We start from the raw sequence: 112,585 nt of genomic DNA, 5'->3' as shown, positions 1-112,585 counted from the left end.
CCTGGATCAACTGGGTGACAAGGTCCGCCCCCCGGCCGCCATACTCAACCGGCACGCCGGTGGCGTGATAGCCGCCCTTTGCAAGCCGGTCGAACAGGTGGTGCGGATAAGCGCCATCGACGCGCTCCGCATCCCGTGACGCGGCCTTGGGAATCTCGCGATCGACGAAATCCCGAAGTGTGTCGCGAAACGCCACCTGCTCGGCGGTGAGCATCCAGTCCATCCATTCTCTCCCGCCCATCATGGCACGCACCGGACCTTAACAACCGGCATGCAGCGACATCCGGGCACAGCGCCTGCTGATCCCCAGACGTCATTGCCGAGGCCATGGCTCGCAGACATTCCCGCCCGATGCAACAGATAATATCAAAATGTCAGACCATTTGACTCTTTGCGCAACCGTTGCATAAGTTCACGTCTCACTGCAGCAGCGGCCAGAGGGCGGACACCGGCATGACCTGGAATCTCGAAGGCAAGACAATCATCGTGACCGGCGGTGCCAAGGGGATGGGAGAAGCCCACTGCCGCCTCATGTCCGCCTGCGGCGCGGCGATCATCGTTGCCGACGTGGATGAAGCCGGCGAGGCCCTCGCCGACGAATTGCGCGCAAATGGCGGCACCGCCAGCTACACGAGGCTGGACGTGACCAACGAGGATCAATGGTGCCGCATGGTCGCCAACGCCATGGCGGTCCACGGCCGTGTGGATGGGCTTGTCAACAACGCGGGCGTGGCCCTGCTTAAATCCATCGAGGAATGCACCGTCGAGGATTTCGACTTCCTGATCCGCCCCAACCTCATGGGCACGTTTCTGGGATGCAAGTCCGTGCTGCCGGCCATGAAGAATGCCGGCGGCTCCATCGTCAACATCGGCTCGGCGGCCGCGATGAAAGCCGTCTTCCCGGACCTGTCGCTCTATTCCGCCAGCAAGGCCGGCGTCAGGCTGTTCACGAAAGTGGCCGCCTGGGAGTTCAGGCAGCACAATATACGGGTCAACGCCGTCCATCCCGGGCAGATCGCCACGCCGATGAACGCCGAACTGCGCGCCGACCCGTCGCTTCAGAAGATGATGATGGGGACGATCATGTACGACCGCTTCGGGGAACCCCGCGAAGTCGCTCAGGCCGTGGCCTTTCTATGCTCCGACGCCTCGTCCTACATGACCGGATCAGACCTCACCGTAGATGGCGGATGGACCGCAAACTGAGCGAACAGCCGAGCGGTACCATAAGGCCCCCAAGCGGCGTGAACAGTATCTCGCCGAATGGATTTCGGACGGAGCACCGTGGTTCAACGCGACCCGACGGCACGTCCGTTGGTTCCTGGAGAACCAACTCGCCAGGGCTGTCCTACCGTGACGCCCGATTCCCGGCCAAATTCATGAGTTTACGGCGTAATTTTGAACCGGTGCTTGGGCGTCAACCTTTGTCGACGAACGAGAAGCCCCTGATTACTGGGGCCGTGCTGGCAATGATCGAGCGGATGGACGCCCGTGCTTCCGGCGGAACTATCGCCGACACGAGCAGCGCCGCGTCATGTGTCATCCTGGCGAGGAACTGTTCGTCCGAAAGGTCCTCCTGAACCCAAAGGTCGATAACGCCGGCGCTATGGGTCAACAGCGCCAGTGCCAGTTCATCGCGCGAAAACTCGCCCGTATCGGGGCTTACCTGCAGGTAACCACAATCGACCATCCCCTGCAGGCTGGTGCACCAGTAATCGAGCCCACGCTGCAGGTAGCGACCACGATCCAGCATATCGCGTTCCGCGAGCTGAAATTTGTAGAGCGGACGGAAGAGGCCGCTCTTGTTGACGAAAATGCGGGCGGCATGGGTCATGCTTTCGATCGCGAAATGAACCGGATCCGCGCCCTGCACAAGGACACCCCTTTGTGAGATAATGGCGTCAAGGCCGCGGTTCAGCAAACAATAAAGGATCGCACCTTTAGAACCAAAAATGTTGTAGAAAGTCGTAGGACTGATGCCGATTTCGTGAGCCATCTGCAAAACGGTGAAGTCCACACTGTGCGTTAGCAGTATTTTCTCCTCGACAAGATCAAGTATTTTTTCTTTACGTTCACGTTTGCTGAGGCTGCGCGGTAATTTCATTCCCGATTCTGATCCACCAACCAAATTTGTCTACCCTACCCAGGGTAGATACCCGCAATTCGCGCGCCGTCCAATTGCCTTTCGTGCCGGAGCGCATCCTCGAGGCACGAGAAATCCGCGCAAAGCGGCCTGTTGACATTGTATTGTATTACATTACATTTCGATTCGTCAGGGCATTCCCCTGAGCACGCATAAAAACGCGAGGGGGAGGCTGCCCGGCCATCGGCGGGGCATATTCCGGCAAAACCGATATCAAAAAAGCGCTTTGCACCATGTCCAAACGGCAGGTGCGATGGCCGCGAAAGCCTGTCTTGCCGATGCAGCCGCCTCGTATGCACTGAACTCTTGGGAGGAGTACGATGCGAAATTTGAAGGCACTTTTACTCGCAGGTTCCATCACCGTTTTTCCGGTGACGCACGCTCAGGCGCAAAGCGCCGGCTCCGAATCGAACGAAATCATTGTTACCGCCAACAAGCGCGAAGAAAACCTCAATAAAGTCGGCCTCACAATCACCGCGATCACCGCCGATGCATTGACCGAGCGCAAGGTCTCCTCGGTTGAAGACATTGCCAATACCGTTCCGGGTCTAAGTTTTTCGCCCAGCGCGACCAATACGCCCATCCTGACCTTGCGCGGTGTCGGGTTCAACGAATACTCGCTCGGCGTCTATCCGGCGGTCACGGTCTACATCGACCAAGCGCCCTTGGTCTTTCCGGCGCTGACATCCCATTCGGCGTTCGATTTGCAGCGCGTCGAAGTGCTCAAGGGGCCGCAGGGCACGTTGTTCGGCCAGAACTCGACCGGTGGCGCGATCAACTACATCGCGGCGCGTCCGACCGACACCTTCGAGGTCGGCGGCGACATCAGCTACAGCCGCTTCAACATGATCGAGGGCAATGCCCACATCTCCGGTCCGATCACCGAAGGGCTCAACGGCCGTTTGGCGCTGACCGGTGCCAATTCGGACGGCTGGCAGCGCAGCAGCCGCCATGGCGGCACTAATGGGGCGCAATCCTACATCGCCGGGCGCATGTTGCTGGACTGGGACAACGGCAGCCCGCTGCGCCTGCAACTCAACGTCAACGGCTGGCGCGACAAGTCCGAGCCGCAGGCCCAGCAGGTCATAGCCATCCACGAAGGCGTGACCACTGACGGCACGAAGCCGCCGGAGACCGCGCCCGCCGTGAACGATCCGCTGCGCAACACCTACTCACCGGTTTACACGCCCGGCGCGACATCGGCGCAGTTGAGCTATCCATTCGGCAAGCTCGATGCGCGCACTGCGGACTGGAGCACGCTGCGCCTCGACCCGAATACGGCCACCGTGCAACTGCCGGGCGGTGCCAGCGACCCGACGACCGCCGGCTACACCAACTTCACGCCGCGCGCCAACCGTCGCATGTGGCAGGCTTTCCTGCGCGCCGATCTCGACGTGACGGATGACATCACGATCACGTCGTTGACCTCCTATGTCAATTACAAGCAACGTCAGGTCATCGACAACGACGGCATGGAACTCGTCGGCTATGACTTCGACAAGGCCGACGGCACGATCAAGTCATTCAACCAGGAATTGCGGATCGGCAACTCGGGCAACAACCCGATACGCTGGCTTGTCGGCACGAACTACGAAGACAGTCGCACATTCGAAGATCTTGTTATCCGCTACATTGCCAATGGCAACTATAGCCCGGCAAATTTCTACATCAACGCCAGCGGCGATCGCCTGCGTCAGAAGATCCGCAACTATGCCTTCTTCGGCAGCCTCGAATACGACGTGACGCCGCAGCTCACACTGAAAGCCTCGGCGCGTTACACCAATTCGCGCATCCGTGCACGTAACGCGTCCTACAGCTACGAAAACGGCAACCTGGCACCGCTGTTCAACATCCTGGGCGGACTTTCCGGCCTTCCGTTCGATCCGATCACGAACGACCAGAGCTACACGCTCAACTCGTTGCAGCTTGACGTGGATCTGCCCTCGGGCCTGACGATTTTCAGTCCGATCCAGACGGGCAATCTGGGCCTTGGCGTGCCGGGAATCCCGTTCGTGGCGCAGCTCAAGGAGGATAACGTCTCCTGGCGCGTCGGCGTCGATTACAAGGCGACGCCTGACATCCTGCTCTATGCCAACGTATCGCGCGGCTACAAGGCCGGTAGCTTCCCGACCGCTGCTGCGGCCAGCTATTCATCGCTGCTGCCCGTGACGCAGGAGAAGGTGACGTCCTATGAAGCGGGCATCAAGGCGTCGATGGCCGATGGACTGATCCAGTTCAACGCCGCCGGCTTTTACATGGACTATCGTGACAAGCAGGTGCGCGGCAAGCTGTTCGACCTGATCTTCGGCACCATCGACCTGCTGGTCAACGTCCCCAAGTCGCGGATCATGGGTGCCGAAGCGGAACTGACCCTGCGCCCGGCCGACGGCCTGACGCTGACCGGAGCGGTCACCTATCTCGATACCAAGATCCAGAAGTATACCGGTTACGACATCTTCGGCGGGCTTGATAATCCGGACTATGTGCCGGGCGGCAACAATGTCGAGGACCTGTCGGGGAACCCCCTTCCCTATACGCCGAAGTGGTCGGGCGTGATCAACGGCGACTACAAGTTCAGCGCGCTGGGCGGCCGTCCGTTCATCGGCGTCACCATGAAATTCCGCTCGAAGCAGGATGCCGCGATCGGCGGCGGCGTCACGACCCTTCCCGACGGTCCGCGCTATCGCGTGCACCCCGGTGTCGGCAAGCACCCTTACGTCATCGACGCTTACGCGACGGTCGATGCGCGCGCCGGGTTCGAGGCCGAGGACGGCAGTTGGCGCGTCATGATCTGGGGCAAGAATATCTTCGACAAATACTACTGGACCGCTGTCGTTCCTTCCAGCGACTCTTCGGCCAGGCTCACCGGCAAACCGGCGACCTACGGCGTGACCGTAGGCTTCAAGATGTAAGCCGTAACGACCCGCCCCCGGGGCACCCTGCCAGAGCATCAAAGCTCGGGCAGGGTGCCCGTTTTCATTCACACGATCCTTGATGGTGGCCCTATGATTACCGATGCCGACGTAGTTCTTCACACGCCCGAAAACATGTCGTGGGATTGGGCTGAAACAGGATATTTCAACTTTTACATCCCCGAAGCCAACATCATGGGCTTCGTCTACATCGTGCATCGTGCTGGCGTCGGTGCCACCGTCAGCGACGTCGAGATATTCGACCGGCCCGGCTTCATGGCCGAGGATTCACTCTATGTGGATCTCGTCAACCATAACCCGCTCGTCGCCAAGGCTGAAGACTTCCAGTTGGCGACCGGGCTGTCTTACAAGGCACCATCGATCCGCGAATACGAGATCGATTACAAGGCCGGCGGCATCGACCTTCACCTCGATTGCCGGGCACTGATGGATCCTTATGACATCCACGATCCCGAGATGGACCCGATGGCCGTTGCGGACAGCGCTGCCGCGGTGGAAAATTCCGGTTTCGGCACCGCCTATTCGGCGCATTTCGACATGACCATCGCTATCCAGGGGTACTTGCGGATCGAGGGACGGGAACACAAGATCAATTGCGTTTCCACCATGGACCACAGTTGGGGGCCGCGGCCGGAAAACGGGTTCAGTCCGATCCTGTGGGTCAACGCGCACTTCGGCGAGGACTATAGCGTGCATGGCATTTTCTCGGTCGATCGCGACGCACCGATCGGCCGGCAGCACGCCTTCAAGCACGGCTACGCGTTGATCGACGGCAAGGTACGCGGGGCCAAGGGCGGTTCGGTCCGCACCACGCGCCCCGAGCTGTTCCCGTCCGACATGGCCTTTACCATCGTCGATCGCGATGGTCGTGAACATGCGATCTCCGGGTCGGTGATGGCGCACCACGCCTGGGTGCCTTACGGCAACAATCTCTCGCCCATCACGATGGCCCGCTGGACCAGCCAAGATGGCCGCGAGGGTATTGGCACCTACCTGGAGGGCTTCCCGCTGAACCGGCTGCGTCACCGCTGAGGGCAGCCCACATGTGCCTCGTCTTGCGTCGCCGCGAGCACGCTCCTCGTCATTGGCCCGAGCAGGCCCAGGAGAGAACTCTTTGACCCCCGATATCGACCTTCGTCTATCAACCATGATCCGCGCGCTGGATCAGGTCATCATGCCCGCTCTCGATCCGAACAACAGTCTGGCCCGCGAACAGGCGGGCCTGCTGGCAGGGCACTTGCGCCTGCTGGCGGCGCAATGGAACCGGACCGAGAACTATGCCCGGACGTGCCTGGACGATCTCGTTCAGTCACTCGAAGGTTTCGAGCCTGCAGGCGGCCCGCATACCGCCAAGGCATTCGATGCTGTGGCGCGAACTATCGCTGCCCGCTCGCCAAACGGCATCGAACAGCAGTACAAGCAGTTGTCTGCCGTTGCCGACGCGCTCGTGCGCGCGGTGGACATTGATGGCGATGCTGCGCTGCGCCAGCAACTGCATCGCGCGCTACTGGCTTTCAGTCGCCGCCAGGCCCTGCGCGATCGCTCGTGGTTCGCGCTCAGCGGATTCGACCTCAAGCCCGATGAACTGATTCCGATTGAGAAGTTGGCACCGGAGAGACCCCTATGACCGCGCCAACCCGCGATATCGAACCCAGAATTCTCGAAATCCTGATGGAAAAGCGGACGCGGCGCACGCAGGGTCCTTATAGCCCGCGCACGACGCAGCAGGTTGAGAGTGCGCTCCTATCCCTTTTGGGCGATGAGGGCGGCACCATTTCAGATGTCCGGCGCATGTCAGGCGGCGCGTCCAAGGAGCAGTTCATTTTCGCCTATGACGGGCCGCGTGGTCCGGAACGCCTGGTTCTGCGCATGGATCCCCTGGAAGGCCTCATCGAAACATGCCGCCGCCGCGAGGCGCAGGTCCTGCGGGCCATGTCGGGGATCGTCCCTGCTCCCGAAGTTCTGTACGTCGATTCCGACGGCTCGCACCTTGGTCTTCCGGGTCTTGTGACCAGCTTCGTCACCGGTGTCGCCAAACCGCCGCAAGCCGCAGCATCGGTTAGCGGCCTTCGCACCAGCTTCGACGAACAGTGGCGAGCCCGGCTGGCACCGCAGTTCATGGCTAACCTGATCGCGATCCACGGCGTCGATATCCGCCGCGTCGATCTGCCGGATTTCGCGATGCCCGACGCCCATGCCAGGCAGCCCGCCCTGCGCCAGGTCGACTGGTGGAGCCAGGTTTGGGAAGACGATCTCATCGATGCGATCCCGATCATGGCCATCGCCGAAAGCTGGTTTCGCGAAAACCTGCCGTCCTGCGACGATCCGGTCCTGGTCCATGGCGATTACCGCACCGGAAATTACCTGTTCGACCCGCAGGACGGGCAGGTTACCGCCGTGCTTGACTGGGAACTTGCCCACTTTGGCGATTTTCACGAAGACCTTGCCTGGAACCTCCAGCCGATTTTCGCCGACAGCGGCGAGGATGGGGTGGACTATGTTTCAAGTCTGATGCGCCGTGAAGATTTTCTCGAACGCTATGAGCGTCAGTCCGGTCGTATCGTCAACCAAAAGACTATCCGGTTCTACGATGCACTGAATGCATGGAAATGCATCATCATCGACTTGTCGTCCTGCCTGACGGCGGCGCGCGATGGCAACAACCATCAGGACATCCTGCTGAGCTGGCTGGCAACCTCTGCCTACATCAACATCGACCATATGACCGAAGTTCTCGAAGAGGCGATGGCAGTGTGAACGCTGGGCCGATCTTCTTGTCTCGATCTTCGCGCACTAGTGGTTCTCGGTGCCGGCCGGCACGACGGGGGGATCGCCCAGTATTGGTCTCCGGTCGCTACATAGCGGCAGGCGGATTATGCGCAGGAGGAATAGGTGGATTGCGGCATCCAGTAAGTCGGCACAAGGTCTATGGACCCATGCTCAAAGGCTTGCGCTGGGCATTGGCCGAACTGGATCAGCGGCTGACTTCGCAGTTCCCCGAATTGCATGACTTCAACGATCAATTCATCCCGAAGACCGCGCCCTTGTACAATACAGTTTCAGTAAATTGCGCCGGGCATCGGCTCGCATTTGGAGAGGACATGGCATGAACCCTTATCGCTACGGCAGGTTTCTGGGCTGGACCGGCATTATCATGCTGGTCGGCACGATCGTGTTCTGGGCCATTCTCGGCCAGAACATCCCTCCTTATTCCCCTGCGCTCAGCGCCGACGAGTTCGCCGCGCAGATCAGGGCGCACCAGGGCCAGATCAGGCTCGGCATGATCGGCCAGCTTGCGATATCGGGCATGTGGCTCACTTGGGGCATCGCGATCGCGATGGTCATGCGCGCGATCGAAAAGGAAAACGGCGATAACGATATCCTGTCGACGCTCCAGATCTGGGGTGCCGGCTTCACCACGCTGGTGTTCATCGTCCCCTGCTCCGCCTGGCTGGCCGTCGCCTATCGCCCGGACGTGATGGATCCCAGGACGCTCCAGATGATGTTCGATTTCGGCTGGATGATGTTCGACTGCTCGTATGCGCTCACCACCCTCCAGATCATCGCCTGGGGCGTGTGCGTGCTGCAGGACAAGCGCGAGACGCCGCTCTATCCCGGCTGGGCCGTGTGGTTCTCGATGTTCGTGGTGGTCAGCTTCGCGCTCGAAACCTTCATGCCGCTGGTCTATGACGGGCCGTTCTCGCGCAGCGGTCTGGTCAACTATTACGTCGAATTCGGGCTGTTCTTCGTGATGTGGATCGTCATCGCGGTCTATACCCTGAAGGCGCTTACCCGCCTGCAACTGGAACACCTGGCCAATCATGCACGCAAATGATGGTGGGCCGGTAACGACCGGGGGGGCGCGGCACCAACGCGCCCCCGCGATCTGGATTTTCATCCTGATGGACTGCAGCAGCTTCGGCCTGCTGTTCCTGGTGTTCATGATCGAGCGCATGCGCCAGGTGGCGCTGTTCGATCAGTCCAGCCATCATCTCAACGCCGGGCTCGGCTTCTTCAACGCCTGCGTGCTGATCACATCAAGCTGGTTCGTGGCGCGGGCCAACGTGTTCGGGCGCGACGGGCAGTTCGATGCGGCACGGCGGCAGTTGTGGATCGGGATGGCGATCGCCGCGATCTTCGCGGTGGTGAAGATCTTCGAATACTACGTGAAGGTCTCGGCCGGGATCACGGTCAAGACCAACGCGTTCTTCCTGTTCTATTACGCCCTCACCGGCATCCACCTCGTCCACTATCTGGGCGGGATGGTGATCCTGGGCATCCTCGCGCAAGGGCCCAGCCCGTTCCTGCCCGAGGCCGAGGCGAAGCCGCATTACCTGCGGTGGCTGGAAGGCGGCAGCCTGTACTGGCACATGGTCGATCTGCTGTGGATCTTCATCTTCTCGATCCTCTATCTGATAGGTGCGCGATGACCGATAAGCTGCTGGCGGCACGCAATGCCTGGGTCCTGCTGCTGGTGATCTCCGCCGTCAGCTTCCTGGCGGCCGAACTGGTGGGCCAGCGCACGGTGGCGATCGCGGCGATCATGATCATCGCGGCGGTGAAGATCGCGGTGATCCTCGTCCGCTTCATGGACGTATCAACCGCGCCTGTGGCTATCCGCCGCTATCTCTATGTCTGGACCGGGGCGGTGGCGGCCGCTGTCATCGCCCTGTGGCAGATATCAGCCACGGGCTGACGATCAGCCGGGGGCGGAAAATGGAGCGGGTGAAGGGAATCGAACCCTCGTATTCAGCTTGGGAAGCTGCTGCTCTACCATTGAGCTACACCCGCGGGGCACTGCGTGCTGGTCCGGCCTCTAACCGCATTTTCGGGGGATGATAACCCCCTTTTCGTCGGTCCGGACATGATCGTGACCTGCCCCCCGGCGGGGCCGCGTTCAGCGGCGCTTGTCGGGGGCGGTGGCGCGGGGCATAGTCGCCGGGTCTGCAGCCATTGCCGAAAGCCGGGCCGATGAGCGATATTCCCGTGCACGATCCCGATCCGCATCCGGCGTTGCGCGGCGGCGATGTGGTTCGGCGACATCGGCTGTCCACCCGGCTGTGGCACTGGACCAACGCGGTCACGCTGCTGGTCATGGTGATGAGCGGGCTGATGATCTTCAACGCCCACCCGATGCTGTACTGGGGCGAATATGGGGCCAATTACGATCGGCCGTGGCTCAAGATCGGCTCGGCGCGGGTCGGTGCGTCCGAGTTCGGCTATGTTCAGATCGGCACGCGCCGCTTCGACACGACCGGGACGCTCGGCCTGTGGCAGAACGCGGACGGCCAGACCCAGCGCCGCGCCTTCCCCGGCTGGGCGACCATTCCTTCGCGCTATTCGCTGGCGGCGGCGCGCATCTGGCACCTGGCGTTCGCCTGGGTGCTGGCCGGGGGGCTGGCGTTGTACCTGCTGTGGTCGCTGGTGAACGGGCATCTGCGCCGCGACATCCACATCACCCGCACCGAATGGTCACCTCGCCACCTGTGGCAAGAAGTCCGCGATCACGCCCGGCTGCGCTTTCCTGCCGGTGCTGCGGCGCTGCGGTATAATGCGCTGCAGAAGATCGCCTATGCGCTGGTGCTGTTCGGGCTGTTGCCGCTGATGATCCTGACCGGGCTGGCCATGTCTCCGGGGACGGACGCCTGGTTCCCGCTGGCGGGGGAACTGTTCGGCGGTCGCCAGTCTGCCCGCTCGGTCCATTTCCTGGGCATGGCAGCGCTGATCGGGTTCTTCGTCGTCCATATCGCCATGGTCGTGCTGGCGGGGCCGTTCAACGAGGTCCGATCGATGATCACCGGGCGCTATCGCCTGCCGAAGGAGCGCGGATGATGGCCGAGCGCAGCTTTGATCGCCGCAAGCTGATCCGGCTGGGAGCCGCCGCCACCGGCGCGGCGCTGCTTTCGGGCTGCGACCGGCTGTTCGACAACCCGGCTTTTCGCGGCACGCTGGAAGAAGCCGAAGACCTCCACCGCGTGACCCAGCGCATCCTCGGCGGACAGGCGCTGGCGCGCGAATTTGCCGAGGCGGACATGTCGCCGGTGTTCCGCGCCAATGGCAGCAAGTCGGTGGCCGACGCGATCTATCGCGCGCATCTGGCGCAAGGCTTTGCGCACTGGTCGTTGCGGGTGGATGGGCTGGTCGAACGGCCGCTGGACCTGCCGCTGGTCGCGCTCAAGCAGATGACGCAGCGCCGGCAGATCACCCGCCACGATTGCGTCGAGGGGTGGAGCGCGATCGGCCAGTGGCGCGGCCCCCGGCTCGAACAGGTGCTTGCCCTCGCCCGGCCCCGGCCGCAGGCGCGCTATGTCGTCCTGCACTGCGCCGATCTCTATCACGGCAAGCCGTACTACGAATCGATCGACATGATCGACGCGCGGCACCCGCAGACGATCCTGGCATGGGAAATGAACGGCAAGCCGCTGGAAGAAGCCCACGGCGCGCCGCTGCGGCTGCGGGTGGAGCGGCAACTGGGCTACAAACAGGCCAAGTTCATCAGCCGGATCGAGCTGCGCGCCAGCCTTGCCGGGCTATACGGCGGCAAGGGCGGATACTGGGAAGATAACGGGGCCTACGCCTGGTACGCCGGGATCTGACCCGGCAGGCGATCAGCCCTGGGCGTTGAGATCCGCAAACGCAGTCTGGAACTTGTCATGCACCGCCTTGGCGCGGCCGCTGTCGGCGTTGTCAGCCACCTGCGCGGCGGCATTGCCGGGAGCGTAGATGAAGCCGAAAGCCGGGCTGGCGCGCAGGCCGAGGGACTGGGTGGGCGCGTACCACACGCGCACGCTGCTCCAGTCTCCCGCCGCCGAAACGTCTTCGGCCATGGCGCTGGTTTCGATCATGCCGGGGCGCGACCAGTTGGCGTGGTTCAGCACGATGTGGCGATCATCGACGATCTTCTTGACCACCGCGACATGGCCCACGCGCATCGCGCCGGTGGCCTTGAACACCAGCACCGATCCGGTGCGCGGGGTCTGGCCGCGATCGTAGCTTCCCTGAGCCTGCGCCCACCAGGTGGCCGCGTTGCCGTGCAGATCGACCTGCGAATTGGCCCGGGCGTAAGGTACGCACTGCAGCGCGCGGGCCGAGGCCGGCGTGGCGACCATGGCAATTGCCGGGACGATCAAGGCGCTGAGGATTGCGACCAGCTTGGGAACCATTTTCATGGCTCAGAGTTATAGCTGGCAAACCTTGCTGCACCAGCGAAGGGCGCGGCCGGTCACCGCCTGTCAGCAACGGTTCATCGCTCTATCCACAACTCGACGAACGGTTCACCGCGATTCGGTGCAACCGGCTGTCAAGTATCGTTGTGTCAACCGTAGGATAGGCGAATCGATTCTCCGCCGTCTGTGGCGTTTCGCACACACCTCGTATGACAGACGCAAAATGGCCGCCCCGTGCTGCGTCGGGACGGCCTTTCGTTTTCTCGGAAGATCAGTGATTTAACCGGCGAGACGGACCGCCGGCGCGTCCTCGCGAACGGCGCGGGGCTGATCGGGCCAGATGCCGCGCGTATCGTAGACCAGCTTGTCGGCGCGTTCGGCCAGCGGCACTACGCGGAACACGTCGTGGTCCACCAGCACGATCAGGATATCGCACGTCTCCAGCGCATCATCGATGTCGATCTGCACGGCACCGGTATCGGTGAATTCGATCGGCAGTTCGGCGGCATAAGGTTCGACGATATGCACCCGGCTGCCGAACTTGCGCGCCAGCCGGCTGGCGACGAAGCGCGCCGGGCTTTCGCGGAAATCGTCGATGTTGGCCTTGAACGCGAGGCCGAGGCAGGCAACTTTCGCCGCGGGATTGGCCGCGACCAGTTCTTCCGCCCGTGCGATCACATGGTGCATCTTGCCGTCGTTGACACCGCGTGCGGTGCGGATCAGCGGCGTATGCTCCGGCGCGCCGTGGACGATGAACCACGGGTCCACCGCGATGCAATGACCGCCCACGCCGGGGCCGGGCGACAGGATGTTGACGCGCGGATGCCGGTTGGCGAGGCGGATCACCTCCCACACGTCCAGCCCCATCTTGTCCGCCACCACCGAAAGCTCGTTCGCAAAGGCGATGTTGACGTCGCGGTAGGCGTTTTCGACCAGTTTGGTCATCTCGGCCGAACGCGCATCGGTGGTGACGCATTCGCCGCGCACGAAGCGTTTGTAGAACGCCAGCGCCTTGCGCGCGCAGCGCGGCGTGACACCGCCGATCGAACGATCGTTGTTCGTCAGTTCTTCCAGAATGCGCCCCGGCAGCACGCGCTCGGGGCAATAGGCGATCGAGATATCGGGCGTCTCGCGGGTCAGGCCGGGGATCTTCAGGTCCGGGCGCATCTGCGCGATCATGTCGCGCAGTTCCTCGGTGGTGCCGACCGGCGATGTCGATTCGAGGATCACCACGTCGCCCGCCTTCAGCACCGGCGCGATCGTGCGCCCGGCGGCCAGGACATAGGAGATATCGGGCGCATGGTTCTTGTCGAACGGGGTCGGCACCGCGATCACGAAGACATCGGCCGGGGCCTCTTCGGTCGATGCCGAAAGCAGTCCGCGCGCGACCACGCCCTGGACCAGACCATCAAGGTCCACTTCCTCGATGTGGATTTCGCCCCGGTTGATCGTATCGACCACCCGTTGCGACACATCGAGCCCCAGCACCCTGCACCCTGCCCGCGCGATCACCGCAGCGGTAGGAAGGCCGATATACCCAAGGCCTACGACACAGACGTCAGGCTTGTTGTCCGATTTCATGCGCGAGCAGCTCCACGATCCGTTGCGAGGCATGGCCGTCCCCGAACGGGTTGTGGGCACGCGCCATGGCCTCGTAGCTTTGCGTATCGTCGAGCAAGGTTGAAATTTCGGTAACGATGCGCTCGGCATCGGTGCCGACCAGCTTGGCAGTGCCTGCCACCACGCCTTCGGGCCGCTCCGTGGTCTCGCGCATGACGAGCACCGGTTTGCCAAGCGCAGGCGCTTCCTCCTGCACGCCGCCCGAATCGGTCAGCATGATCTCGCTGATCGACAGGAGGCGCGCGAAGTGCGGGTAATCCAGCGGCTCGATCAGCGCGACCGTATCGAGCCCGGCGAGCCGCTCGTTCATCACCTTGCGCACATTGGGGTTGAGGTGGACCGGAAAGATGACCGCCGTATCGGGCCGCGCGGCGATGCGACGGATCGCTTCGGCGATCTGCTCCATCCCGTCGCCGAAATTCTCGCGGCGATGGCTGGTGACGCCGATGATGCGCTTGCCGGCGAAGCGCTGCTCCAGGTCGGCCAGTCCGCCTGCCAGTTCAGGCTTGCGCTCGATTTCGGCGGTGACCCAGTGCAGCGCATCGATCACGGTGTTGCCGGTCACATGGACGCGGGCCGCATCGACATTTTCCTTCAGCAGCGCCGCCTCGCTCGTGGTGGTGGGCGCGAAGTGCAGGCTGGCCATCGAGCCGATGATCTTGCGGTTCACCTCTTCGGGCCAGGGATGATAGATGTTCCACGAACGCAGCCCCGCCTCGACGTGATCGACCGGAATTTTGCGGTAGTAGGCTGCCAGCGCCCCGGTCATCGCCGTGGCGGTATCACCCTGGACGATCACCCGATCGGGCTGCACCGCGTCCATCACTTTACCGAGCCCGGTCAGCAGGTTGGCGGTCAGCAGATCGAGCGACTGGTCCGGCTGCATCACGTCGAGATCGTGATCCGGCACGATCCCGGCGATGTCGAGAACCTGATCCAGCATCTGGCGGTGCTGCGCCGACACGCAAACGACGCAGTCAAACCGTGGATCGGCCTTGAGCGCGTGGACGACGGGGAACAGCTTGATCGCTTCGGGCCGGGTGCCGAAGATCACGAGAATGCGGGCGCGAGTGGTCATGCGCCCTGGCTTAGCAGCCTGAAGTTAACCGTGATATAAAACCGGCTGGCCCGGCCGCTATCAACGCTGCGAAAGCGCGGTCAGCTTGCGCAGCTTCGCCACCAGTTCGTCCGAAAGGGTCGGCTTCATGCACACGATCGCGCCGGGAAACAGCGAGGTCAGGTGCTGGCGATCACCATGGCCGGTGTGGAACAGGAACGGAATGCCCAGTTCCACCAGTTTGTAGGCCACCGGCAGCACCTCACGCCCGGCCAGATCGACATCCAAGACGGCGGCGTCGGCCCGGAAACCCGGTTGCGACACCAGCGCCATCGCCGCATCGAGAGTGTGGCTGGGGCCGATCACTTCGGCTCCGGCATCCTCGAATGCAAATGCGAGATCGAGCGCCAGCATCGTCTCATCCTCGACGATGAGGATATCGAGGCCGAGCAGACGCTCTTCCGGGCGATCCGACGGACCGGGGAACGGAGCGGCACCCGGCAGATCTCTCCCGGAGGCGATCGGCATGAGATTCAGGACATATTGCATTGCAAGGTTTGGCATGACACTCGATCGGGGACGGGGTCAACCCGCCACGGTAAATTCCAGTTGCACTTCAACCCCGCTTTCGCGCCATTCGCGATGGATCGAGCCGCCTAGCTGGCGGGCAGCCAGATCCAGCATCGTCGATCCGAACCCGGCGCGGGTCGGGGTAGGGTTATCCTTATCCAACGCCGGACCACCCGATTCGATCCAGGAAAGCACGACATGATCGCCCCCCTCGTCGCGCGGGGTCCGGCTCCATGTGATGCGCACCTTGCCGCCCGAAGCCGAGAACGCGCCGTACTTTACCGCGTTCGTCGCCAGTTCGTGGCAGATCAACCCCAGCGGGGTGACCATCCGCACCGGCAGCATCACCCCCGGCCCGTCCAGCGCCACGCGCCCGCTGGCGGTATCGGCATAGGGGGCGAGGATGCGCTGGATCACGTCCGACAGATCGGCCTGCTCCGCCCCCACCTGCCCCTGGCTGGCGGCATGGGCAATCGACAGCGCATGGATGCGGGCGCGCAGCTCGTTCATCGTTTCGCGATCGGCGTTGCGGCTGCGCCCGGTCAGCGACACGATCGACAGCACCACGGCGAACAGGTTCTTGACCCGGTGGTTCAGCTCACGCGCGACCAGTTCGGTGCGTTCGTTGGCCACCCGCAGCACCTCTGCCTGCTGCGCCTTGGTCGCGGCGACGGCGTGCCGCCGCTCGAACAGCACCGCGATCAGCACCAGCACGGCGATGGCAACGCCAATCAGCGCCAGCAAAGGGGCCATCCGCTTCTCATAGAGCTGCGCGGTGTTGATTGCTTGCAGCCGCCGCTGCCCCAGGCGCTCTTTGACCCGGGCGATCTCCTTGCGCACAGCATCCATGCTGGCCTTGCCGATCGCTGAGCGTTCCAGCGAGATGGCATCACCCCGCCGCCCCTGCCGCACTAGATCGAGATTCCCGTCGATCACCGCCATCCGCGCGGCGACCAGCCGGTCCAGCGGGGAAAGGTCGAAACGCTCATCCTCGAATTCCGAATGGGTGATGAAGCGGTCGGCTTGCCGCCGCGCGGCGGCATAATCGATCCGTGCATGCTCCAGAGGCTGGAGATACTGCGCCTGTCCCGCCAGCAGATAGCCGCGCTCACCGGTCTCGGCATCGACCAGCGCCCGCAGCATGTCGCCCAGCGCAAAGATCGCCTCGGTTTCGACGAAGACGTGCGCGCGCGCTTCGCGCTGGGTATTGATCGTGCGGAACATCATCGCGCCCAGCGCAATCAGCAACAGGGCCAGCACGCCCAGCATGATCTGCGATGACCGCGCGAGCGATTTCAAGCTCCACTTTTCGGCCGCAAAGCCGGATATCTCGGAATTCCTGCCGTCCGGCACACTATACCCCTCAAGGCCCGCACTCGTCGGCGCTCAACGTGCGGACTATCGCTTGTGTTCCCGCATGAACACAAGAAAGCCGGGCGGCGTGGACAACCTGCAGGCGGCGGGTTGCGAGCGGGGCGCTTTTCGCAGAGACACGGGCGATGGCGATTCTGAGCGACAAGTGGATCCGGCAGCAGGCCCGCGAACATGGCATGATCGAGCCGTTCGTCGAATCGCAGCGGCGCGATGGCTGCATTTCCTACGGCCTGTCATCCTATGGTTACGACGCGCGCGTGGCCGATGAGTTCAAGATTTTCACCAACGTCGATTCGGCAATCGTCGATCCCAAGGACTTCGCGTCGAATTCATTCGTGGATCGCAAAACCGACGTTTGCGTGATTCCGCCCAACTCGTTCGCGCTGGCCCGCACGGTGGAATATTTCCGCGTGCCCCGGGATGTGCTGGTGATCTGCCTTGGCAAGAGCACCTACGCGCGCTGCGGCATCATCGTGAATGTTACCCCGCTCGAACCCGGTTGGGAGGGGCATGTGACGCTGGAATTCTCCAACACCACCCCGCTGCCCGCCCGCATCTACGCCAACGAGGGCGCGTGCCAGTTCCTGTTCCTCCAGGGCAACGAACCTTGCGAAGTGAGCTATGCGGATCGCGCCGGCAAATACATGGGCCAGCGCGGCGTCACCCTGCCCAAGCTCTGACCGCCGCTTTACCAGTCGAACCAGCGCCGCCGACGCACCACCGTATCGGCGTAGCCATCGCCGTCGGTATCGACCGTGCGCGCCGTTGCCGGCGCAGCCGTCGTCACCGGCACCGCACCCGGGGCTGAGCGCAACGCCCGCGCCTCGGCCTCAGCCCGTTCAGCGCGCAGTTCCGCCTCCCGCACCCGTGCTTCGGCCTTGTTGGCCAGGATCTCGCCCTGCCGTTCACGGGCGATCGCGTAGTAGTGGCTCCATATCTGGCTATGCGCGAAAGCGAGCGCCAGCCCGCCGATGATCGCGAGATTCTTGAGCGCCATCACCCCCTGCTGGGGATCGGTGAAACGGTTGTGAAAGAACAGGATTGTCGCGGCCGTGAACCCGGCCAGCAACAGCGCGATCAGGCGGACCATGAACCCTGCCGCCAGACACAGCCCGCCCGCCAGTTCGAACAGGGCGACCGGGATCGCCAATTGCGGCGAAAGCCCGACCCCGGCCAGCGCCGCCCCGGTACCCGCCGGATCGATCAGCTTGCCGAAGCCCGAGAAAATGAAGATGAGCGCGATCAGGAAGCGCCCGATGATTGCTGCCACTTTCGACACGGTTCTCTCCCCTGTGCTGGGTATGGAACCGTAAACCCCATGGCACGCGGTTGTTCCGTCGGGGCGATACCGGCAGCCACGCAACCGCCTTGACCCGCCGCGCCAAACCGCTAAAGCCCCACCCTTAAAGGCCATCGCGCCGGGCGGTTAGCTCAGTTGGTAGAGCATCTCGTTTACACCGAGAGGGTCGGCGGTTCGAGCCCGTCACCGCCCACCATTCCATGCATTGTCATTCAGCGCCCACTCCAAACAAGGAGCGCCCGGCACTGCCATGAAGGCAGGCCGGGCGCGGGCGACGGGCGTTGCGGTGCCCGTTCGCCTGGCTTAACTCAGAACGCTACGGTGCCCGAGAACAGCACCGTGCCGCCGGCGATCGAGCCGGTCCCGTCCTGCCCGCGCGAGAAGCTGGGCTGGAGGTACGCTGCTTCCTTCTTGGTGATGTCGGTATCGACATACGACACGCCCAGCGTCACCGGGGTACCCGGGATCGCCACATCCGCGCCGATCAGCCAGTCGAGGTATTCGCCGGTGGGGGCGACCGACGTGGCGAACGGGCCAAGGCCGTCATTGCCCTTCGAATAGCCGATGTGCGCCTTGAGCGTCACCGGCGTCGACGGGATCGCGGCGGAAACGTCGGTCCAGATGTAGAGGTTGTCGTTCTTGTCGCCTTCATTGCTGTAGCCGACGCAGCAGGCTTCAAAACCATTTGCATACCAGGAGCCGAGCGCTTCCTGCTTGGGCGCATAGGCGACGCCCACGGTGACCCCGACCGGGCCGAGCGAACCCGACAGCTTCACATAAGGCTCGATGAAATCGGTGTTATCGAAGCCGCCCGGATACATGTACCAGGTCGCGCCGACATCGACCGTCAGGCCGGGGCTGACTTCGGTCTTGAAGCCGGCGATGATATCGAGTTCCATGTTCGAGCCCCCGAAGGTGCCCCAACCGGCGAGGTTCGAACCCCAGGTGCCGACATAGAAGCCGCTTTCGTGGCTGATGGTGGCACCGGCCTGGATGGCGAGGTTGCGATCGCTCTGCGACACGCCACGGAAGCGATAATCGTTGACCAGCGCGACGCTGCCCGAAACGGTGATCGGGCCGGGCGCGTCTTCGGCGAAGGCGGGCGTTGCGGTCAGCGCAGCGGCGGCGAGCACGGCAGCGCCGGCAATCTTCAGGTGCTTCATGTTATGTCTTTTCCCTCATGGTTAAAGGCTTTGCTCCTTCCTGCCATCCGGGATGCCGGCACCGCTCGCGGCGGACCATGTCACTCCGATCGCACCTGCAATAATCATGCTGCATTGCACAACGCTTGCCCGAATGTGACGAACTGTTGCTGCGAATGGACATGCAAGAAACACAAAAAGGGGCGGCCATTCCGGAGAATGGCCGCCCGTCAGGCACGCGAACCGGGCGTGAGGGTGCCCGGGTCGCCAGGTACAAGTTCAGGCCGGCAGCATCAGGCCGGCAGGGGGCGAAGCACCGCTTCCGGGCCGGTGACCAGATCGCGCTGCCCGGCCTGGCGACGGCGGCCGATCCAGTCGCTGAGGGTTTCGGCGGTGGTGTGGTCCATCGCGGTTACGCCATCGAGGTCGAGGTGAACCGGACGGTCCACGCTCTGCCGTTCCAGCACCGCGTTGAGCCGGGTGAGGCCGATGAAGGTGGCCGCGCCGTTCAGCGCCACACGCACCGGGCCTTCGGCATGACCGTCATCGGCATGTTCGGCCACCTTGAGCCGGATATCGCGGATGTGCGGCAGGATCTCCACCACCGAGAGCGCAAGGCCGACCAGCACGCCGGTCAACAGATCGGTCGTCACCACCAGCACGAAGGTCACCGCCCAGATCGCCGCCGGCAGCGGGCCGTGCGCCTTGAACAGGTGCCGGACATGCTTGAGGCTGACGAGCTTCCACCCGGTGACGACCAGCACCCCGCCCAGCGCCGCCATCGGCACTTCGGCGAGCAGCCAGGGCAGCATCGCCACAAAGCCGAGGATCCAAACGCCGTGAAGCACGGTCGACAGGCGGGTGCGCGCGCCGGCCTGGACGTTTGCCGAACTGCGCACGATGACGCCGGTCATCGGCAACGCGCCGAACAGCCCGCACAGCAGGTTGCCCACGCCCTGCGCGCTCAGTTCCTTGTCGTACTTCGTGCGCACGCCATCGTGCATGCGATCGACCGCCGCGGCCGACAGCAGGGTTTCGGCGCTGGCGATGAACGCGATGGCGAGCGCGGCGACGATCAGCGTCGGGTTGGCCAGCGGCGCGAACCATGCGGCGCTGCCGGGCAACGCGAAGGCGGCACCGATCGAAGCGGGCACTTGGATACGCGATACGTCGAGCGCGAAGCCCCAGGCGATCAGCGTCGCCGCCAGCACGCCCAGCAGCGCACCGGGCACCAGCGACATCGATTTGGGCCGCAGCTTCTCCCAGCCGATCATCACCGCAATGGTGAGGACACCCAGCATCAGCGCCAGCTCGGTCGCCGCGACATTGCTCAGATCGAGGCCGAGTACGCGCGCGGGCATCATCGCCATGTTCTGAAGGCCGCTGGAGAGCGGCTTTTCATCGAACAGGATGTGGAACTGGCCGATCACGATCAGCGCGCCGATGCCCGCCAGCATGCCGTGAACCACGGCCGGGCTGATGGCGCGGAACAGGCCGCCCAGTTTGAGCCAGCCGGCGACCAATTGCAGCACCCCGGCCAGCAGCAGCACCGGCCCCAGCGCTTCCAGCCCATGTTCGCGCACGAACTCGAAGACGATCACGGCAAGGCCGGCGGCGGGTCCGGAGACCTGCAACGGCGATCCCGCCAGCAGGCCGACGACCACGCCGCCGATGATGCCGGTGACCAGGCCCTTTTCGGCCGGGACACCCGAAGCGATGGCGATGCCCATGCACAGCGGCATGGCCACCAGGAAAACCACGATCGACGCGGTGAAATCGCGGCCGAAGTGGGCGAACAGGCCGCTGCGGCCGGGCGGTGCGGCCGTTTGGGTAGCGGCGTTCATTCGGCAGCCTCCGCATACTCGGTTGCAACTCGCGAGCGTGCGGCCAAGGCCACCGGCAGATCGCGGTCAGCCCGCAGCGCCACGAATTCGCCGGTCTCGCCATCAAGGCCCAGGACCTGGCCGGCGCGGATATCCACAAACCAGCCATGCAGCGTCATCTCGCCGCGCGCGATCGCGGCGGCGACCGCCGGGTGCGTGCGCAGATGGCTGAGCTGTGCGATGATGTTTTCCAGCGTGATCGCACGGACCCGCTCCTTGGGAGTGAGTTCGCCGTGGCAGGTAGTCACGATGTGCTCGGCCGCCGCGCCGTGGCGCAGCCACGCGGCGACGTTGGGCATGGCTTCAAGCCCGGTGGGGTCGGCCAGCGCCTTCATCGCGCCGCAGTCCGAATGACCGCACACGATCACGTCACGCACGCCCAGCGCCATGATGGCATATTCAACCGTGGAAGTGACGCCGCCGTTCATCGTCGCATAGGGGGGCACGATGTTGCCGGCGTTGCGGCACACGAACAGATCGCCGGGCTCGGCCTGCATGATCTGCTCGGGGACGATGCGCGAATCCGCGCAGGAAATCATCAGCGCCTTGGGCGACTGGCCATGCGTGGACAGCTTGTCGAACAATTCGCCTTTGTCGGGGAAGATGGACGTCTCGAAATCGAAGACGCGGCCGATCAGTTCGTTCACGATGCACACCTATTGGTTTGATTGCTGTGCCGACCGGACAGGGACCCGGCGGCATCACATCCAAAATTAGGTGGCGGGCTTTTCTCGCCTGCTGCGCAAGCGTTACAAAATTTTGCTGCGGCGCAACGCGGCGCTGATTGCGCTCAATCCGCCGTAAGCGGCAGACGGATGGTCACGCGCAAACCGCCCTCCGGCCGGTTGCGCAGATCGAGCGTGCCGTTTTCCTGGCGCACCGCCTTGCGTACGATGGCCAGCCCCAGCCCCATACCGGCCGTATCCCGCGCCCGCGCCGTGTCCAGGCGAACGAACGGCTGAAGCGCATCGGCGATGCGGTCTTCAGGGATGCCCGGGCCATCATCCTCCACCACGATCTCCGCCGCGCCGCCATCCTTGCGGACATGGACGCGGGCATTGCCGCCATAGTGCAGCGCGTTCTCGATCAGGTTGGACAGCGCCCGCCGGATCGACACCGGCCGCGCCACCACTTCCAGGCTGGCAACCCCGGCATAGCGGGCATCGGCCCCGTGATCGGCGGCGGCGTCCACCAGCGTTTCGGCCATCACCGCGATGTCGATCCGTTCGGGCGCGATCGCCTTGCCGTCGCTGTCGACATAGGCCTGCAGCGAATCCAGCAGCAGCCGCATCTCGTCGATATCGTGAGCGATGCCCTCGCGCACTTCGGGCTCCACGCTCTCGTCATCCAGCCGCAGCCGCATCCGTGCCAGCGGCGTCTTGAGATCGTGGCCGATCGCCAGCATCGTCTGGGTGCGGTCGGTCAGCGACTGGTGGATGCGATCCTGCATGTCGTTGAGCGCGCGGATCAGCCCGCGCATCTCGTCGGGCCCATGCTCGGGCACCGGGCGCGGCGCGCCGGCTTCCAGATCGTGCGTGGCGCGGATCAGGTTGCGCAACGGCCGCAGCACCGTGCGCAGCAGCGCCCAGCCCAGCAAAACCAGCGCCAGACTGGGCAGCACGAAGCTGAGCACGCGGCCCGCCGTCAGCTTCCAGGCGGCATGGGCATAAGTATGGAACCGCAGGACACTGCGATCGGAAAGCCGCACCGACCCGCCGATGTTGCCCTTGTCCGGCCGTCCCTCCAGATGGATTTCCAGATCGGACAGCGCCAGTTCGGGGGCGATCTCGATCACTTGGGCGCGCAGCGAATCCAGGCCGAGCGATCCGCGCGTGCGATCGCCGGGCTGCACCCACTCCAGCGAAAAGCGCTGCGTGCTTAGCGCGACCGCATGCGCTTGCCGGGCCTTGGGGGGAAGGCGCTCCAGCGTACGGGTCGCCAGCACCACGTTCTCGGCGATACGGCTGGCATCGTCGCGGCGGAGCTGGAACGCATTGACGCGATCGAACAGCAGCGAATTGGCCGCCCCGTCGACAAGGATCACCAGCAGCAGCACGCCCAGCAAGCGCTCGGGCAAGCCCAACCGCCTGAACAGGGCCGCAATCCGTTCGGCGAGAGGGGACTTCATTAGTCGCGCGACACGTTGGCCCGGAACATGTAGCCCACCCCGCGCACGGTCACGATCGGCGCATCATGTCCTTCAAGCTGAAGCTTGCGCCGCAGCCGGCTGATAAGGACATCGATGCTGCGATCCGAACTGTCGCCGATGCGCGAGCGGGACAGCTCCATCAGCCGTTCGCGGCCGAGCACTCGCTGCGGATAGCCCAGGAACGTCAGCAACAGGTCGAACTCGGCCCCGGTCAGATCGACCATCGCGCCGCTGGGCGAATGCAGTTCGCGCCGCGAGGTGGACACTCGCCAGCCATCGAAATGCACGATATCGCCGGTGCGCTGCGCGCTTTCGCCGGTGCTTTCGCCCCCGGCTGCCGATCCGCTGCCGCGCCGCAGCACCGCGCCGACGCGCGCGGCCAGTTCGCGGGTGCTGAACGGCTTGGCGAGGTAATCGTCGGCCCCCAGCTCCAGGCCAAGGACCCGATCCTCCTCGCTTCCGCGGGCGCTGACGAAGATGATCGGCACATCGCTTTCGCGCCGCAACCGGCGGAACAGATCAAAACCGCTGGTGCCCGGCAGCATGATATCGAGGATGACGAGCTGGACCGGGCTTTCGCGCATCACGATCCACATTTCCGCGCCGGTGGCGGCGGTCAGCACGGTATATCCGCTCTGACGCAAGGCGCGCGCGGTCAGCGTGCGCAAGGCACCATCATCCTCCACCAGAAGGATCGTCGGGGCGGCGGCGACCATTCCGCTCGGACTGCTGGCCCAGGGTGCGACAGTCATTGGCTCTCTTGTATTTCCATGCATCGATATAGGTGCACTTGCGCCAGTGGCAATGCGCACCGATTGAGCGAAAATGGGCGATCTACTGCACTTTCAACGCACTAGCGTGAAAATTGCGGTAGATCACCCTATCTTCCGTCCGGTTTGATCGGCCGGTCTGCAGTACCGGCGCGATCAAATCACCGCGTCGGAGCGGCGTCGGCCAAGGCGGGAACGGCCGCTTCGGCGCGCTGCGCGCGGGCTTCCTCAGCCTTGGCCTGATGATGGCGGCAGGCGCGGCTCTTGACCGGATCGGGATGGCAGGCCGCCTTGGGGCCCTTGGCGACCACGCTCGACGGGGCGGGCAGCGCGCCATGGCCCTTCATGTGGCGGATGGTATCGCTGGCGGCAGCCGGGGCTGAAGCGGCGGCGATCAGCCCGGCAAGAGCGAGGGTGTGGGAAAACTTCATTACGGCGTCTCCTGATACACTTTCGATGTGCAGGATTTGGAGAGCGCACGTTTCGGGCCCTATGCCCGCTCGTTACGAAGTATTGCCGACCTTCGGGTATGTTGCCCTGCAAACCGCCTTATGACCGGTTTGCAGGGCACCGCGCTCACATGCGGTGAAGCGCGCAGAGCTTGTTGCCGGTGGGATCGCGCAGATAGGCCAGATACATCGGGCCATAGGCCGATTCCCGAACGCCCGGCGGATCTTCGCAGGTGGTGCCGCCCGCAGCCACTCCGGCCGCGTGCCAGGCATCGGCCTGCGCAGGATCGGCCATGCTGAAGCCGATGGTGCCGCCATTGGCGTGGCAGGCACCTTCGCCGTTGATCGGCGTGGTTACCAGAAACAGGCCGTCGTTATGCATGTAGACCAGCCGGCCGTTGCCATCGACGATCCCAGGCTGCCCGCCCATCGCCCCGAACACGGCATCGTAGAACCGCTTGGCCTCATCCATATCGGCCGCGCCCACCATTACGTGACTGAACATGTCCTCTCCTTCTATGGCTCGGCATTCATGGCCGATGCGGCATCGTGGCGCGAAAAGGCCCGCTGCACAATCCGTGAAGCGGGCCGATTGCGATGGGAAAGCCGGAGCGACGCCTGGTGGTGCGGTGGCAGCGTCGCCCCGGCGGGGCCAGGGCCAGCTATTGCTGGTTCCCCCCCCCTAAAGCATGCAGCAGGCTGATCTTTCAGTCCTGCGGGATGACCCAGCGGATCGTCCCTGAATACGTCCCCGCCGCCTGATTGCCCGCAGTGTCCATCGCCGGAGTGAACCGGGCGCGACGGCTGACAAGGTCGCAGGTTGCGCGGTCAAGATCGGCCCAGCCGCTGCTGGCGGTGACGGTGCATCGGCTGACCCTGCCGTCGGCGTCGATCGCCAGTTCGAACCGCACCGGCCCCTGATGCCCATCGCGCAGTTCGCGGGTGGGATAATCGGCAGTGGTCGCCCAGCCCGCCGGATTGTTGCGAACCATGGCAGCTTTCGCGGCGAAACGCGGCGTCGGCTCGGCGATCGGCGGATCGGGGCGAACAAACGCGACCGGCGGATCGGTCGCCAGACCACCGGCGGGCGTATCGTCGATGACCACCCCGGAACCGACTGGGGGAAGGGGATTGTTGATGGGGTGGACGACATCCGGCTTGATTACAGGTCTGTCGTCCGTTGCGACCGGAGGGCTCGGCGGCGGCTTGGGCACCGGGGTGGTAAAGGTGAGCGAGGGCATATGCGGAGGGGCAACCGGCGGATTGACGATAACGACGCTGAGACCGCTGATGACCGCGATGGCCACCCCGGCCTGCAACAGCGCGACAATGCCGCCGGTTACGACCTGCCGGCCACGGCCATCCGCTTCATGATCGATATACGACATGGGCATCCTCTCTTCTTGGTACCGTATTCCCGAAACCGGGCCCGGCACCGTTGACAAGATCAGGATTACCACAAGCGTCAATAAATAGAACCGTTTTTAGCGGGTCAGTACAATAATCTATACTGTCATGATGATTAGGAGCATGCTTATTACTTACCGCACCGCAGCAAGCGCCTTCTGCCGACGACGCTGGACAGAACTGCCCAGCCCGATCGCCTCGCGGTATTTCGCCACCGTTCGCCGCGCCAGTTCGAAGCCCTTGTCCTTCAGCATATCCACCAGGGTGTCGTCCGACAGGATCGCCTTGGGGTCTTCTGCGTCGATCAACTGGCGGATGGCGGCCTTGACCGCTTCCGCCGATGCGCCGCCCTCTCCGCTCGCCGAAGCGACGCCCGAACTGAAGAAATACTTCAGCTCGTAAGTACCGCGCGCGCATTGCAGGAACTTGTTCGACGTCACCCGGCTGACGGTGGATTCGTGCAGGCCGACCGCCTCGGCCACCGCGCGCAGCGTCAGCGGCCGCAATTGCGAAACGCCGCGCCGGAAAAAGCCTTCCTGCTGCTTCACCAGCTCGGTCGCGACCTTGAGGATGGTGCGCTGGCGCTGGTCGAGCGCCTTGATCAGCCAGTTGGCATCCGCCAGCTTTTCCGAAAGCCAGGCCCGCGAACCCTTGTCGTCGCACGATCCCCGGACCTCGACGTAATAACCGCGGTTGACGATCAGGCGCGGCAGGGTCGCCTGGTTGAGGCTGATGTCCCAGCCGCCGTCGGCCCGCGCGGCGACGAGAATGTCCGGCACCACCGCGCCCGAAGGCTCGCCACCGAACCGCAGCCCCGGCTTGGGATCGTAACCGCGCAGCTCGCGCAGCATGTCGGCAAAGTCCTCGTCATCGACGCCGCACATCCGCTTCAGCCGCGCCAGTTCGCCGCGCGCCAGCAGATCGAGATTGTCGATCAGGCGGGCCATGCACGGATCGTAGCGATCCGCCTCGCGCGCCTGCAGGGCGATGCATTCGGACAGGCTGCGCGCGCCCACCCCGGTCGGATCGAAACCGTGGACCAGCGCCAGCGCGCGTGCCGCCTCATCCGCATCGATATCCAGATCGGTGGCGATATCGGCCAGCGCGACCGGCAGATACCCGGCTTCGTCGAGATGGCCGATGATGACGCGGGCGATCCCCGCCTGGACCGGATCGCGCGTTGCCGGGCCGACTTGCGCGTCCAGGTGTTCGCGCAGCGTTTCCCCGCCGCCGCCGCGTTCGTCGATGGTGGGGCCTTCCTCGCCACCGGCCAGCCGCAGGTCGCCCGACCAGTCGCCGCTGTCACCCGGCCTCGCCACCGCATCCGCCAGCGTCACCGCACCGTCGCCGGTATCGCGATCGGCATCGATCGCCGCGCCGTCGATGTCGAGCGGCCGATCCTCTGCCCCGCGCCCTTCGCCGATCAGTTGATCGACCGGCGAGCCGCCTTCGAGCGAAGTTCGCCGCGCCTCATCACCGGGCTCGGCAGCCTCGGCCGGTGCCGTTTCGGGGGTCACGTCGAGCAACGGATTGGCGTCGAGCGCCTCGCCGATGAACGTCTCGATTTCCAGATTGGACAGCGCCAGCAGCTTGATCGCCTGCTGAAGCTGCGGCGTCATCACCAGCGACTGGCTTTGCCGAAGGTCCAGCCTTGGGCCCAGAGCCATCAGATCACCGCCCCTGCGGACGCGGTCCCGGGAATGGTCGCGCCACGCGCCATCCCATAGCCGTCAAAGCGTAAAGCCTTCGCCAAGATAGAGCCTGCGGACATTCTCGTCCGCGACGAGCGCTTCCGGGCTGCCGGCGAACAGCACCTGCCCGCCGTAGATGATGCAGGCGCGATCGACGATGTCGAGCGTTTCGCGCACGTTGTGATCGGTGATGAGCACGCCGATGTTGCGGGTGGCGAGATCCTTCACCAGATCGCGGATATCGGCGATCGACAGCGGATCGATCCCGGCGAACGGCTCGTCCAGCAGCATGATCGACGGCTTGGCGGCCAGCGCGCGGGCGATTTCGCAGCGCCGCCGCTCCCCCCCGGACAGCGCCATCGCCTGGCTCGCCCGCAGCCGGGTGAGCCCGAATTCATCGAGCAGGCGATCAAGTTCGGCCTGGCGCACATCGGGATCGGGCTCGTTCAGTTCGAGCACCGCGCTGATGTTCTGTTCGACTGTCATCGCCCGGAAGATCGAGGTTTCCTGCGGCAGATAGCCCAGGCCAAGGATCGCACGGCGATACATCGGCAGCTTGGTCACATCGATCCCGTCCATCAGGATGCGGCCGGAATCGGGGCGCACCAGCCCCATGATCGAATAGAAGCAGGTGGTCTTGCCGGCACCGTTAGGGCCCAGCAGGCCGAGCACTTCGCCCTTCGCCACGGTCAGGGAAATGTCGGTCAGGACGGCGCGCTTGTCATAGCTCTTGGCGATCGAGACGACTTCGAGCCCGCCGCGTTCGGCCACAAGGTCCGTGCCTTGCGGCCCCGCCACGGATTGCGCCGCCGGGGTTCCGGAATTGTCCCGCGCTTGCGCGATGTCACCAGCCGTATCGTTCATCGCGCAGAGATTTACGCAGGCGCACGGCGATCGGCAACCCGCATTTGCCCTTGGCGGGTATCAATTGGCAGGTTTCATGCATGGTGTTTCCGCCTGACGCACCCCGCACACGTCCGGTCCGGCCGACAGTTGCAGCAAAGTCATGACCGCTTGATTTTTCCACAACCGCGCCTGTATGACTCGCAGCCGGGAATCGGGGATCAGGAGAGGGCTGACCATGATCGAGGGCACTCACGCCGGAAGTGCGCGCGCATCCGCAGACTTCGACACGCCAGATCGCACACGGCGCACCGATCCGCGCCGCCGGATGAGCGACCAGATCGCCTATGCGCTGCTGGTCTATACCGCGCTTCAGATCTTCGCCACCGTCAGCGCGCTCCAGGGCAGCGACTTTGCGCTGCTGCCCTATCTCGCGCTGGTGGCATTGGTGCTCGCCATCATCCCCGCCTGCCGCCTGTTCGAACAGCGCTGGGGCGAGATGAGCGATGCCGAGGCGACCGCTCCCGCCACCATGCGCCGCTTTCGCCGTGATCGCACGGCGCTGTGGGCGCTGGCGCTGGGCCTGCCTTTCCTGCTCACGGGGCTATTCAAGGGCGCGGCACTGCTGCTGGCCTGATCGACAGGCCCTTGCCCCGCCCTGCGGGGGAGACTAGGCGGCACGTGGCGGCGCACTTTCCGCGCCATGCCTGCGATGCCCGGAGTTTCCCTGACCATGCTGACCGCCGATGAGGCCTGCGACCGCGCCCGCGATCTGGTAGAACGCGCCCGAAAGGCCGGCGCGGATGCGGCCGATGCCGTTTACGGTGCCAGTTCCGCCGAGGGCATCCAGGTCCGCCTCGGCAAGCTCGAGGATGTCGAGCGTTCGGAAAGCGAACATATTGCGCTGCGCGTGTTTGTCGGCCGCCGTTCGGCCAGCATCGGCTCGTCCGACCTGTCGGGCGCGGCGCTGGAAGAGCTGGCGGCGCGCGCGATCGACATGGCCCGCGCCGCGCCCGAAGATGCCTATGCCGGGCTCGCCCCCGAAGAACTGCTCACGCACGCCCCATGGCCTGATCTCGACTTGTGCGACAGCCATGAACCCTCGCCCGAAGCGCTGCGCGACAAGGCCCGCGAGGCCGAGGATGCCGCCCGCGCCATTGCCGGGGTCACCAATTCCGACGGCGCTTCGGCCAGCGCCGGGCGCGGCACTGTGGCGCTGGCGACCAGCCATGGCTTCGCCGGAGCCTATTCCAGCACCAGCCATTCGATCAGCGCCTCGGTCGTCGGCGGAGAAGGCGGCGGCAAGCAGCGCGATCACGCCTGGCGGCAGGCCCACCACGCCGCCGACCTGCCCGCCGCAGCCGAAATCGGCGCACAGGCGGGCGAGCGGACAGTGGCGCGGCTCGATCCGGGCCGGATCAAGGGCGGGGCGATGCCGGTGATCCTCGATCCCCGCGTGGCGGGTACGCTGGTCAGCCACCTGATCGGTGCCATATCGGGGGCTGCGATCACCCGCCGTTCCAGCTTCCTGCTGGACAAGCTGGGCGAGCAGCTCTTTGCCCCCGGCATCCGCGTCCATGACGATCCGCTGGCCCGGCGCGGTCTGCGCTCGCGCCCGTTCGATGGCGAGGGGCTGGCGACGGCACCGCGCGATCTGATCGCCGATGGCCGACTGACCGGGTGGCTGCTGGACAGCGCATCGGCTCGCCAGCTTGGCGGCGTGCCCACCGGCCACGCCGCACGCGGCGGCGGCGGGGCACCGTCGGTCTCGGTCGGCAACCTGCACATGGCGGCGGGAACGCTGACTCCCGCCGAGCTGATGGCGGACATCGCCGATGGCGTCTACGTGACCGAACTGATCGGCCAGGGTGTCAATGCGGTGACCGGCGATTACAGCCGTGGCGCTTCGGGCTTTCGCATCGTCAACGGCGAACTGGCCGGGCCGATCGCCGAATTCACGGTGGCCGGAAACCTCATCGCCATGTTCGCGCAGACAACCCCGGCGAACGATCTGGAGTGGTACCGCGCAATCAACGTGCCGACCCTGCGGATCGACGGGATGACCGTGGCCGGGGAGTAGCCCTACCCTTCGATGATGCGGGTATGGGGGTGGTGCTTGTCGAGATGGCGGCGCACGATCCGAAGGTTGCGGCTGTTTGACTTGAACACGAAGTCGAACAGATCGCCGGCAAAGGGGATCGCGCCCAGCGCGGTATCCACGCCGATGTTGCCGATCATCCGCGCCTGCTGCCAGCGCGACATGCCCAGGTTGCGCGCTTCCCACACGAGGTAGAGGCCCATCGCCGCACCGACCAGATCGCCGGCTACCGGGATCAGCCCGACCAGCGCGTCCAGGCCGACCCGGTGACGGGTGCCGGGTACCGCGATCGCCCGCTCCAACAACTGCTCAAGCGCCTCGATCCGGCGGCGCACCGCATCTGCATCGCTGCCCAGGGGAAAGTCGATCCCCATCGGACGGGCGGCACCGGTGGTCCCGGCGCGTTGGGGCCCGGAGGTTGAACTGGCTGTCACGCTGCTTTCCCTTTCTGATCGGCCTGCCCATGGATAGGACGGTAACGCGAAAAGACCCTTTCGGGTTTCGCCTACTTGGGCAACCAGGCCAGCGGCATCAAGGGATGCCAGCCCCAGGTGTTGGCCGAAAAGCCCGACACGCTGCCACGCACCAGCGACCATCGGATCGGCGGTCCGAAGGGAATGAACACATTGGCGGCGGTCAGCTCCGTCTCGGCTTCGGCCAGCAGGGAGGCGCGTTCGACATCGGCAAGCCCTGCCGCCTCGGCCACCTTGGCGTCGGCATCCGCCGCACAAAGCCCGCGCCGTGCCGCGCATGACAGGCGGTTGAGGAACCAGGCCGCGCGCGGATAGCGGGCGACATCGTCGATCAGCACCAGATCGGCCCGGCCCGGTTCGGGAACCCGTTGCAGGCTGACCGCGATCGCCGCGAAATCATTGGAAAGCTGGTTGAGCAGCACGGTCGAGCCATCGCCTTCGGGCAGCCAGATCGTCAGCGGCACCGTGGCCATCTTCGGCACGGGCTGCGCGGCCAGCCAATCGCGGACCCGCCTGCCGGCCACCGCGCGGCGTTCGTCCATCGGCTGGTCCTGCCAGCGCTCGCCGATCGTGCCGAGATCGCCGTCAAGGCTGGGGCTGACAAGGCGGGTGGTCGGCATCCAGTTGCCGACGCCGAACGGTGCGATCAACGCATCCCGGTCGATCGCCATCGCCAGCGCCTCGCGGCGGACCGGATCGCCGAGAAACCCCTTGTCATTCATGACCTGCAAGCCGAACAACCCGCTGACCGGATCGAGCTGGATGGTACCGCGCAGCAGCCCGACCGAACGGGTCAGCAGGAAATCCTGGAAGCGCCCGCCGGTGACGAGATCGACCTCGCCATCGTTGAAGCGCGCCACCGCGTCCTTGCCGGGCAGCGCATCAAGCCGGATGGCGCGGGTGCGCGCGGCGAAATCCTCGATCTGCGGCAGCCCCAGCCGCGACGGATCGATCGGCGAAAGCCGCGCGGTGCTGACCTTGCGATCGAGCGCCATCGGCCCGCTGCCCTCGCCGTCGTGAAGCAGGCCCAGTTCGGGCTGGGCCAGCAGTTGCAGCAGATAGGGCATCGGCCGCTGCAGGCGGATTTCAATCACCCGTCCGGCCATGACCCGGATCGTCTCGATGCCGCCCAGATCGAGCCCGAACGGGGTGCCTTTCAGCGTCTTGATCGCGCTGTCGATCGCCTGCTTGGCGGACAGCGCGGTAATGTCATCGCCGTTGCGCCAGGTGCCGTCGCGCAGGCGGAAGATGTAGCTCTGGCCATCGTCAGTGACGATCCAGCGGTCAGCCAGGGCGGGAATCACGCGGCCTTGCTCGTCAAAGGCAACCAGCCCTTCGACCGTGGCGGCCTGCACCATCTGGCCGGCGGGCGACAGGCGGGGACCGGTCTCGAACGGATCGTCGGGCGCGCCGACAACGATCATCGCCAGTGCCGAATTGTCGTCCGAGCCACAGGCAGCAAGCGGCAACGCCAGCAGCGCCGCCAACGCGGCCCGGACCGTCAACCCGTTACGCCATGAATGCATAGCTTGGGCCTAAGCCGTTTTGCGCCGCCGGGCAAATCCGGCCGCGCCGTGATAGCGGGAAAACCTGTGTGCGCTCGGCAATGCCGGGCTATCAGATCTTGCGCAGTTCCACCGGCTTGGACAGCTTGGCCTGATAATTGCGCACATAGGCGGGGGCCGGGTCCTCGGCGGTTCCCACCGGGGCACGGGCGACCTTAGGGTCGATGTCTTCGCGGAAGGCGACGCCGAAACGGGTGTCCTGCACCCATGCCACCGACCCTTCGATCCAGCCGACGTTGCGGATTTCGACCTCTACCTGGGCACCGCGCGCCACGCGCACCGGGCCTTCGCCCATCATGCCGCCGGATGAAAGGTTGCGCACCTTGATGCGGTGCACGCCGTCCAGCCCATCGATCCGCATGTCAGCCATCAGGAACAGGCTGTCACGCGCAATCTGGCGATTTTCCCCGTCGGTCATGGCTTCCATCCGGTTTTCAAACTGGGTCTGCATCCACGGCCACCTCGCGCACGCACCATGCGGGCACGCATGCCGTATCGGAAACATTCCTAGCGACGAATGGCTAACATTTCCTGAACGCCGCCGGCGGAGCCCCCGCCGGACGGCCGGATCAGCGCCGCATCAGTCGTCCCGCGAAACCCGCTCGCGGCGTTCGTGCGCTTCCTGCGCTTCGACCGTCATGGTGGCGATCGGCCGCGCTTCCAGCCGGCCTAGGCCGATCGGTTCGCCGGTAACCTCGCAATAACCGTACTCACCTTCCTCGATCCGGCGCAGGGCGGAATCGATCTTGGCGATCAGCTTGCGCTGGCGGTCGCGGGTGCGCAGTTCGATGCCCCAGTCGGTTTCGCTGGAAGCACGGTCGTTCAGGTCGGGTTCGCGGATCGGACCGTCCTGAAGCTGCTGCAGCGTTCCGGCTGCGGCATCGAGGATCGATCGTTTCCACGCCAGCAGCAACTTGCGGAAATAATCCTGTTGCGCTTCGCTCATATAGGCTTCGTCGGCGGCGGGTACATAAGCACCGCCTATAGCGCGCTTGGCTTTCGCCAGAACGTCAATGTCGTCAGCAAGGGCAGTCGCCATCCTATGGAATCTCCACAAGTCCCCCATCAGCCGGCACGCCCCTGCAATCCCGGGCATTCCCGGTGACCACCTGCCGATCTGCGGTTGCGGGGCCTATAAAACCACGCAATTCCCGGCACAAGCGCTTATCCCGGATCATCCCCAAAAAAGACGGGTTTCCGACATGCCCCTGACAGGCCCGAAAAATTTACGCGGTCTGTTAACTGTTTGTTGACCACGTTGACCGCAGCTTCGCCTCATCGGCAGCGCAAATGCCCGTCAACAGGGACTTTTCGGGACGGGACTCGCAGCCATTCGACAGGGGTAAGAGACCATGACCAGTGCCTGGATTCATCATAACGGCATCAACGATACCGCTTCCGCAGCCTGCACCCAGGCCGAAGACCTGCTGGTCGCCGAGTGCCTGGCGGCCGCCGCCGACGGCGATATCAGCGCCTACTTCGATCTCGGCGTCGCCTATTCGACCGCCAGCCACGGCGCGACCTGCGATCTGATCGAAGCGCACAAGTGGTTCAACCTGGCCGCCGTCGCCGGGCACGAGGAAGCCGCGCACTGCCGCGCCGAAGTGGCCGACGAGATGACCGCCCGCGAAATCGCCGAAGCCCAGCGCCGCGCCCGCGAATGGCTCTCCGCCAGCATGCGCCGCGCCGCCTGAGGCCCACGCCTCAGTCCTTGCGGAACGGCGTCCGTTCGCCCAGCCGCAACTGATCCAGCGCCACGCCTGCGCGTTCCTGTTCCAGAAAATCCGCCACCGCGCGGCGAAAGCCGGGATGGACGATGTAGTGGGCCGAAACCGTGCGCACCGGCTCATAGCCCCGCGCCAGCTTGTGCCCGCCCTGCGCCCCCGCCTCTACCCGCGACAGGCCCAGCGCGATCGCCGCGTCGATCGCCTGGTAATAGCACAGCTCGAAGTGCAGGAACGGCTTGTCGATCAGCGCGCCCCAGTAGCGCCCGTAAAGCGCATCCGCGCCGATGAAGTTGAGCGCGCCGGCCACTGCCACGCCATCGATGAACGCCAGCACCAGCAGGATCCGTTCGCCCATCGCATCGCCCAGCATGTCGAAGGCTGAGCGGGTGAGGTAGGGGCTGCCCCATTTGCGCGCGCCGGTGTCCTGATAGAACCCCCAGAACGCATCCCAATGCTCGGGCCGGATCGCATCGCCGCGCAGCGCGCGGATGGTCACGCCCTCCTGCGCCTTTACCCGTTCCTTGCGCAAGTCCTTGCGCTTGCGCGAGGATAACGTGGCGAGGAAATCGTCGAAGCGGGCAAAGCCGCGGTTGGTCCAGTGGAACTGGATATCGTCGCGCAACAGCCAGCCCGCCGCCTCGAAATCGGCCACCTGTTCCGGCGCGATGAAGGTGGCGTGCGCCCCGGAAAAGCCGTTGTCACGGCACAGCGTTTCGGCGGCACGCAAAAGCGGCAGGCGCAATTCGGGATGCGGCGTCAGCAGCCGGGGTCCGGTGGCGGGCGTGAACGGGACCGCGATCTGCAGCTTGGGATAATAGGCCCCGCCGGCGCGGTGCCAGGCATCGGCCCAGCCATGATCGAAGACGTATTCGCCCTGGCTATGCTCTTTCAGGTACGCCGGCAACGCCGCCGCCAGCCCGCCGTCGGGCCCGTCGATCGCGATCGGCAGCGGTTGCCAGCCGCTATGGCCGGCGACACTGCCGGACTGCTCCAGCGCGGTCAGGAAGGCGTGGCTGACGAAGGGATTGCCGCCATCGGTCAGCGCGTCCCACTGCTGCGCGGGCAGTTCGCCGACGCCGTGGGCCACCCGCGCCGTGAACGCACCCTCGCTCACGGCGCCGGATCGCCCCCCTGCCCCGCCGCGTCCTCGAAAATCTCGGCATCGGCATGCTCGGCCGCGCGGGCGCGGTGGGCATCGGAGCGCACCGTCCAGGTCAGCACCGGCAACCCGCGACGGCGCTGGCGCGCCGCGAACCCGCTGGGCAGATCGCGAATGTCATAGGCGAGAAAATCGGGCCGGGCATGCCACAAGGCCAGCCGCCGCCGGATCTTGCCCGGCAGCGCCCGATCCTCCCCTTCACTCACCACCAGCCCCCGCACCGTGTGCGGCGAATGGACCGCGTACCAGTGCGACACCTGGGGATCGAAGCTCATCACCGCATGCGGGCCGGTATAGCCTTCGAGCACGCGGCGGACGGCCAGGCACAGCGCGGCGATGCGGGCATCGCCATCGGACTTGAGCTCGATCAGCACCGGCACCTGCCCCGCCACCATGGTCAGCACCTGGCGCAGTGAGGGGATCGTATCCTCGGCGCTGCCGATCAACCGTATCTGGCCGAGCTGTTCAGCACTGCGCCGCGCCACCGGGCCGCTCGCCTCGGTCAGCCGGTCCAGCTCGTCGTCGTGGAACACCACCGGCTGACCGTCGCTCGATCGCTGCACGTCCAGCTCGATCCCCAGCCCCCCCGCAATCGCGGCGCGAAAGGCGGACAGCGCATTTTCCGGCACCCCGGCAGCACCGTGCAAACCGCGATGGGCATAGTCCTGCGCGCCCAGCCATTCGATCTTGCGCGGATCGGGGACCGGCGCGCGCCAGCGGTCAAACAGGGCGAACGGCAACGATCGCGTCCACTTCCACCGCCGCGCCCAGCGGCAGCACCGGCACGCCCACCGCGCTGCGCGCGTGCTTGCCGGCTTCGCCGAACACCGCCACCATCAGTTCGGAAGCGCCGTTCGCCACCTTGGGCTGATCGGTGAAGCTGCCGGTGGAATTGACGAAGGCCCCCAGCTTGACCACCCGCTCCACCCGGTCGAGCGACCCGAGCGCGGCCTTGAGTTGCGCCAGGATCATCACCGCGCAGGCCTGCGCCGCCTCTACTCCGGCTTCAAGCTCGACATCCTCGCCCAGCCGCCCGGTCACCAGCTTGCCGTCGATGAACGGCAACTGCCCGGAAACGTGGGCGAGACCACCCGCCACCACCACCGGCACATAGGCCGCGACCGGGGCCGCCGGTTCGGGCAGGACGAGGCCGAGTTCGGCAAGGCGCGCATCGAGGGCGGCAGGAGCAGCGGTGGTGGTCATGTCGGGTCCTTCGCGTTGTCTTGTCCGGTGCCGTGAAGCCGCTCCAGCAGCCAGGGCAGCGCGTGATTCCAGGTATCTATCCGGGCATGGGCATGGCCGGCTTCATGCGCGCAGTCGATATGCGGTGCGATGCGCGGCTCGGCGCACAAGTGCAGGCGGCCGACATGCGGCGTCAGTTCGCCGACCGAGCCGTGGTGCTGGGCGATATCGTCGATGAACACCGCCCGGCCGGGCTCGTATTCGTCAAGGATCGCCTTGAGTGCCGGCCCCTTCGGCCCCTGGTTGGTATAGACTTTCAGGTCGATACCGTGATCGGCAAGCTGGCGCACGCGGTGTTCGCGCCGGAAATCCATCAGGTTGGTCAGCACCACCACATCCGCCTCGCGCGAAAGCTCGGCGATCGCCGCCGCCGCGCCTTCGACCGGGGTCTGGCGGTGCATCTGGCCATCGAAGAACTTGTTGAGCAGTTCCCACACCCGCGCCTGTTCGAGCAGTGCGCCAGTCTGCGCATCGCGCATCGACTTGTGGAAGGCAGGAACGCCAAGATCGAACGAGACCCCCTCTTCCTCGGCCAGCCACTCCTGAAAATGGCCGACCATGTAGAGCAGGACTTCGTCGCAATCGGTGATGACCAGCGGCCGGCTCATGCCTGCAGTGCCTTTCCCGCCGCCGCCAGCGCCTCTGGCTTCACGCCCAGAGAATCCGCAGCCGCGACCAAATCGGGTTCATGCGCGCAGAGGAAGTCAATCACCGCGACGTGCGTGCCACGATAACCGAGCCCCGCCCGCAGCAAGTCGGGCGTCAGCCCGGTAAGTGCGAGGAAACGGCCGGCGCGGTCGTCGTCTGCGACAATCCAGCCCAGCGCCGATAGCGCCAGGGCCTGCGGATCGGCGGGGGATGCGGGGTTCGCGGGAATTGTCACGGTCTCCTGAACGGCCTAGGGCTTCTCTCTCAACCCTATAGATGGTGTCCAAGGCCGCGAATGGCAAAGCGAATTCTCGTTGTCGAGGACAACGATCTCAACCGCCGGTTGTTTTGCGACGTGCTCCGGAGCCAGGGCTATGCGGTGGAACCGGTGGCCGACGGCCTCGACGCACTGGAACGCGCCCGCCAGTTCGTGCCCAACCTCATCATCATGGACATCCAGTTGCCCAATGTCTCCGGACTGGACCTGATCGAAGCGGCCAAGCAGGACAGCACCCTGCGCACCGTCCCCGTCCTCGCCGTCACCGCCTACGCCGGCAAGGGCGACGAGGAACGCATCCGCGAGGCGGGCGCGGAAGGGTACCTCGCCAAGCCGATCTCGATCGGTCCATTCATGCAGGCAGTGCGGGCGCTGGCGGGGTAGGACGAATAACCCAACCGAATTGCCCACGTGGCGCCCGGCACCATGCGACAAACAGTTCGCAACTGAAAGGGGCATCGGCGATGCCGCTCGACGATGATCGCCAGCCTGCGGGCCGGCGGTCTGCACTCGGTGTTTCCTACACCCCCCTCCCATGGCATCTTGCTTCCTCGTTGACGTACCAAATCTGCGATTTCCTGATGCACACTGTAACTTTCAGTTATAGCGATATTTCATAATCTTATTAATCATTTAAGTCAGATTCCGAAGTTTACACACTGTAACCTTTGTAAACTTCGCCAGACGCATGATCGCGCCGCCCGTCCTTGCTGCGGCCTTGACATTTCGCCCGCTTCGCCGCTTTTGCGCCGCAATTCCCGGCCACAGAGCCGACCGAACTTTCGGAGTTGCCAGAACCATGACCCGCGATGAAACCTCCGCCCGGATCGCCGCGCTGATCGAGCCGTTCAACAAGAAGGGGGTTGCCATCACCGATGCCACCCGCTTCACCGACGATCTGGAGTTCGACAGCCTGACCGTCATGGATTTCGTCGCCGCGATCGAGGATGAGTTCGACATCATCATCTCGATGAACGCGCAGGCCGAGATCGAGAATTACGGCCAGTTGGTCGATGCCGTGGTCAAGCTGACGGCCTGAGCGCCCCGTCCCGTTGAGAGGCGGTGCCGCCTGGCCCCTCGCCCAAGGAATTGCACACGATGACCGACATGCTCGACACCACCACCAAAGGCGATCTGTTCAGCAAGTTCGATCCGCTGATCCAGATGCGTGCCAACCTGCTCGCTTCCGGGGTGGAAGATCCGTTCAGCCTCGTCATGGAACGGGTGCTTTCGCCTACCGTCGCCGTCTGCAACGGGCGCGAGACGATTCTGCTCGGCACCTACAACTACATGGGCATGACCTTCGACCCCGATGTGATCGAGGCGGGCAAGCAAGCGCTGGACGATTTCGGATCGGGCACCACCGGCAGCCGCGTGCTGAACGGCACCTATGCCGGGCACAAGGCGGTCGAACAGGCGCTATGCGACTTCTACGACATGCGCCACGCGATGGTCTTTTCGACCGGGTATCAGGCCAACCTCGGCATCATTTCGACGATCGCCGGCAAAGGTGACTACATCGTCCTCGACATCGACAGCCACGCCTCGATCTGGGACGGCTGCAAGATGGGCGACGCCGAAGTGGTGCCGTTCAAGCACAACGATATCGAAGCGATGGAAAAGCGCCTGCGCCGCATTCCCGCCGATGCCGGCAAGCTGGTCGTGCTCGAAGGCGTCTATTCGATGCTGGGCGATATCGCTCCGCTCAGGGAGATGATCGCCGTCGCCAAGAAGTACGGCGCGATGGTGCTGGTCGATGAGGCGCATTCGATGGGCTTCATCGGCCCGAACGGGCGCGGCGTGGCCGAGGACCAGGGCTGCCTCGACGATGTTGATTTCGTGATCGGGACTTTCTCCAAGTCGGTCGGCACGGTGGGCGGATTCTGCGTTTCGAACCATCCCAAGTTCGAGATCATGCGGCTGGTCTGCCGCCCCTATGTGTTCACCGCCAGCCTTCCCCCCAGCGTCGTCGCCACCGCCGCGACTTCGGTGCGCAAGCTCATGCATGCGGCGGACAAGCGCGCGCACCTGTGGGAAAACTCGCGCACGCTCCACAAGGGGCTCAAGGACGCCGGGTTCAGCCTGGGCACAGACAGCCCGCAGTCGGCCATCATCTCGGTCATCATGCCCGATCTGGAACGCGGCGCGGGGATGTGGGAAGCGCTGCTTCACGAAGGGCTTTACGTGAACCTCGCCCGCCCGCCGGCAACCCCGGCCAACATGACCCTGCTGCGCTGCTCGCTGTGCGCCGAACATTCGGCCGAACAGGTGCAGCAGATCATCGGCATGTTCACCCGCGCCGGCAAGACGGTGGGGATCATCTGACGCGCAAAGCGGCGCGCTTCAGTGGATGGAAATGATTCCATCCACGGCGCGCCATTCCTGCGGGCCGATCAGCTTCTTGTGGGCTACCCGTACCGAATGGAGCGGGCCCTCGATCTCGCGGACCCAGAAGTCCAGGAACCGGCGCAACACGGGGAACTGCGGAGCTTCGTCGTATTGCTGGAAAGCGTAAAGCTGCAGGAGCCGGGGATGGTCGGGAAAGAAGTAATGGATCTCCACGGTCGTAAGGCTGTAGCCTTCGATCTGCCTGATGAAATCAGGCGATGCGCGCAAAACCCGTGATGGTTCTTCCTGTCGACCGACCATAAACCTCCTTCCGGCACCGCACGCTTATTGCGGTGCAGCATGGAAAGAATGCCATAAAACCGGTTAACGTCAAGTGAGTGCCGCGCCGGGCCAATCTCAGGCGCTCGTCACCGCCGTCGCCTGCGCGCAGGCACGCGAATCCTTGCCGTCGCCGCCCAGCAGCGTCGCCGCCATGAACCCGACGACGATCAGCACGACGAACCCCACCGTCACCTTGCCGAGATGCCGGTCGATCACCGGCTTGATCCGCGCCCCATAGAGCCGGAACAGCACACCCACGATCATGAAGCTGATCGAGCGCGAAATGAGGCTGGCAACGATGAACGTCACGAGACTGAGCCCGATGAAGCCGGCGGTGATGGTGATGAGCTTGAACGGAATGGGCGTCGCGCCCTTGGCGATGATGAAGATCGCCCCCTTCTCGCGCAGGAAGCAGGCTGCCTTGGGAAAGCTCTCCTGCAGGTGCAGCGCGCGCAACAGGGTGTCGCCGAAGGCCTCGAACGCGAAATGACCGATCGCATAGCCCAGCAGGCCACCGGCGACCGACGCCAGCGTGGCGGTCGCGGCGAAGCGGATCGCCTTCTTCGGCTCCGCCAGGCACATCAGCCCCAGTAGCGGATGCGGCGGCACCGGGAAAAAACTGGCCTCCATGAACGCGAACGCGGCCAGCCACCACTCGGCATGGCGGTGCGCAGCCTTCGCCAGGGTCCAGTCATAAAGGCGACGCAGCATCACGGTCTCCGCACGGGATCAGTGGCGCATCCTTAGGAGCCATGCTGCGACGCGGCAAGGGGCTGCCGACCAGCGGGCAAAGGCGAATCCACCTTGTCGAATCGACATTTCGGCGATAGTCGAATTATCGATCATTCGGAGAAGCAGCGATGAAGCGTTTACACCTGCATGTCAGCGTCCCCGACATCACCCAGGCCGTCGCGTTCTATACCACGCTGTTCGACGCGCGGCCGGATGTCGTGAAGGACGATTACGCCAAGTGGATGCTGGACGATCCGCGCGTCAACCTTGCCATTTCCTCGCGCGCCCGTGCCACCGGCATAGATCATGTCGGCATCCAGGTTGACACGCCTGACGAATTGGCGGCGCTGGCCACGCGCCTGAACGCTGCGGGCAACACCACCTTCGACCAGGAGGCAACGACGTGCTGCTACGCCAATTCCGACAAAAGCTGGGTGACGGATACCGCCGGGGTTCGGTGGGAAACATTCTTCACACACGGCGAAGCCACGTCTTACGGCGAAGATGAAGTGATGCCGGATCCGGCCGCAGGTGCCTGCTGCGCTGCCGGGCCGGCTTGCTGCTGATGCTGTTGCCCGATGCCGTAGCAGCCCTGTCCGCGCTGGCGCACGGGCACCGGCTGACTGTCTTTCGCCTCCTGGTGCGGGCCGGCGCGGATGGACTTCCGGCGGGCGAAATCGCCCGGGAAGTCGGCGTCCTGCCGAACACCCTGTCCACGCATCTGACCATCCTTGGCCACGCGGGCTTGATCCAGTCCCGCCGCGAAGGTCGTTCCGTCATCTACTCCGCCGACTACGACGGCATGCGGGGCCTGTTGGGCTTCCTGGTGTCCGACTGCTGCGCCGGACGCCCTGAGATCTGCGCGCCGCTGATGGGACTGGCCGCCTGCTGTGAAGTGGACGCGAAGTGATGACGACTTTCGAACGCTACCTCTCGTTATGGGTCGCCCTGTGCATCGTTGCGGGGATCATGGCGGGACACTTCATGCCCACCTTTTTCGCGACCGTCGGTTCGGCCGAGATCGCAAGCGTCAACATGCCGGTTGCCGTGCTGGTGTGGCTGATGATCATTCCGATGCTGCTGAAGATTGATTTCGGCGCGCTCGGAAAGGTGCGGCGTCACTGGCGCGGGGTCGGCGTAACGCTGTTCGTCAATTGGGCGGTGAAACCCTTTTCGATGGCGCTGCTGGGGACGTTCTTCATCGGCTGGCTGTTCGCGCCGCTGCTGCCGGCCGGGCAATCTTCGTCCTACATCGCAGGATTGATCCTGTTGGCCGCCGCGCCCTGCACCGCGATGGTCTTCGTCTGGTCGAACCTGTGCGACGGCGAACCGACCTACACGCTGAGCCAGGTCGCGCTGAACGACGTGCTGATGGTCGTCCTGTTCGCGCCGCTGGTCGGGCTGTTGCTGGGCGTAGCGTCGATCACGGTGCCCTGGGATACGCTGTTGCTGTCGGTCGTGCTCTACATCGTCGTGCCGGTCATCATCGCTCAGTTCGTGCGACGCGCCGTCTTGTCAGGCGGCGGGCAACCCGCCCTTGACGCCCTGCTGGCGCGGCTTGGCCCAGTGTCACTGCTTGCGCTGCTGGCAACGCTGGTACTGCTGTTCGGATTCCAGGGTGAACAGATCGTCGCGCAGCCGCTGGTCATTGCCTTGCTAGCCGTCCCGATCCTGATCCAGGTCTATTGCAACGCCGGGCTCGCCTACCTCCTCAACCGCGCTATCGGCGAAGCGCATTGCGTGGCGGGACCATCGGCCCTGATCGGTGCCAGCAACTTTTTCGAACTTGCCGTCGCGGCGGCCATCGGACTGTTCGGCCTGCAATCCGGCGCGGCACTGGCAACGGTTGTCGGCGTGCTGATCGAGGTTCCGGTCATGCTGTCCGTCGTCGCCATCGTGAACCGCTCAAAGGGCTGGTATGAACGGGGTTCAGCCGTCGCCCGTGTCCAGCAGAAGGTATAGGCCATGACCGACGCATTTCCCGTTACCATTTACCACAACCCCGATTGCGGCACGTCGCGCAATGCGCTGGCGATCATCAGGGCCGCGGGATATGCGCCCACGGTGATCGAATACTGCATTGCCGGCTGGACCCGCCCGCAACTCGAAGCACTATTCGCGGCGATGGCTGCAACCCCGCGCGAGGTGTTGCGCGAGAAGGGCACGCCGGCCGCCCAGCTCAGCCTGCTGGACGGCGCATCGGGTGAATCGATCATCGAAGCCATGGTCGAGCACCCCATTCTGGTGAACCGACCGATCGTCGTCACGCCGAAAGGCACGAAGCTGTGCCGCCCTTCCGAAGTCGTGCTGGAACTGCTGCAAAACCGGCCCGCCAGCTTCACAAAGGAAGACGGAGAAATCGTCTCCCTCTGACCTGACCGCCTTGATTGGCCTGCGGGTCATGCCAAGCCGATGGGATACCTGTCGCACCCGAGACAAGCGCCATCGAACCCGACAGGTTTCGGAAGGCAGACCCGGCAGATGAGGGCTCAGGGGCGGACCCGAACATTCGAATGGGGCCAGGCCGCCTACGCCAGAACCACTCTCGTCCGGCGCAATCCCTCCAGCCGTGCCGCCGCCCCCAGCGCAGTCAGCGCGCGCGGGGCGAAGACGATGCCGGCGAACATCACCGGGGCGATCATCGCGCCCCAGTAGAAATTGTCCCATCGCCCGGCGAGCATGAACGCCGCGCCGTAGCCGGCGCTGAGCAGGAAGGCGACCACCCCGGCGCGGCTGTTCCAGCCCAGCCAGCCGAAGGTCATCAGGATCACCGCCGGTCCTGCCAGCCAGTGCGGCAGCCAGCGCAAGTTGCTGGACTGGACCACGTTGCCCAGCCAGCCCGGAATGCCGCGCATGACCAGCCACGCCGGGCCATGCGGATCGCCGGGGAGCACCTGCGCGGCGATAATGGCAAGGTGCCAGGACATCACGGCCAGGAACACCGCCACCAGCGCGCCCCATGCCGCCGCTTCGCGCCAGTTGCGCAGCCACAGCGCGGTGGCTCCCATCAACAGGACATAGGGTAGCGTATGTTCGCGGATCGCCAGCGCCAGCGCGGCAGCGGCCCAGGCCGCGATCCAGCGCCCGCCCTGCCCGCCCTGGCCGATCCGATGCAGCCCGAAAGACAGCGCCACCAGCATCCCGGCCCACAGTTCGTGCAGCACGAAGTAATAGCGGTTGAGGCCGAGCGAGGCCCCGACGAAGACCATCGCCGTCGCCAGCCGCCGCAGCCGCTTGAGGTTGGGGTCTTCACCGAACTTCGCCCACCATGCCGCAATCACCCCCGCCATCAGCAGCACGGCCGCGACGATCTGGCCCGCGCCGCCCAGCCATGCGTCGAGATAGGCCAGCGTCGGCAGGCGCACCGCCAGGCCGGGGTTGACCGGGTAATCGCGCGCGCGCTGTTCGGGGACGATGAAATCGTAGTAATTCTGCCCCGCCTGGATGCGCCGGATCGCTGCCTTGTAGAGCGCGATGTCCTCGTCGTCCTCGTCAGCGGTCGTGGTGGACGCCGCCGTTCCGGCAGACCGCGTATGACGCGCGCCCGGATCGCTGTCGGGCCGTCCTACCGGCAGCACTGCTGCCGCCGCCAGCAGCAGCGCCAGCGCCAGCAGCGCAAGCCGCGCCAGACCCACCGGCCAGCCGGCAAAGACAGACGGCGTGCCTAGCCCGCCAGCCTTGTCAGAATGTCCGGATGCGATAACGCCCATGCCGCCAGGCCCCCAAGGAATGCGGCCAGAACATAGCCACTCCAATGGTTACCATCCGGTTTACGCGCCGCATTGCGCGACCAGATCAGGTCCACATCGGGGAGCGGCAACTGTTCGGGCGCGCCGCCCTTGGGCGGGAACTTCTCCTCGATCCGGCGGATCAGCGCGGGCAATCGCTGGAGCGTATCGAAATCGGCGCGCAGCCGATCGACGATCAGCGCCTCCGGCCCCAGCTCGTCACGAATCCAGCTTTTGACGAAGGGTCCGGAAACGTCCCACATGTTGATGCTGGGATCGAGCGCGGTGGCGAGCCCTTCGACCATCACCATCGTCTTTTGCAGCAGCAGCAGGTGCGGTTGCACCGCCATGTCGAAATCGCGGGTGATGGCGAACAGCCCGTCGAGCATCTGGCCGACCGAAAGCTCGGAGACCGGCTTGCCACGCATCGGCTCGCCCACCGCGCGCAGGGCCGAGGCGAAATCCTCGACGCTGTGATAGGCGGGCACGTACTGCGCCTCGAAGTGGATCTCGGCGACGCGGCGGTAATTGCCGGTCATCAGGCCATAGAGGATTTCGGCCAGCCACAGCCGCGCCTGCCGGTTGATCCGGCCCATAATGCCGAAATCGATGGCGACGATCGTGCCGTCTGCCTGCACGAACAGGTTGCCCTGGTGCATATCGGCATGGAAGAAGCCGCCGGCAATCGCCTGGGTCAGGAAAGTCAGCACCAGCGTTTTCGCCAGTCCGGGCAGATCGTGCCCGGCGGCGCGCAGTGCCGCGATATCGCTCATCTTGACGCCATCGACCCATTCGACCGTCATTACCGAACCGTTGGTGCGGTCCCAGTCGGTCGCGGGGATGCGATAGCCGTCGGCGCGGCCCATGATTTCGGCCAGTTCCGAGGCGGAGGCCGCTTCCCGGCGCAAGTCCAGCTCGCGATAGGTCCAGCGCTTCAGATTGGCGACCACCGCGCGCGGCCGCAGCCGCGCCGCTTCGCCGCCCAGCGCCTCAAGATGGGCGGCCGCCCACTCATACGTATCGATATCGCGCGCGAACTGTTCGCGAATGCCGGGACGCAGCACCTTGACCGCCACATCGCGCCCATCCGGCGTCAGCGCGCGGTGGACCTGCGCCATCGACGCGGCCCCCACCGGTTGCTCGTCAAACCGGGCGAACAGCTCTTCCAGCGGGCGGCCGAAAGTGCCTTCGACAGCCGCGCGGATCTGCGCGAAGTCCACCGGCGGCAGGCTGTCCTGCAGGCTCAGCAGGTTGCGCGCGGGGATTTCGCCCACAAGATCCGGCCGCGTCGCCAGCGCCTGGCCCAGCTTGATCGCGGCGGGACCAATGGCCTGGAACGCGCCGGCATAATCGGGTTCGGCGGGCTGGCGGGTGCCGATCCGGGCGATCCGGCACAGCCGCTTGACCTGCACCGGCGCGTTGCGATCGTTCTCGATCCCCCGCAACGCCCCATGCCGCGCGAGCACCCGGCCCCAGCTCAGCAAGCGCAGGATATGGCGTGTGGGGCGGGTCATGCCGCGCCCGCGCGTGGAGCATGGATTGCACGCGGAGGCGCGGAGACGCGGAGATTTACTGGTTCGCGCAAAGGCGCAAAGGCGCAAAGGGCCGGGCCCGCGCCGCAGGCCTTGAGCACTTTCGAAGACGCCGCGCGAGACTGCGATGATATGCAGTGCGGCTGCGCCGCAAGACCAACGCCTTTGCGCCTTTGCGCCTTTGCGCGAACCCTTTGACCCTCCGCGTCTCCGCGCCTCCGCGTGAGACCGGACCTTCGCAGGCCCCCGTACCGCTGCGTCATTCTCAGACCTTCCATCCCGAATGGATGGCGACCAGCCCGCCCAGGATGGGTTCGACCTTGGTCTGCGTGAAACCCGCATCGCGGATCATCCGCTCGAATTCCGGCATCGGCGGGAAACGGCGGATAGATTCGATCAGGTAGCGATAGCTGTCCGCATCGCCCGCGATCATCGTGCCGATGCGGGGCACCAGCTTGTGCGAATAGGTGTCGTAGATTTCCTTGAACCCCGGCCACTGCGTGGTCGAGAATTCGAGGCAGAAGAAGCGTCCGCCGTATTTGAGCACGCGGTGCGCCTCGGCCAGCGCCTTGTCGATCCGGGTCACGTTGCGGATGCCGAAGGCGATCGTATAGGCATCGAAGAAGCGATCCGGGAACGACAGTTCCTCCGCGTTCTGGCGCGACCAGACCAGACTGTCGATGCCGCGCTCCATTGCCCGCTCTATGCCCACATCGAGCATGTCCTGGTTGATGTCGGACACCGTCACGCTGGCTCCGGCCTTTTCCAGGCGGAACGCGATATCGCCGGTGCCGCCCGCCATATCGAGAATCTGCTCGCCCGCGCGCGGTTTCACCCGGCGGACGAACTGATCCTTCCACACCCGGTGCAGGCCTGCGGACATGGCGTCGTTCATCACGTCGTATTTCTTGGCGACGCTGGAGAATACGGCCCCGACGCGGGCGGTCTTGTCCTGGGCGTCGATGTCCTCGTAGCCGAAGGATACGGTCTGGCTGGTCTCGGTCATGGCCTGTCCTCTAGCGGCGGGGCCGCGCCTGCGCCACCTGCGTTTTGCGGTTCGGTCCTGCGCCGGACGACCAGCGCGGCAAGGACGATGCCGCCCAGGATCATCGCCATGCCGATCCAGTGGAACCGCTCCAGATGCTCGCCCAGCAACCAGGTGGAGAGCAGCGCACCGAACAGCGGCATCAGCGTGATCCCCTGCCCCGCGCGCGCCGGGCCAAGCTGCTCGGTCGCCGCATTGAACACGTAGAACGCCACCACCGACGGGAATATCCCGACATAGACGAACCCGCCCAGATCGCGCAGCGACCAGCCGTGGTTGCGCCCCTCCAGCGTTTCGAGCAGCGCCGGCGGCGCCATCGTCAACACCCCGAGGCTGAACGTCAGCAGCAGGAACACCGCCGGGCTGACAGCGGGCTTGCGCCTGAGAAACACGATATAGAGCGCCCAAGCCAGCGCCGCGATCAGGATCATCGCATCGCCCCGGCCGATCGGCAGCCCGGCAATCGCCGCCAGATCGCCGCGCAGGACGATGGTGACGACCCCCAGCGTCGACAGGAGCACCGCCGCCACCTGCAGCGCCGGGGCCCTGGTCCCTTCCAGCACCCGGTCGACCGCCAGCACCATCGCCGGGATCGAGGCCTGCAGCAGCAGCGCGTTCGTCGCGGTGGTATAGCGCAGGCCGTTGTACAGCAGCGCATTGAACAGCACCACGCCCAGCGCCCCCAGAATCGCGATCCACAGCCACCCGGCACGGATGATCGCGCGTTCGGCCCACGCCTTGCGTGCGGCCAGCGGCAGCAGGACGAGGCAAGCGATGAACCAGCGCATGAACGACAGCGTGAACGGCCCGACATCATCGCGCATGGCCCGGCCGACGATCGAGTTCCCGGCCCAGAACACCATGACCACGCCCAGCATCAGATAAGCGCGCGCATGGGATTTCCGAGGAGGCATGGCCGCCGCCTTATCGTGCCGCGTCGATCTTGGCGAGGGCCCGGTGACAGGGCGCGCGCCAAGCCCTATCTGCATGCGCACCATGCCCGAATTACCCGAAGTCGAAACCACCGTGCGCGGCCTCGCCCGCGTGCTCGATGGCGCGCGCATCGCCCGCGTCGCGGTCAACCGTCCCGATCTGCGCCGCCCGTTTCCGCCCGAACTGGTCCAGGCGCTGACCGGGGCGCGGGTCACCGGGCTGGGCCGCCGCGCCAAATACGGCCTGATCCATACCGACCGCGACAGCACCATGATCTTCCACCTCGGCATGTCGGGGCGCTGGCGGATCGAGCCGGAGCAGATCGAGAAGCACGATCATCTCGTGCTCGAAACCGATGCCGGGCATGTGCTGGCACTGAACGACGCGCGCCGGTTCGGGTCGGTCGACCTGGTGCAGACCGCCGCGCTGGACATCTGGCCCGCATTTGCCGCGATGGGGCCCGAGCCGCTGGGCGACGGACTGACCGCCAAGCACCTCGCCAAGGCCTTTGCCGGGCGCAGCGCACCGATCAAGCAATTACTGCTGGATCAGGCGATCGTGGCGGGGCTGGGCAACATCTACGTCTGCGAGGCGCTGTTCCGGGCCGGCATCCGGCCGGACAAGGCCGCCGGGCAAGTCAGTCGCCCCGCGCTCGGCCGGCTGGTCCCGGCGATCCGCACCGTGCTGGCCGAATCGATCGCCGCCGGGGGATCGACCATTCGCGACTATGCCCAGCCCTCGGGCGAACTCGGCTATTTCGCGACGGCCTGGCAGGTCTACGGGCGCGAGGGCGAAAGCTGCGGCTGCGGCCAGAGCGTGCGCCGTTTCGTGCAGGGCGGACGCAGCACGTTCTGGTGCGCAAAGTGCCAGAAATAGGCGGCCTGCCCCGGCCTGCGCGCCTTGACGAAATCGGGGACCACCGCTAAGGGGCGCGCTTTCCGGCGAGTCAGCTCGCCATTCGAGCAGATTCGTAGGCAATTGTGGCCGCCCAGTGTTTGACCTGGCCGGCCGGACAGAGGAAATTCGATGGCCAATACGCCGCAAGCCCGCAAGCGCATCCGTCGCAACGAGCGCCGCGCCGAAATCAATACCAACCGCGTCAGCCGCATCCGTACCTTCATCAAGAAGGTCGAAGCCGCGATCGCCGGTGGTGACAAGAGCGCCGCAGCCGAAGCGCTGAAGGCCGCGCAGCCGGAACTGGCACGTGGCGTGGCGCGCGGCGTGCTGCACAAGAACACGGCCGCCCGCAAGCTGTCGCGCCTGACCAAGGCCGTCGTGCAGCTCTGAGCGTTTTGCGAATCGCTTAAGGGGTATCGCCGGGGTTCGCCCCGGCACATAACAGGAACGGGGTCGGCGCTATCGAGCGCCGGCCCCGTCCTGGTTTTTGCCGCATCGCAGCAGGCAAATCGGGACATCGTTGATTTCCCGCGATTCGTTTTTCCGCCTTGCGGAACGCATTGAAAAATAGCGATAAATTTTTTTGTTGCGGTTTTTGGGCACTCTCCCTGAGTCAACTGCCATTATTTTCGAAATTTGTGGGCAGCCGTCTTGCCTGCGGGCGCGGGCCGTCCTTAGAAGTGTCCTTGGCCGTTGCGGAACCGGCCTGGGGAAATCATCACGAAGCATGACAGCTACCGCGAGACGTGTCTCGCGGGGGGAAGAGCTTTTATGCCGATTTTCCGGGGAATTTCCGTGACGGCTCACTTTGGCGGCGGCGAACCATGGGAGATCCACCAGGTGACGGGGACAGTGGCGGGACACGGCGCAGGCGGCGCCCATTCCAAGAAATCGAAGGTAATCAGGTTGGCGACGGAAGAGGATCAGGAAGCCGTGAACCTTGCGGCGGACTGGGCTGATATCAGCCAGGGTCTGCGCAAGGATCTGGGGCAACAGGTCCACAGCCAGTGGATCAAGCCGATCCAGCCCGGTTCCTACTGCAAGGAAACCGGCACGCTCGACCTTTACCTGCCGACCGAATTTTCCGCCAACTGGGTGGCGGACCGCTTCGCGGATCGGCTCTCGCTGGCCTGGAAGATCGCCCGCCCCGACGTGCGCCACGTGCGCGTGCTGGTCAATCCGGGCCGTCGCCCGCTTCCCGAACTGCGTCTCGGCAACGGCGGCGTGCCCAGCCGCGCCCCGGCCAACGATTCGATGATGGGTGCCAGCACCCCGCTCGGCTCCGCGATCGAGGGGGAAGCCTTCGCCTCGCTCGGCCAGGGCACCGCCGGCATCGATGCTTCGCAGACGTTCACTTCGTTCGTCACCGGCACTGCCAACGTCCTCGCCTGCAACGCGGCGCAGCGCATGGCGGCCACCGAAACACCGCAGTTTTCGCCGCTTTATCTCAAGGCCGCTACCGGCCAGGGCAAGACCCACCTGCTGCACGCGATCGGCCACGCCTATCTGCACAACCACCCCCGCGCGCGCATCTTCTATTGCTCGGCCGAGCGGTTCATGGTCGAATTCGTCCAGGCCCTGCGCCAGAACCAGATGATCGAGTTCAAGGCCCGCCTGCGCGGCTTCGACCTGCTGCTGGTGGACGATATCCAGTTCATCATCGGCAAGGCGAGCGCGCAGGAAGAACTGCTTTACACCATCGACGCCCTGCTGGCCGAAGGCAAACGCCTGGTCTTCGCCGCCGACCGCGCGCCGCAAGCGCTCGACGGGGTGGAACCCCGGCTGCTGTCGCGCCTGTCGATGGGCCTGGTCGCCGATATCCAGCCGGCCGACATCGAACTGCGCCGCTCGATCCTGGAAAGCCGCCTGTCGCGCTTCGCGATCGACGTGCCCGCCGATGTGATCGAGTTCCTGGCCCGGACGATCAACCGCAACGTGCGCGAACTGGTCGGCGGCCTTAACAAGCTGATCGCCTATGCGCAGCTCACCGGCCAGCAGGTCTCGCTGCAACTCGCCGAAGAGCAGTTGACCGATATCCTGTCGGCCAACCGCCGCCGCATCACCATCGATGAAATCCAGCGCACGGTCTGCCAGTTCTACCGGATCGACCGGCAGGAGATGAGCTCCAAGCGCCGCGCCCGCGCCGTCGTGCGCCCGCGCCAGGTGGCGATGTATCTGGCCAAGGTGCTGACGCCGCGGTCCTATCCCGAGATCGGCCGCAAGTTCGGTGGCCGCGATCATTCGACCGTCATCCATGCGGTGCGCCTTATCGAGGAACTGCGCACGCGCGACGCCGATATGGACGGCGACGTGCGCAGCCTGCTGCGCCAGTTGGAAAGCTGAGGCCCGCCCTCCACGGCGGGCCCACCGGCGTTCAACCGCTTGCCAACAGGGTTATCCACCGCGCTATCCCCGCGCGCGCAGCCCATCGCCGCGCGGGGCGATTGCGCGTGCCTGAAGGCATTATCGTCTCATCGCAATTAACCACATCCGCTTAAACGGCGCATACTAACGGCCCCATAGGCCGGCCTTTCCCGACACCTCCTTCGGAAAGGCATTCCCCCCGATGCGTTTCTATCACGCGACCCGGTTCCTGTTTCCCCGCCGCTACGAGTTGCGGCTGCTGCTCGTCTGCTTTCTCGCCGTCCATGTGCCGCTGATCACGGTGCTGATGTTCGAGGCGGTTACCATGCATTGGGATCTGACGATCCTGGGCGTCCTGCTGGTGGCAACGCTGGCCGGCACCGCGCTCGGCCTCGCCGCCATTCACGCCCTGCTGACCCCGGTGACCCGCGCCATCGACCTGCTCGAAGCGGTACACGCCGGGCGGCGCGTGCTTGATGTCCCGGTCGGCGGGCAGGACCTTGTCGGCCGCCTGTACCTCGGCGTTGCCCGTGCCGCGAACGAGAACGCCGCGCGGATGGAGCGGCTGGTGGACGCCGCCGAGCGCGATCCGCTGACCGGCCTGCGCAACCGCCGCGGCTTCCTGGACAGCGCCGAAACCCTGCTCGACGGGGCGACCCAGGCCGTGCTCGCCATCATCGATATCGACCATTTCAAGCAGATCAACGACCGTTTCGGCCACGCCGAGGGCGACCGGGTGCTGGAGCAATTCGCCCGGCATCTCGAAAACGGCATCCGCCGCACCGATCTTGCGGCGCGCTGGGGCGGCGAGGAGTTCATCGTGCTGTTCGTCGGCGCGTCGATCGCCGAGGCGCAGGCCGTGCTCGAACGGCTGCGTACCGGGCTGGCGCGCGATTGCGTGATGCCGGACCCGGCGTGGGAGCTGACCTTTTCCGGCGGCGTCGCCCGGCTCGCCGGTTTTGCCGGACTGGGGGAAGCGACGCACCAGGCCGATGCCGCGATGTACGCGGCCAAGCAGGCCGGCCGCAACCGCCTGCAAATCGCATCCTGACGCCGTGGCGTGCGCGCTGCGCGGCCCGGGTTGAATTCTTAGCGCTTCACCCCGGCGGGCGGGTGCTGTAGGCGGACCGGCATGACTCCAGCGCTCTTCACCGCCCTCCCCGCCGACGTCTGGCAGGCCATCGCCCGCGGCACCCGCTGCCGTTGTCCGCGCTGCGGCGAGGGACGCCTGTTCCGCAAGTGGCTGAAGCCGCTCGATCGCTGCCCGGTCTGCACGCTGGATCTGACGCCGCAGCGGGCCGACGATTTCCCCGCGTACATCGCCATGATCGTGACCGGCCACCTGATGGCCCCGCTGATTATCGCGCTGTCCAAGGACTATGCGCTCGGCGTGGTCGCCATGTTCGCGATCGTCGTGCCGGTGGCGCTGGCGATGATGCTCGGCATGCTGCAACCGGCCAAGGGCGCGGTCATCGCCGTCCAGTGGTGGAACGGCATGCACGGCTTTGCCCGCGAACGCCGCCCGGCGGAAGAGGCGACCGGCGAAGACGCCCAGGCATGAGCCTGGCGGCCGGGCGGATCGAACGCTTCGCGCGGCATATCGTCCTGCCCGAGATCGGCGGGGCCGGCCAGGTGGCGCTGGCCGATGCGCATGTGGTGCTCGTCGGCTGCGGCGGGCTTGGCAGTCCAGCGCTGCAATACCTCGCCGCAGCCGGCATAGGCCGGCTGACACTGGTGGACGACGACCGGGTGGACGTCTCCAATCTCCAGCGACAGACGATTTTCACGCCATCGGACATCGGCAAGGCAAAGGCGGAAAGCGCTGCCGAATGGGTGCGGCGTTTTGATCTTGGCCTTGAGGTCGTGGCGGTCGCTCGGCGGGTGGGGATTGAGAACGCCGCCGATCTCCTGTCCGGCGCGAGCCTCGTACTGGACGGGTGTGACAACTTCGCGACTCGGCTGGCGGTGTCAGATGCGTGCGTGCAACTCGGCATCCCGCTGACCAGCGCCGCGCTCGGCCGGTTCCAGGGCCAGGTGGCCAACTTCGCCGGGCACCTGCCCGATCAGCCCTGCTACCGCTGCTTCGTTGGCGATGCCTTCGATGCCGAGGATTGCGACACCTGCGCCGCCGATGGCGTGCTGGGGGCGATGGCGGGCATGGTCGGCACGTTTGCCGCGATGCATGCGGTGCGCATCGTGCTCGATGGCCTCACCGATCTGGGTCGGCCGCAATATGGCACGCTCCACCTGATCGACGGGCTGGCCCCTTCGATGCGCCCGTTGCGGATCGCCAAGGACCCGGCGTGCCGGGGCTGCTCAGCCGCCTGACAGCATCTCCTCTACCCACGCCGGCACAACCTGCGTGGCCGGGCCGTGGCGCGCTTCGTCGAACCACGCACTGCCCTGGCTCGGCTCCAGATTGAGTTCCAGCGTGCGCGCACCGACATCGCGCGCGCCGCGCACCAGCCCCGCAGCGGGATAGACCGCGCCCGACGTGCCGATCGAGACGAACAGGTCAGCCTCGCGCAATGCGCCGTAGATGTCTTCCATACGGTAGGGCATTTCCCCGAACCAGACGATGTCCGGCCGCAGCGCCGGCACGCCGCAGGCGGGACATGCCGGGCGATCGAGCAGCGGCGCGCGCCAGGGCACCCGTTCGTCGCAGGCGGTGCACCAGGCGTTGAGATGTTCGCCGTGCATGTGGATGAGGTTGCGCGATCCGGCCCGGTCATGCAGGTCATCGACATTCTGCGTCACCAGCGTGACGGTGCCGCCCGGCACCCGCTCCGGCCATTCCGCCTCCAGCCGGGCCAGAGCCGCGTGCGCCGCGTTAGGCTGCTTGGTCTGGATCGCGGCCCGGCGCATGTCGTAGAAACGCAGCACCAGTTCGGGATCGCGCGCAAACGCCTCGGGCGTCGCCACGTCCTCCACCCGGTGTTTCTCCCATAGCCCGCCCGAATCGCGGAACGTATCGATGCCGCTTTCGGCCGAAACGCCGGCCCCGGTCAGGATCATGATGTTGCGAATGCTGGTCATCGCTCCAGCATGGCGGACCTGCGCAGCGCCGCCAAGACGGGATCTACAGGCTGTCAGGCAGCGGCCCCGCTCATCGCCTCGGACACCGGCACGGCACCGACGATCTGCCCCGACGTCAGCGCCAGCGCCACCGCGTGCGGCAGGGTGCGGGCATCAAGCTTGGTCCTGGCATGCTTGAGGTGGAATTCCACCGTCACGCTGGCAACCCCGAGCTGATGCGCGATGTGCGCCACGCGGTGCCCCTGCGCAATAAGCGCCAGGCATTCCCGCTCGCGCGGGGTGAGCCCGGATGAAACCGATACGTGCATCAACTCCGCCCCCCGAAGTTACCCCGGCTCATAACCCGAACAGGGTATATGCCTTTCCATAGGTTGCCCAAGAAAATCCTGCAATTAGATTCGGTTGCGAGAAGTTTGGGCAATAGTCCGGCAATACTGAGCGTCGGACTCATCAGGGGATGAAGTAATGAGCAAAACTGCACTCACCGTGCGCAGCCGGATCCTGCTCGGCGCCAGCGCCGGCGCGCTCTCGCTGGCTTCGTCCCCGGCACATGCCACCCAGAACTGCCCGGCCAGCGGGTCTTGCGATCTGACCGTTACCGAAGCGAATCAGACAATCGCGCTTAGCGGCCTTAGCGGCGGCACGGTGATCAACACCGCCACCGGCACCACCATCACCGCCGCCGTGACCGTCCCGACCCAGACAACGGGGGTTGTCATCGACAATCGCGCCGGCGCATCCATCTCCGGCCTGACGTTGACCCCCGTGTCCAACCAACCTCCGCCGTTTAACGCACCTTACGAGCTCCGAAACTCCGGCGTCACCGTCATCAACGCAGGCGCGATCACCGGCGATGTCCATTTCACCAGTGGCGGGACTTATGTGAATGCGGGCGGCACCGTCAGCGGATCGATCCGAAGCTCCACGCAAAACCCGTTCTCGACCGAAGTTTACATTGAGCGCGACAGCACTCACTCGACGCTGTTCGATCCGGGGAAGGGGGTAGATGTCTACTCCGGTTCGATCAGCAGCAGCGCCACCGTAACCCTGCCCAGGACGCTCCCTACCAATTTCGAAGTCTACGGGCTGGAGGTCCTCGGCACAGGGACAACCGCCACGCTCGTCGCGCATCCCGATGGGGCCGGAAGCACGGGATTGAATCTGCGGGGCCAAGGTTCCGTGGTGAACCAGGGCGTTATCAACCCGGCCGACTTGTCCGCCACCGGCATTAATCCGATTTTCCTTGCTGTCCTCCCCCAGCGCGCGATCACTTACAGCGGCTTGGTAGACGACACTACAACCGTCAACGTCACCTATCCGGTCAACACTCCGATCTTCCAGCTCTCGGTCACCGAGGCGGTGGTTTTGAACGCCGGCCTGGAGTCCTTCAGCAACGAAGGCACCATCAACGGCGACCTGGCGCTGACGACCAAGGCGTTCTCCAACAGCGGCGAAATCAATCTGCTCTCAAACGGTGCCGGCACGCTCATCGCCGGTCAGACCGACACCGATCTGAGCTTCACGAACACCGGATCGATCATCCTCAGCGACAATGGTGCGCATCTCAACCAGTTGCTGGATCATGCGATAACTCTGGTTTCGGGGCCGGCGACGACAAACCCGGCCGACATTACCGTCCTGAACGATACCGGCGCGACGATCGAGGGCGGGATCAGCGTTTCCGGCTTCGCCAAGGACTTCTCTTTCACCAATAAGGGCGTCATTTCGATCCCCTCAAGCAATCCCAACTTCATCGATCGCGCGGTCGATCTCGACATTGGCCAGTCGGACATCGGCTACGCGGTCACGAACATCGAAGAGATCGCCGCCGACTCGGTCCTGATCGACAACTCGGGAACGCTGGATGGGGGAATGGATGGGCGGTTCACCACCGTAGCGATGAATTTCGTCAATTCCGGCACCATCAACAACGACGTCAACGACGATGAAGCCGAAGCTCTCAGGATCGAGACCAACGATTACGGCAGTACCGATTCAACCGACGGCGGGACCTTCACTTTCACCAATACCGGGCAGATCGAAGGCACCGCGTCGTTCGATCTGGAAACGACAAGCGTCACCGTCACCAATTCAGGCGACATCACGCGCGATCCGCTGACGTATGTCCCACAGTGGTTCCCCACCGGCTTCCGCGGGCTGGAAATCGACCAGGAAACCGCGCTCGATGCCGATCTTACGCTCGTGAACACGGGCACCATCTCCACGTCCGATCGTGCCGGCGGCGCGCTTGCCGTGTCGATGGAAGCGGGCGATATCCAAAGCGGTCTGCCAGGCGCTGCAACCGCGAATGCGACGGCTTCGATCACGAACTCGGGCTCGATCATCTCTCGCGGCGGCGTGTACGTGACGCAAGGCGACTCCATCGGCCTGCCGCAAGGCGCGTTTCTGGTTCATCTGGGGTATGGCATCGGCGCGGGGCTTGATGCCGAAGGCACCTCGAGCCTGACGATCCACAACCAGACCTCGGGCATAATCCGCTCCGAAGTGGTCCCCCTAGTCTACGGAGCGCCAGGTTACTCCCAGGTCCTCGCAAACTCGTCGGCTGGCCTTGGCGTCGTCGCGACCGGCGATCTCATCACCATCATCAACGACGGCGAGATTACCGGTCAGGAAGGGGCGGATTTCCGAGGCCAGAACAGTCCCAACCTGTTCGCCGTTGGTCAGAACTGGCTAGACGCCAACGCGGTCGAAGGCGTGATCGGCGGCGCGATCGACACGCTGTTCTCGCAAGACACGCTGACCAACTCGGCCACCGGCACGATCAACGGCGGCATCGCCCTGCGTCAGGGGGATGACAGCTTCACGAACGCGGGCACCGTCCATGGCCACGTCTACATGGGCAGCGGCGCGGACGAAATTTACAATACCGGCCTGATCGACGGCAATGTCGACATGGGCGATGGCGACGATACCTTCGGCATCCTCCTCGCACATGCGGCACCGGGCGGCAGCAAGGGCATCACCGGCACGCTCGAAGGCGGCACCGGCAACGACCTGCTGGTATTCGACGTGACCGGCAACGGCGCGCTCGAAGACATGGCGGCGCTGCACCACACCGGGTTCGAGACGACCGCGATCGGGGGGACCGGTACGGTCAGCGCCAGCAATCTGGTCGTCTCCGCGCCGATCAAACTCGCCAGCGGCTTCGTCACCCTCGGTGCGGGCAGCACCGTCTCCGCCGCCACGCCGGGCGCAACCGCGTTCCACGGGCTGGACGGCGTCTCGCAGGATCTCATCAACCGGGGCACGATCAACGGCGCAGTAAGCCTCGGCGACCAGACCGACAGCGTAACCAACTACGGCACGATTGACGGCGATATCGATCTGGGCAGCGGCGATGATTTCTTCACGCAGGGGATCAACGCCAGCCTGACCGGGATCGCCGACGGCGGTGACGGCTTCGATACGTTCACGTTCGACATCACCGGCGGCGGCACCATCCACGCCGCGTTCTACGACCAGCTCGTCAACTTCGAGATGCTGGGCCTGACCGGTACGGGCGCGGTGACGTTTGACGGCCCGGCGCAAGTCGATACCATCGGCCTCGAAGCCGGCGCACCGACCGTGTTCGCGGCGGGCGGCACTGTGGAAACCCAGACCGAAGTTGCCGTCACCGGCTCCACCGGCGCGGACGACCTGACGAACGACGGCACGATCCTCGGCGACGTCAACCTCGAAAACGGTGACGACCAGTTCGCGAACAACGGCACCATGAACGGTGATGTCGGCGCGGGGCTGGGTGACGATCACGTCACCAACAACGGCACCATCAACGGCGATGTCGATCTCGATGGCGTCGGCGCGCCGGACGGCGATGGCGGCGGCGGCAACCAGCAGCAGCAGTTCGCCCGCCCCTTCGCGCTGGCTGCAGTGGTTGTGCCCACCGGCGGCGACGATGTGCTGGACAACCCCGGCTTCATCGGCGGCAGCGTGTTCGCCGGGGCGGGCAACGACCAGTTCACCAATTCCGGCACCGTCGGCGGCGATGTCTACATGGGCACCGGCAACGATCACTTCACCCTGTCCGGCGGGGTCAACGGCCTCATCGATCTGGGCGACGACAATGACGTTCTCGAACTGCGCGATGGCTGGAGCATCGGCGGGCTCGGCGTCCTTGCCGGCACCGGCACTGACGAACTGCGCATCGCCACCACCTCAACCTATGCCGAGCCGACGGAAATCGGTCTGGGCCAGTTCAGCGGGTTCGAAACCGTCGCGGTGCAGAGCGGCGTCACCGCGTTCAGCGGCAACGGCGCGTTCGATTCGATCCACGTCGCCGGCGGCCGCCTGATCGGCCGCACCGGCTCCGAGATCGATGCCGACGTGACCGTCGATCAGGGGGCCACCTTCGGCAGCGCCGGGCTGGTGCGCGGCGATATCGTCGTCAACGGCACGCTCTCGCCCGGCGCGTCGCCCGGCACCATGACGGTGGTCGGCGATGTCCAGCTTGGCGCAGGGTCGAGCACGGTGTTCGAGTTCACCCCGTCCGCCAGCGATGCGCTGGTGATCGACGGCACGCTGACCATCGCCAGCGGCGCTTCGCTGACGCTGAGCGGCACCCGCCCGCTGACGCCCGGCAGCTATGTGCTGATCGACACCACCGGCGGCATCGAAGGCACCTTCGGTACCAACATCACCCGCGACGATACCGTGCTGGGCGTGCTGCGCCAGACCGAAGACACGCTGGAACTCATCAGCATGTTCCAGTTGACGAGCGGGGCGAACGGCCAGGTCACTCTGACCAACGCCTATCTCAACGCGCTGCTGACCGGCGGCACAGCCACTGATGGCGTGCTCGATGCCTTCCCGGTGCTGGTCGGCGGCGATGGCTTTGCCAACCAGGCGGTTCTCGCCACGCTCAATCCCGAAGCCTATGCCTCGGTGGCGCAGATCGGGTTCGAGAACGGTCAGGCGATCGCCTCGGCCCTGCGCGGGGCACGTGTCGCCGGGCCCGAAACGGGATCGGGACTGTTCGTGTTCGGTCACGGCTTCGGTGCATGGCGCCGGTTCGCCGGACAGGACAACGGCGTATCGCGCGCCAATGTCCGCACCGGCGGTTACCTTGGCGGGGTCGGCTTCGGCAATGACACGTTCGGGGCGGCGCTGTTCGTCGGCCGCAGCGATGCGCGCCAATCGATCCCGGGCATCGGCGCGCGTAACGAGGCCGACGGCATGTTCTTCGGCGGCCGCGTCAACGTGTCTGCCGGCGGGTTCGACGCCGGGGCCAGCCTGATCCTCGATCGCGCCAAGGCTGACACCACCCGCAATCCGGCAACCGGTGTTTCCAAGACCGACAGCCACTATGACCTGCATTCGACCACGCTGGACGGCTGGGTCGGCTATGGCTTCGAACTGGGCCAGGGCATGAAGATCGGCCCGCAAGTCGGCGTGACCCATACCGAGGTCAAGCGCGAGGGCGTGACCGAGACCGGCGGCGCCGCATTCGCGCTGCAGGTCGCCGGGCAGAAGTACAAGCTCACCACGCTGACCGCCGATATCCGCGCGTCGGGCCCGGTCGGCGGCAAGCTGCGCGGCTGGATCGAAGGCGGCGTCCGGCACCGGATCGACGGCGATGCGATCACCGCGACCGCCGCGTTCACCGGCACCGGCACCAGCTTCACCGTCAACGGCGCATCGCGGGCGAAGACCACCGCCCACTTCGGAGCCGGGGCGGAACTGACCGTCGCCAAGAATGTGGACCTGTTCGTGAACGGCGATGCCGAGGCCAAGGGCGGCAACGGCGCGAACCGCATCGACGGAGGTGTCCGCATCCGCTTCTGACGCGCGGGTTCAACGCGGCGATCGGCGGCAGGGGGTGGTCGATCCAAGGGCGGGGTCCGCAAGGGTCCCGTCCTTTCTTTTGATGCCCGCTTCCTTGCTCCCCTTGCCTCGCCCCCGCTCCCCGCTAAAGCGATGGACGCATCGGAACAGCTCTGGAACGGACAGGCATATGGCACGCATCGGCATCATCGGCAGCGAGGGGCGCATGGGCCGTGCCATCGCGGAGGCCATCGTGGCGGCGGGCGAGACCCCGGCCGGCGGGATCGACCGCGACGGCGATGCCACGCCGCTGGCCGAGGCGGCGGATATCCTGATCGACTTTTCCAGCCCCGGCGCGCTCGAAGCCAACCTCGACGCCGCCATCGCCGCCGGCAAGCCGATCGTTGTCGGCACCACCGGGCTGGAAGAGCGCCACCACTGGCTGATCGACAGCGCGGCCGAACGCATCCCGGTTTTGCAGACTGGCAACACCTCGCTCGGCGTCACCCTGCTCGCCCATCTCGTGCGCGAAGCGGCGAGCCGGCTGGGCGACGACTGGGACATCGAGATCGTCGAAACCCACCACCGCATGAAGGTGGACGCCCCCAGCGGCACCGCGTTGCTGCTGGGCGAGGCTGCTGCCAGTGGGCGTCAGGTCAGGCTGGCCGACAGCGCGGTGCGCGGGCGCGATGGCATCACCGGCGCGCGCGAGGCCGGGACCATCGGCTTTGCCTCCCTGCGCGGCGGCAGCGTGGCCGGCGATCATTCGGTGCTGTTCCTTGCCGATAACGAGCGGATTTCGCTGTCGCACCTCGCCGAAAACCGCGGCATCTTCTCACGCGGCGCGGTGAAGGCAGCGCAGTGGCTGCTGGGCAAGGAGCCGGGCCGCTACACCATGCCCGAAGTGCTCGGCCTTTGACGAAAGCCGATATCTTCGAGTTCTTCCGCCGCCTCGCCGAGCTCAACCCAGCGCCCGAGACGGAGCTGGAGTTCGGCAATACCTACCAGTTGCTGGTCGCCGTGGTGCTGTCGGCGCAGGCCACAGATGTCGGCGTCAACAAGGCGACGCGGGCGCTGTTCCACTCGGTTAAGACCCCGGCGCAGATGGTGGCGCTGGGCGAGGATGGGCTCAAGCAGCACATCAAGACGATCGGCCTGTTCAACGCCAAGGCCAGGAACGTCATCGCCCTGTCCGAAATCCTCGTCGCGCAATACGGCGGCGAGGTTCCGGCCGATCGCGATGCGCTGGTCGAACTGCCCGGCGTTGGCCGCAAGACCGCCAATGTCGTGATGAACTGCGCCTTCGGGGCAGAGACCTTCGCGGTCGATACGCACATCTTCCGCGTCGGCAACCGCACCGGACTTGCCAAAGGCAAGACCCCGCTGGCGGTCGAGAAGCAGTTGGAAAAGAAAGTCCCCGCCCCGTTCCGCGTCGGCGCGCACCACTGGCTGATCCTGCACGGCCGCTACATCTGCAAGGCCCGCACGCCGGAATGCTGGCGCTGCCCGGTGGTGGACTTGTGCCGCTTCAAGGACAAGGTGCTGGAAAAGCGCGGGAAATAACGGAGACGGAAACGGACCGCCATAGCATCGTGCATTTGATCAGCGTCACAAGTTCCGTTCGTGTCGAGCGAAGTCGAGACACGGAAAGCACAGCGCCAGCATGTCTCGACTTCGCTCGACACGAACGGAGAATAATTCAGAACTCAGGCGCTTGGCTCAAGGTCGCTATCCCACCAGCGAGCGGCTCTCCGCGATCATGGCAATGCCGCGCTTGCCGTCGCGGCGGTCGAGCTGGACGACGATGTCGATCACCGATGCCGCGTATTCCAGCGTTTCGGCGCGGGTCAGGCCGATGCCGGTCTGCATGCTCATCAGCGCGATCTGTTCCAGCGCGCCGCGCGGAGTGTTGGCGTGGACGGTGGAGAACGATCCGGGGTGTCCGGTGTTGATCGCCCGCAGGAACGACACCGTCTCGCCGCCGCGCAGTTCGCCCAGCACGATGCGATCGGGGCGCAGCCGCAGCGCCGCCTGCAGCAGATCGTTGGCCGAAACCTTGGCCTCGCCCAGTTCGCCCTTCACCGCGATGAGGCCGACGCCGTTGGCTCCCGGCAGATGCAGTTCGGCGGTATCTTCCACCAGCACAACCCGCTCATACGCCGGGATTTCCGAAAGCATGGCGTTAAGGAAGGTGGTCTTGCCGGTCGACGTCCCGCCCGAGATCAGGATCGTGCGCCGCCGCCGGATCGCATCGCGCAGGAACGCGATCGGTTCGGCCAGCGGATCGGGCGTCGGCTCCTCGGCCGGCAGCGCGATCGGGCCGCGATCGTAGGCATCGAGCGGCAGTTCGAGCAGCCGGTGGCGGCGGATCGCCATCGCCCAGTCGGACCGGGTGGCGGGCGGACCGACAAGCTGGATACGCGCGGCGCTGCCCTGCCGGCCATCCGCACCGATGGTTCCGGGCAAGGTTGCAGCCAGCAGCGGATGTTCGCGGTTGATGCCCTGGTGGCTGATCCGCGCGACCTGTTCGGCCAGCCGCTGCAGCAGCCGCTTGTCCACTTCGGGGACGGCAAAGCGCTGCATCCCGCCGCCGGGATGAGCCGCATCCTCTACCCAGACTTCGCCGGGACGGTTGACGAGGATTTCGGTCACCGTCTCGCGGTCCAGCCAAGAGCGCAGCGGGGCCAGATAAGCGTCGAGATAGACGCTGCGGGCGATCGGCGGTGCCGGTTCGACCGGTTCAGCCATGGCAGGCGCGCGGCCGTGCTGCAGGTTCAGGACGTCCGCGCTCATGGTTCACTGCACTTTCGAGAAATCGAGGTCCTTAGCGGTGAACACCCGGATCGGTTCGCCCTGGCGCACGCGGATCGTCGGGCCGACGCCGCCGCTGTTCTGGACCGCCGCCGCCGCTGCCGACTGGCCGCCGCCCGATACGATCAGCCCCGCGCCGCCCGATCCCAGCGTGGACAGGCCGCCCACCACCGACAGCAGCATCGCCGAGCCGAAGCGTTCGAAGAAGTGCGAGTTGACCTTGCCCTGGAGCCCGGTCTCGCCACCGAAAGAAATCGCCGGCGATCCCAGATCGACCGAAACGCCGTCTGGCCGGATCAGCCGGCTCCAGATCACATAGGCACGCTTCTGGCCCGCCGTCAGCCCGCTCTTGTACTGGCCGATCAGGCGCGACGAACGCGGGACCAGCACGTGCCTGCCATCGAAGCTGCGCACGTCTGTCGACACGATGGCGCGGACATAGCCGGGTACGTCAGTATCGATCGCCGTTTCCAGCACCGCCGGGATCAGCGTGCCCTGGGTGACCGTGGTGGCCGGATCGAAGCTCTGCGCCGCCGCCGCCGTCTTGCCGACGCCGCCGATGCGCGCGGCGAAATCATCGTTGGCGCTGCCGCCTTTGCCGTCGGTTCCGGGCCCGGCAGCAGGGGCGATGCCGCCCGCCGTATTGCCGGCATCGAACACCACGGTCGGGCTGGAATAAGGATTGTTGGCCGGAAGGTTGTTGGCGGCCAAGCCAGGAGGCGCGGCGAGGACCGGCGCGGGGGCCGGGGCCGGCAGCGGTGCCAGTCCGGGCGAGGCGGCGGGCGCGGGCAGCGGCGCAAGGCCCGGTGCCGGGAGCGGCACCGCCGCATCGGCCGGCGCTGGCGCGGCCACGGATGCTTCCTCGGTCTGCGCCGTCGTCTGCCGCGATCCGCTCAGCGACCACAGGGTCAGCCCGCCCAGCGCCGCGACGATCAGCGCCCCGGCAGCCAGCCCCAGCCCGTCCGAACGCTTGCGCTGGGTAACGGTGGGCATGACGTTGCGGGTCGCCAGATCGATGACCTGCGCCCCTTCAGTCTCGCGCGGGTCGGTGTTGGCGGCAAGATCGAGGCGTTCACGAAGTCGGGAATTGGGCGACATGGGCTCAGTTCTCCATGGGCGAAACAGGGGCCGGGGCAACGGCGGAGGACGGCATCGGCCGCTTCGTCGCCAGCGCAGCAGCGGGCAGCGCTCCCGGTCCGGTCGGCGCGCGGCGATCGTTCACCAGCCGCGCGATAGACCGGCCCGAACGCAGCACGAGCTGGTCGGGCACATCGTCGATGACGATGGTGTTGCCGCGAACGGCATAGTTGACCGGGCCCTCCTCGCCCTTGGCGTTGAGCATGAGGATCGCCGGCACCGCCGTGCGCTCCGGCCAGATCAGGAAGGTGGACAGGCCATCGTCATAGATCCGCGAGGGCTGCAATTTGGTATCGCCCGAACGGCGCCAGGCGAAGTTCAGGGTAGAGGTATCGGCGGGCGCACCGGCCACATCGCCTTCGACCACCGCCCGTTCACCCGGATCAAGCGTGGCGAGCCCGGCAGAAGCGGGGGCCGTTGCGGGTGCTGCCTTGGGATCGTCCTTGTAGGTGAACCGCAGCATGTAGAGCGGCTTGGCCTTGGCCGAGGCGACAAGATCGAAGAAATAGGTGCGCTTGTTCGTCACCACCGTCATGTTGGTGCGCGCGATACTGTCCAACGGCTTGACGAACAGCAGATCGGCCCGCTTGTTCGGGGTGATCTGCCACTTCTGGCTATCGCCCACGGCCACATTCTCGATCGCCTCGTTCTGGCCGAAGGCGATGGTGGCCTGCACCCCGGCCTTGCCGTCGATCCGCACCACTTCCTTGGGATCATAAGCGTGATCGACCAGGCGGTCATCCGCCTCCGCAAAAGCGGGAAAAGCCAGGCACATCAGCAGGGCAGCAAGACCGCAACTGCGGTTGATCATTTCAACTCCTTCGCCGGCGCGCGGCCGGAACCGTTCATCGTATCGTTCGAGGCCCCGCGAAAGCGGCTGCCGATCCCGTGCGCACGGCGCGCGTCCGAGGGGGCGGAGGCGTTGATTCCCCCACCCGTGACGTGTGTTATCACGGTTCGCCGGTCCGATGCACCCGTACTTGATGCGCCGGTCCCGCCGTGCCCATCCGGGGCGGTGACCGCACCCGCCACCGCCGCGCTGCGCGCGACCTGCGCGGTGCGGCTCTGCGCGGTCATCGCGGCGACCGGCGCGGTGCCGTAAGCGGTCGGCGCCGGGGCGGCCGGGGCGAAATCGCCGGAGCCGGACTTGCGCCCGTCGGCAAGGCCGAACACGCGCCATCCGGCCACCATCGTGCCCGCCACCTTGAACACCATCACCATCAGCGCCAGGTGGACGCAGGCCATCACGAACAACGCCATCGCCGCCCGGGCATCAACCTCGCCCATCTGCGCGCCCTTGACCAAAGCCGAAACCACCGGGGCCAGCAGTTCCAGCGAGATGCCGCCGCCCAGCACCACGAACAGCGGCGTCAGCGCGGTCAGCGCGACCCCTTTGACCCAGCCGGCGGTCAGCCCGCGGGTGCCGCCGAACATCGCCATGATGACGAACAGCGGCCCGAGCGCCAGCAGCACCGCCAGCGCGATCCGCGCGGTCAGCAGCACGCCTACGGTGCCCAGCAGCAGGATCAGCCCGCCCATCCACATCACGCTGGTGGGCGAGAACAGTCCGCCCTGCCCGGCGGCTGCCGCAGCCGTGGCGCCGGCCCCGGTCTGCGCCGCAGCGGGGGCGGCCTGATCGGCATCTTCGGCGACCTGGCCGAGTGCGGTGAAGATCAGGTCTATCCGGTCGCCGAATATCTGCGTGGCCGAACCCTTTTCGCCCATCAGCAGCGAGGCGATCCAGTCCGGCCCGCCGACCGCAAGGTTCCACACCACGCTCTGGTAAGCGATCCAACTGGTGGCGAAGGTCAGCACCAGCCCCAGCGTCAACATGCGCGGCGTCAATGCCGAGATGCCGAGCGTGGAGCGGCCGGTCAGCAGCGAAAAGGCGAAGAAGGCGATATAGAGCGTCAGGACGATCGTCAGCACCGGGGCCATCGCCCCTTCGGCCCCGAACAGCCGGTTGAATGCCGAAGCGGTGGCCTGCCCGGCGGCGCAATCGACCGCGTGCAGCGCCGGGGCCACCCCAGCCGAAGCGTAATCCATGAGTTGCTGACAGCCGCTCATCGTCCCTGCCCCCCTATTCCGCCGCTTCGATCCACAGGCCGCCGTCCTCGGCATCGCCGGGCCAGGACATGCCGGTCAGTTCCGGGAACCATGCCGAGGGCGCATCGCCCACCTGCTCGCGGATGCGATCCAGCTTGCGCACCGTGCTTTCACGACCGGACAGCACCGTCAGCACTTCGGGCATGCCCGACAGGTCGAGCCGCACGACGACCGAAGCATCCGACTGGCGGATCAGGAAGCAGCGGCTCTGCGCCGGCAGCGTGCGGATCACGTCGAGTTCGTGGCCGGTGAGGCCAAAGCCGTCGCAGTAATCCTCGGCTCGCGCGCGCGAATTGGGCATGAAGATCATCGTCGCGGTCTGTTCCACCAGCACGGTGGCGATACGGCTGTCCAGCGCGTCGCGCGCAGACTGGGTGGCAAAGCCGACCAGCGCGTTGCGCTTGCGCAGCGTTTTCAGCCAGTCGCGGATGCGCGCAGCGAAAACCTCGTCATCCAGCGCCTTCCAGCCCTCGTCGATCAGGATCATCGTCGGCTCGCCGTCCAGCCGCTCTTCGATGCGGTGGAACAGATACATCATCACCGGCGTGCGCAGGCGCGGGCTTTCGAGCAGCGCGGTCATGTCAAAGCCGAGCACGCGGGACGACAGGTCCAGCCGGTCTTCGCGGTTGTCGAACAGCCAGCCATGTTCGCCGCTGCCGTTCGGGCCATGCGCGATCCACGCATCAAGGCGGCTGGCAAGGTCACCGGGTTGCGGGCGGGCCGACCCGGCCAGCAGTTCGCGGAAGTGCGACAGGCGGCGCAGCGCCGGATCATTGGCATAAGCGGCATCGACCGCGCCGGCCAGAATGGCCAGCTCCTCCGGCCCTTTCGCCTCCAGCAGCACGCCCAGCCAATCGCGCAGGAACGCCCGGTTGACCGCATTGTCGGGCAACGACAGCGGGTTGAAGCCGGTCGGATGGCCGGCGGCGATGCGGCTGTACGTGCCGCCGATCCCGCGCAGGAACACCTCTGCCCCGCGATCCTTGTCGAACAGCACGGTGCGCGGGCTGAACTTCTGGGCCTGGGCGGCCAGGAAGTTCATGACCACTGTCTTGCCGGAACCCGACGGACCGATGACGGTGAAATTACCAAGATCGCCCTGGTGGAAGTTGAAGAAGAACGGCGTCGCGCTGGTGGTGGACAGCATAGTCACCGCATCGCCCCAGTGGTTGCCGCTGGGCTGCCCCATCTGGAAGCCGTGGAGGGAGCCAAAGCAGGCCATGTTGGCGCTGGAAATCAGCGCGCGGCGCACCAGCATGTGTTCGTTGCCGGGGAACTGGCCCCAGAACGCCGGTTCCAGATTCACATCCTCGCGCACCGCGACCGCGCCGGCATCGGCCAGCGCGGCGGCGCAGGCGGCGGTCACATCATCCAACCCGGCCAGTGTTTCGGCGCGCACCAGCACCGCCAGGTGATGATCGCCGAAGCCGACCGCCCCGGTGCCCAGCGAATCGCGGGCAGCCGCCATTTCGCCGCGCTCGGCCATGGCTTCCTCGTCAGCGGACTTGAGCCGGCGGATGGCAAGGTCGATCCGCTCGCGGGCGATCTGCCGGTCACACGGGGCATAGGTTTCGGTCAGCACCATTTCCGCCGGCAGGCGCAGCAGCGGATCGGTCAGCCCCGGCGCGGTCGAATCGGGATAGTCTTTCAGGCTGACGATCGACGCGAAGGCGGTGCCCTGCGCCCCGCGCAGTTCCAGCGCATCCATGCCGAAGCTGACCCGGCGATAGGGCAGCATGTGGCCGATATCGGTATCGTCCACCGGGCGGCGAACCGGGCGCATCTCGCCATTATAGAGCGCGGAAAGCAGTTCGAGCACTTCCGAGCAGCGCCCGGCCTGCCCTTCATAGTCACCCAGCATCCGCGCCCCGTAGGACCCAAGCGAGGCGACCATCGCCCCGGCGGCGGCGCGCAACGCGCGCACGTCGGCGGGATCGGCCTCGACCACTTCGCCGCCTTTGTTTTTCAGCATGCGGTTGAGCTTGTCGGCCCAACCCGCCTTGCCGCGCGCCGGGCGGCGCACCAGCGTGATGAACTGGTCATTCACGAACAGCGCGCCCGAACCGGTCCGCGCCCGCCAGCGGGCATCGATATGCGCGGCCAGCGGATCGTCGAACTGGCCGTCCAGCTCGATCTCCACCCGGCGGCGGATGACGTGGTGATAGAGCACGAAGCGGGCATCGAGGCTGGAGCGCAGCAGTACTTCACGGGTGGCGACGTGGGCGTTCAGCTCATCCGTATCGGCGGTCTCGAAAGCCAGCCCCGGCACCATCAGCGCCAGCATCACCGAGCCATCGCGCAGCAGCACGACGTTATCGTCCACCAGCGCACGGTAGGGCAAGCGATCGCCGACCATGGCTTCCTTGCGGCCCCACCCGGCGAGCGCACCCAGCCCGCGCACGGCCTTGCCGCCTGCCAGCGTCCTGCCTGCCTTCGCTCCCGACGTATCCGCCATCGTCATTCCCCTTCGCGCGCCGGGCGGCGCCTTGTCCGGCCGGTCATCCCTGCCGGCGTGCCTTCGCCGTCACGGCGCGTAGCTGTTGCAGTTCCAGCGCGACCAGTTGCGCACGCGCGGGCACTTGCTGACCTTGGTGATCCACAGATCGAACACGCGCGGTTCGCGCAGGCAGGCGAGATAGCCCGTCCCGTGGATCGCCAGCGCTACCGGGAGTGCCCAGAAGCTCTTGGTGATAAGGAAAATCTCGGTCGTCAGCGCGGCGTTGATGATGAAGAAGCTGTAAGTCACGCCCGCGAACATCTGCGGGCGCGTCAGCGCGCGGTGGACTGGGTGGCGAACCAGCGCCATTAGCCGACCGTCGACTGGATGCCGGTAACGATCGCGCCGGCCCCGAACAGGATGAACACGCCGATGATGACGGTCGCGCCGAAGCGCCAGTTCATCCGCCCGGTCAGCATCATGAAGCCGACCGCTGCCACCGCCATGACCGCCACCGCCGTGGCGACGTTGCCGAGCAGCGTGCCTTGCAGCCACCCCAGCGCAGCCACGATCGGGCCCGATCCTTGCGGATCGCTGGCTACGGCCTGCGCTTGCGCCGCAACCGGCGCGAACGATGCGGCCAATGCGGCCAGGAGCTTTGAAAATCCACGTGAAACGCCGTGGAACTTACGTGAATGTCGAATCACCATGCCCTCCGTATGGGGCCCAAGTGTTCCATTCACATGACACGAATGTGACGAGATCGCGCCTTTGCTGCCAACCCCACCCTATCCGTGCCGGCACCGCGCTATCTTGCGCGGCTTTGGCCGGGCCCGACCAGACCCGGCCTTATATCGTCAACCGTTGCGACCTCAAAGGGCGGTTGCCGCCGTTTTCCGGCAATCGCTCGGTCAACGCGAAGCCTGCGCCGTGGTCGCCAGCAGGCGGCGGATCGCCATCCGTGCCGCTTCACGCGAATCCACCCAGGATCCGTCCGCCATCTGCAGATCGTAACGCTGCGAGGAGTTGATCGCGGCCTGGTAGGCGGTCATGGCCCGGCCGTTCTGGCCAACGGCGGCGTAGGCCGAACCCAGATTGATCAGCGTGGCCGGATCGTCCGACCGGGCCGCGCCGCCGCTTTCCAGCTTGGCAAGCGCGGTCTGCGCGCGGCCGGCGGCGAGATCGGTATAGGCAACGTCCGTGTAGGCCGACGCGGTATCAGCGCCGGCGGGGCGCGCGTCAGCGGGGACGGCGATGGCCGCCTGAGCGAAGAGCGCAGCGACGGCAAGAGAAAGGGGGGACATCGGCAACTCTCCCATTTATGTGTTTCAATAGTTGCAGACTGTGCCCGATCGATCGGACCGGCAAGAAAATGACGAGACTGTCATAAAACTGCAATGGAGCTGTGAACGCCACGCAAACCGGCGAGTCGCCTCACCACCCTCAGTGATGATCGCCTGATCGTCATATCACGGTCATGTAACCGCATAAAACTGTCATCGTATCGCCAACAAACTGTCACCCCCCGAACCTAAACGGCGCGGCAACGATCGCGGAATCGCCGCTTCGTTCGACCTTATCCCAGGGGGACATCACGTGAAGAACATCCATGGCATGCTGTTGATCGGCTGCAGCGCCCTCGCCCTTACCGGCTGCGGTGCCGGTGACGTTGCTTCGTCCGGCAGCGGCGGCGACATCATCATCGAGAACCCCACGCCGACACCCACGCCGACCCCGACCGGCGGCGGCACCGTGACCGCAGCCGATTCGTGCCCGACTTTCGCCGCGACCGGCGGCCTCACCAACGACGGCATCATCTCCGGCCCCGAAGGCACCTGGCGCGTCTGCACCCTGCCCGCGCTGGTCGACAAGTCCTCCTCGCTGCCCAAGATCCCCGGAGTGCTCTATCGCCTGAACGGCCGCGTCGATGTCGGCTGCGACGGCGGCTTCTCGGCCCCGACCGCGGCCGGTTACACCACCACCACCGCCGCGTGCGCCGGCCGCTCGCTGACGGCTGACACCAACGTGACGCTGAACATCGATCCGGGCGTGATCGTCTATGGCGACAACACCGCCGCCGTCGCCTGGCTGGCGGTCAACCGCGGCAACAAGCTGATGGCCGAAGGCACCGCTGCCAAGCCGATCATCTTCACCAGCCGCCAGAACGTCGTCGGCCTCAACACTGAAAGCTCGCAGGGCCAGTGGGGCGGCGTCGTGCTGATGGGCCGCGGGATCACCACCGATTGCAACTCGGGCTCGATCGCCAGCGGCAGCACCGCCAACTCGTGCGTGCGCGACACCGAAGGTTCGGCCGATCCGGCAGCGTTCGGCGGCAACGACAACACCTACAACGCCGGTTCGATCAAGTACGTCCAGATCCGTTATTCGGGCTTCGTCCTGGGCAACGGCAAGGAACTCCAGTCGCTGACCGCCGAAGCAGTGGGCGACCAGACCAAGTTCGACTACTTCCAGAGCGTCAACAGCTCGGACGACGGTGCCGAGTTCTTCGGCGGCAAGGTCAATTTCAAGCACTACATCTCGGTCAACGCCGACGATGACAGCCTCGACGTCGATACCGGCCTGCAGGGCTTCTTCCAGTACGTCCTGCTGCTGCAGCGTGACGGGGCGGGCGATGCGCTGATGGAAATCGACAGCGACAAGAACATCGTCTCGCCGCGCCAGAAGACCGCCATCGTCAACTTCTTCGGCTATCAGCCCAACGTCAGCACCGCCAACAACGAAGCCAACGACCAGGCTTCGGTGCTGATCCGCGGCAACGCCGACGTAACCTGGGCCAACGGCATCATCGTTTCGCCGAACAACGAGTGCCTGCGCATGAACGGCGAAGTCTCCGGTGCGGGTGCCACCGATTACGCCACGCTCAAGGCCTATTCGACGCTGCTCCAGTGCAATGCGACCAAGTACCTCAACACCGGCACGTTCGCCGGCGGCTCGACCGCGCAGACCAGCTTCGGTTCGGGTGCCGACAACAACAACGATGCCTTCACGGCCACGCTCTCGGGCTTCTTCGCGACGCCCACCGGCACCGCCTACGACGTCAAGAGCATCTCCTCGCTGTTCGACACCGCGACCTACATCGGCCCGATGTCGAGCGCGACGGACACGTGGTTCAAGGGCTGGACCTGCGACACCGCCACCGCCAACTTCGGCAGCGGCAGCGCCTGCACCGCCCTGCCCACCACCTGATCGGTCGCCCGACGAATACCGGGGGCGGCCGCACGCGGCTGCCCCCTTCTTCGCATTCAAGAAATCCCTAAGGGGGGACACCCAAGATGACCACGCCGCGGTTCGCATCCCTGCTGCTGCTTTCGACCGCCCTTGTCGCCGTGCCGGCCCTGGCCCACGCACAGGACGCGCAGGACGCCCAGCCCGTATCGACCCAGCCCGATCCTGCGGTAGAAACGCCGGTGGAACCCGAACAGGCCGCTCCCGAGGAGCAGGCCCCCGAGGTCTCGATCCCCGGCGGTGCGATCATCGTCACCGGACGCCGCAACGCAAACATTCAGCGCGTCTCGCCGCAGGTGGTCACCGTGCTGGGCACGGAAGAAATCGCCCGCACCGGTGAAGGCGACATCGCCGGCGCGCTCGGCCGCGTCACCGGCCTCTCGGTGGTCGGCAACGGCTATGTCTACGTGCGCGGGCTTGGCGATCGCTATTCGCTGGCACTGCTGAACGGTTCCCCGCTGCCCAGCCCCGAACCGCTCAAGCGCGTGGTCCCGCTGGACCTGTTCCCGACCAGCATCATCGCCTCGTCGCTGGTGCAGAAAAGCTATTCGGCCAACTTCCCCGGCGAATTCGGCGGCGGCGTCATCAACCTGACCACCAAGGCCGTGCCCAAGGAAAGCTACCTGTCGATCGGCGGCGGGGTTTCGGGCAACACCGAAACCACCAACAAGCTGGGCTATACCTATTACGGTGCCGGCAGCGACTGGACCGGGTTCGATGACGGCACCCGCGACATGCCCAAGGCGCTGACCGATTTCATCGCCTCCGGTGCCACCACATCGGGCAGCAGCGATGCGGCGCTGGCCGCCGGCGGCGCGCTCATCACCGGCAACAACGCGCTGGTGCAACGCTGGAAGCACCTGCCCGCCAACTTCTCTGGCAGCATCGACGGCGGCACCGCCATCGATGTCGGTTCGGATCGGCTGGGCATCCTGTTTTCGGCCGGATATTCGAACAAGTGGACCAGCCGCGATGTCATCAACCAGCGCACCGGCGGTCTCGATGCGAACCAGTTGGACAGCGATTTCCGCTCGGTCAACACAGACAACCAGATCGTCGTCAACGGCCTGCTGGGCCTGGGCTACGAATTCGGTGACAACACCATCCGCTGGACCAACGTCTACATCCGCGACACGGTCAAGCACACCAAGCTCGGCCTCGGCTACAAGAACAACAACAATGTCGCGCAGTACCTCGATCAGAGCACCGCGTGGTACGAACGCCAGTTGATCGACACGCAGCTTGTCGCCGAACTCAAGCCGCTGGACGATACCACCCTCGATCTGCGCGCAGGCTACGCCAATTCGCAGCGCGAAGCCCCGTTCGAGATCGACATCGAATCGGTCAAATCGAACACCGGCCCGCTCGGCGGTTATTTCATCAACGCGCTGAACGGCGGCAACGGCGGCGATGCCACCATCGCCTTCTCGGACCTCAACGAAGACCTGTGGTCGGCCGGGTTCGACGTGTCGCACCGCTTCAGCAATTCGACCAGCTTCACCTTCGGCTATGCCTTCCAGCACTCCAAGCGGACCAGCGCCCGCCGCTTCTTCCGCTACCGTGCCTCGGGCAGCTCCACGTTCGTCAACGCCTTCGGGCTGTGGCGGCCTGACCTGCTGCTGTCGCACAACGTGCTGGTCGATCTGCCGGCATCGGGCAGCGGCATCGACTATGCGGTCTCGTTCGCCGAGGAAGACGGTGCCGGCGCGATCTTCAACGCCAGCTTCCTCAACCACGGCGTCTACGGCAAGATCGATTCCGACCTGACCGATGCGCTCAAGCTTGATCTTGGCGTACGCTGGGAAAGCGGCAAGATGCAGACCTCGGTCGTCCCCGTCCCCGGCTTCAGCAGCAACCCCACCCCGACCGAGATCGACAAGGCCTATGTCCTGCCGTCAGCCACGGTGACCTGGGAGCTGGAGCCCAGCATGCAGTTGCGCGCCAGCGCCTCGCAGACGCTGGCCCGGCCGCAGTTCCGCGAATTGCAGTACCAGTTGTTCTTCGATCCGGACAGCAACCGCACCTATCGCGGCAACCCCTACCTCAAGGACAGCAAGATCACGAACGCCGAAGCGCGGTTCGAATGGTACATGTCGGCCAAGAACAAGATTTCGGTCGGCGGCTTCTGGAAGAAGCTCAAGAACCCGATCGAAACCTACATGGATACCGATTTCGTCATCAACTACGCCAACGCCCCGGAAGCGACGCTGTACGGCGCGGAGCTGGAGCTGCAGAAATATTTCGATGCCTTCGGAACCCGCCAGTTCCTGGTCTCGGCCAACTACACCTGGTCCAAGTCCAAGCTCAAGGTTTCGGACGGCGATACGGTCAAGATCGCCAGCGATCCGAACGTCGCCTATGCTGCCTCGATCTACTTCCGTAACGGTGCGCCGCTGACCGGACAGTCCGAACATATCGCCAATGCCCAGATCGGGCTGGAAGATACCGACAGCCTGTCGCAACAGACCTTCCTCATCAACTTCGCCAGCAAGCGCTCGATCAGCCGCGGCGTCTACGACAACGGCCAGGGCACGCAGGGCGACGTCATCGAAAACCCCGGCTTCACGATCGATTTCGTGGCGCGGCAAGGCCTCAAGCTGGCCGGCCTCCCGGTCGAACTCAAGTTCGAGGCCCGCAACCTGACCAACCGCAAGCACTTCGAATATCAGGACCTGCCGAACGGCCGCATTCAGACCAATACCTACCGCGTCGGCCGCGCCTTCGCACTGTCCGCCTCGGTGGATTTCTGACCCTGCCCGATACTGCGCCGGGAGTTCCCTGACACTCCCGTTGTTGCCTCCCGGACCCGGCCGCCACCATGCGGCCGGGTCTTTTTTCTTGTGCGGCCCCACGCTGCAAGCTAACCGCATCCGGTCATCCGGGGAGTAGCCACCCGTGCCGTTCGCGGCCGGGACCCGTCGTCAACATACTTGGCCGAGAGGCCGTGGCGCACGGGAGGACGCCGGCAGTTTATCTGCCGGCTTCGGGCAAGACCGATGACGCTTGCGACGATCGCCGGCCGGGCGCATCGCGCTTGCGTCGTCGTGTTCAAGTCTTGCGCCCGGCCCGGAGTATCGCCTTGGAAGCCCTGCTGACCTCCACCGCCGTGGTCGCCCTCGCCGAAATCGGCGACAAGACCCAGTTGCTCGCCATCGTTCTCGCCACGCGCTTCAGGAAGCCGTGGCCGATCGTCGGCGGCATCCTCGTCGCCACCCTCGCCAACCATTTCCTCGCCGCGCTGGTGGGCGAACAGGCGTCCAGCTTCCTTGATGGGCAGTGGTTCCGCTATGCCGTGGCGATCAGCTTCATCGCGATGGCGGGCTGGACGCTGATCCCCGACAAGTTCGACGAGGATGAAGAAGCCAAACCGAGCCGCTTCGGCCCCTTCCTCGCCACCACCATCGCCTTCTTCCTGGTCGAAATGGGCGACAAGACCCAGATCGCCACCATCGCCCTGGGTGCCCGCTTCCACAGTGTGCTGCCGGTGATGGCGGGCACCACGCTGGGGATGATGATCGCCAATGTGCCGGCGGTATTCCTCGGCAACGAACTGGTCCGGCGCGTGCCGCTGAACGTGGTGCGCACCGTGGCGGCGCTGCTGTTCCTCGGCATCGGCCTGTGGCTGCTGGCCCAGACGGCGGGGTGGCTGGGGAGCTGAGGCTTCATCGCCCACCCCGTCCGGCTAGGCGATAGATCGCCAAGCCTTCCGGCCCTCCCATGAACGGGAGGGCAAGCCCGCGCATCCCCGCCCGTTTACGGGAGGAGAGCGAGACTTAGGCCTCCGGCCTTAGTCGCAGCGGGGTGGGCACGGACCTCAATGTGGTTCGGTCGCATCTCCTGTGTCGGTCCGCTCGTAATGGACCGTCACAATAGATCCAAGGACAGCGATCCCCAACCACGACAAGACCGCCAGTGCCTGCGTGTTCTGGCCGGAGAAACTCAGAAACAGGAATAAAAGCACGCCAGACGCAGCCGCCAGCCGATAAAATGATCGGCGCGGTCGATCCGTCTTAAGCTCGATCAGAGCAAAAGCCGCGACAACCGCTACGACGACAAATGCCTGAGCGAGCGAACGAATGGAGTAACCGGCTACAGCAAAGAACATCACACATAGCCAGATGCCGAAAATCCATTGCTTCCGGGTTGGCCAGCGTTTCATGGCAACCTTATGCAGGTCGCCCGCGATATTCACAAGATACCGATATCTCCAGACCTCACACCGTGTCGAACACATACCCCAGCGACCGCACCGTGCGCAGCGGGTTGCCCGCTCCCGCAGCCTTGAGCGCGCGGCGCAGGCGGCCGATCCAGACATCCACCGTGCGTTCGTCTATCGCCGGTTCCTGCTTGCCGAGCGCGGCGATGAGCTGGGTGCGGGTGAAGACCCGGCCGGGGTGCTCTACAAAGTAGCGCAGCAGGCGGAATTCGTTCGGCATCAGCGGGATCGCCTTGCTCTCGAACCGGGCCTGATAGGCGGCGACATCCACCGTCAGGCCGCCCAGTTCGATCAGCCGGATGCCGACGATCTCCTGTTCGCCCAGATTAGCGCCCAGCACCCGGTCGAGCAGCGCGGTGCGGCTGAGCGGGCCGACGATGTAATCGTCCGCGCCCATGCGCAGCGCGCGCTTGCGGTCTTCCTGGTTATCCTCTTCCAGCACCACGGTCAGATGGGCGTGGGCAGTCTGGCTGTCGGCGCGCAGGCGGCGGCACAGTTCAAGGCCGGACATCTGCGGCAGCACCCAGTCGACGAACATCCACAAGGCACCTTCGATCAGCGGCAGGTCGGAAGGGTCGGACCAGCGGTGCAGCGCGACTTCGAGATCGTCGTGACGGAACGGTGCCATCCCGCCGACCAGATCGCTCGTCAACAGGATGTCTATTCGCCGCATTGCCCCGTCACGCTGCCCTGAAATCCGATGGTCGAGAGGGCTATTGCCCGCAGACTATGACCGGTGGGTGACAGATCGATGACGAACTCGTGAAATCGTCGGCGCGGGCGGGTTTGTCACAAAACTGACCGCTAACCGTCACCGCCGCGCAACGCCGGCATGGCAACAAGGGGGACATGAGCAAACCAGACCAAGGCGAGCGCATGCACGGCACCGATGACCTGCATCCCCGCTCGAAGCCGGCCCCGCACGCGGCCGCCGCCATCGCCCGATCGCTTGCCGGGACCGACATTCCCGGCTGGCTCGATCTTCCAGACCCCAAGGGATTTCGCCCCAAGCGCAAATACCGCACCATCTGGATTTCCGACATCCACCTCGGCACGCGCGGATGCAATGCCGCGATGCTGGTCGATTTCCTGCGATCGGTAGAATGCCAGACACTCTACCTCGTCGGCGATATCGTCGATGGCTGGCGGCTGAAAAAGGGCTGGTACTGGCCCGACGCGCATAACGAAGTGGTGCGCCGCATCCTCAAGATGGCGCACCGTGGCACCCGGGTGGTGTTCATCGCCGGCAATCACGACGAGATGCTGCGCGATTATGCCGGGATGACCTTCGGCGGGGTGGAACTGGTGCTGGAAGCCACCCACGTCACCGCCGATGGCCGCCGCCTGCTGGTAACCCACGGCGACGCCTTCGACGGCGTGGTGCTTTACCACAAGTGGCTCGCGTTCCTGGGGGACAAGGCCTACGGCCTGCTGCTGCGGCTCAACATCGTCTTCAATGCCATGCGCCGCCGGCTGCACATGCCCTACTGGTCGCTGTCGGCTTACATGAAGAAGCGGGTCAAGAACGCGGTCGCCTTCATCTGCAGCTTCGAGGAAGCGGTGGCCGGCGAAGCGATCCAGCGCGGTTACGACGGTGTGGTCTGCGGCCACATCCACAGCGCCGAGATCCGCGAGTTCAACGGCATCACCTATTACAACGATGGCGACTGGGTAGAGAGCTGTACCGCGCTGGCCGAAGACATGACCGGCCACATCGCCATCATCGACTGGCTGGCCGAAACCGGCGGCGCTTCGGGTGACCATGCCAGGGGCCGCGCCGCCGCGCCATCGCGCGCCGATGCGGAAACCGTCGCTTGAAGCTGGCCCTCGCCACCGACGCCTGGCTGCCGCAGGTCAACGGCGTCGTCCGCTCGCTCACCGCCACCCTCGATCACGTCCGCGCCGCCGGGCATAGTTTGGAAACGGTCACGCCGGACCGCTTCCTGACCGTGCCGATGCCCGGCTATGCCTCGATCCGGCTGGCGATGGCCCCGCGCTTCGGCGTGCGCCGCATGCTGGACCGGGTGCGCCCCGACATCATCCATATCGCCACCGAAGGCCCGATCGGCTGGGCCGCGCGGGGCTGGTGCCTGTCGCGCGGAGTGCCGTTCACCAGTGCCTTTCACACCCGCTTCCCCGAATACGCGGCTGTGCGCACCGGCATCAGCGCAGAACGGTTCTGGCCGATCATGCAGCGCTTCCACGCCCCCAGCCGCGCGGTACTGGTATCGACCGCCACCCTTGCGGCTGAACTGGAGGCGCGCGGCATCGGCCCGACCCGGCGCTGGAGCCGGGGCATAGACCAGCGACTGTTCCGTCCCGACGGCCCGCGCCACCCGGGAATGACCGCCCTGCCCGGCCCGGTGCTGCTCAACGTGGGTCGGGTCGCCCCCGAAAAGAACCTGGAAGCGTTCCTTGATGCCGATGTTCCGGGCAGCAAGGTGGTGGTCGGCGATGGTCCCGCTCTTGAGGTGCTACGCCGGCGCTATCCGCACGTCATGTTCCTCGGCGCGCTGGCGGGGGAGGAACTGGCGAGTGCCTATCGCGCCGCCGATTGCTTCGTCTTCCCCAGCCTGACCGACACCTTCGGGTTGGTGGTGATCGAGGCACTGGCCTGCGGCGTACCGGTGGCCGGCTTCCCGGTGACCGGCCCGATCGACATCCTGGGCGCTGACGGCCGGGGCACCGAAGCGCCGCTGCCCGCCCCCGGCGGCGCGCTCGACACCAACCTTGCCGCCGCGATCACCCGCGCCCTGGCGTGCCGGCGCGAGGATGCGCTGGCGCTGGGCAGTCTCTATACGTGGGAACGGGCGACCGGGCAGTTCATGAACGCCATCGTCGAAGCGCTCGATACGGCCCGCCAGATCGCCGAAGCCGCCTGACGACAACCGGGGCGACGGCCCGAAAGCCGCCGCCCGGATCGTTCCCCGGATCGTTCAGCGCGCGCCCTGGCGGAAGTCTTCGGCCGCCTGCACCACATCGACCGCAAAGCTGCCCATGGTCACCGCCGTGCAGCCGCCGTCCACCGGGATCGCCACGCCGCTGACATAGGACGCGGCATCGCTGGCGAGGAAGCAGAACACTTCGGCGATATCCTGGGGAAGGCCAAGACGCCCGGCGGGCATCTTCGGGCCGAGCTGCTTGTGGAGATACCCTTCGAAAGCCGGAGAATCCGCGGCAGGCACGCCGAACGACGCGGCCATGATCGGGGTCATAATGACGCCGGGGCAGATCGCGTTGGAGCGGATGCCGTGACGCCCCAGTTCGACCACCGCCTGATGGATGACGCCGATGACCGCGTGCTTGGCGATGGTATAGCCGGCTGCCGACCAGCCACCCTCCAGCCCTGCCGCGCTCGACGTCGAGACGATCGAGCCGCCGCCGCCCTGCTTGATGAACTGGCGCGCCGCATACTTGTGGCCCAGCGTCACCGAGGTGGTCAGCAGCGCCAGCGTCTTTTCCATGTCCTGCGCGGTGATATCGAGCATCGAGGCGGGCGAGCCCAGCGCCCCGGCGTTGTTGAAGATGGCATCAAGCCGGCCGAAGCTGGTAACGGCGGCATCGACCATCGCGGCGATGGCGTCTTCCTGCATCACGTTGGTGTGCTGGTACACCGCCGCGCTCTTGAACCGATCGACCAGCGCGTTGCCCTGATCGTCCTGGATATCGCCGATCACAACCCGCGCGCCTTCCTCGATCGCACGCTCGACGCTGGCAAGCCCGATCCCGCTGACGCCACCGGTGATGATGACGACCTTTCCGTCCAGACGACCTGACATTGCATTCTCTCCTCAGATGAGCCCGCTGATTCACCGATCAGGTCCGGGCACACCCGATTACGAAGCCTGACCATCTGGTGCAACGAAATCCGATGATCTTTTGAATATGGCGGCCATAGGGCGGCGCGATGCTGGTGTGGATGGCGATAAGGGGAAAGATGCTTTGGCCGCTGTCGCGCTTTGGTGGCAGGCATTCGTGGGCGCGGCACGATGGATGCTGAAACGAGTTCAGCATGACAGAAATAGGTGAATTCGCGCCGTATCAATCTGAATTAAAATCACAATTTTCGTCCTGAACTTGTTTCAGGGTCCATCCCTCAGTTTAAGCCGTAGCGTGGGGGACCGAGCAATCAGCGCGACCACTACAGCACATCCGCCACCCCCTCCAACGCCTCGCGCAGCTTCGCCAGCGCCTGGGCCTTCAACTGGTGGACGCGCGGGATGCTGACTTGCAGGACCGCAGCGATTTCCGACAGGTTCAGCTCCTCGACGAAATAGAGCTGGACGATCAGCCGCAGACGTTCGGGCAGATCGGTGATCGCCTCCACCACCGCTTCGCGCGCTTCCTCGTCCATCAGCATCGACAGGCTGTCGGGCCGCTCATCGGCGAAGGCGGCATTGCTGTCCGAGTAGACCTCGTCGATCGATTCGAAACGCAGCGGCTGCGTCGCATCGCGCAGGGGCGCAAGTTCCGCCTCGGCGATGCCGAGCGCGGCGGCCAGTTCGTGCGGGTGCGGCTCGCGCCCCAGTTCAACGCGCATCGCCGTTTCCTTTGCCGCCAGCGCCCGCCGCCGCTCGGTTGCACCGCGCGACATCGGCACCGCACGGCGGATCAGATCGACCATCGCCCCGCGCACGCGCATCTTGGCATAAGCGGCGAACCCGTCCTCGCCGGGCCCCTGGTGGCGCTGGGCGCATTCGGTCAGCGCCACCAGCCCGGCCTGCATCAAGTCTTCCAGTTCGATGCCCGGCCGGCCGCCGCCATGGACGTGCCAGGCCAGCCGGCGGACCATCGGCAGGAACCGGCGAACCCTGTCGGCGACATCGCCCTGATAGGCTCCGTTCACCCGCCGGGCGCGGGGTGTCGGGGGGCGTGCTACCGCGTCGGGCGAATAGAAGGCGGCTTGGTCTTGTTTCATGCGGCCATGCTTTCAGGGCTGTGCATCATCTCCGGGCGGGGCAGGCCCGGTGGCGGCGCGATCGGCTGCGCGCCGATCACCTCGATCACCTCGATCGGCTGCGACGGCGGCAGTTCGGCGATGGAAAGGACAAGGCACCCCGGCGCGCGCAGCCGCAGCAGCGCCGCCAGCGTGCGGCGCGCGCGCGGCTGGACCACCAGCGCCAGCGGGATCGCCGCCGTGCCCCGCTCCGCCAGCAGGAACGCCACCCGCTCGCCGATCATGCGCGCCAGATCGGGTTCGATCACCGGCTGGCCGGTCAGCGGATCGTGCATGCCTTGCATGATCGCCCCCTCCAGCCCGGCGTCGAGCGTAAGTACCGGGAGGCGTTCATGCGGCGGGCAGACGCGGCCGACGATCAACGCGCCCAGATCGGCGCGGACCAGCTCGACCAGCCGGTCGAATTCCGACGATTGCTGCACCGCGCGCGACAGGCTGGCGAAGATCGGCAGCGGGTGGGCCAGCGAAATGCCGTCCTCCAGCAGCGTGCGCAGCAGCCGGGTCAGCGCCGCCAGCGACAGCGGCTGCGGCGTGACCGTTTCGACCAGCCCCGCCGTATGGTCTTTGAGCGCATCGACCAGTTGCTTGACCTCGTCCGGGCCGAGCAGGTCCTGCGGCCGTTCGGACAGAAGCTGGTTGAGGTGGGTGGCGATCACGGTTCCCGCGTCCACCGTCAGGAACCCTTCGGCGATGGCATGATCGCGCGCGGCGGGATCGATCCACAATGCGGGGCAGCCGAAGCTGGGGTCGATCGTCGCCTCGCCGCGCAGGCTGTGGCCGGGCCGTGCCTCTCCGGCGTCGATGGCGAGCACCCGGTCGGGCCGCACCGCCGCCCCGCCCAGGTTCACGCCGCCCACCACCACCCGGTATTCATGCGGCGGCATGTCGAGCGCGTCGCGCACCCGGAACTGCGGGACGATGAAGCCGAACGCTTGGCTGAGCTGCTTGCGCACCCCGGTCACCCGGCTCACCAGCGGCGATCCGCGCCGGTCATCGACAAGCTGGACCAGCCCGTAGCCCAGCTCGATCGTGACCAGCGTGTGGTCCGATACCTCGTCCAACGCGATGCGGGCGGGATCGGGCGCGGGTTCCGGCCCGGTCAGGTCCAGCAGCGGTGCGGCGCGGCGCTTGCGCAGGGCGTGCCAGATCCACAGCACGATGCCGGCGGTGGGCAGGAAGATCGTCTGCGGCATCGCCGGGATCATCCCGATCACCGCCAGCATCACCCCGACCGGCAGCCAGGTGGACGGATCGGCGAACTGGCCGCCGATCTGCCCCGCAAGGTCGCGGCTGTCGGAGACGCGGGTGACGATGACGGCAGCGGCGATAGACAGCAGCAGCGATGGCACCTGCGCCACCAGCGCATCGCCGATCGCCAGCGTGATGTATGCCTTGGCGGCATCGCCCGCCGACATCTGGTGGCTGATCATGCCGAGGCAGAAGCCCGCGACGATATTGACCGCCAGGATCAGCAGCGCGGCGATGGCATCGCCCTTCACGAACTTCGACGAGCCATCCATCGAGCCGTAGAAATCGGCTTCGGTCGCCACTTCGCGGCGGCGGGCTTTCGCTTCGTCCGCCGTCATCAGCCCGGCGGCGAGATCGGCATCGATCGCCATCTGCTTGCCCGGCAGCGCATCGAGCGTGAAGCGCGCCGAGACTTCGGAGACCCGCCCCGCGCCCTTGGTCACCACCACCAGGTTGATGATGACAAGGATCAGGAACACGAAGATGCCGACCGCGAAATTGCCGCCGATGAGGAAAGCGCCGAAGGCCTCGATCACCCGGCCCGCCGCCTCCTCGCCCTCATGCCCGTGCACCAGCACCACGCGGGTGGACGCGACGTTGAGCGAGAGCCGCAGCAGCGTCGCGAACAGCAGGACCGAAGGGAACGACGAAAAATCCAGCGGCTTGCGCGCGTTCATGGCCGCCATCAGGATCGCCAGCGACAGCGCGATGTTGATGACGAACGCAATGTCGAGGACAATCGCCGGGACCGGGACGATCATCAGCACGATGAGCGTCAGGATGCCGGCGGGCAGCGCCAGTTGTCCCGGCTCACGGACGCGCGAAAGCAGCGCGTTCACAGCCCGAACCTGGCGAGCCGGGCATAAGCGGCGCGCACATTGGCGGTGCCGGGCGTGTCTGCGCCGGACCCGAAAGTCCCGCGCAGCGTTTCGGCCATGGACAGCGTGGGCGCGGTCGGCGGTGCGATGGCGGATGTGCCGGGCATCGCCGCGCGCCACTGCGCGAACTCGCGCGCGAGCGGCACCTGCGCCCGGCCGGGCATGGCGGCAACGTCCGGCAAGCCATTGCCGCCGGCCGCTTGCCAGCTTGCCGCATCCGCGCCTTCGTCCATCGCCCCGGAAACGCGGGCACGCATCAGCGCCATCACTTCGGAAACCGAGCGCGGCCCCTGGCTGCCGAAGAAGATCGCGCGGTTCGCCGCAGCCGCCTTGGGCAGCACCGCCGCCGCGCTCTGCCCCGGATCGGTGGCGAGCGCCGAGAGGAACTGCCCGGCACCCGCAGAACCCAGGAAGTGGGCCAGGTAGAGCTCGGTAGGATCGGGCGTGCGGCCCAGCGTCGCGGTCAGGTCGGCGGCATTGTCGCCCGCCAGTTCCGCCGCCATCAGCGCCGAAGCCTCGGGATCGCCGCGCAGCGCGAGGATTCGCCCGCGCATCGCCGGATCGGCCACCCGGCCGCCGTCGATCGCGCCTTGGGCCCAGTCGAGCCCGTGGGCCGCGCCGTGGCGGTCCAGCGTTTCGAGCCAGGTGCCTTCGGTGAACTGGTAAAGCCCGGTCGCACTCGATGTCGTCGCCCGGGCGGAGGGATCGAAGCCCGATTCCAGCCGGGCCTGCGCCATCAGGTACTGGAAATCGACCCCGGTTGCTTGCGCGGCGCGGGCAATCGCGCCTGTCGCCTGCGCGCGCCGATCGGCAATGCGCCCGGTCTGCGCGACCCGCAGCGACGCCGCGCGCGCAGCAATACTGTTCTGGCCTTCGCTCACTCTCTGGTTCCGGTACGGTTGCTACCGGGGCGGGTTCAGCAAGGGCCGTGCCAGTTATCACGGCGCGGGCCGGGACGAGGGGTTCGCCGGTCAGGCGCGTCCCCCGGCGCGGCCACCGATCGGCCCCGCACGCAAGGCGGCGCGGCCGGAGCCGGCGGTGCGATAGAGGTGCGGGCTGCCCGTCAGCGCATCGAGCCGGCTGGAGACATTGGCGGCGATGATGTTGCGCACCTGCCGGTTGACCTCGTTGAGGCGGCGCGCCGATTCCAGCATGCCGCGACATTCCTCGTCGATCTCGCCGGGATCGAGCGACGCGGTATCGAGCGTGCCGCACAGGCGCTCCTTGTCGCCCGCCGCGCCGACGATGCCATCAAGATCCAGCCCGGCAAGCGCCTGCCGTTCGCCTTCCAGCACGGCAAGCATTTGCCGCAGGGCGTCGCGCAAGCTGTCGGCGCGGGTCACTTGGCGCTCCGCAGCAGCACACCCGCTGCGATCATGGCGTCGGCGATGCGGGTGGGGATCACGGGATAGGTGCCGCTTTCGACCGCTTTGCGGATCACTTCCACGCGGTCGGTGTCAATCGGTGCCGCGCCCGGATCGAGCGCGGCCGAGGTTTCGACCGCCGGGCCGGCAGCGATGCCCTGGCCCTTGGCCGAAAAGCTGGTCGCCGCCGCTCCGGTGCTGACACTCGCACCGTTTTCACCGCCCGCCGCGCGGGCCAGCCTGGCGTCGATCGCGCTCGCTGCGCGTGCAGGTCCCACTTCGATAGGTGGCATTTGGCCGCTCCTTGCATCAATTCGTATGCTCAGGACGGTATTGGGCGCAGGGGTTTAAGGGGCGGATCGCGGCAATGTGCAGGTGCGGGATCAGGGCACCGGCACGGCGACGAGGCCGGGGCGGACGACCTGCCCTTGGATGGCGTCGGCCGCAGCCCGTCCGGCCGATGCGGGACGGACCGCCACCCACGCCCCGACCGGGCCCGACTGCAACGCCTCGCCGGGTTGCGAGACGGTGAAGCCCTCACCGGAAATGGCGATCGCCACGGCATCGCCGCGCCGCACCGCCAGCTCGGCGGGCGCGTCCGGGCCGGTCTGCCTCACCGGGACGAATAGCCGCCAGCCGTTGGCATCGCCGCACTGGATCACCACGCTTTCGCGGTTGGCCGAGCGCCACGACAGCGCGACGCCGGTGATGCACGGTTGCAGACGCAAACGACGGTCCAGCGGCAGCAGCGCCCCACCCGCCTGACCCGCCGCCGCGCCGGTGAACGCCGCCACTTGCCGGTCGAGCATATCGAGATCAGCAAATGCAGTGGCATGAGCGGGCACGGCGAGGACGAAGGCGGCGGCGAGGCCGGTCTGCCGCGCTTTCGCGGCGATGACGGAGCGGGGACGATAGGTCAGGGGCATGCGGAAGGTCCAATCCGGGTTCGATCTGGCCCGGCAAGCCGCAAGGACCGTGCCAGTCAACGCGCCTCGGGAGGATCGAAGGCGATTACGGCGCGGGGCGGCCCGTCGCCGGGTTCCACTACCAGCCGTGCCCGCTGGCCCGCCGCGCGCATCAGCGGATCGGCCGTGGCGAGCGCCGTCAAGGGGCCATCAGCGGCGCGATAGCGCACGATCACGGTCACCTGCTGGCGCGGATCGCCGGACTGGTTATCCAGCCAGCGGCCGAGCGGCGGCGCGCCGGGGGCGGCGATCCACACGGCCAGCGGTTCGGCGCGCGGCGATGCCAGTGCGCGGGCTTGCGGCGGGTGCATCGCGGATACCATGGGATGCTTTGGCCGGGGGACGCGATGGCCGGCTGCGGCGGCAGTGATCATGAACAGGATCAGCGACAGGTCGGCCAGCGTCGTCTGCCAGCCGATGGCGTTGCGGCTGGTCATGCGGCGGCTTCCACCTGCGGCCGCCGATTGGTCGGCAGGGCTTGCACCAACTGCTGTTCCAGCCAGTCCAGCACCTGCTGGCGGGCCCGCTCCTCCCGCGCGGCGGCGCGTGCGACCATGCGCGACAGCGGCGCGAACACGATATTGCCGAGCACCAGCCCGTAAAGCGTGGTCAGCACCGCCATCGAGATCGCGCCGGTGAAATCGCCCTCGCCGCTCTTGGGCAACTGGGTCAGCGAGACCAGCGTTCCCGCCAGCCCGAACACCGGCGACAGATCGGCCGCCAGCGTGAAGGTGCGCACCGCCCGGATGCTGCGCCCCGCCCGGCAGCGCTTGTGCAACAGGTGGACCGCCCGCAGCGCCGCGATCGAGCGCTGGCCGATCAGCGCGGCGGTGGCATCGTCCAGTTCACGGTCGCCCAGGTGCGGCGGTTCGGCGCGGATCACGCCGTCCTGCTGCATGATCCGTACATGCGCGGCGAGCGCTGCGCGCGCCTTGGCAGGATCGAACGCCGGACGCGCCAGCCGCACCAGCGCGCGCAGGGCGGCGCGGGCATCGCTCAGCCCGCAGCGCAGGACCGTGGCCAGCACGGTCCCGCCCACGACGATGGCAGCGCTCCTCGGGTCGGCCAGTTGATCGAACTGCATGATCGCATCGCGCTCCTTCACGCCGGGGACGAGGGGGGTGGCGAGCCGGCGTCCTTCAGAACCGAGAACGGCGCGGGCGCGCACTTTTCAGCGCTGGCCGACATTTGCCGCCTGTCCGGCAATGGATTGCCGCCCTGCCCGGCCGACCGCTCCTCGCAGCCCGGTTTCGTCGGTTTGGCACGCGGCTTGCTGAACAAGGCCGCGAACGCCGGATCGCAGCGACACCCGCCCGGCGGGTGCATCGGGAGCCAGTCACTTGTCGAACGACCTTTTCGGAATACACGCGGCCGCGCTGGAACTGCGTTCGCAGCGCATGGGCCTGCTCGCGTCGAACATCGCCAATGCCGGCACGCCCGGTTTCAAGGCGAAGGACATCGATTTCGCCGGGGCCCTGCGCGCCAGCGAGCGCGGGGCCGAGGTGGACCGCGCCGCCGCCGGGGCCACCCTCTACCGCGTTCCCGTCATGCCCTCGCTCGATGGCAACACCGTCGAACTGCAGAGCGAACAGGTCGCCTTTTCCGAGAATGCCGTCGGCTATTCCGCCACGCTCGAATTCATTCGCGGCCGGGTCGATACCGTGACGCGCGCGCTGCGGGGCGATTGACGATGGGCCAGCCGCTCACCCTGTTCGGCCTCGCCCAGCGCGGCATGTCCGCGCAACTGGTGCGGATGAACGCCGCCGCGTCGAACCTCGCCAACGCGGGCTCGATCTCGTCCAGCGAACAGATGGCCTACAAGCCGATCCGAGCCGTGTTCGCCGAGGATTTCGACACCGCCAGCGGCCTCGCCACCGTGCAGGTGCACGGCATCCAGCGCGAACAGGCCGCAGCGATCCGCCAGCACAATCCCGACCACCCAATGGCCGATGCCAACGGCGACACATGGACGGCCCCCGTCGATGAGAACGCCGAGATGGTCGACATGCTCGAAGCCTCCCGCCAGTACCAGAACCTGGTCGAGGCCCTTTCCACCGCCAAGCAGTTGATGCTGGACACGATGAGGCTGAAATGACCGTATCTTCCGTCACCCGGACGACCCCTTCCCAGTCCAGCGCGAAGACTTCGCTGTCCGCGCTGAACTCGGGCGATTTCCTGAAGCTGATGCTGGCCCAGATGGAACAGCAGGACCCGACCGCGCCGGTCGATCAGAAGGAGATGCTGGCGCAGATGGCGCAGTTCTCCTCGCTGTCGAACTCGCAGCAGATGGCCGACACGCTGAGCACGATGTCGGCCAAGCTCGATACGCTGGTCTCCGCCCAGGCCGCCAATTCCGCCGCCATTTCGCAGCTTGCCGCCAGCGCTGCCGGCCGGCCGACCACCGCTTCCTGAGGAGCCTGATCCATGTCCTTCTACACTTCGCTCACCGGGCTCAAGAACGCGCAGACCGACCTTTCGGTGATCTCGCACAACATCGCCAACGCCGAGACCAACGGCTTCAAGAAAAGCGACGCGACCTTTTCCGATATCATCGCCGCATCGGTGATGAGCGATCCGGGGCTGACCACCGGGATCGGCGCGCGGGTATCGGCGATCACGCAGAACTTCGCGCTGGGCCCGATCGAGCAGACCGGCTCCGCGCTGGACGCGGCGGTCAACGGCGAAGGCTTCTTTACCATCCACAACCCGCTGTCGAACGAGACGCAATACACCCGCAACGGCTCGTTCACGGTGGACGGGGCAGGCTTCATCCAGAACGCCCAAGGCTGCCGCCTTCAGGTGTTTCCGGTGAACGCCGCCGGTGCCGTCAGCGGCACTACCGTGCAGGACGCGCAGGTCCCCGCCACCAACGCCGCAGGTTCCAAATTCGCCGGGGTCAGCATCAATTCCACCGGCGCGGTGATCGCCACCTATGCCGATGGCACCAACACCACGCTCGGCGTCGTTGCCCTCGCCTCGTTCATCGCGCCGACCGGGCTCAAGCAACTGGGCAACGCGGCCTGGGCCCCCACCGGCGTGTCGGGCACCGCCACTTATGGCCAGGCCGGATCGGGCGCGTTCGGCTCGCTGCTGCCCGGCGCGCTGGAGCGGTCGAACGTCGATATCGCCGAGGAACTGGTCTCGCTGATTACCGCGCAGCGCAACTTCCAGGCCAACGCCAAGGCCGTCGATACCGCCACGCAGATCTCGCAGACCATCATCAACCTGCGGTCCTGATCAAAGCGGATCGCCTGAACCATGGACCGCCTGATCTACACCGCCGTCTCCGGCATGAACAATTCGCTCAACCGCGAACGGGTCATCGCCAGCAACATGGCCAACGCCCAGACCATCGGCTTTCGCGCCGAAGTGCTGAACGCCACGCCGATGACGCTGGAGGGGCCGCAGCTCGACGTGCGGGCGCTGTCCAGCACCGGCGTCACCGGCGCGATCATGAAGGAAGGCTCGCTCAACCGGACCGGCCGCGAGCTTGACGTGGCGATGCAGGGCGATGCCATGCTGGCGGTGTTGGGCGCGGACGGTGCCGAAAGCTATACCCGCCGGGGCGATCTTTCGGTGTCGGTCACCGGGCTGCTGCAGAACGGCGAAGGCCTGCCGGTGCTGGGCGAAGGCGGGCCGATAACGGTGCCGCCCGGCACGACGGTCAGCATCGCCCCTGACGGCGGCGTCATGATCGCCGATCCGGCCACGCCCGATCAGCCGCCGCAGCGGATCGAACGGCTCAAGCTCGTGTCTACCGCCGGCACCAGCATCCAGAAGAACCTTGCCGGCGAATTTCGCCCGCCGGCGGTCAACGGCCAGCCCGGCGTACTGCCGGTGGACGAGAACGCGCGGGTGATCCCCGGCGCGCTCGAACAATCGAACGTCAACCCGAGCGAGGTGCTGGTCGAGATGATCTCGGCCCAGCGCCTGTTTGATCTGCGCACCAAGCTGGTCGAGACGGCCAGGCAGCTCGACGAGAGCGGCGCGCGGCTGATGCGCCTGGATTAAAGGAAAAAGGAAACCGCCATGCCCAGTTCCGCCCTGCAAGTCGCCCGCACCGGGCTCGAAGCGCAGGACGCGCGGATGCGCGTCATCGCCAACAACCTCGCCAACGTATCGACCACCGCGTACAAGCGCGACCGCGCCAACTTCGCGACGCTCGCCTATCAGGACGCGCGGGTGGCGGGCGCGCAATCGTCCACCGAAACCGCCTATGCCACCGGGCTGAACCTGGGCACCGGGGTCAGCGTCCAGTCCACCACGCGGATGGAATCGCAAGGGCCGCTGCAAACCACCGGCGCGACTTTCGATGTGGCGCTGGACGGCAGCGGCTATTTCCAGGTGGCGCTGCCCGGCGGCGAGCTGGCCTATACCCGCGCCGGCAATTTCACCCGTTCGTCCGAAGGGCTGCTGGTGACGACGCAGGGCTATGCCGTGCAGCCGCCGGTCACCGTCCCCGAAGGTGCCACCTCGGTCACGATCAGCGCCGACGGCACGGTATCGGCGCAACTCGCCGGGCAGACCGATCCGTCGCAGCTTGGCCAGATCACCATCGCCACCTTCACCAACCCGGCGGGGCTGCAGGCCGCGTCGGACAATTTCCTCAAGGAAACCGGTGCCAGCGGCCCGGCCCAGGTCGGCATCGCCGGCGAAGGCGGGCGCGGCCAGATCCGCCAGGGCATGCTCGAAGGCTCGAACGTCAACATCGTCGAGGAGCTGGTCGACATGATCGAAACCCAGCGCGCTTACGAGATCAATTCCAAGATGATCTCCTCGGTCGACGAGATGCTGCGCAATGCCAACCAGACGCTCTAAAACGCCGATCCCGCAGGCGATCGCCTTTCTGCTCCCCTCCCGTTCACGGGAGGGGTCGGGGGAGGGCATGTTCGCGCGATCCGCTGTCAAAGACAGGCCCTCCCCCAGCCCCTCCCGCAGGCGGGAGGGGAGTCTGTTGGCAGCTTCGCTTTGCTTGCTGGTGGCTGTTTCGCCCCCGGCACTCGCCCGCAAGGCCCCCAAACCTTCCGGGTTCGAAGCCACGCTGCCGGTCGCCCCGGCGGAGCAGCCCCCGGCAGGCGGCGCGATCTTCAACGTGACCACCGGCTATGCCCCGCTCTACGCCGGCACCCGCGCCGCGCGGGTGGGCGATCCGCTGACCATTCTGCTGATCGAGACGACCACGGCATCGAAATCGGTCAGTTCCAAGAGCCAGAAAGGCGGCGGCGCATCGATCACGCCGCCAACGGCCGGCATCCTGTCCTTCCTCAACCCTAATGCGCTTAAAGCCAGCTCCACCTCGTCGTTCAATGGCCAGGGCAATGCCGCGCAGACGAGTTCGCTGAACTCCACCCTGTCGGTCACCATTGCCGAAGTCCGCAGCAACGGCACCGCGCTGGTGAAAGGGGAAAAGAAGATGCTGGTCAGCCAGGGCGACGAATGGGTCCGGTTCTCCGGCATCGTGCGCCTGTCCGACATTGACGCGGAAAACCAGATCGCCTCGACCAGGGTCGCCGATGCACGCATCGAATATACCGGCAAGGGCGCGCTGATGCGCTCCAGCCGGCAGGGCTGGCTGGGCCAGTTTTTCAACATGATCTCGCCGTTCTGAGGTGGGCGTGATGAAGCCGATCCAGCAGGCGATCGCCCATCTTCTCCCCTCCCGTTTACGGGAGGGGTCGGGGGAGGGCATGTTCCCGCGACTCGCTTTGAACAACAGGCCCTCCCCCGGCCCCTCCCGCCTGCGGGAGGGGAGATTGATGGCAGCGGCGCTTTGCGCGCTGGCCTTCCTGTTCCCACCCCCCGCCCATGCCGAGCGCGTCCGCGACCTTGGGCAGTTCCAGGGCGTGCGCACGAACCAGCTCACCGGCTACGGCGTGGTCGTCGGCCTGCCCGGCAGCGGCGACGACAATCTCGAATACCTGACGCAGGCGATGAAGGGCGTATCGGGCCGCATGGGGCTGACCCTGCCGCCGGGCATCGCGCCGGGCCTCAAGAACGCCGCCGCCGTCATCGTTACCGCCGATCTGCCCGCCTTCGCCAAGCCCGGCCAGCGCATCGACGTGACGGTTTCGACGATCGGCAAGGCCAAGTCACTGCGCGGCGGGGCGCTGGTGATGACCCCGCTTTATGGCGCGGACGGCCAGATCTACGCGATGGCGCAAGGCAACCTCGCGGTCGGCGGGCTCGATGCATCGGGCAAGGACGGCTCGAAAGTCACCGTCAACATCCCCACCGTCGGCCGTATCGCCGATGGCGGCAGCGTCGAACGCGCCGTCGCTACCGGGTTCGACAGCGGCGAGACGCTGCGCTGGAACCTGTTCGAAGCCGATTTCCTGACCGCCGCGCGGGTACGCGATGCGATCAATCGCCGCATCCCCGGGCTCGCTTCGGTCGAGGACGGGGTAACGCTGGCGCTGCACCTGCCGGCCGATGCCGATGCCCGCGCCAACACCATGGCGATGATCGAGATGATCGAGGTCAGCCCCGCCGAAACCCCGGCGCGGGTCATCGTCAACAGCCGCACCGGCACCGTCGTCATCAATTCGGCGGTGCGCCTGTCGCCGGCGGCGATCAGCCACGGCAAGCTGACGGTGCGGATCGACGAAAACCCCACCGTCGTCCAGCCCGCCCCGCTTTCCAGGGGAAAGACCGCAGTGGAACAGAACTCGACCGTAACCACCGATGAGGAAAAGCGATCCGTGGCGCTGTTCAAGGGCGGTGCCAGCCTCGCCAGGGTGGTCGATGCGCTCAACATGCTGGGCGTGACGCCCAGCGATCTCGTGGCGATCCTCGAAGCCTTGAAACAGGCAGGCGCACTGAAAGCGGAAATGGTGGTGATATGAGCAGCGGGTCCATCCCTACCCTCACCGGCATGACCGGCCTGGCCGCCGGCCCCGACGCCGGCGATCGCGAAAAGCTGAAGGCCACCGCGCGCCAGTTCGAGGCACTGTTCATGCGCCAGATGCTGGCCGCAGCGCGGGCCACCGATTTCGGTGGAAACGACCTCCTGGGATCAAGCGCGATGCAGACGTTCCGGCAGATGCAGGACGATCACATGGCCGACGTGACCGCGCAGACCGGAACGCTCGGCCTCGCCTCGGTGATCGAGGCCCAGATTGCCCGGTTCCTGCCCGCAACCGCAGATGCCGATACCGGCAAGACCGACACGAAAGCGGGCTGACGATGGGTTCCGACCTCCTCTCGATCGGCCGCACCGGTGCCCGCGCCGCGCGCGCGGCGCTGGACGTGACGGCGCAGAACATCACCAATGCCGGCTCTGAAGGCTATGTCCGCCGCAGCGTCCGGCTGGCGGAAGTCGCGAGCGGCTCGATCGCGGCGGTGCCGGCCGATATCAACCTGTCCGGGGTAGCGGTGGCCGGGGTGACCCGCAACGCCGATCTGTTCCGCCAGTCCGAAGTGCGCCGCACCGGAGCCGACGCCGCCCGCGCCGGCACCGAGGTGGACGGGCTGACCAACATCGAAACCGCCGTCGAGCAGACCGGCGTCTACGACGGCATCGTCAAGTTCGAGGCCAGCCTGCAACAGTTGCTGTCCGATCCCACCGACGGCTCGCTGCGCGCCGCCGTCACCGAGAGCGGGCGGACCATGGCCCAGACCTTCAACGTCGCGGCCAGCAGCCTTGACGCGGTGGGCACCGGCCTGCGTTTCGAGGCGAACGACGGCGTGACCGGGGTCAACCGGGTGGCGGGCGAACTCGCCCGCGTGAACCTGCGTCTCGCCCGCGCGATCGACCAGTCGAGCGACCAGACCAGCCTGCTCGACCAGCGCGACACCCTGCTCCGGCAGTTGAGCGAACAGACCGACCTCACCACCACGATCGCGCCGGACAACACCGTCACCGTAGCGATCGGCGGCATGCCGGGGGTGACGCTGGTGAACGGCGGCACCGCCAGCCCGCTGGCTGCGACCACCGCCGCTGACGGCACCCTCGCGTTCACCCTGGGCGGAGCCCCGGTGGCACCGGCATCGGGCGCGCTGGCGGGCAAGAACCAGGCGCTGGCGCAGCTATCGCGGACGCGCCACGATCTGGATGCGGTGGCCGCCGATCTGGTCGCCACGGTGAACGCAGCTCAGGCAACCGGCGTCGATCTGGCAGGCAACCCCGGTCAGCCGCTGTTCGCCGGTTCGGACGCGGCCGGCATGGCGATGATCGCAACCGGCGGCAGCGCGGTCGCCACCGCCACCTCGGGCACCAACAGCCGCGACCCTGCCAACCTCAAGGCCCTGCGCAGCGCGCTGGCGACGAATGATCCGGCGGGCCGCACCGACACCATCCTGTTCGCGATATCCAGCGCCGTGGCGGGCCGCGCGGTCACCCGCGATGCGCTCACCTCGATCGCCGACAACGCCCGCATCGCGCTCCAGGCGCAGGCCGGGGTCGATCTCGATCAGGAGGCGATCAACCTCACCCGCTACCAGCAGGCGTTCCAGGCTTCGGGCCGGGTGATCCAGGTGGCGTCCGACATCTTCGATACGCTGCTGGGCATCCGGTAAGCGAAGGAACAGTACCATGGCGATCCTATCCACCAGCACTTCGGCGTTCTTCGAAAGAAGCCGCACCGATATCAAGGCGCTGCGCAGCCAGGCCGAGCGGTTGCAGGGCCAGCTTTCAGGCGGCAGCAAGCTGGACCGCTCCTCCGACGATCCGGTCGCCGCCTCGCGCCTCAGGGCGCTGTCGCGGCTCGAACAGCTTTCCGGGATCGACAAGGCCAACGCCAGCCGCGCCAACGCCGATCTGACGCTGGCCGACGGGGCGATGTCCGACATGACGGACGCCCTGATCCGCGCCAAGGAACTGGCGACGCAGGCCGCCGGCGGCACGCTGACGGGGGCGCAGCGCTCCAGCATCGGCGATGAACTGCTGCAAATCCAGGGCAACCTCGTTGCCCTCGCCAATGCCCGCGATTCCAGCGGCCATGCGCTGTTCGGCGGCGAGAATACCGGCGATGCCTATGCCCTCGATGCCAACGGCAACGCCCGTTATGTCGGCACCGCCGCCACCGGCAGCCTGCCGCTGGGCGAAGGGCAAAGCGTGATCCGGTCGATGACCGGGCCCGAGTTCCTGTCCTTCCCGAACGGCACCGGCGGCCAGACCGACCTCATGGCGACGGTCAAGGCACTGGGCGATGCGCTGAAAGGCGGCACGGCCGATCCGGCGGGCGCGGCACAGGACGCGCTGGCCTCGCTCCAGACCGGGCTCGATACCCTGACCACCGGGCAGACCGTGATCGGTACCCGGCTCGCCTGGATCGAGGTCACCGGTGATCGCCGGGTCGATCTTTCCACGCTGCGCAGCACCGAGGAAACGGACCTTGGCGCGACAGACATCGCCGGCACCATCGCCCGCCTGCAGGAAACCCTGATGGTGCTCGAAGCCAGCCAGGCCAGCTTCGCCAAGCTCGCCAATCTCAATCTGTTCAGCACGTTGAACTGACGCCCGTTTTTCACCGCTTCCGCCCCCGGCACGGCGGAGCGATCAGGGCTGACAAGGAACATTAACCATGTTTGCAATCATCGGCATCGTCGTCCTGCTGGTGATGGTGTTCGGCGGCTTCGCGATCACCGGCGGCGCGCTCGGCCCGGTGTTCGAGGCGATCCCGCACGAAATGCTCATCATCGGCGGTGCCGCCGTGGGCGCGATCGTCGCCGGCAACTCGATGCACGAACTCAAGGGCATCGGCGCGGGCTTCATGAAGATTTTCAAGGGCCCCAAGCACAACAAGCAGGACCACATCGACGCCATCATCCTGACCAGCCGGCTGATGAAGATCCTGCGCTCCGAAGGCCCGGTGGCACTGGAAAGCCACGTCAACGATCCCAAGACCTCCTCCCTTTTCGCCGAATTCCCGCGCCTGCTCGGCAATCATGAACTGACGGCGCTGATCTGCGACACGCTGACGCTGATCGTCGTCTCCTCGGGCACGCTGGAAGTCCATGCGGTGGAAGATGTGATGGACAATGCGATGAAGACGCATTTCCACGAACAGCACGAAGCCCAGCACGCGCTGCAGAGCCTGGCAGATGCCCTTCCCGCGCTCGGCATCGTCGCCGCCGTGCTGGGGGTGGTGAAGACGATGGGCTCGATCGACAAGCCGCCCTCGATCCTGGGGGCGATGATCGGATCGGCGCTGGTCGGCACCTTCATGGGGGTGATGCTGGCCTATGGCATGGTCGCGCCGATGGCCGGGCGGCTGAAACAGGTGCTGGAGGCGGACGAGCAGATCTTCCACGCGGTCAAGCAGGTCATCATCGCCAGTCTGCACGGCTGGCCGCAGCCGCTGGTGGTCGAATCGGCCCGCTCGGGCCTTGGCCATGCCTTCCGCCCCGGCCTTTCCGAACTGCTCGACGCGATGCGGGGGCGCTAAGGTGGCACCGCCGAAGAAGGCCGGCAAGGAACCGCCCCGTCCGATCATCGTCAAGAAAATCACCGTCGTCGCCGGGGGCCACCACGGCGGCGCGTGGAAGGTCGCCTATGCCGATTTCGTGACGGCGATGATGGCCTTCTTCCTGCTGCTGTGGATCCTGGGCGCGACGACCGAGAAACAGCGCAAGGGCATCGCCGACTATTTCTCCCCCACCCTCGTCAAGACGCGCGAGAGCAGTTCTGGTTCGTCGGCCGGGCTGCTCGGCGGCTCCTCGCTGGTGGACAAGGACAACCTGCCCCACCCCGGCGGCCAGGGCACCAAGTCGATCACCATCCCGCGCGATGCCAGCGGCGGCACCAGGGAAGGCGCGACGATGATGAAGCGCACCCGCACCAAGGATGCGCTGGAAGCCAAGCTCCAATCCTCCGCCGCGCTGCGCCGCCTCGCCCGGCAGGTGCGGATGATCGACACGACCGAAGGCGTGCGCATCGATCTGGTGGACGATGCCGACTTCGCGATGTTCCGCCTTGGCACCACCGTGCTGACCCCCGAGGCCGATGCGCTCCTCAAGGCGCTGGGCGAGGCGCTCGGCCCGGATGCGGGCGGCGTGACCATTCGCGGCCACACCGACGCGCTGCCGTTCCTGCCCGGCACCGTGGGCAACAACTGGTCCCTCTCCGCCGGCCGTGCCGAAGCCACCCGCCAGGCCCTGATGCGAGACGGCATATCCGAACAGCGCTTCCGCCGGATCGAGGGCGTGGCGGATAACGAGCTGCTGATACCGGGCGATCCGCATGATCCGCGAAACCGGCGGATTTCGGTTACGGTGATGGATTGAGGGCGAACGCTGCGATGTTTGACGAGCCGCGAGCGTCAGTCCGTCATTTGGGAGGAACAGGCGTGATTTCCAGCGCGCCCGGTTCAACGATATTCACGCCACCGAAGACCAGAATGCCCGTCTGATAGTCTACGAGCGAATAATCCTTGTAGCGGCCGAGATCATAGCCCCTCATCTTCAAGGGTTTTCCCACGAAAGGGAGAAATCCATTCGTGTTAACCCTTGCGCTCTTGTCCCGGGTATAAGGCGTCGAGCGGTCCAGCAGCATCACCTGGATGGCCGTCTCCAGTTCCGAGGTCAGAAGCTCCTTGAGACGCGCGCCGCCGTTCGCGGCCAGACCGTTTTCTCCCAGCAGCGGGAACGCCTTACCTTCGCAGCAGAAATACTTCACTGCCTTGGGGGATTCATTGGGAGCCCCCGTGGCAAGCTTCGTCTTCAGCACGATATAGGGGCGAACGTCCGTCTCGTTCTGAAACGTGATGACAACGTAGGGCACCACGTTGAGGGTGCGGCCGCTCGGCGTCGAACCAAGCTGGAACTGCTGCTGGTACTTCCCGTCTGCCAATATGGCCTGAGTCAGCTCGCCTGCCTTCGTAATGGCGTCGAAGCGCAGATCGTCTTCCATGCTCTGCACTTTGGCCGTACCGTCACCGGCATTGGCCGAACTCTGCACCACCATGCCGACCGGCCCGAAAAGCAGGCCAAGCGCCCCACCCTTCTGATGCCCCGAGATGACGACGTTGCTGTCGGGGATACGATGGATGCCCATGGGAAGATCGGACATGCGGCTCATCCCATCGTTCGAATAGACGATGGTCGTCGGCGCTGCCGGCGGTGGGGCAGCGGCGTCTTGCGCTGAAACCGCCGGTGAAGCCAAAACGGCCAGGCCGCCGACAATAGTCAGAATGAGTTTGCGCATCTTTACCCCAATAGCCCTACACTAGACCGCTCCGGCTACTGAACAGCCGACCCCAAGCAGTATTCGATTTGTGTGTACCGGAAACGGCCACCCGATCAACGGGCAGGACAAACAATATACCCCTTCGCCGCAGCCCAGAAGAATGTCGAGACCCAGCCACCCTCCGCGGGAACGCACAGATACGATCGTTCTGCACTTCTGGCTCCAGGGCAATTGCGTCGGGGGTTGATTCAGCCTATATTCGGACCATATTCAGTCCACAAGGATGCTGCATGCGCCTATCGACCCGCATTCGACCCATCAGCTATCTCAAGGCCAACGCCGCCGAAATCCTGTCCGATATCGCTGAAAACCGGCAGCCGATGGTAATCACGCAGAATGGCGAGGCGAAGGCTGTGCTTCAGGATGTGGCCTCGTTCGATCAAGCTCAGGAAACCCTGGCCATGCTGAAACTGCTGGCGCTGGGCCAGCAGGATATCGAGGCGGGGCGGACCAGAAGCGCCCGGGACGTCGCTGGGCGGTTGCGGGCGAAAGCGCGGCGTGGGAATGACTGAGCGGCGCTACGCCGTAGAGATCACAAGGGGAGCCGAGGATGATCTCGAAGAAATCCACAGCTACCGCATGGAGCTACGCGGAGGCGACGATGCCGATGCACTGATCGATCAGTTCCTGGCCGTGATCGAGACTTTGGAAACCTTTCCCGAGCGCGGCGCAGTACCGAAGGAACTGGAGAGCACCGGCATCCGCGAGTTTCGGCAGCTCCTGCTCGGCCCCTATCGCCTGATCTATCGCGTGATGGACACGCGGGTCATCATCCTCGTCATCGTTGATGGCCGGCGGGATGTGCAGACCTTGCTCGAACGCCGGCTGCTGGGAAGACCCGCGTAACGGCGGGACAACGCAGGCTTAAGCCCGAAACAACCGCTGTCTCGCACCCGGTTTCACGGGCCGTTCTGTTCACGTCGGACGGCATGATGCCGGAACCCGTTCAGCACCGTGTTGCTTGGGTGGTCAGAGGCTCGCCCCCCTAACTCACCCCCTCCTTCACCGCCTGCACGATCAGCTCCGGCACCGAAGGGTCCTCGATCGTGGCGGGCATCGTCCAGTCCTCGCCGTTGAAGATCTTGCGCAGGAGGTTGCGCAGGATCTTGCCCGAGCGGGTCTTGGGCAGCAGCGGCACCACGAACGCGGTCTTGAGCGCGGCGACGGCACCGAGATCAGCGCGGACGGCGGCGATCACGCGGTCGTGGAGGGTCTCGTCGGCGTCGAACCCGGCGCGGGGGACGACGAAGGCGACCGGGATCATGCCCTTGACCGGATCATCCGCACCGATGACGGCGCATTCGGCAACGCCGTCCTGGCGAGCGACGATCTGCTCCATCTGCCCGGTCGATAGGCGATGCCCGGCGACGTTGATGATGTCGTCCGTGCGGCCCATGATGTTGAGGAAACCGTCGGGATCGAAGTGGCCGGCATCGCCGGTCTCGTACCAGCCGGGGAAGCTGGCGAAGTTCTTGGCGAACCCGGCCGGGTTGTTCCACAAGGTGGCGAAAGTGCCGGGGGCCAGCGGGGCCTTGATGGCGACCGCGCCGCTCTGCCCGTCGGGCACCGGCTTGCCGTCATCCCCTAGGATGGCGAAGGCATAGCCGGGGACGGGAAAGCCGCAAGAGCCACGCCGGCGGCGCACGTCGCCCAGGCCAAAGCAGCTTGCGATGGCGGGCCAGCCCAGTTCGGTCTGCCACCAGTGATCGATCACCGGCAGGCCGCTGTGTTCCTCCAGCCAGCCGATGGTGTCGGGATCGGCGCGTTCGCCGGCCAGGAAGATCGCGCGGCAAGCGCCGGTGCCGATCTGGTGCAGCAAGGTGGCGTCCGGGTCTTCCTTGCGGATGGCGCGGATGGCGGTGGGGGCGGTGAAGAAGCCTTTGGCACCGTTGCGCGTCATCACCCGCCAGTACGTGCCGGGATCGGGGGTGCCGACCGGCTTGCCTTCGAACAGCACCGTCGTCGCCCCGGCGATCAGCGGGCCATAGACGATGTAGCTGTGCCCGACGACCCAGCCCACATCGGATGCTGCCCACCACGGATCGCCCGGCTCGATGCCGTAGATGTGCTTCATCGACCACGACAGCGCCACCGCGTGGCCGCCGTTATCGCGCACCACGCCCTTGGGCACGCCGGTGGTGCCGGACGTGTAGAGGATATAGAGCGGGTGGCCGGCGGCAACCGGCTCGCAGGCCGGGACCGGGTCGGCGGCGGTTGCGGCGCGCAGGTCCTGCCAGTCCAGATCGCGGGGGGACTGGATCGCGGCGGGCACTTGCGGGCGCTGCAGCACCACCGCGCGCTCCACCTTGTGCGCGGCGCTATCGAGCGCTTCATCGACCAGCGGCTTGTAGGCGATCACCCGCTTGCCCTCGATCCCGCACGATGCGGTGAGCAGGACCTTGGGCGTAGCATCGTCGATCCGCTTGGCCAGTTCGTGCGCGGCGAAGCCGCCGAACACCACCGAATGGATCGCGCCAAGCCGCGCGCAGGCGAGCATGGCGAAGGCGGTTTCGGGGACCATCGGCATGTAGATGACCACCCGGTCACCCTTGCCGACGCCGAGCGAGGCGAGCATCGCCGCCACCCGGCCCACTTCATCGAGCAGCGCGGCATACGTCCATTCCGCCCGCGCATCGGTGGCGGGGCTGTCGTAGATCAGCGCCACCTGATCGCCGCGCCCGTCGGCGACATGGCGATCGAGCGCGTTGTGGCAGGTGTTGAGCACGCCGTCGGCGAACCAGCCGCCGCCCTCGTCCCAGGTCCGGGTCGGCGGGGTGAACCAGTCGATCGCGCGGGCGGCCCCGGCCCAGAATGCTTCCGGGTTTGCGGTGCTGGCTTGCCAGGCTTGCTGGTAGGCTTCGCTCATTATCCTCTGCCTCGTTTTCTGGGTCTTGCTGTGCGCAGGATCGTTCCGGAGAATTATCAGCGACGGGCAGCGTCCGAAAGCCTGCCGGGGCGGCATAATCTTATATTTCGAGAAACGATCCACACCCCGCCCGCGCTGCCGACCGCGCCATCACGCGCGGTTATCCCGTGCATGGTCATTTTCCCGGTGTTCTTGTCCCGAATTCCCCCCCATATTCGCAACGAATGCGCATACATTCAGCCTAGACCATGGTCGGGGGTTCGCCTGTTGCAGGCGTGGTCTATGCTATGCACGAACCTGTCGTCCTGCGGGCGAAAGACGGATAATTTGAGAGGAGATCTGGAAAGATGGCACAGCCGCTGTACCCGGTTCCCGAGGCCTGGGCCGAGGGCGCGCTGATCGATGCCGAGGGCTATGCCCGCAGGCATGCCGCTTCGCTGGCCGACCCCGACGGGTTCTGGCGCGAGGAAGCCGGCCGGATCGACTGGATCAAGCCGTTCACCCAAGTGCGCACCACCAGCTTCCACGAAGCCGACTTCGGCATCCGCTGGTTCGAGGACGGCACTCTTAACCTCTCCGCCAATGCGCTGGACCGGCATCTGGCCACGCGCGGCGATCAGGTGGCGATCCTGTGGGAGCCTGATGATCCGGCCAACCCGGAACGGCGCATCACCTATCGCGAACTGCACGAACAGGTCTGCCGCTTCGCCAACCTGCTCAAGCAACGCGGCGTCGGGCGCGGCGATCGCGTCACCATCTACCTGCCGATGGTGCCCGAAGCGGCGGTGGCGATGCTGGCCTGCGCGCGGATCGGCGCGGTCCATTCGATCGTGTTCGCCGGCTTTTCGCCCGATGCCCTCGCCGGGCGGATCGAGGATTGCGAAAGCCGTATCGTCCTCACCACTGACGAAGGCTTGCGCGGCGGCAAGAAAGTGCCGCTCAAGGCCAATGTCGATGAAGCGCTGACCCGCTGCCCCGCCGTCGACACCGTGATCGTGCTGGCCCACACCGGGGCCGGCGTGCCGATGGTCGAAGGCCGCGACATCGACTGGGCCGCTGCCGTCGCCCGCCAGAGCGCCGAGTGCGCGCCGGAGGAGATGGGCGCGGAAGACCCGCTGTTCATACTCTACACCTCGGGCTCCACCGGCAAGCCCAAGGGCGTGTTGCACACCACCGGCGGCTACAGCGTCTGGGCCAGCATGACGCACCAGTACGTGTTCGATTACCGCCCCGGCCAGATCTACTGGTGCGCCGCCGATATCGGCTGGGTGACCGGGCATAGCTATGTCGTCTACGGCCCGCTGATGAACGGCGCGACCACGGTGATGTTCGAAGGCGTGCCCAACTTCCCCGATCCCAGCCGTTTCTGGCAGGTCGTCGACAAGTTCGGCGTCGAAATCTTCTACGGTGCCCCCACCGCCCTGCGCGCGCTGATGCGCGAGGGTGACGAGTGGGTGAAGAAGACCAGCCGCAAGTCGCTGCGCCTGCTGGGTTCCGTCGGCGAACCGATCAACCCCGAAGCCTGGGCCTGGTACTATGACGTGGTCGGCGAAGGCCGCTGCCCGATCGTCGATACCTGGTGGCAGACCGAGACCGGCGGGGTGATGATCAGCCCGCTCCCCGGCGCGACCGATCTCAAGCCCGGATCGGCCACGCTGCCGATGTTCGGGGTCAAGCCGATGCTGCTGGACAACGACGGGACGGTGATCGAAGGGCCGGGCGAAGGCTGCCTGGTCATCGCCGATAGCTGGCCCGGCCAGATGCGCACCGTTTGGGGCGATCACGAGCGGTTCTTCCAGACCTACTTCACGACCTTCAAGGGATACTACTTCACCGGCGACGGGTGTCGCCGCGATGCCGATGGCTATCACTGGATCACCGGGCGCATCGACGATGTCATCAACGTATCGGGCCACCGCATGGGCACCGCCGAGATCGAAAGCGCGTTGGTCGCCCATCCCAAGGTCGCCGAAGCCGCCGTGGTCGGCATGCCGCACGAGATCAAGGGACAGGGCATCTATGCCTTCGTCACCTGCAATGCCGAAGTCGAGCCCGACGATGCGCTGCGCAAGGAACTGATCCAGTGGGTCCGCCACGAGATCGGCCCGATCGCGACGCCTGACCTGATCCAGTTCGCACCGGGCCTGCCCAAGACCCGGTCCGGCAAGATCATGCGCCGCATCCTGCGCAAGATCGGCGAGAACGACACCTCGAACCTGGGCGATACCTCCACGCTGGCCGATCCGTCGGTGGTCGATCACCTGCTGGCCAACCGCCCGCAACTGGCCAGCGCCTAAGCGGCTCTACCGGGCAGGGACGACGCAGCCCTGCCCGGCCAGCGGGGCCATGCGGCTTGGGAACAGCGCGTTGTCGGGCGTATCGGCCGGCAGCAGCCCCATCGCGCGAAACGTGCCGCGCGGCACCGGCAGCACGGTGCCGCGCCGGCACAGTTCGACCAGCGCCGGGCCGGACAGTTCGTAGCTGGAGAATACCAGCGGCCGGTTCGACAGGTCTGGCAGATTGCGGACCTGATCGGTGATCTGCGGCGGATATTCGGTGTCCAGCACCACGAAATCGGCGCGCTGCCGCCCGATCCATTGCGACATCGCCGCGTAAGGGCGCACGAAGACATGCGCCTGCCAGCCCAGGAACGGCAGCAGCCCCGCCGTCGCCAGCGCCAGCCATGCGGTGGTTGCGGCAGCGCGGCGGGGGGCATTCTGGCTCCACCGCTGGTATCCGGTCCCGGCCAACAGGATCAGGTTGCCCAGCACCGGATGGAGGTAGCGGTAGCCCCAGCCGTGGCCCTGATAGGGCATGAGCACGGCGATCGCCCCCAGCGTCAGGACCACGCCCGCCATCAGCGGCAGCGCGACCCCCCGGTTACCCCGCACCGTCGGCCAGGCCAGCGCCGCCAGCGGCAGCACGAACAACGGCGTCCACACCGCGAACCGCAGCAGGTTGTACGCCATCAGCGGCAGCGCATAAGGCTGCGGCGTGGCGAGGATCGCCAGTACCCGGGCGATCAACCCTTGCGGCGCGCCGACGCCACCGGCGGGGAGAACGCCCGCTTCGCGCAGCACCAGCCCGGGGTAGCTGGCCCAGAACAGCCCTGCGAGGCCATAGCCTGCGGTATAGATCGCAAAGGTGCGCCAGCGCCGCTCGGCAAGCAGGCTCAGGATGAACGGCGCGGCGAACAGCGGGTGGAACACGATCTGGTGCAGCCCCATCGCCAGCCAGCCGATGGCCAGCGCCGCCACCGTTTCCCACCTGCCACCCCGCAGGAACAGCGCCAGCCAGACCAAATTGAGGGTGAGGTGAGCGGTCATCGCGTAACCGGTCATCCCGGTCACCAGGATCTGGGCGCTCAGCAGATAGCCGCCAAGGCAGACCCATACTGCGCCGGGGCATGTCGGGAACAGCCGCAGCGCCACGCGCCAGAGCGCCAGCAACCCGGCGGCCGTCAGCAAGGGATTGAGGAGCGCGGGGTCCGCCACGGCTCCGAACAACGCGCGTAGCGCCGCGTTGACGGGCAGATAGGACGATATCAGCGCCCTGTGCCCCGGCACATCCATCAGGAAATCCGGGACCAGCGCCTTGGCGAAAGGCTGCCATGACGGCGCGAGCGGCTGGGCAAGATGCCCCGCCGCCAGCACATGGGCATCGAACAGCGCCATATGCTCATCGCGCGACACCGGATAGTTCGCCATGACCAGCCATGTCCCGGCCCACAACAGCGCGACGATCGCCGCCGCCATGGCCCGGACACGACGCGGGCGCGGCATCGCTTGCGGCCAGCCGGGCGTCCGCGGCGCGATCAGCGCCACCGCGATCAGCGCGGCGATGGCGTAGAGCGCGCCGGGGCGGTCCTGCGCCAGGAAATAGGTGCGGCTGACCAGCGCATCGTCAACGCCCGAAAGCAGCGCGACTAGCACTGCCATGCCCAGCGCCACCGCCAGAAACACCACGCTTTCGCGCGCCTTGGGCGTCATCGCCTGATTGTCCCCGTCTGTCCCATCGCCCCCGGCCATACCGCCGCCAGCGCGATGGCGTAACCCGAAACCGCCGCAGGCACGGGGCGGGCAGCAGCTATTCCCTGCCGCATTCGCGTTGTCCGATGAAACAATCTCCGTTGCCATCGGTTTTCGCCTGTCGGTCTGTTCCCAAGGGGAGGGTGCGGGGTCATTGCCTGTATCACGCTACTTCGTTTCATCTGACGCGCGCTGCCGGACCTCTTGGCCAAGGTCATGCCGCGATGCAGCAGGATTTTGCCTTGACGATAGTTGCTGCTATCGCGAGGCAGTGCCCTGTCGTCACGCCCTTGGCCCCTCCTTTCGCGCAAAGCTCCGTCTGAAGCGCGGCGCGATGGCGCTGGCGCTGGTGATGGGCGGGATGCAGCCGACGATCGCAGCCACCCCGGCCGCCGCCACTCTGCTCCAGACCCCGGCCCCGCCCCCGCCGCCCGAGACGGCGCTGTGGTGGCACAGCGCGGGCGATGCCGTGCTGGATCAACTGATCGAGCGCGGGCTGGCGACCGACAAGCCGCTGGCCTGCGAAGCGCAAGCGCTGCATCGCGATGGCGGCAAGGCCCGGACGCGCGACAAGCGGCTGGATCGCAGGATCGCGCGGCTGTTCGGCGCGGCGGGGGCCGAGGCCGATAGCGCCGATCTTCAAGCGCGCGCTTATGATTATGCCGATCACCGCGCCCGGCTGGCCGCCCGCATCGCCGCCACATATCTGGATGTGCGCCGCCTGCAGGAAATCGCCACGCTGCGCCGCAAGATGCAGGCACAGTTCAAGGACAACGCCGAAATCGCCCGCTTCCGCCGCGAAGCCGGGCTGGTGGACGGGCTCGACGTCGGCCTGGCCGGATCGCTGGTGGCGATCAACGGCAGCAGCCTGGATGCCGACCGCCAGACTTTCGAGGACAAGGCGCGCGAGCTGGCCGACCTGACCGGAATGGACGAAACCACCCTGCTCGCCTCGCTCGGCGAGGAGGGCAAGGTTCCCGACCTGACGATTGCCGCTGCCGCCATGCCGGCCGACAAGGCCACGCCGCCAACCGGCATCGCGCTGTACCGGGCCGATCTGGCGGCACTGGAACGGCGGCTGACGGCGGGGCTGCTGCGCGATGGCGTCGGCGCGCAGGACATTGCCTCAGCCCTGTCGGTCTCCGGCGGTGACGCCGGTGCCGACGAGAAGGCCGCGCTGGCCGCGCGCAGCCTGGGGCGGCTGCGCGCTGCCGAGAACGATGCGCGCGCGCAGATCGCGCGTGAGCGCGATGCGATGACGGCGACCGCCGCGCGGCTGGCGACGCTGGACCGCAAGGCCCGCGATTCGCGCGCTACCGCTGCCAGCGCGCGCGTCGCCTATCGCAACGGCATGGTGCCGTTCTCCGCGCTCTATGCCGCCGAAGCGGCAGGCTCCGGCCTTTCCGAGGCGGGGATCGGCGCGCGCGCCACGCTTGCCGGAAGCGCGGTGCGGCTTGCCCGGGCGCTGGGCCTTGGCTGGGTGACAGGCGATCTCCAGCCCGGCCCGGTCGGCATATCGAGCACCGAGGTGCTGGTCTGTGAGTGACGGCAGCGATCACTCCCCGCTTGACGATTTCCTCGGCACCGCGCCGCGCCGCCGGCGGCGGCATATGGTCAGCATCGCGGTGCTGGTGGTGGTGGCGATCGCCGCGCTGGCGCTGGCGCAGCGCTTCCTGACCGGCCAGCAGGGGCCATACTATTTCGCGCCGGTTACCCGTGCCGACCTCACCCCGCTGATATCCGAGCACGGCACCATCAACGGCGAGGGCGAGCTGGTGGTTCGCGCGCGAGTGGCCGGACCGGTTACCACGCTCACCGTCCAGCCCGGCGACACGGTGCGCTTCGGCCAGGAACTGGCGCGTATCGATCCGTCCGAAGCCATGCTGTCGCGCGATGCGGATGCGGCGACGCTGACAGCCGCCGACGCCGAACTGCGCGCCGCGCGGGTGCTGGCGGCGCAGGCCCGGGCCCAGCTTGCCCGGTTCGAAACGGTGTGGAAGAAATCGCGCGGGCAAGTGCCTTCGGCCAACGAGATGGCCACCGCGCGCGCTGCCGCCGCCAGCGCCGACGCCCAGGTCAACGCCGCCGCCGCCCGCGAAAAGGCGGCGCGCCTGCGCGCCAAGGGGTCGCATGACGCAACGGCCGGGGCCAGCATCCGCGCGCCGTTCGCCGGGATCGTCGCCACCATCGCCACCGCCGGCGGCCGCCGCGTCACGCCGGGCACGCCGCTGTTCACGCTGGCCCGCACCGGCAGCCGGCTGACGATGGCGGTGCCGCTTGCGGGCGAACTTGCGGCATCGCTGAAACCCGGCAGCGCCGCCACCGTCCGGCTGGACGATGCCCCGGATACCCCGCTGACCGCATCGCTGACGGGCATCGCGCCGGGGCCCGCCGGCCCCAAAGCCACGTTCGCGCTGGCGGATCCCGAGCACCGCGCCCGCGCCGGGATGAAAGCGACGCTGGAAATCGAACTGCCGGTGCGCCGCAACGCGCTGCTGGTGCCGAACGCGGCGCTGGCGTTCGAGCCTTATGCCACGGCCGACCGCACGCGCGCGCGCATTCATCTTTTGGGCGACGACGGCGCGCCTGCCCGCGTCTACGTGACCACCGGCGCGAGCGACGGGAAGTCGACCGAAATCTTTGCCAGCGGCGTGCAGCCGGGGGCGCAGGTCATCATCGGCTGGCGCGATCCGCCGCCCGCCCGCTGAGCGCCTGCCCACGCCCTGCAACCGCAACGGCCTCGCAACCAATCGGCGCACGATGCGTATGACTGATGCCGACAATCGCCGAGGAACCGGAAACCTGCCCGAATTGCCAGTCTCCCGCCAAGGTTTGCTCCGGGACGCGCCTGTCGGCCCGGCCCTGTCCCGCCGCCATGCCTGTTCATTGGCCTTGAGCCTGATCGCGCTTTCGGCGCTGCCTGCCCGCGCGCGCGCGGCCGGAAGCCGCTTCGGCCCGGATGAGGCGTTTTCGCGGCAAAGCTTGGTCGAGATGGCCCGCCGCCTTGCCGCCACGCGCTATGTCGCGCCCGCGCCCTCGGCTTCGGCCGCAGCCAATTTCGATGCTTACGTCCAGGCCGCCTATGGTCCCGCCGAGGTCCTGCCCGGCAACCTGCGGCTGTTCCCGGTCAGCCAGGCGGTCGCCCCGGCGGCGGTGGCGCTGCACATCGTGGAAAACGGCCGCGCCCGGCGATTGATCGATGCCAGCGGGCTTTATCCCGGCACCGTCGCCGCCGAACCGGCAGGCTTCCGGGTCATGAACGCCGATCTCAAGGCGGACTGGCTTGCGTTCATGGGCGCATCCTATTTCCGCGCCGCCGGATCGACCGGGCAATACGGCATCTCCGCCAGAGGCATCGCAATCGATACCGGGGCCCCGGCGGGTGAGGAATTTCCCGCCTTCACCGCGTTCTGGATCGAGCCGGTGGCGGCGGATCGCATCAAGGTCCACGCCCTGCTGGACGGGCCGAGCCTGACCGGGGCTTTCACCTTCGACAGCCATCACCATCTCGACGGCGATCGGCGCGGGGTCAGTCAGGATGTTCAGGCCAGCCTGTTCTTCCGCCGTGACATCGCCCGACTGGGCATCGCGCCGGCCAGTTCGATGTTCTGGTACGACCAGACCGGGCCGCGCGCGGACTGGCGTCCGGAAATCCACGATTCCGATGGCCTCGCGATCTGGTCTGGCACCGGGGAGCGGATATGGCGGCCGCTGGACAACCCCACGGTCGCCCGCCTCAGCGCCTTTCGCGCCGACAGTCCGCGCGCGTTCGGGCTGATCCAGCGCGATCAGACGTTTGCCAATTATCAGGACGACGGTGCCTTTTACGACCGGCGGCCGGGGCTGTGGGTGGAGCCCAAGGGAAGCTGGGGCGCGGGCGCGGTGATGCTGTACGAGATGCCGACCGCCGGCGAAACGCTGGACAATATCGCCGCCTTCTGGGTGCCCGATGCCCCGGCGCGCAAGGGCGGGCGGCGCGAGCTGGCCTATACGCTGACCTGGACATCTGCCGATCCCAGTGCTGATGCGGCATCGCGTTGCGTCGATCTTTACGAGGGGCCCGCCGGCATCCCCGGTGCCGCGCCGGAAAGCGGCGCGCGCAAGTTCGTGTTCGACTTTTCCGGCCCGGCGCTGTCCGGCCTGGCGCGCGACAGCGGCGTGACGGCGGGGACCGACCTGCCCGCCGACGCGGTGATCCGTTCTGCCGCCTATCCGGTGGTGGGTGAGGACGGCCACTGGCGGGTCATGCTGGATGTGCGCACGGCGAAGTTGTCGCGCCCGGAATTCCGCGTCTACCTCAAGCGCGGGGCCGATGCGCTGAGCGAAACCGTCATCAAGGCGATCGATCGATGAGCGCGCCGCACAACCCCGCCGCGCCGCCGCGGCCGTTGCCCGATGAAGCGCCGCTGGCGATGCCGGTGCAGCGGCTGCAAGGCAATCCGCCGGGCGCGATCGAGGTGCGCACCCAGCCGCACGGCATGGCGGTCAAGCGGCTGCTGCTGATCCTGCTGACCGCGGTGATCGGCCTGGCCGCGTCAAGCGAGCTGCGCTTCACGTTTTCGCGCGATGGGCTCGATCCGCTGGAGATCGTGCTGCTGCTGTTCTTCGTGCCGCTGTTCAGTTGGATCGCGTTCGGTTTCGTCAGTTCCGCGATCGGCTTCATCAACCTGATGACCGGCGAACACCCCGGCTTCACCGCCGTGCCCAGCCCGGCGTCCACCCTGCGCCATCGCGTGGCGGTGCTGATGCCGGTCTACAACGAGAGCGTCGAGGCGGTGTTCGCCCGCGTCGAGGCCATGGCCCGTTCCATCGACGACGCCGGCGGCGCACCATGGATCGATTTTTTCGTGCTGTCCGATTCCACCGAACTGCAGGGCCGGCGCGAGGAAGCGGCGTGGCGCGCGCTGGCCGCGCGGGCACCGATCCCGATCTATTACCGGCGGCGCGAAAAGAACATCGCGCGCAAGCCCGGCAACATCGCCGAATGGGTGCAGCGCTTTGGCGGCGCTTACGAATGCATGCTGGTGCTTGATGCCGATTCGATGATGAGCGGCAAGGCCATCGTCGGCCTGGCATCGATCATGGAGGCGCGCCCGTCGATCGGCCTGTTGCAGACAGTGCCTATGATCATCAACGCGCACACCTGGTTCCAGCGCTGGATGCGCTTCGCCACCGAAGCCTATGGCCCGATCGCATCGGCTGGGCTGCTGTGGTGGTCCGGCTCCGAAGCGAACTTCTGGGGCCACAACGCGATCGTGCGCACCCGGGCCTTCGCTGAAAGTTGCGGGCTGCCCGAGCTTCCCGGCAAGGCCCCGTTCGGCGGCCACATCCTGAGCCACGACATGCTCGAATCGGCGCTGCTGCGGCGGCGCGGCTGGGCCGTGCACATGGTGATGATCGGCGGCAGCTACGAGGAGTTTCCGCCCACCATCGTCGATCATGCGATCCGCGACCGGCGCTGGATGCAGGGCAATCTCCAGCATCTGCGGCTGCTGGGATCATCGGGCCTCCACTGGGCCAGCCGGCTGCACCTGCTGATCGGCGCATCAGCCTATCTGACTTCGCCGGGCTGGCTGCTGCTGGTGCTGGCGACCATCGCCCGGGTGGTCGGCGATGCGGGCACCGGGGTGGCCGGGGTCGCCCCGCCGAGCGTGCTGGGGCTGACGCTGGTGCTGCTGTTCGGGCCCAAGGTGCTGGGCATGATCTGGCTGCTCGCCAACCGCGAACGGCGGCAGGGCTTCGGCGGCGCGTTGACGGCGCTGCGCTCGTTCGTGGTCGAAGTGCCGCTCGCGGTGCTCTATGCCCCGATCGCGATGGTCAACCAGACCCGCGCGCTGTTGGGGCTGCTGCTCGGCATCTCGTCCGGCTGGACGACACAGGCGCGCGAGGCGCGGCGCATCTCGATCCGCGAGGTCGTTCCCGACTTGCGCGAGCATCTGGCGCTGGGAGCCCTGTTCGCCGCGCTGTTCGCGTTCGATCCGCCGACCGCGATCTGGCTGCTGCCGCTGACCGTCGGCCTGCTGGCATCGCCATGGTTCGTCAGCCTGACCTCGGCAGTCGGCGCGCAGCCGGCACCGGGCAGCCTGTTCACCGTGCCCGATGCCGAACTGGACGCGCCAGACTCGGACGAAGATACCATCGCCGATCCGCCGCTGGCACCTGGGGCCACCGGTGATCGTTCTTCATTCTGACGAATTCTGGCGACGAAACTTCGGAAATACGCTGTAAGCATGGGCTGCGAAGCACCGGGCGGGATCATGCCCGGGCACGAGAGGATGACTGCCCATGCGCTATGAAGACGTGACCACCGACTGCGCCCTGCTCGATCCGGCCGACGATGGCCGGCACAAGCTGCGGGACGAGCCGCTGGCTCGCGAATCAACGGTGTTCTGTATCGAGCTGCCCGAACACGGCATTGCCGGCTGGGTCTATCCGCGCGTCACCGGCGACGGGCTGGCCGGTGGGACGATCTGCGCGTTCGGGCCGGGCGTTCCCGGCGGATCGATCTTCGAAAGCTTCCGCAACGTGCCGGTGGCGGATGATGCCTGCTTCAAGGACTGGGACGTCGGCGGCGTGCGGCTGACGCTGGGCGATCCGCTGCGCACGGCGCACATCGTCTATACCGGCGAACGGGTGGCGATGGATTTCACCTTCGAGGCGACTCACCCCGCCTACAGCTACGATTCGCATCCCGATGGCTGCCCGCAGTATTTCGCGGACAACCGCTTCGAGCAGAGCGGCCGGGTCAAGGGCACGATCACGATCGAGGGCAGGACCATCCCCTTCGACACGCTGGGGCAGCGCGATCACAGTTGGGGCACCCGCAACTGGGGCGTCAACTATCACTACAAATGGTTCCACGCGACCGGCGAGGATTCCGCCATCCACTTCTTCAAGATGGAATACCTCGGCCGCCACCTTATCCGGGGTTACGTCTACAAGGACGGCCACATGTCGCAGATCGCGGATGTGGACGTGATCGACTTCGTGCTGGACCAGGACATGATCCACAAGGAAATCGAAGTGTCGATCAAGGACGTGGCGGGCCGCACCACGCATATCCTGTCGAAGCATTTCGCCCATCAGGTTTACCCGATCGACGAGCTCAACATCCTTAACGAAGTGGCGACGACGACGGTTATCGACGGCAAGCCGGGGCTGGGCTGGTGCGAGATGTACTGGGACAGCCGCTATCTGGCGCACATGAAGCAGCACGCCCACATCCGGCGCTAGTCATCTGGAACTGGAGCAAGTGGCATTGATTTCGTCATCCCGGGCTTGACCCGGGATCCCGCTTTTCTCCCGTCCGGGCGCGAAAAGAAGCGGGACCCCTCTGAGTTCACAAACGAAGTGCAACACCTCAGACAGGTGGTGCCATGTCGAGATACACCCAGCTTTCGCTTGAGGAGCGATGCTCGATTGCCCGGCTTCGCGAAGCCGGGCAATCGATCCGGCAAATCGCTGCAACTCTGGATCGCCAGCCGTCGACCATCGCGCGCGAACTGAAGCGCAACACCGGCAACCGGATCGGCTACCAGCCAGCCTATGCCCAGGCGCAGACTTCGGCGCGGCGCTGGAGCGGAAGTCGTCTGGAACGTGACGATGACCTGCGTGGCGCGGTGCTGGACCGCCTTGCCGCAGGCTGGTCGCCCGAGCAGATCGCCGGACGCTTCCAGCACGAGGAAGGACGCAAGGTCATCAGTCATGAAACCATCTACCGCTTCGTCTACGCTCAGCT

At 66.1% G+C, this 112,585-nt stretch carries 115 protein-coding genes and 2 tRNA genes (1 of these 117 only partly in view); 59 read left to right on the top strand and 58 right to left on the bottom strand.

All coding sequences use genetic code 11. The features are described 5' to 3' along the window. Positions 1-223: the start of an acyl-CoA dehydrogenase family protein gene (locus IE122_RS02620; RefSeq protein ID WP_189619505.1), read on the bottom strand. It extends 941 nt beyond the left edge of the window; the window shows 223 of its 1,164 coding nt (coding positions 1-223); it begins with the start codon at positions 221-223; the stop codon falls past the left edge of the window. Positions 224-453: 230 nt separating this feature from the next. Between IE122_RS02620 and IE122_RS02615 the strand changes: the two genes are divergently transcribed. Continuing rightward, positions 454-1,206, top strand: a complete 753-nt coding sequence (locus IE122_RS02615; RefSeq protein ID WP_189619504.1) for an SDR family NAD(P)-dependent oxidoreductase — start codon at positions 454-456, stop codon at positions 1,204-1,206. A gap of 211 nt (positions 1,207-1,417) precedes the next feature. Here the strand turns inward: IE122_RS02615 and IE122_RS02610 are convergent, their stop codons facing one another. After that, a complete protein-coding gene (locus IE122_RS02610) occupies positions 1,418-2,104 on the bottom strand; it encodes a TetR/AcrR family transcriptional regulator (protein WP_189619503.1) in 687 nt (228 codons plus the stop codon). 410 nt (positions 2,105-2,514) lie between these two features. On the opposite strand from IE122_RS02610, the gene IE122_RS02605 reads away from it, so the two are divergent. The 8 genes from IE122_RS02605 (at position 2,515) to IE122_RS02570 (ending at position 9,772) form a co-directional block, all read left to right on the top strand. Further along, a complete protein-coding gene (locus IE122_RS02605) occupies positions 2,515-5,055 on the top strand; it encodes a TonB-dependent receptor (protein ID WP_229813661.1) in 2,541 nt (846 codons plus the stop codon). Between the two features lie 93 nt (positions 5,056-5,148). After that, a complete protein-coding gene (locus IE122_RS02600) occupies positions 5,149-6,108 on the top strand; it encodes a DUF7064 domain-containing protein (protein ID WP_189619501.1) in 960 nt (319 codons plus the stop codon). Positions 6,109-6,190: 82 nt separating this feature from the next. Then, a complete protein-coding gene (locus IE122_RS02595; RefSeq protein ID WP_189619500.1) occupies positions 6,191-6,703 on the top strand; it encodes a hypothetical protein in 513 nt (170 codons plus the stop codon). Beyond that, positions 6,700-7,833 (top strand): phosphotransferase family protein, encoded by a 1,134-nt coding sequence (locus IE122_RS02590; protein ID WP_189619499.1) that lies wholly within the window; start codon positions 6,700-6,702, stop codon positions 7,831-7,833. The genes IE122_RS02595 and IE122_RS02590 overlap by 4 nt, the downstream gene beginning before the upstream one ends. A gap of 179 nt (positions 7,834-8,012) precedes the next feature. Beyond that, positions 8,013-8,186 (top strand): hypothetical protein, encoded by a 174-nt coding sequence (locus IE122_RS02585; protein WP_189619498.1) that lies wholly within the window; start codon positions 8,013-8,015, stop codon positions 8,184-8,186. Beyond that, complete coding sequence (locus IE122_RS02580; protein ID WP_189619497.1) at positions 8,183-8,911, top strand: hypothetical protein; 729 nt, start codon at positions 8,183-8,185, stop codon at positions 8,909-8,911. The genes IE122_RS02585 and IE122_RS02580 overlap by 4 nt, the downstream gene beginning before the upstream one ends. 67 nt (positions 8,912-8,978) lie before the next feature. Beyond that, positions 8,979-9,506 carry a cytochrome c oxidase subunit 3 gene (locus tag IE122_RS02575; RefSeq protein ID WP_189619496.1) on the top strand — a complete coding sequence of 176 codons (528 nt, stop codon included), beginning with the start codon at positions 8,979-8,981 and terminating at the stop codon, positions 9,504-9,506. Next, the gene (locus IE122_RS02570; protein ID WP_189619495.1) at positions 9,503-9,772 is read left to right on the top strand and encodes a cytochrome C oxidase subunit IV family protein; all 270 of its coding nucleotides are present in this window, start codon (positions 9,503-9,505) and stop codon (positions 9,770-9,772) included. The genes IE122_RS02575 and IE122_RS02570 overlap by 4 nt, the downstream gene beginning before the upstream one ends. A 21-nt stretch (positions 9,773-9,793) precedes the next feature. On the opposite strand, the gene IE122_RS02565 is transcribed toward IE122_RS02570, so the two are convergent. Continuing rightward, positions 9,794-9,867 (bottom strand) — tRNA-Gly (locus tag IE122_RS02565). A gap of 180 nt (positions 9,868-10,047) precedes the next feature. Between IE122_RS02565 and IE122_RS02560 the strand changes: the two genes are divergently transcribed. Together IE122_RS02560 and IE122_RS02555 are read left to right on the top strand one after the other, a co-directional pair. Continuing rightward, positions 10,048-10,908 carry a cytochrome b/b6 domain-containing protein gene (locus tag IE122_RS02560; protein ID WP_189619494.1) on the top strand — a complete coding sequence of 287 codons (861 nt, stop codon included), beginning with the start codon at positions 10,048-10,050 and terminating at the stop codon, positions 10,906-10,908. Further along, positions 10,908-11,672, top strand: a complete 765-nt coding sequence (locus IE122_RS02555) for a molybdopterin-dependent oxidoreductase (protein WP_189619754.1) — start codon at positions 10,908-10,910, stop codon at positions 11,670-11,672. The genes IE122_RS02560 and IE122_RS02555 overlap by 1 nt, the downstream gene beginning before the upstream one ends. Positions 11,673-11,684: 12 nt before the next feature. Here the strand turns inward: IE122_RS02555 and IE122_RS02550 are convergent, their stop codons facing one another. From IE122_RS02550 to IE122_RS02530, 5 genes are all read right to left on the bottom strand, one after another. After that, entirely contained in the window at positions 11,685-12,245 is a 561-nt protein-coding gene (locus IE122_RS02550) for a CHAP domain-containing protein (RefSeq protein ID WP_373299091.1), read from the bottom strand. A gap of 276 nt (positions 12,246-12,521) precedes the next feature. Further along, a complete protein-coding gene (wecC, locus tag IE122_RS02545; protein ID WP_189619493.1) occupies positions 12,522-13,823 on the bottom strand; it encodes a UDP-N-acetyl-D-mannosamine dehydrogenase in 1,302 nt (433 codons plus the stop codon). Beyond that, a complete protein-coding gene (wecB, locus tag IE122_RS02540) occupies positions 13,801-14,940 on the bottom strand; it encodes a non-hydrolyzing UDP-N-acetylglucosamine 2-epimerase (RefSeq protein ID WP_189619492.1) in 1,140 nt (379 codons plus the stop codon). Before wecB ends, wecC begins: the two co-directional genes overlap by 23 nt. Positions 14,941-15,000: 60 nt before the next feature. Then, complete coding sequence (locus tag IE122_RS02535) at positions 15,001-15,447, bottom strand: response regulator (protein ID WP_189619491.1); 447 nt, start codon at positions 15,445-15,447, stop codon at positions 15,001-15,003. Between the two features lie 57 nt (positions 15,448-15,504). Continuing rightward, positions 15,505-16,788, bottom strand: coding sequence for a sensor histidine kinase (locus IE122_RS02530; RefSeq protein ID WP_189619490.1), 1,284 nt, complete (start codon positions 16,786-16,788; stop codon positions 15,505-15,507). Positions 16,789-16,988: 200 nt separating this feature from the next. Between IE122_RS02530 and dcd the strand changes: the two genes are divergently transcribed. Then, positions 16,989-17,543, top strand: a complete 555-nt coding sequence (dcd, locus tag IE122_RS02525; protein ID WP_189619489.1) for a dCTP deaminase — start codon at positions 16,989-16,991, stop codon at positions 17,541-17,543. 8 nt (positions 17,544-17,551) lie between these two features. On the opposite strand, the gene IE122_RS02520 is transcribed toward dcd, so the two are convergent. Continuing rightward, positions 17,552-18,142, bottom strand: a complete 591-nt coding sequence (locus IE122_RS02520; RefSeq protein ID WP_189619488.1) for a DoxX family protein — start codon at positions 18,140-18,142, stop codon at positions 17,552-17,554. 141 nt (positions 18,143-18,283) lie between these two features. Here IE122_RS02520 and IE122_RS02515 point away from each other — a divergent pair. Beyond that, positions 18,284-18,359, top strand: a tRNA-Val gene (locus IE122_RS02515). Positions 18,360-18,471: 112 nt separating this feature from the next. On the opposite strand, the gene IE122_RS02510 is transcribed toward IE122_RS02515, so the two are convergent. The 10 genes from IE122_RS02510 to lptB form a co-directional block, all read right to left on the bottom strand. After that, positions 18,472-19,326 (bottom strand): TorF family putative porin, encoded by an 855-nt coding sequence (locus tag IE122_RS02510; protein ID WP_189619487.1) that lies wholly within the window; start codon positions 19,324-19,326, stop codon positions 18,472-18,474. 272 nt (positions 19,327-19,598) lie between these two features. After that, positions 19,599-21,149, bottom strand: coding sequence for a SulP family inorganic anion transporter (locus tag IE122_RS02505; protein ID WP_189619486.1), 1,551 nt, complete (start codon positions 21,147-21,149; stop codon positions 19,599-19,601). After that, positions 21,146-21,835, bottom strand: coding sequence for a carbonic anhydrase (locus IE122_RS02500; RefSeq protein ID WP_189619485.1), 690 nt, complete (start codon positions 21,833-21,835; stop codon positions 21,146-21,148). Before IE122_RS02500 ends, IE122_RS02505 begins: the two co-directional genes overlap by 4 nt. A gap of 143 nt (positions 21,836-21,978) precedes the next feature. Next, the gene (locus tag IE122_RS02495; RefSeq protein WP_308430390.1) at positions 21,979-23,265 is read right to left on the bottom strand and encodes an ATP-binding protein; all 1,287 of its coding nucleotides are present in this window, start codon (positions 23,263-23,265) and stop codon (positions 21,979-21,981) included. A gap of 50 nt (positions 23,266-23,315) precedes the next feature. Next, positions 23,316-24,053 carry a response regulator transcription factor gene (locus IE122_RS02490; protein ID WP_189619752.1) on the bottom strand — a complete coding sequence of 246 codons (738 nt, stop codon included), beginning with the start codon at positions 24,051-24,053 and terminating at the stop codon, positions 23,316-23,318. A 215-nt stretch (positions 24,054-24,268) separates the two neighbouring features. Further along, complete coding sequence (locus IE122_RS02485) at positions 24,269-24,538, bottom strand: hypothetical protein (RefSeq protein WP_189619483.1); 270 nt, start codon at positions 24,536-24,538, stop codon at positions 24,269-24,271. A 145-nt stretch (positions 24,539-24,683) separates the two neighbouring features. After that, positions 24,684-25,061 (bottom strand): VOC family protein, encoded by a 378-nt coding sequence (locus IE122_RS02480; RefSeq protein ID WP_189619482.1) that lies wholly within the window; start codon positions 25,059-25,061, stop codon positions 24,684-24,686. A 202-nt stretch (positions 25,062-25,263) separates the two neighbouring features. Next, positions 25,264-25,944, bottom strand: a complete 681-nt coding sequence (locus IE122_RS02475) for an energy transducer TonB (protein WP_189619481.1) — start codon at positions 25,942-25,944, stop codon at positions 25,264-25,266. A 153-nt stretch (positions 25,945-26,097) separates the two neighbouring features. Next, positions 26,098-27,630: an RNA polymerase factor sigma-54 gene (gene rpoN / locus IE122_RS02470; RefSeq protein WP_189619480.1), complete on the bottom strand. Its 1,533-nt coding sequence runs from the start codon at positions 27,628-27,630 to the stop codon at positions 26,098-26,100. Positions 27,631-27,693: 63 nt separating this feature from the next. Beyond that, positions 27,694-28,518 (bottom strand): LPS export ABC transporter ATP-binding protein, encoded by an 825-nt coding sequence (lptB, locus tag IE122_RS02465; protein ID WP_229813660.1) that lies wholly within the window; start codon positions 28,516-28,518, stop codon positions 27,694-27,696. Between the two features lie 217 nt (positions 28,519-28,735). Between lptB and IE122_RS02460 the strand changes: the two genes are divergently transcribed. Further along, positions 28,736-29,134: a hypothetical protein gene (locus IE122_RS02460; protein ID WP_229813658.1), complete on the top strand. Its 399-nt coding sequence runs from the start codon at positions 28,736-28,738 to the stop codon at positions 29,132-29,134. Positions 29,135-29,230: 96 nt separating this feature from the next. Then, the gene (locus tag IE122_RS02455) at positions 29,231-30,577 is read left to right on the top strand and encodes a TldD/PmbA family protein (protein WP_189619749.1); all 1,347 of its coding nucleotides are present in this window, start codon (positions 29,231-29,233) and stop codon (positions 30,575-30,577) included. A 2-nt stretch (positions 30,578-30,579) separates the two neighbouring features. Here IE122_RS02455 and IE122_RS02450 read toward each other — a convergent pair whose 3' ends face one another. The 4 genes from IE122_RS02450 to dksA form a co-directional block, all read right to left on the bottom strand. Then, entirely contained in the window at positions 30,580-30,969 is a 390-nt protein-coding gene (locus IE122_RS02450; RefSeq protein WP_189619748.1) for a DUF4112 domain-containing protein, read from the bottom strand. 131 nt (positions 30,970-31,100) lie between these two features. Further along, a complete protein-coding gene (locus IE122_RS02445; RefSeq protein ID WP_189619479.1) occupies positions 31,101-32,594 on the bottom strand; it encodes an ABC transporter substrate-binding protein in 1,494 nt (497 codons plus the stop codon). A 91-nt stretch (positions 32,595-32,685) separates the two neighbouring features. Then, positions 32,686-33,051: a PilZ domain-containing protein gene (locus IE122_RS02440; RefSeq protein ID WP_189619747.1), complete on the bottom strand. Its 366-nt coding sequence runs from the start codon at positions 33,049-33,051 to the stop codon at positions 32,686-32,688. A gap of 162 nt (positions 33,052-33,213) precedes the next feature. Then, the gene (dksA, locus tag IE122_RS02435) at positions 33,214-33,672 is read right to left on the bottom strand and encodes an RNA polymerase-binding protein DksA (protein ID WP_189619478.1); all 459 of its coding nucleotides are present in this window, start codon (positions 33,670-33,672) and stop codon (positions 33,214-33,216) included. A gap of 313 nt (positions 33,673-33,985) precedes the next feature. Between dksA and IE122_RS02430 the strand changes: the two genes are divergently transcribed. Next, positions 33,986-34,327: a hypothetical protein gene (locus tag IE122_RS02430; protein WP_189619477.1), complete on the top strand. Its 342-nt coding sequence runs from the start codon at positions 33,986-33,988 to the stop codon at positions 34,325-34,327. 10 nt (positions 34,328-34,337) lie between these two features. On the opposite strand, the gene IE122_RS02425 is transcribed toward IE122_RS02430, so the two are convergent. From IE122_RS02425 to IE122_RS02405, 5 genes are read right to left on the bottom strand one after another with little or no spacing between them, the layout of a single operon-like run. Continuing rightward, the gene (locus tag IE122_RS02425; RefSeq protein WP_189619476.1) at positions 34,338-35,474 is read right to left on the bottom strand and encodes a GNAT family N-acetyltransferase; all 1,137 of its coding nucleotides are present in this window, start codon (positions 35,472-35,474) and stop codon (positions 34,338-34,340) included. Beyond that, positions 35,471-36,259 carry a glycerophosphodiester phosphodiesterase family protein gene (locus tag IE122_RS02420; protein WP_189619475.1) on the bottom strand — a complete coding sequence of 263 codons (789 nt, stop codon included), beginning with the start codon at positions 36,257-36,259 and terminating at the stop codon, positions 35,471-35,473. The genes IE122_RS02425 and IE122_RS02420 overlap by 4 nt, the downstream gene beginning before the upstream one ends. Further along, positions 36,240-36,722: a RidA family protein gene (locus tag IE122_RS02415; RefSeq protein ID WP_189619474.1), complete on the bottom strand. Its 483-nt coding sequence runs from the start codon at positions 36,720-36,722 to the stop codon at positions 36,240-36,242. The genes IE122_RS02420 and IE122_RS02415 overlap by 20 nt, the downstream gene beginning before the upstream one ends. After that, entirely contained in the window at positions 36,719-37,369 is a 651-nt protein-coding gene (locus IE122_RS02410; RefSeq protein WP_189619473.1) for an HAD family hydrolase, read from the bottom strand. Before IE122_RS02410 ends, IE122_RS02415 begins: the two co-directional genes overlap by 4 nt. Then, positions 37,366-37,644: a DUF3572 domain-containing protein gene (locus tag IE122_RS02405; RefSeq protein WP_229813656.1), complete on the bottom strand. Its 279-nt coding sequence runs from the start codon at positions 37,642-37,644 to the stop codon at positions 37,366-37,368. The genes IE122_RS02410 and IE122_RS02405 overlap by 4 nt, the downstream gene beginning before the upstream one ends. Before the next feature lie 60 nt (positions 37,645-37,704). Between IE122_RS02405 and IE122_RS02400 the strand changes: the two genes are divergently transcribed. The 3 genes from IE122_RS02400 to spt all read left to right on the top strand — a co-directional run bounded on the left by IE122_RS02400 (position 37,705) and on the right by spt (position 40,011). Then, a complete protein-coding gene (locus tag IE122_RS02400; protein ID WP_189619472.1) occupies positions 37,705-38,070 on the top strand; it encodes a response regulator in 366 nt (121 codons plus the stop codon). Positions 38,071-38,485: 415 nt separating this feature from the next. Next, complete coding sequence (locus IE122_RS02395; protein ID WP_189619471.1) at positions 38,486-38,725, top strand: acyl carrier protein; 240 nt, start codon at positions 38,486-38,488, stop codon at positions 38,723-38,725. Between the two features lie 59 nt (positions 38,726-38,784). Then, positions 38,785-40,011 carry a serine palmitoyltransferase gene (spt, locus tag IE122_RS02390; RefSeq protein ID WP_189619470.1) on the top strand — a complete coding sequence of 409 codons (1,227 nt, stop codon included), beginning with the start codon at positions 38,785-38,787 and terminating at the stop codon, positions 40,009-40,011. 18 nt (positions 40,012-40,029) lie between these two features. Here the strand turns inward: spt and IE122_RS02385 are convergent, their stop codons facing one another. After that, positions 40,030-40,335 (bottom strand): usg protein, encoded by a 306-nt coding sequence (locus IE122_RS02385; protein ID WP_189619469.1) that lies wholly within the window; start codon positions 40,333-40,335, stop codon positions 40,030-40,032. Positions 40,336-40,431: 96 nt separating this feature from the next. Further along, positions 40,432-41,067, bottom strand: coding sequence for a YqaA family protein (locus IE122_RS02380; RefSeq protein WP_189619468.1), 636 nt, complete (start codon positions 41,065-41,067; stop codon positions 40,432-40,434). A 149-nt stretch (positions 41,068-41,216) separates the two neighbouring features. Between IE122_RS02380 and IE122_RS02375 the strand changes: the two genes are divergently transcribed. The 4 genes from IE122_RS02375 to arsC are packed head-to-tail and all read left to right on the top strand — an operon-like array spanning position 41,217 to position 43,461. After that, on the top strand, positions 41,217-41,654 hold the full coding sequence (locus IE122_RS02375) for an ArsI/CadI family heavy metal resistance metalloenzyme (RefSeq protein ID WP_189619467.1): 438 nt from the start codon (positions 41,217-41,219) through the stop codon (positions 41,652-41,654). Next, a complete protein-coding gene (locus IE122_RS02370; protein ID WP_189619745.1) occupies positions 41,654-41,998 on the top strand; it encodes an ArsR/SmtB family transcription factor in 345 nt (114 codons plus the stop codon). The genes IE122_RS02375 and IE122_RS02370 overlap by 1 nt, the downstream gene beginning before the upstream one ends. Continuing rightward, positions 41,998-43,050 carry an ACR3 family arsenite efflux transporter gene (gene arsB / locus IE122_RS02365; protein WP_189619466.1) on the top strand — a complete coding sequence of 351 codons (1,053 nt, stop codon included), beginning with the start codon at positions 41,998-42,000 and terminating at the stop codon, positions 43,048-43,050. The genes IE122_RS02370 and arsB overlap by 1 nt, the downstream gene beginning before the upstream one ends. 3 nt (positions 43,051-43,053) lie before the next feature. Continuing rightward, positions 43,054-43,461, top strand: coding sequence for an arsenate reductase (glutaredoxin) (gene arsC, locus IE122_RS02360; RefSeq protein WP_189619465.1), 408 nt, complete (start codon positions 43,054-43,056; stop codon positions 43,459-43,461). A 155-nt stretch (positions 43,462-43,616) separates the two neighbouring features. Here arsC and IE122_RS02355 read toward each other — a convergent pair whose 3' ends face one another. The 4 genes from IE122_RS02355 to IE122_RS02340 form a co-directional block, all read right to left on the bottom strand. Continuing rightward, a complete protein-coding gene (locus IE122_RS02355) occupies positions 43,617-44,798 on the bottom strand; it encodes a hypothetical protein (protein WP_229813654.1) in 1,182 nt (393 codons plus the stop codon). Beyond that, complete coding sequence (gene ubiB / locus IE122_RS02350; RefSeq protein ID WP_189619464.1) at positions 44,753-46,330, bottom strand: 2-polyprenylphenol 6-hydroxylase; 1,578 nt, start codon at positions 46,328-46,330, stop codon at positions 44,753-44,755. The genes IE122_RS02355 and ubiB overlap by 46 nt, the downstream gene beginning before the upstream one ends. Positions 46,331-46,613: 283 nt before the next feature. Further along, positions 46,614-47,354 carry a class I SAM-dependent methyltransferase gene (locus IE122_RS02345; protein ID WP_189619463.1) on the bottom strand — a complete coding sequence of 247 codons (741 nt, stop codon included), beginning with the start codon at positions 47,352-47,354 and terminating at the stop codon, positions 46,614-46,616. Further along, positions 47,351-48,307 (bottom strand): DMT family transporter, encoded by a 957-nt coding sequence (locus IE122_RS02340; RefSeq protein ID WP_189619462.1) that lies wholly within the window; start codon positions 48,305-48,307, stop codon positions 47,351-47,353. The genes IE122_RS02345 and IE122_RS02340 overlap by 4 nt, the downstream gene beginning before the upstream one ends. An 82-nt stretch (positions 48,308-48,389) precedes the next feature. Between IE122_RS02340 and mutM the strand changes: the two genes are divergently transcribed. From mutM to IE122_RS02310, 6 genes are all read left to right on the top strand, one after another. Beyond that, the gene (gene mutM, locus IE122_RS02335) at positions 48,390-49,202 is read left to right on the top strand and encodes a bifunctional DNA-formamidopyrimidine glycosylase/DNA-(apurinic or apyrimidinic site) lyase (RefSeq protein WP_189619743.1); all 813 of its coding nucleotides are present in this window, start codon (positions 48,390-48,392) and stop codon (positions 49,200-49,202) included. Positions 49,203-49,352: 150 nt separating this feature from the next. After that, a complete protein-coding gene (gene rpsT, locus IE122_RS02330) occupies positions 49,353-49,613 on the top strand; it encodes a 30S ribosomal protein S20 (protein WP_189619461.1) in 261 nt (86 codons plus the stop codon). 516 nt (positions 49,614-50,129) lie between these two features. Continuing rightward, the gene (dnaA, locus tag IE122_RS02325; RefSeq protein ID WP_308430388.1) at positions 50,130-51,566 is read left to right on the top strand and encodes a chromosomal replication initiator protein DnaA; all 1,437 of its coding nucleotides are present in this window, start codon (positions 50,130-50,132) and stop codon (positions 51,564-51,566) included. A gap of 223 nt (positions 51,567-51,789) precedes the next feature. Continuing rightward, a complete protein-coding gene (locus tag IE122_RS02320; RefSeq protein WP_189619460.1) occupies positions 51,790-52,638 on the top strand; it encodes a GGDEF domain-containing protein in 849 nt (282 codons plus the stop codon). An 81-nt stretch (positions 52,639-52,719) separates the two neighbouring features. After that, on the top strand, positions 52,720-53,148 hold the full coding sequence (locus IE122_RS02315; RefSeq protein ID WP_189619459.1) for a DUF983 domain-containing protein: 429 nt from the start codon (positions 52,720-52,722) through the stop codon (positions 53,146-53,148). Beyond that, positions 53,145-53,915: a HesA/MoeB/ThiF family protein gene (locus IE122_RS02310; protein WP_189619458.1), complete on the top strand. Its 771-nt coding sequence runs from the start codon at positions 53,145-53,147 to the stop codon at positions 53,913-53,915. The genes IE122_RS02315 and IE122_RS02310 overlap by 4 nt, the downstream gene beginning before the upstream one ends. Here the strand turns inward: IE122_RS02310 and IE122_RS02305 are convergent. Beyond that, positions 53,904-54,623: an NAD-dependent deacylase gene (locus IE122_RS02305; RefSeq protein ID WP_189619457.1), complete on the bottom strand. Its 720-nt coding sequence runs from the start codon at positions 54,621-54,623 to the stop codon at positions 53,904-53,906. The genes IE122_RS02310 and IE122_RS02305 overlap by 12 nt on opposite strands. 53 nt (positions 54,624-54,676) lie before the next feature. After that, entirely contained in the window at positions 54,677-54,931 is a 255-nt protein-coding gene (locus IE122_RS02300; RefSeq protein WP_189619456.1) for a helix-turn-helix domain-containing protein, read from the bottom strand. A gap of 157 nt (positions 54,932-55,088) precedes the next feature. On the opposite strand from IE122_RS02300, the gene IE122_RS02295 reads away from it, so the two are divergent. The 3 genes from IE122_RS02295 to nth all read left to right on the top strand — a co-directional run bounded on the left by IE122_RS02295 (position 55,089) and on the right by nth (position 61,967). Beyond that, on the top strand, positions 55,089-60,425 hold the full coding sequence (locus IE122_RS02295) for an autotransporter domain-containing protein (RefSeq protein WP_189619455.1): 5,337 nt from the start codon (positions 55,089-55,091) through the stop codon (positions 60,423-60,425). Between the two features lie 169 nt (positions 60,426-60,594). Further along, complete coding sequence (gene dapB, locus IE122_RS02290; protein WP_189619454.1) at positions 60,595-61,323, top strand: 4-hydroxy-tetrahydrodipicolinate reductase; 729 nt, start codon at positions 60,595-60,597, stop codon at positions 61,321-61,323. Then, positions 61,320-61,967 carry an endonuclease III gene (gene nth / locus IE122_RS02285; protein WP_189619453.1) on the top strand — a complete coding sequence of 216 codons (648 nt, stop codon included), beginning with the start codon at positions 61,320-61,322 and terminating at the stop codon, positions 61,965-61,967. The genes dapB and nth overlap by 4 nt, the downstream gene beginning before the upstream one ends. A 165-nt stretch (positions 61,968-62,132) precedes the next feature. On the opposite strand, the gene virB11 is transcribed toward nth, so the two are convergent. From virB11 to IE122_RS02245, 8 genes are all read right to left on the bottom strand, one after another. Further along, entirely contained in the window at positions 62,133-63,197 is a 1,065-nt protein-coding gene (virB11, locus tag IE122_RS02280; protein ID WP_189619452.1) for a P-type DNA transfer ATPase VirB11, read from the bottom strand. Between the two features lie 3 nt (positions 63,198-63,200). Next, positions 63,201-64,313 carry a TrbI/VirB10 family protein gene (locus IE122_RS02275; protein WP_189619451.1) on the bottom strand — a complete coding sequence of 371 codons (1,113 nt, stop codon included), beginning with the start codon at positions 64,311-64,313 and terminating at the stop codon, positions 63,201-63,203. Between the two features lie 4 nt (positions 64,314-64,317). Continuing rightward, entirely contained in the window at positions 64,318-65,163 is an 846-nt protein-coding gene (locus IE122_RS02270; RefSeq protein ID WP_189619450.1) for a TrbG/VirB9 family P-type conjugative transfer protein, read from the bottom strand. Next, complete coding sequence (locus tag IE122_RS02265) at positions 65,160-66,419, bottom strand: TrbL/VirB6 family protein (RefSeq protein WP_189619449.1); 1,260 nt, start codon at positions 66,417-66,419, stop codon at positions 65,160-65,162. Before IE122_RS02265 ends, IE122_RS02270 begins: the two co-directional genes overlap by 4 nt. Positions 66,420-66,432: 13 nt before the next feature. Next, positions 66,433-68,814, bottom strand: coding sequence for a VirB4 family type IV secretion/conjugal transfer ATPase (locus IE122_RS02260; RefSeq protein WP_229813709.1), 2,382 nt, complete (start codon positions 68,812-68,814; stop codon positions 66,433-66,435). Between the two features lie 168 nt (positions 68,815-68,982). Beyond that, the gene (locus IE122_RS02255) at positions 68,983-69,264 is read right to left on the bottom strand and encodes a VirB3 family type IV secretion system protein (RefSeq protein ID WP_189619447.1); all 282 of its coding nucleotides are present in this window, start codon (positions 69,262-69,264) and stop codon (positions 68,983-68,985) included. Further along, positions 69,264-69,605, bottom strand: coding sequence for a TrbC/VirB2 family protein (locus IE122_RS02250; RefSeq protein ID WP_189619446.1), 342 nt, complete (start codon positions 69,603-69,605; stop codon positions 69,264-69,266). The genes IE122_RS02255 and IE122_RS02250 overlap by 1 nt, the downstream gene beginning before the upstream one ends. Positions 69,606-69,806: 201 nt before the next feature. After that, the gene (locus tag IE122_RS02245; protein WP_189619445.1) at positions 69,807-70,199 is read right to left on the bottom strand and encodes a hypothetical protein; all 393 of its coding nucleotides are present in this window, start codon (positions 70,197-70,199) and stop codon (positions 69,807-69,809) included. Between the two features lie 292 nt (positions 70,200-70,491). Between IE122_RS02245 and IE122_RS02240 the strand changes: the two genes are divergently transcribed. The 3 genes from IE122_RS02240 to IE122_RS02230 all read left to right on the top strand — a co-directional run bounded on the left by IE122_RS02240 (position 70,492) and on the right by IE122_RS02230 (position 75,799). Then, positions 70,492-72,102 (top strand): beta-helix domain-containing protein, encoded by a 1,611-nt coding sequence (locus IE122_RS02240; RefSeq protein ID WP_229813652.1) that lies wholly within the window; start codon positions 70,492-70,494, stop codon positions 72,100-72,102. A gap of 86 nt (positions 72,103-72,188) precedes the next feature. Continuing rightward, positions 72,189-74,891, top strand: coding sequence for a TonB-dependent receptor domain-containing protein (locus tag IE122_RS02235; RefSeq protein WP_189619444.1), 2,703 nt, complete (start codon positions 72,189-72,191; stop codon positions 74,889-74,891). A gap of 329 nt (positions 74,892-75,220) precedes the next feature. After that, complete coding sequence (locus tag IE122_RS02230) at positions 75,221-75,799, top strand: TMEM165/GDT1 family protein (RefSeq protein ID WP_189619443.1); 579 nt, start codon at positions 75,221-75,223, stop codon at positions 75,797-75,799. A gap of 156 nt (positions 75,800-75,955) precedes the next feature. Here IE122_RS02230 and IE122_RS02225 read toward each other — a convergent pair whose 3' ends face one another. Then, the gene (locus IE122_RS02225; RefSeq protein WP_189619442.1) at positions 75,956-76,300 is read right to left on the bottom strand and encodes a hypothetical protein; all 345 of its coding nucleotides are present in this window, start codon (positions 76,298-76,300) and stop codon (positions 75,956-75,958) included. A 55-nt stretch (positions 76,301-76,355) separates the two neighbouring features. Beyond that, positions 76,356-77,030, bottom strand: a complete 675-nt coding sequence (locus tag IE122_RS02220) for a response regulator transcription factor (protein WP_189619441.1) — start codon at positions 77,028-77,030, stop codon at positions 76,356-76,358. Positions 77,031-77,206: 176 nt separating this feature from the next. On the opposite strand from IE122_RS02220, the gene IE122_RS02215 reads away from it, so the two are divergent. Both IE122_RS02215 and IE122_RS02210 read left to right on the top strand, forming a co-directional pair. Further along, positions 77,207-78,175 carry a UDP-2,3-diacylglucosamine diphosphatase gene (locus IE122_RS02215; protein WP_229813650.1) on the top strand — a complete coding sequence of 323 codons (969 nt, stop codon included), beginning with the start codon at positions 77,207-77,209 and terminating at the stop codon, positions 78,173-78,175. Beyond that, on the top strand, positions 78,172-79,239 hold the full coding sequence (locus IE122_RS02210; protein WP_189619440.1) for a glycosyltransferase family 4 protein: 1,068 nt from the start codon (positions 78,172-78,174) through the stop codon (positions 79,237-79,239). The genes IE122_RS02215 and IE122_RS02210 overlap by 4 nt, the downstream gene beginning before the upstream one ends. A 54-nt stretch (positions 79,240-79,293) precedes the next feature. Here the strand turns inward: IE122_RS02210 and IE122_RS02205 are convergent, their stop codons facing one another. The 9 genes from IE122_RS02205 to IE122_RS02165 form a co-directional block, all read right to left on the bottom strand. Next, a complete protein-coding gene (locus IE122_RS02205; protein ID WP_189619439.1) occupies positions 79,294-80,136 on the bottom strand; it encodes an SDR family NAD(P)-dependent oxidoreductase in 843 nt (280 codons plus the stop codon). A gap of 362 nt (positions 80,137-80,498) precedes the next feature. Beyond that, a complete protein-coding gene (locus tag IE122_RS02200; protein ID WP_189619438.1) occupies positions 80,499-81,275 on the bottom strand; it encodes a sigma-70 family RNA polymerase sigma factor in 777 nt (258 codons plus the stop codon). Further along, positions 81,272-83,392 (bottom strand): flagellar biosynthesis protein FlhA, encoded by a 2,121-nt coding sequence (locus tag IE122_RS02195; RefSeq protein WP_189619739.1) that lies wholly within the window; start codon positions 83,390-83,392, stop codon positions 81,272-81,274. Before IE122_RS02195 ends, IE122_RS02200 begins: the two co-directional genes overlap by 4 nt. A 5-nt stretch (positions 83,393-83,397) precedes the next feature. Continuing rightward, complete coding sequence (locus tag IE122_RS02190; protein ID WP_229813648.1) at positions 83,398-84,321, bottom strand: transglycosylase SLT domain-containing protein; 924 nt, start codon at positions 84,319-84,321, stop codon at positions 83,398-83,400. 90 nt (positions 84,322-84,411) lie between these two features. Continuing rightward, entirely contained in the window at positions 84,412-84,783 is a 372-nt protein-coding gene (locus tag IE122_RS02185; protein ID WP_308430387.1) for a flagellar protein FlgN, read from the bottom strand. Beyond that, positions 84,780-85,097, bottom strand: a complete 318-nt coding sequence (locus IE122_RS02180; RefSeq protein ID WP_189619437.1) for a flagellar biosynthesis anti-sigma factor FlgM — start codon at positions 85,095-85,097, stop codon at positions 84,780-84,782. Before IE122_RS02180 ends, IE122_RS02185 begins: the two co-directional genes overlap by 4 nt. A gap of 90 nt (positions 85,098-85,187) precedes the next feature. Then, on the bottom strand, positions 85,188-85,730 hold the full coding sequence (locus tag IE122_RS02175) for a flagella basal body P-ring formation protein FlgA (protein ID WP_189619436.1): 543 nt from the start codon (positions 85,728-85,730) through the stop codon (positions 85,188-85,190). 56 nt (positions 85,731-85,786) lie between these two features. Further along, a complete protein-coding gene (locus IE122_RS02170; RefSeq protein ID WP_189619435.1) occupies positions 85,787-86,206 on the bottom strand; it encodes a hypothetical protein in 420 nt (139 codons plus the stop codon). Further along, a complete protein-coding gene (locus tag IE122_RS02165) occupies positions 86,203-86,937 on the bottom strand; it encodes a MotA/TolQ/ExbB proton channel family protein (RefSeq protein WP_229813646.1) in 735 nt (244 codons plus the stop codon). Before IE122_RS02165 ends, IE122_RS02170 begins: the two co-directional genes overlap by 4 nt. A 172-nt stretch (positions 86,938-87,109) precedes the next feature. Between IE122_RS02165 and flgB the strand changes: the two genes are divergently transcribed. The 13 genes from flgB (at position 87,110) to IE122_RS02100 (ending at position 96,992) form a co-directional block, all read left to right on the top strand. Beyond that, entirely contained in the window at positions 87,110-87,457 is a 348-nt protein-coding gene (gene flgB / locus IE122_RS02160; RefSeq protein ID WP_189619434.1) for a flagellar basal body rod protein FlgB, read from the top strand. 2 nt (positions 87,458-87,459) lie between these two features. Next, positions 87,460-87,864, top strand: coding sequence for a flagellar basal body rod protein FlgC (gene flgC / locus IE122_RS02155; RefSeq protein WP_189619433.1), 405 nt, complete (start codon positions 87,460-87,462; stop codon positions 87,862-87,864). Beyond that, a complete protein-coding gene (locus IE122_RS02150) occupies positions 87,861-88,181 on the top strand; it encodes a flagellar hook assembly protein FlgD (protein ID WP_189619432.1) in 321 nt (106 codons plus the stop codon). Before flgC ends, IE122_RS02150 begins: the two co-directional genes overlap by 4 nt. Positions 88,182-88,193: 12 nt before the next feature. Beyond that, complete coding sequence (locus IE122_RS02145; protein WP_189619431.1) at positions 88,194-89,006, top strand: flagellar hook-basal body protein; 813 nt, start codon at positions 88,194-88,196, stop codon at positions 89,004-89,006. A gap of 21 nt (positions 89,007-89,027) precedes the next feature. Then, positions 89,028-89,780, top strand: a complete 753-nt coding sequence (locus IE122_RS02140) for a flagellar basal-body rod protein FlgF (protein WP_189619430.1) — start codon at positions 89,028-89,030, stop codon at positions 89,778-89,780. Between the two features lie 18 nt (positions 89,781-89,798). Then, positions 89,799-90,587, top strand: a complete 789-nt coding sequence (gene flgG / locus IE122_RS02135) for a flagellar basal-body rod protein FlgG (RefSeq protein WP_189619429.1) — start codon at positions 89,799-89,801, stop codon at positions 90,585-90,587. 136 nt (positions 90,588-90,723) lie between these two features. After that, the gene (locus IE122_RS02130) at positions 90,724-91,377 is read left to right on the top strand and encodes a flagellar basal body L-ring protein FlgH (RefSeq protein ID WP_229813644.1); all 654 of its coding nucleotides are present in this window, start codon (positions 90,724-90,726) and stop codon (positions 91,375-91,377) included. Positions 91,378-91,525: 148 nt separating this feature from the next. Next, entirely contained in the window at positions 91,526-92,611 is a 1,086-nt protein-coding gene (locus tag IE122_RS02125) for a flagellar basal body P-ring protein FlgI (RefSeq protein ID WP_229813642.1), read from the top strand. Then, a complete protein-coding gene (locus IE122_RS02120; RefSeq protein ID WP_229813640.1) occupies positions 92,608-92,949 on the top strand; it encodes a rod-binding protein in 342 nt (113 codons plus the stop codon). Before IE122_RS02125 ends, IE122_RS02120 begins: the two co-directional genes overlap by 4 nt. Positions 92,950-92,951: 2 nt before the next feature. Beyond that, positions 92,952-94,283: a flagellar hook-associated protein FlgK gene (gene flgK, locus IE122_RS02115; RefSeq protein WP_189619426.1), complete on the top strand. Its 1,332-nt coding sequence runs from the start codon at positions 92,952-92,954 to the stop codon at positions 94,281-94,283. Positions 94,284-94,299: 16 nt separating this feature from the next. Further along, positions 94,300-95,223, top strand: a complete 924-nt coding sequence (locus IE122_RS02110) for a flagellin N-terminal helical domain-containing protein (protein ID WP_189619425.1) — start codon at positions 94,300-94,302, stop codon at positions 95,221-95,223. Positions 95,224-95,290: 67 nt separating this feature from the next. After that, positions 95,291-96,154 (top strand): flagellar motor stator protein MotA, encoded by an 864-nt coding sequence (motA, locus tag IE122_RS02105; RefSeq protein ID WP_189619424.1) that lies wholly within the window; start codon positions 95,291-95,293, stop codon positions 96,152-96,154. Position 96,155: 1 nt separating this feature from the next. Then, positions 96,156-96,992 carry a flagellar motor protein MotB gene (locus IE122_RS02100; RefSeq protein ID WP_229813639.1) on the top strand — a complete coding sequence of 279 codons (837 nt, stop codon included), beginning with the start codon at positions 96,156-96,158 and terminating at the stop codon, positions 96,990-96,992. 43 nt (positions 96,993-97,035) lie between these two features. On the opposite strand, the gene IE122_RS02095 is transcribed toward IE122_RS02100, so the two are convergent. Beyond that, the gene (locus IE122_RS02095; protein WP_189619422.1) at positions 97,036-97,911 is read right to left on the bottom strand and encodes a hypothetical protein; all 876 of its coding nucleotides are present in this window, start codon (positions 97,909-97,911) and stop codon (positions 97,036-97,038) included. A gap of 272 nt (positions 97,912-98,183) precedes the next feature. Here IE122_RS02095 and IE122_RS02090 point away from each other — a divergent pair, with 272 nt between their 5' ends. Both IE122_RS02090 and IE122_RS02085 read left to right on the top strand, forming a co-directional pair. Beyond that, positions 98,184-98,465, top strand: coding sequence for a type II toxin-antitoxin system Phd/YefM family antitoxin (locus IE122_RS02090; protein ID WP_189619421.1), 282 nt, complete (start codon positions 98,184-98,186; stop codon positions 98,463-98,465). Continuing rightward, positions 98,458-98,799 carry a type II toxin-antitoxin system RelE/ParE family toxin gene (locus tag IE122_RS02085; protein WP_189619420.1) on the top strand — a complete coding sequence of 114 codons (342 nt, stop codon included), beginning with the start codon at positions 98,458-98,460 and terminating at the stop codon, positions 98,797-98,799. Before IE122_RS02090 ends, IE122_RS02085 begins: the two co-directional genes overlap by 8 nt. 139 nt (positions 98,800-98,938) lie before the next feature. On the opposite strand, the gene IE122_RS02080 is transcribed toward IE122_RS02085, so the two are convergent. Next, positions 98,939-100,819, bottom strand: a complete 1,881-nt coding sequence (locus IE122_RS02080) for an AMP-binding protein (RefSeq protein ID WP_189619419.1) — start codon at positions 100,817-100,819, stop codon at positions 98,939-98,941. A gap of 347 nt (positions 100,820-101,166) precedes the next feature. On the opposite strand from IE122_RS02080, the gene acs reads away from it, so the two are divergent. Then, complete coding sequence (gene acs, locus IE122_RS02075; RefSeq protein WP_189619418.1) at positions 101,167-103,116, top strand: acetate--CoA ligase; 1,950 nt, start codon at positions 101,167-101,169, stop codon at positions 103,114-103,116. Between the two features lie 6 nt (positions 103,117-103,122). On the opposite strand, the gene IE122_RS02070 is transcribed toward acs, so the two are convergent. Next, positions 103,123-104,847, bottom strand: coding sequence for a hypothetical protein (locus IE122_RS02070; RefSeq protein ID WP_189619417.1), 1,725 nt, complete (start codon positions 104,845-104,847; stop codon positions 103,123-103,125). A 271-nt stretch (positions 104,848-105,118) separates the two neighbouring features. On the opposite strand from IE122_RS02070, the gene IE122_RS02065 reads away from it, so the two are divergent. The 6 genes from IE122_RS02065 to IE122_RS18310 form a co-directional block, all read left to right on the top strand. Next, the gene (locus IE122_RS02065) at positions 105,119-106,393 is read left to right on the top strand and encodes a TolC family protein (RefSeq protein WP_229813637.1); all 1,275 of its coding nucleotides are present in this window, start codon (positions 105,119-105,121) and stop codon (positions 106,391-106,393) included. Continuing rightward, on the top strand, positions 106,386-107,555 hold the full coding sequence (locus tag IE122_RS02060; protein ID WP_189619416.1) for an efflux RND transporter periplasmic adaptor subunit: 1,170 nt from the start codon (positions 106,386-106,388) through the stop codon (positions 107,553-107,555). The genes IE122_RS02065 and IE122_RS02060 overlap by 8 nt, the downstream gene beginning before the upstream one ends. Positions 107,556-107,739: 184 nt before the next feature. Further along, complete coding sequence (locus IE122_RS02055) at positions 107,740-109,200, top strand: OpgD/OpgG family glucan biosynthesis protein (protein WP_308430386.1); 1,461 nt, start codon at positions 107,740-107,742, stop codon at positions 109,198-109,200. Then, complete coding sequence (gene mdoH / locus IE122_RS02050) at positions 109,197-111,038, top strand: glucans biosynthesis glucosyltransferase MdoH (RefSeq protein WP_189619415.1); 1,842 nt, start codon at positions 109,197-109,199, stop codon at positions 111,036-111,038. Before IE122_RS02055 ends, mdoH begins: the two co-directional genes overlap by 4 nt. A gap of 94 nt (positions 111,039-111,132) precedes the next feature. Then, a complete protein-coding gene (locus tag IE122_RS02045) occupies positions 111,133-112,080 on the top strand; it encodes a DUF7064 domain-containing protein (protein ID WP_189619414.1) in 948 nt (315 codons plus the stop codon). A gap of 143 nt (positions 112,081-112,223) precedes the next feature. Continuing rightward, on the top strand, positions 112,224-112,585 hold a 362-nt coding region (locus IE122_RS18310), incomplete at its 3' end, for a helix-turn-helix domain-containing protein (protein ID WP_229813635.1).

It is taken from the genome of Novosphingobium colocasiae (genome assembly GCF_014652555.1).
Lineage (GTDB): Bacteria > Pseudomonadota > Alphaproteobacteria > Sphingomonadales > Sphingomonadaceae > Novosphingobium > Novosphingobium colocasiae.
Note: the sequence above shows the minus strand (reverse complement) of the source record. Positions and strands in the feature narration are given on the sequence as shown.

Excerpts from the sequence above, each read along its gene's own strand:
- IE122_RS02615 (WP_189619504.1), top strand. The coding sequence starts at position 454 with ATGACCTGGAATCTCGAAGGCAAGACAATCATCGTGACCGGCGGTGCC.
- IE122_RS02610 (WP_189619503.1), bottom strand. The coding sequence starts at position 2,104 with ATGAAATTACCGCGCAGCCTCAGCAAACGTGAACGTAAAGAAAAAATA.
- IE122_RS02600 (WP_189619501.1), top strand. The coding sequence starts at position 5,149 with ATGATTACCGATGCCGACGTAGTTCTTCACACGCCCGAAAACATGTCG.
- IE122_RS02590 (WP_189619499.1), top strand. The coding sequence starts at position 6,700 with ATGACCGCGCCAACCCGCGATATCGAACCCAGAATTCTCGAAATCCTG.
- IE122_RS02585 (WP_189619498.1), top strand. The coding sequence starts at position 8,013 with ATGCTCAAAGGCTTGCGCTGGGCATTGGCCGAACTGGATCAGCGGCTG.
- IE122_RS02580 (WP_189619497.1), top strand. The coding sequence starts at position 8,183 with ATGAACCCTTATCGCTACGGCAGGTTTCTGGGCTGGACCGGCATTATC.
- IE122_RS02575 (WP_189619496.1), top strand. The coding sequence starts at position 8,979 with ATGGACTGCAGCAGCTTCGGCCTGCTGTTCCTGGTGTTCATGATCGAG.
- IE122_RS02570 (WP_189619495.1), top strand. The coding sequence starts at position 9,503 with ATGACCGATAAGCTGCTGGCGGCACGCAATGCCTGGGTCCTGCTGCTG.
- IE122_RS02560 (WP_189619494.1), top strand. The coding sequence starts at position 10,048 with ATGAGCGATATTCCCGTGCACGATCCCGATCCGCATCCGGCGTTGCGC.
- IE122_RS02555 (WP_189619754.1), top strand. The coding sequence starts at position 10,908 with ATGGCCGAGCGCAGCTTTGATCGCCGCAAGCTGATCCGGCTGGGAGCC.
- IE122_RS02550 (WP_373299091.1), bottom strand. The coding sequence starts at position 12,245 with ATGAAAATGGTTCCCAAGCTGGTCGCAATCCTCAGCGCCTTGATCGTC.
- wecC (WP_189619493.1), bottom strand. The coding sequence starts at position 13,823 with ATGAAATCGGACAACAAGCCTGACGTCTGTGTCGTAGGCCTTGGGTAT.
- wecB (WP_189619492.1), bottom strand. The coding sequence starts at position 14,940 with ATGACCACTCGCGCCCGCATTCTCGTGATCTTCGGCACCCGGCCCGAA.
- IE122_RS02535 (WP_189619491.1), bottom strand. The coding sequence starts at position 15,447 with ATGCCGATCGCCTCCGGGAGAGATCTGCCGGGTGCCGCTCCGTTCCCC.
- dcd (WP_189619489.1), top strand. The coding sequence starts at position 16,989 with ATGGCGATTCTGAGCGACAAGTGGATCCGGCAGCAGGCCCGCGAACAT.
- IE122_RS02510 (WP_189619487.1), bottom strand. The coding sequence starts at position 19,326 with ATGAAGCACCTGAAGATTGCCGGCGCTGCCGTGCTCGCCGCCGCTGCG.
- IE122_RS02505 (WP_189619486.1), bottom strand. The coding sequence starts at position 21,149 with ATGAACGCCGCTACCCAAACGGCCGCACCGCCCGGCCGCAGCGGCCTG.
- IE122_RS02490 (WP_189619752.1), bottom strand. The coding sequence starts at position 24,053 with ATGGTCGCCGCCGCCCCGACGATCCTTCTGGTGGAGGATGATGGTGCC.
- IE122_RS02485 (WP_189619483.1), bottom strand. The coding sequence starts at position 24,538 with ATGAAGTTTTCCCACACCCTCGCTCTTGCCGGGCTGATCGCCGCCGCT.
- IE122_RS02480 (WP_189619482.1), bottom strand. The coding sequence starts at position 25,061 with ATGTTCAGTCACGTAATGGTGGGCGCGGCCGATATGGATGAGGCCAAG.
- IE122_RS02475 (WP_189619481.1), bottom strand. The coding sequence starts at position 25,944 with ATGTCGTATATCGATCATGAAGCGGATGGCCGTGGCCGGCAGGTCGTA.
- rpoN (WP_189619480.1), bottom strand. The coding sequence starts at position 27,630 with ATGGCTCTGGGCCCAAGGCTGGACCTTCGGCAAAGCCAGTCGCTGGTG.
- lptB (WP_229813660.1), bottom strand. The coding sequence starts at position 28,518 with ATGAACGATACGGCTGGTGACATCGCGCAAGCGCGGGACAATTCCGGA.
- IE122_RS02460 (WP_229813658.1), top strand. The coding sequence starts at position 28,736 with ATGATCGAGGGCACTCACGCCGGAAGTGCGCGCGCATCCGCAGACTTC.
- IE122_RS02455 (WP_189619749.1), top strand. The coding sequence starts at position 29,231 with ATGCTGACCGCCGATGAGGCCTGCGACCGCGCCCGCGATCTGGTAGAA.
- IE122_RS02450 (WP_189619748.1), bottom strand. The coding sequence starts at position 30,969 with ATGGGGATCGACTTTCCCCTGGGCAGCGATGCAGATGCGGTGCGCCGC.
- IE122_RS02445 (WP_189619479.1), bottom strand. The coding sequence starts at position 32,594 with ATGCATTCATGGCGTAACGGGTTGACGGTCCGGGCCGCGTTGGCGGCG.
- IE122_RS02440 (WP_189619747.1), bottom strand. The coding sequence starts at position 33,051 with ATGACCGACGGGGAAAATCGCCAGATTGCGCGTGACAGCCTGTTCCTG.
- dksA (WP_189619478.1), bottom strand. The coding sequence starts at position 33,672 with ATGGCGACTGCCCTTGCTGACGACATTGACGTTCTGGCGAAAGCCAAG.
- IE122_RS02430 (WP_189619477.1), top strand. The coding sequence starts at position 33,986 with ATGACCAGTGCCTGGATTCATCATAACGGCATCAACGATACCGCTTCC.
- IE122_RS02415 (WP_189619474.1), bottom strand. The coding sequence starts at position 36,722 with ATGACCACCACCGCTGCTCCTGCCGCCCTCGATGCGCGCCTTGCCGAA.
- IE122_RS02410 (WP_189619473.1), bottom strand. The coding sequence starts at position 37,369 with ATGAGCCGGCCGCTGGTCATCACCGATTGCGACGAAGTCCTGCTCTAC.
- IE122_RS02400 (WP_189619472.1), top strand. The coding sequence starts at position 37,705 with ATGGCAAAGCGAATTCTCGTTGTCGAGGACAACGATCTCAACCGCCGG.
- IE122_RS02395 (WP_189619471.1), top strand. The coding sequence starts at position 38,486 with ATGACCCGCGATGAAACCTCCGCCCGGATCGCCGCGCTGATCGAGCCG.
- spt (WP_189619470.1), top strand. The coding sequence starts at position 38,785 with ATGACCGACATGCTCGACACCACCACCAAAGGCGATCTGTTCAGCAAG.
- IE122_RS02385 (WP_189619469.1), bottom strand. The coding sequence starts at position 40,335 with ATGGTCGGTCGACAGGAAGAACCATCACGGGTTTTGCGCGCATCGCCT.
- IE122_RS02380 (WP_189619468.1), bottom strand. The coding sequence starts at position 41,067 with ATGCTGCGTCGCCTTTATGACTGGACCCTGGCGAAGGCTGCGCACCGC.
- IE122_RS02375 (WP_189619467.1), top strand. The coding sequence starts at position 41,217 with ATGAAGCGTTTACACCTGCATGTCAGCGTCCCCGACATCACCCAGGCC.
- IE122_RS02370 (WP_189619745.1), top strand. The coding sequence starts at position 41,654 with ATGCTGTTGCCCGATGCCGTAGCAGCCCTGTCCGCGCTGGCGCACGGG.
- arsB (WP_189619466.1), top strand. The coding sequence starts at position 41,998 with ATGACGACTTTCGAACGCTACCTCTCGTTATGGGTCGCCCTGTGCATC.
- arsC (WP_189619465.1), top strand. The coding sequence starts at position 43,054 with ATGACCGACGCATTTCCCGTTACCATTTACCACAACCCCGATTGCGGC.
- IE122_RS02355 (WP_229813654.1), bottom strand. The coding sequence starts at position 44,798 with ATGGGCGTTATCGCATCCGGACATTCTGACAAGGCTGGCGGGCTAGGC.
- ubiB (WP_189619464.1), bottom strand. The coding sequence starts at position 46,330 with ATGACCCGCCCCACACGCCATATCCTGCGCTTGCTGAGCTGGGGCCGG.
- IE122_RS02345 (WP_189619463.1), bottom strand. The coding sequence starts at position 47,354 with ATGACCGAGACCAGCCAGACCGTATCCTTCGGCTACGAGGACATCGAC.
- IE122_RS02340 (WP_189619462.1), bottom strand. The coding sequence starts at position 48,307 with ATGCCTCCTCGGAAATCCCATGCGCGCGCTTATCTGATGCTGGGCGTG.
- mutM (WP_189619743.1), top strand. The coding sequence starts at position 48,390 with ATGCCCGAATTACCCGAAGTCGAAACCACCGTGCGCGGCCTCGCCCGC.
- rpsT (WP_189619461.1), top strand. The coding sequence starts at position 49,353 with ATGGCCAATACGCCGCAAGCCCGCAAGCGCATCCGTCGCAACGAGCGC.
- IE122_RS02320 (WP_189619460.1), top strand. The coding sequence starts at position 51,790 with ATGCGTTTCTATCACGCGACCCGGTTCCTGTTTCCCCGCCGCTACGAG.
- IE122_RS02315 (WP_189619459.1), top strand. The coding sequence starts at position 52,720 with ATGACTCCAGCGCTCTTCACCGCCCTCCCCGCCGACGTCTGGCAGGCC.
- IE122_RS02310 (WP_189619458.1), top strand. The coding sequence starts at position 53,145 with ATGAGCCTGGCGGCCGGGCGGATCGAACGCTTCGCGCGGCATATCGTC.
- IE122_RS02305 (WP_189619457.1), bottom strand. The coding sequence starts at position 54,623 with ATGACCAGCATTCGCAACATCATGATCCTGACCGGGGCCGGCGTTTCG.
- IE122_RS02300 (WP_189619456.1), bottom strand. The coding sequence starts at position 54,931 with ATGCACGTATCGGTTTCATCCGGGCTCACCCCGCGCGAGCGGGAATGC.
- IE122_RS02295 (WP_189619455.1), top strand. The coding sequence starts at position 55,089 with ATGAGCAAAACTGCACTCACCGTGCGCAGCCGGATCCTGCTCGGCGCC.
- dapB (WP_189619454.1), top strand. The coding sequence starts at position 60,595 with ATGGCACGCATCGGCATCATCGGCAGCGAGGGGCGCATGGGCCGTGCC.
- virB11 (WP_189619452.1), bottom strand. The coding sequence starts at position 63,197 with ATGAGCGCGGACGTCCTGAACCTGCAGCACGGCCGCGCGCCTGCCATG.
- IE122_RS02275 (WP_189619451.1), bottom strand. The coding sequence starts at position 64,313 with ATGTCGCCCAATTCCCGACTTCGTGAACGCCTCGATCTTGCCGCCAAC.
- IE122_RS02270 (WP_189619450.1), bottom strand. The coding sequence starts at position 65,163 with ATGATCAACCGCAGTTGCGGTCTTGCTGCCCTGCTGATGTGCCTGGCT.
- IE122_RS02265 (WP_189619449.1), bottom strand. The coding sequence starts at position 66,419 with ATGAGCGGCTGTCAGCAACTCATGGATTACGCTTCGGCTGGGGTGGCC.
- IE122_RS02260 (WP_229813709.1), bottom strand. The coding sequence starts at position 68,814 with ATGGTCGGCGATCGCTTGCCCTACCGTGCGCTGGTGGACGATAACGTC.
- IE122_RS02255 (WP_189619447.1), bottom strand. The coding sequence starts at position 69,264 with ATGGCGCTGGTTCGCCACCCAGTCCACCGCGCGCTGACGCGCCCGCAG.
- IE122_RS02250 (WP_189619446.1), bottom strand. The coding sequence starts at position 69,605 with ATGGTGATTCGACATTCACGTAAGTTCCACGGCGTTTCACGTGGATTT.
- IE122_RS02245 (WP_189619445.1), bottom strand. The coding sequence starts at position 70,199 with ATGTCCCCCCTTTCTCTTGCCGTCGCTGCGCTCTTCGCTCAGGCGGCC.
- IE122_RS02235 (WP_189619444.1), top strand. The coding sequence starts at position 72,189 with ATGACCACGCCGCGGTTCGCATCCCTGCTGCTGCTTTCGACCGCCCTT.
- IE122_RS02225 (WP_189619442.1), bottom strand. The coding sequence starts at position 76,300 with ATGAAACGCTGGCCAACCCGGAAGCAATGGATTTTCGGCATCTGGCTA.
- IE122_RS02220 (WP_189619441.1), bottom strand. The coding sequence starts at position 77,030 with ATGCGGCGAATAGACATCCTGTTGACGAGCGATCTGGTCGGCGGGATG.
- IE122_RS02215 (WP_229813650.1), top strand. The coding sequence starts at position 77,207 with ATGAGCAAACCAGACCAAGGCGAGCGCATGCACGGCACCGATGACCTG.
- IE122_RS02205 (WP_189619439.1), bottom strand. The coding sequence starts at position 80,136 with ATGTCAGGTCGTCTGGACGGAAAGGTCGTCATCATCACCGGTGGCGTC.
- IE122_RS02200 (WP_189619438.1), bottom strand. The coding sequence starts at position 81,275 with ATGAAACAAGACCAAGCCGCCTTCTATTCGCCCGACGCGGTAGCACGC.
- IE122_RS02180 (WP_189619437.1), bottom strand. The coding sequence starts at position 85,097 with ATGCCACCTATCGAAGTGGGACCTGCACGCGCAGCGAGCGCGATCGAC.
- IE122_RS02175 (WP_189619436.1), bottom strand. The coding sequence starts at position 85,730 with ATGCCCCTGACCTATCGTCCCCGCTCCGTCATCGCCGCGAAAGCGCGG.
- IE122_RS02170 (WP_189619435.1), bottom strand. The coding sequence starts at position 86,206 with ATGACCAGCCGCAACGCCATCGGCTGGCAGACGACGCTGGCCGACCTG.
- flgC (WP_189619433.1), top strand. The coding sequence starts at position 87,460 with ATGGGCCAGCCGCTCACCCTGTTCGGCCTCGCCCAGCGCGGCATGTCC.
- IE122_RS02150 (WP_189619432.1), top strand. The coding sequence starts at position 87,861 with ATGACCGTATCTTCCGTCACCCGGACGACCCCTTCCCAGTCCAGCGCG.
- IE122_RS02145 (WP_189619431.1), top strand. The coding sequence starts at position 88,194 with ATGTCCTTCTACACTTCGCTCACCGGGCTCAAGAACGCGCAGACCGAC.
- IE122_RS02140 (WP_189619430.1), top strand. The coding sequence starts at position 89,028 with ATGGACCGCCTGATCTACACCGCCGTCTCCGGCATGAACAATTCGCTC.
- flgG (WP_189619429.1), top strand. The coding sequence starts at position 89,799 with ATGCCCAGTTCCGCCCTGCAAGTCGCCCGCACCGGGCTCGAAGCGCAG.
- IE122_RS02125 (WP_229813642.1), top strand. The coding sequence starts at position 91,526 with ATGGCAGCGGCGCTTTGCGCGCTGGCCTTCCTGTTCCCACCCCCCGCC.
- IE122_RS02120 (WP_229813640.1), top strand. The coding sequence starts at position 92,608 with ATGAGCAGCGGGTCCATCCCTACCCTCACCGGCATGACCGGCCTGGCC.
- flgK (WP_189619426.1), top strand. The coding sequence starts at position 92,952 with ATGGGTTCCGACCTCCTCTCGATCGGCCGCACCGGTGCCCGCGCCGCG.
- IE122_RS02110 (WP_189619425.1), top strand. The coding sequence starts at position 94,300 with ATGGCGATCCTATCCACCAGCACTTCGGCGTTCTTCGAAAGAAGCCGC.
- motA (WP_189619424.1), top strand. The coding sequence starts at position 95,291 with ATGTTTGCAATCATCGGCATCGTCGTCCTGCTGGTGATGGTGTTCGGC.
- IE122_RS02095 (WP_189619422.1), bottom strand. The coding sequence starts at position 97,911 with ATGCGCAAACTCATTCTGACTATTGTCGGCGGCCTGGCCGTTTTGGCT.
- IE122_RS02090 (WP_189619421.1), top strand. The coding sequence starts at position 98,184 with ATGCGCCTATCGACCCGCATTCGACCCATCAGCTATCTCAAGGCCAAC.
- IE122_RS02085 (WP_189619420.1), top strand. The coding sequence starts at position 98,458 with ATGACTGAGCGGCGCTACGCCGTAGAGATCACAAGGGGAGCCGAGGAT.
- IE122_RS02080 (WP_189619419.1), bottom strand. The coding sequence starts at position 100,819 with ATGAGCGAAGCCTACCAGCAAGCCTGGCAAGCCAGCACCGCAAACCCG.
- acs (WP_189619418.1), top strand. The coding sequence starts at position 101,167 with ATGGCACAGCCGCTGTACCCGGTTCCCGAGGCCTGGGCCGAGGGCGCG.
- IE122_RS02070 (WP_189619417.1), bottom strand. The coding sequence starts at position 104,847 with ATGGCCGGGGGCGATGGGACAGACGGGGACAATCAGGCGATGACGCCC.
- mdoH (WP_189619415.1), top strand. The coding sequence starts at position 109,197 with ATGAGCGCGCCGCACAACCCCGCCGCGCCGCCGCGGCCGTTGCCCGAT.
- IE122_RS02045 (WP_189619414.1), top strand. The coding sequence starts at position 111,133 with ATGCGCTATGAAGACGTGACCACCGACTGCGCCCTGCTCGATCCGGCC.